The 115,343-nt window shown below is 52.0% G+C and carries 98 protein-coding genes (2 of these 98 running past the window's edge); 54 read left to right on the top strand and 44 right to left on the bottom strand.

What is annotated here, in order from left to right:
* The 3 genes in view from Pr1d_RS01445 to Pr1d_RS01435 are tightly spaced (at most 31 nt apart) and all read right to left on the bottom strand, a layout consistent with a single transcriptional unit that may run on beyond the window.
* A protein-coding gene (locus Pr1d_RS01445; protein WP_148071847.1) for a HEAT repeat domain-containing protein crosses the window boundary here: on the bottom strand, positions 1-63 show its beginning. The gene continues 906 nt to the left of window position 1, outside the view; the window shows 63 of its 969 coding nt (coding positions 1-63); the start codon lies at positions 61-63; its stop codon lies beyond the left edge, outside the window.
* 26 nt (positions 64-89) lie between these two features.
* The gene (locus Pr1d_RS01440) at positions 90-1,238 is read right to left on the bottom strand and encodes a sulfotransferase family protein (protein ID WP_148071846.1); all 1,149 of its coding nucleotides are present in this window, start codon (positions 1,236-1,238) and stop codon (positions 90-92) included.
* Positions 1,239-1,269: 31 nt separating this feature from the next.
* Positions 1,270-3,378 carry a hypothetical protein gene (locus Pr1d_RS01435; RefSeq protein WP_148071845.1) on the bottom strand — a complete coding sequence of 703 codons (2,109 nt, stop codon included), beginning with the start codon at positions 3,376-3,378 and terminating at the stop codon, positions 1,270-1,272.
* 215 nt (positions 3,379-3,593) lie between these two features.
* On the opposite strand from Pr1d_RS01435, the gene Pr1d_RS01430 reads away from it, so the two are divergent.
* The 6 genes from Pr1d_RS01430 to Pr1d_RS01405 all read left to right on the top strand — a co-directional run bounded on the left by Pr1d_RS01430 (position 3,594) and on the right by Pr1d_RS01405 (position 10,740).
* Positions 3,594-6,617 carry a tetratricopeptide repeat protein gene (locus tag Pr1d_RS01430; RefSeq protein WP_148071844.1) on the top strand — a complete coding sequence of 1,008 codons (3,024 nt, stop codon included), beginning with the start codon at positions 3,594-3,596 and terminating at the stop codon, positions 6,615-6,617.
* The gene (locus Pr1d_RS01425; protein ID WP_148071843.1) at positions 6,614-7,663 is read left to right on the top strand and encodes a tetratricopeptide repeat protein; all 1,050 of its coding nucleotides are present in this window, start codon (positions 6,614-6,616) and stop codon (positions 7,661-7,663) included. Before Pr1d_RS01430 ends, Pr1d_RS01425 begins: the two co-directional genes overlap by 4 nt.
* 111 nt (positions 7,664-7,774) lie before the next feature.
* Positions 7,775-8,578, top strand: a complete 804-nt coding sequence (locus Pr1d_RS01420) for a MotA/TolQ/ExbB proton channel family protein (RefSeq protein WP_148071842.1) — start codon at positions 7,775-7,777, stop codon at positions 8,576-8,578.
* A 22-nt stretch (positions 8,579-8,600) separates the two neighbouring features.
* On the top strand, positions 8,601-9,065 hold the full coding sequence (locus Pr1d_RS01415) for an ExbD/TolR family protein (RefSeq protein ID WP_148071841.1): 465 nt from the start codon (positions 8,601-8,603) through the stop codon (positions 9,063-9,065).
* Positions 9,066-9,180: 115 nt separating this feature from the next.
* Positions 9,181-9,663, top strand: a complete 483-nt coding sequence (locus Pr1d_RS01410) for an ExbD/TolR family protein (RefSeq protein WP_148071840.1) — start codon at positions 9,181-9,183, stop codon at positions 9,661-9,663.
* 36 nt (positions 9,664-9,699) lie between these two features.
* Positions 9,700-10,740: a 3'-5' exoribonuclease YhaM family protein gene (locus tag Pr1d_RS01405; RefSeq protein WP_148071839.1), complete on the top strand. Its 1,041-nt coding sequence runs from the start codon at positions 9,700-9,702 to the stop codon at positions 10,738-10,740.
* A 99-nt stretch (positions 10,741-10,839) separates the two neighbouring features.
* On the opposite strand, the gene Pr1d_RS01400 is transcribed toward Pr1d_RS01405, so the two are convergent.
* From Pr1d_RS01400 to rpmE, 4 genes are read right to left on the bottom strand one after another with little or no spacing between them, the layout of a single operon-like run.
* The gene (locus tag Pr1d_RS01400) at positions 10,840-11,625 is read right to left on the bottom strand and encodes a DUF4261 domain-containing protein (protein ID WP_148071838.1); all 786 of its coding nucleotides are present in this window, start codon (positions 11,623-11,625) and stop codon (positions 10,840-10,842) included.
* A 9-nt stretch (positions 11,626-11,634) separates the two neighbouring features.
* A complete protein-coding gene (gene prmC / locus Pr1d_RS01395; protein ID WP_148071837.1) occupies positions 11,635-12,525 on the bottom strand; it encodes a peptide chain release factor N(5)-glutamine methyltransferase in 891 nt (296 codons plus the stop codon).
* A gap of 47 nt (positions 12,526-12,572) precedes the next feature.
* Positions 12,573-13,646: a peptide chain release factor 1 gene (gene prfA / locus Pr1d_RS01390; RefSeq protein WP_148071836.1), complete on the bottom strand. Its 1,074-nt coding sequence runs from the start codon at positions 13,644-13,646 to the stop codon at positions 12,573-12,575.
* A 56-nt stretch (positions 13,647-13,702) separates the two neighbouring features.
* Positions 13,703-13,951 carry a 50S ribosomal protein L31 gene (gene rpmE, locus Pr1d_RS01385; RefSeq protein WP_148071835.1) on the bottom strand — a complete coding sequence of 83 codons (249 nt, stop codon included), beginning with the start codon at positions 13,949-13,951 and terminating at the stop codon, positions 13,703-13,705.
* Positions 13,952-14,205: 254 nt separating this feature from the next.
* Here rpmE and Pr1d_RS01380 point away from each other — a divergent pair, with 254 nt between their 5' ends.
* Positions 14,206-14,550 carry an SdpI family protein gene (locus Pr1d_RS01380; protein WP_148071834.1) on the top strand — a complete coding sequence of 115 codons (345 nt, stop codon included), beginning with the start codon at positions 14,206-14,208 and terminating at the stop codon, positions 14,548-14,550.
* Between the two features lie 204 nt (positions 14,551-14,754).
* Positions 14,755-15,483, top strand: a complete 729-nt coding sequence (locus Pr1d_RS01375) for a lysophospholipid acyltransferase family protein (RefSeq protein WP_148071833.1) — start codon at positions 14,755-14,757, stop codon at positions 15,481-15,483.
* Here Pr1d_RS01375 and Pr1d_RS01370 read toward each other — a convergent pair.
* The 4 genes from Pr1d_RS01370 to Pr1d_RS01355 form a co-directional block, all read right to left on the bottom strand.
* On the bottom strand, positions 15,449-16,420 hold the full coding sequence (locus tag Pr1d_RS01370; RefSeq protein WP_148071832.1) for a bile acid:sodium symporter family protein: 972 nt from the start codon (positions 16,418-16,420) through the stop codon (positions 15,449-15,451). The two genes, Pr1d_RS01375 and Pr1d_RS01370, sit on opposite strands and share 35 nt — an antisense overlap.
* 18 nt (positions 16,421-16,438) lie before the next feature.
* Positions 16,439-18,340, bottom strand: coding sequence for a tetratricopeptide repeat protein (locus Pr1d_RS01365; RefSeq protein ID WP_148071831.1), 1,902 nt, complete (start codon positions 18,338-18,340; stop codon positions 16,439-16,441).
* Between the two features lie 149 nt (positions 18,341-18,489).
* Entirely contained in the window at positions 18,490-19,332 is an 843-nt protein-coding gene (kdsA, locus tag Pr1d_RS01360) for a 3-deoxy-8-phosphooctulonate synthase (protein ID WP_148071830.1), read from the bottom strand.
* Between the two features lie 671 nt (positions 19,333-20,003).
* On the bottom strand, positions 20,004-21,236 hold the full coding sequence (locus Pr1d_RS01355) for a VWA domain-containing protein (RefSeq protein ID WP_148071829.1): 1,233 nt from the start codon (positions 21,234-21,236) through the stop codon (positions 20,004-20,006).
* A 299-nt stretch (positions 21,237-21,535) separates the two neighbouring features.
* Here Pr1d_RS01355 and Pr1d_RS01350 point away from each other — a divergent pair, with 299 nt between their 5' ends.
* The 6 genes from Pr1d_RS01350 to Pr1d_RS01325 all read left to right on the top strand — a co-directional run bounded on the left by Pr1d_RS01350 (position 21,536) and on the right by Pr1d_RS01325 (position 28,961).
* Positions 21,536-22,756 carry a phytanoyl-CoA dioxygenase family protein gene (locus tag Pr1d_RS01350; protein WP_168204996.1) on the top strand — a complete coding sequence of 407 codons (1,221 nt, stop codon included), beginning with the start codon at positions 21,536-21,538 and terminating at the stop codon, positions 22,754-22,756.
* 41 nt (positions 22,757-22,797) lie between these two features.
* Complete coding sequence (locus Pr1d_RS01345; protein WP_148071827.1) at positions 22,798-23,646, top strand: SDR family NAD(P)-dependent oxidoreductase; 849 nt, start codon at positions 22,798-22,800, stop codon at positions 23,644-23,646.
* Positions 23,647-23,700: 54 nt separating this feature from the next.
* Positions 23,701-24,435, top strand: coding sequence for an endonuclease/exonuclease/phosphatase family protein (locus tag Pr1d_RS01340; RefSeq protein WP_148071826.1), 735 nt, complete (start codon positions 23,701-23,703; stop codon positions 24,433-24,435).
* 59 nt (positions 24,436-24,494) lie between these two features.
* Positions 24,495-25,967, top strand: coding sequence for a cardiolipin synthase (gene cls, locus Pr1d_RS01335; protein WP_148071825.1), 1,473 nt, complete (start codon positions 24,495-24,497; stop codon positions 25,965-25,967).
* 151 nt (positions 25,968-26,118) lie between these two features.
* The gene (locus Pr1d_RS01330) at positions 26,119-27,891 is read left to right on the top strand and encodes a DUF7453 family protein (RefSeq protein ID WP_148071824.1); all 1,773 of its coding nucleotides are present in this window, start codon (positions 26,119-26,121) and stop codon (positions 27,889-27,891) included.
* Positions 27,892-28,001: 110 nt separating this feature from the next.
* Complete coding sequence (locus Pr1d_RS01325) at positions 28,002-28,961, top strand: alpha/beta hydrolase (protein WP_148071823.1); 960 nt, start codon at positions 28,002-28,004, stop codon at positions 28,959-28,961.
* A 44-nt stretch (positions 28,962-29,005) separates the two neighbouring features.
* Here the strand turns inward: Pr1d_RS01325 and xerD are convergent, their stop codons facing one another.
* The gene (xerD, locus tag Pr1d_RS01320; protein WP_148071822.1) at positions 29,006-30,019 is read right to left on the bottom strand and encodes a site-specific tyrosine recombinase XerD; all 1,014 of its coding nucleotides are present in this window, start codon (positions 30,017-30,019) and stop codon (positions 29,006-29,008) included.
* A gap of 200 nt (positions 30,020-30,219) precedes the next feature.
* Here xerD and Pr1d_RS01315 point away from each other — a divergent pair, with 200 nt between their 5' ends.
* From Pr1d_RS01315 to Pr1d_RS01305, 3 genes are all read left to right on the top strand, one after another.
* Positions 30,220-31,431 (top strand): lysophospholipid acyltransferase family protein, encoded by a 1,212-nt coding sequence (locus Pr1d_RS01315; RefSeq protein WP_148071821.1) that lies wholly within the window; start codon positions 30,220-30,222, stop codon positions 31,429-31,431.
* A 130-nt stretch (positions 31,432-31,561) separates the two neighbouring features.
* Complete coding sequence (locus Pr1d_RS01310) at positions 31,562-33,262, top strand: vWA domain-containing protein (RefSeq protein ID WP_148071820.1); 1,701 nt, start codon at positions 31,562-31,564, stop codon at positions 33,260-33,262.
* Positions 33,263-33,512: 250 nt separating this feature from the next.
* On the top strand, positions 33,513-35,504 hold the full coding sequence (locus Pr1d_RS01305; RefSeq protein WP_148071819.1) for a hypothetical protein: 1,992 nt from the start codon (positions 33,513-33,515) through the stop codon (positions 35,502-35,504).
* Positions 35,505-35,658: 154 nt separating this feature from the next.
* On the opposite strand, the gene Pr1d_RS01300 is transcribed toward Pr1d_RS01305, so the two are convergent.
* Entirely contained in the window at positions 35,659-38,061 is a 2,403-nt protein-coding gene (locus Pr1d_RS01300; RefSeq protein WP_148071818.1) for a carboxylesterase family protein, read from the bottom strand.
* A gap of 276 nt (positions 38,062-38,337) precedes the next feature.
* Here Pr1d_RS01300 and Pr1d_RS01295 point away from each other — a divergent pair, with 276 nt between their 5' ends.
* The gene (locus tag Pr1d_RS01295; RefSeq protein ID WP_148071817.1) at positions 38,338-38,568 is read left to right on the top strand and encodes a hypothetical protein; all 231 of its coding nucleotides are present in this window, start codon (positions 38,338-38,340) and stop codon (positions 38,566-38,568) included.
* A gap of 19 nt (positions 38,569-38,587) precedes the next feature.
* Here Pr1d_RS01295 and Pr1d_RS01290 read toward each other — a convergent pair whose 3' ends face one another.
* Positions 38,588-39,904: a cation:proton antiporter gene (locus Pr1d_RS01290; RefSeq protein ID WP_168204995.1), complete on the bottom strand. Its 1,317-nt coding sequence runs from the start codon at positions 39,902-39,904 to the stop codon at positions 38,588-38,590.
* Positions 39,905-40,170: 266 nt separating this feature from the next.
* Between Pr1d_RS01290 and Pr1d_RS01285 the strand changes: the two genes are divergently transcribed.
* Together Pr1d_RS01285 and purB are read left to right on the top strand one after the other, a co-directional pair.
* Positions 40,171-41,568, top strand: coding sequence for an HD domain-containing protein (locus tag Pr1d_RS01285; protein ID WP_148071815.1), 1,398 nt, complete (start codon positions 40,171-40,173; stop codon positions 41,566-41,568).
* 89 nt (positions 41,569-41,657) lie between these two features.
* Entirely contained in the window at positions 41,658-43,082 is a 1,425-nt protein-coding gene (gene purB, locus Pr1d_RS01280; RefSeq protein ID WP_148076219.1) for an adenylosuccinate lyase, read from the top strand.
* A gap of 31 nt (positions 43,083-43,113) precedes the next feature.
* On the opposite strand, the gene Pr1d_RS01275 is transcribed toward purB, so the two are convergent.
* On the bottom strand, positions 43,114-43,617 hold the full coding sequence (locus Pr1d_RS01275) for a Fur family transcriptional regulator (protein WP_148071814.1): 504 nt from the start codon (positions 43,615-43,617) through the stop codon (positions 43,114-43,116).
* A 203-nt stretch (positions 43,618-43,820) separates the two neighbouring features.
* Complete coding sequence (locus tag Pr1d_RS01270) at positions 43,821-44,099, bottom strand: flagellar biosynthesis anti-sigma factor FlgM (protein ID WP_148071813.1); 279 nt, start codon at positions 44,097-44,099, stop codon at positions 43,821-43,823.
* Positions 44,100-44,769: 670 nt separating this feature from the next.
* Here Pr1d_RS01270 and proC point away from each other — a divergent pair.
* From proC to Pr1d_RS25675, 6 genes are all read left to right on the top strand, one after another.
* Positions 44,770-45,591 (top strand): pyrroline-5-carboxylate reductase, encoded by an 822-nt coding sequence (gene proC / locus Pr1d_RS01265; RefSeq protein WP_238476610.1) that lies wholly within the window; start codon positions 44,770-44,772, stop codon positions 45,589-45,591.
* A gap of 4 nt (positions 45,592-45,595) precedes the next feature.
* Positions 45,596-45,841: a hypothetical protein gene (locus Pr1d_RS01260; protein WP_148071811.1), complete on the top strand. Its 246-nt coding sequence runs from the start codon at positions 45,596-45,598 to the stop codon at positions 45,839-45,841.
* 44 nt (positions 45,842-45,885) lie between these two features.
* Entirely contained in the window at positions 45,886-46,398 is a 513-nt protein-coding gene (locus Pr1d_RS01255; protein WP_148071810.1) for a hypothetical protein, read from the top strand.
* A 50-nt stretch (positions 46,399-46,448) separates the two neighbouring features.
* Positions 46,449-47,012 (top strand): elongation factor P, encoded by a 564-nt coding sequence (locus tag Pr1d_RS01250; protein ID WP_148071809.1) that lies wholly within the window; start codon positions 46,449-46,451, stop codon positions 47,010-47,012.
* Positions 47,013-47,024: 12 nt separating this feature from the next.
* The gene (locus Pr1d_RS01245; protein ID WP_148071808.1) at positions 47,025-47,513 is read left to right on the top strand and encodes a thioredoxin family protein; all 489 of its coding nucleotides are present in this window, start codon (positions 47,025-47,027) and stop codon (positions 47,511-47,513) included.
* A gap of 67 nt (positions 47,514-47,580) precedes the next feature.
* Positions 47,581-47,838 (top strand): hypothetical protein, encoded by a 258-nt coding sequence (locus Pr1d_RS25675; protein ID WP_210417850.1) that lies wholly within the window; start codon positions 47,581-47,583, stop codon positions 47,836-47,838.
* Between the two features lie 67 nt (positions 47,839-47,905).
* On the opposite strand, the gene ettA is transcribed toward Pr1d_RS25675, so the two are convergent.
* The 3 genes from ettA to guaA form a co-directional block, all read right to left on the bottom strand.
* Complete coding sequence (gene ettA / locus Pr1d_RS01235) at positions 47,906-49,585, bottom strand: energy-dependent translational throttle protein EttA (protein ID WP_148071806.1); 1,680 nt, start codon at positions 49,583-49,585, stop codon at positions 47,906-47,908.
* Between the two features lie 73 nt (positions 49,586-49,658).
* Positions 49,659-50,252: a hypothetical protein gene (locus Pr1d_RS01230; protein ID WP_148071805.1), complete on the bottom strand. Its 594-nt coding sequence runs from the start codon at positions 50,250-50,252 to the stop codon at positions 49,659-49,661.
* Positions 50,253-50,330: 78 nt separating this feature from the next.
* Complete coding sequence (gene guaA / locus Pr1d_RS01225) at positions 50,331-51,929, bottom strand: glutamine-hydrolyzing GMP synthase (RefSeq protein WP_449241576.1); 1,599 nt, start codon at positions 51,927-51,929, stop codon at positions 50,331-50,333.
* A 191-nt stretch (positions 51,930-52,120) separates the two neighbouring features.
* Here guaA and surE point away from each other — a divergent pair, with 191 nt between their 5' ends.
* The 3 genes from surE to Pr1d_RS01210 all read left to right on the top strand — a co-directional run bounded on the left by surE (position 52,121) and on the right by Pr1d_RS01210 (position 54,296).
* The gene (gene surE, locus Pr1d_RS01220) at positions 52,121-52,894 is read left to right on the top strand and encodes a 5'/3'-nucleotidase SurE (protein ID WP_148071803.1); all 774 of its coding nucleotides are present in this window, start codon (positions 52,121-52,123) and stop codon (positions 52,892-52,894) included.
* 29 nt (positions 52,895-52,923) lie between these two features.
* Positions 52,924-53,409: a hypothetical protein gene (locus Pr1d_RS01215; protein ID WP_148071802.1), complete on the top strand. Its 486-nt coding sequence runs from the start codon at positions 52,924-52,926 to the stop codon at positions 53,407-53,409.
* Positions 53,410-53,534: 125 nt separating this feature from the next.
* Positions 53,535-54,296 carry a hypothetical protein gene (locus tag Pr1d_RS01210; protein ID WP_148071801.1) on the top strand — a complete coding sequence of 254 codons (762 nt, stop codon included), beginning with the start codon at positions 53,535-53,537 and terminating at the stop codon, positions 54,294-54,296.
* Position 54,297: 1 nt separating this feature from the next.
* On the opposite strand, the gene Pr1d_RS01205 is transcribed toward Pr1d_RS01210, so the two are convergent.
* The 8 genes from Pr1d_RS01205 to Pr1d_RS25670 all read right to left on the bottom strand — a co-directional run bounded on the left by Pr1d_RS01205 (position 54,298) and on the right by Pr1d_RS25670 (position 66,894).
* The gene (locus Pr1d_RS01205) at positions 54,298-54,867 is read right to left on the bottom strand and encodes a hypothetical protein (protein WP_148071800.1); all 570 of its coding nucleotides are present in this window, start codon (positions 54,865-54,867) and stop codon (positions 54,298-54,300) included.
* A gap of 13 nt (positions 54,868-54,880) precedes the next feature.
* A complete protein-coding gene (locus Pr1d_RS01200) occupies positions 54,881-55,228 on the bottom strand; it encodes a hypothetical protein (protein ID WP_148071799.1) in 348 nt (115 codons plus the stop codon).
* A gap of 46 nt (positions 55,229-55,274) precedes the next feature.
* Entirely contained in the window at positions 55,275-56,552 is a 1,278-nt protein-coding gene (gene eno / locus Pr1d_RS01195; RefSeq protein ID WP_148071798.1) for a phosphopyruvate hydratase, read from the bottom strand.
* A gap of 192 nt (positions 56,553-56,744) precedes the next feature.
* The gene (locus tag Pr1d_RS01190) at positions 56,745-57,875 is read right to left on the bottom strand and encodes an NHL repeat-containing protein (RefSeq protein ID WP_148071797.1); all 1,131 of its coding nucleotides are present in this window, start codon (positions 57,873-57,875) and stop codon (positions 56,745-56,747) included.
* 107 nt (positions 57,876-57,982) lie between these two features.
* Positions 57,983-61,933 carry an FtsK/SpoIIIE domain-containing protein gene (locus Pr1d_RS01185; protein WP_148071796.1) on the bottom strand — a complete coding sequence of 1,317 codons (3,951 nt, stop codon included), beginning with the start codon at positions 61,931-61,933 and terminating at the stop codon, positions 57,983-57,985.
* A gap of 214 nt (positions 61,934-62,147) precedes the next feature.
* Positions 62,148-62,717 carry a hypothetical protein gene (locus Pr1d_RS01175; protein WP_148071794.1) on the bottom strand — a complete coding sequence of 190 codons (570 nt, stop codon included), beginning with the start codon at positions 62,715-62,717 and terminating at the stop codon, positions 62,148-62,150.
* Between the two features lie 77 nt (positions 62,718-62,794).
* Complete coding sequence (locus Pr1d_RS01170) at positions 62,795-63,067, bottom strand: WXG100 family type VII secretion target (RefSeq protein ID WP_146452211.1); 273 nt, start codon at positions 63,065-63,067, stop codon at positions 62,795-62,797.
* Between the two features lie 338 nt (positions 63,068-63,405).
* The gene (locus Pr1d_RS25670; protein ID WP_168204992.1) at positions 63,406-66,894 is read right to left on the bottom strand and encodes an aminotransferase class I/II-fold pyridoxal phosphate-dependent enzyme; all 3,489 of its coding nucleotides are present in this window, start codon (positions 66,892-66,894) and stop codon (positions 63,406-63,408) included.
* Between the two features lie 752 nt (positions 66,895-67,646).
* Here Pr1d_RS25670 and Pr1d_RS01155 point away from each other — a divergent pair.
* On the top strand, positions 67,647-67,832 hold the full coding sequence (locus Pr1d_RS01155) for a hypothetical protein (protein ID WP_148071793.1): 186 nt from the start codon (positions 67,647-67,649) through the stop codon (positions 67,830-67,832).
* Positions 67,833-67,915: 83 nt separating this feature from the next.
* On the opposite strand, the gene Pr1d_RS01150 is transcribed toward Pr1d_RS01155, so the two are convergent.
* Positions 67,916-69,523 carry a BBP7 family outer membrane beta-barrel protein gene (locus Pr1d_RS01150; RefSeq protein ID WP_148071792.1) on the bottom strand — a complete coding sequence of 536 codons (1,608 nt, stop codon included), beginning with the start codon at positions 69,521-69,523 and terminating at the stop codon, positions 67,916-67,918.
* 341 nt (positions 69,524-69,864) lie between these two features.
* Here Pr1d_RS01150 and Pr1d_RS01145 point away from each other — a divergent pair, with 341 nt between their 5' ends.
* From Pr1d_RS01145 to trmB, 4 genes are all read left to right on the top strand, one after another.
* Positions 69,865-70,836: a hypothetical protein gene (locus Pr1d_RS01145; protein WP_148071791.1), complete on the top strand. Its 972-nt coding sequence runs from the start codon at positions 69,865-69,867 to the stop codon at positions 70,834-70,836.
* A gap of 105 nt (positions 70,837-70,941) precedes the next feature.
* Positions 70,942-71,040: a 50S ribosomal protein bL37 gene (locus tag Pr1d_RS26585; RefSeq protein WP_390622054.1), complete on the top strand. Its 99-nt coding sequence runs from the start codon at positions 70,942-70,944 to the stop codon at positions 71,038-71,040.
* Between the two features lie 90 nt (positions 71,041-71,130).
* Complete coding sequence (locus Pr1d_RS01140; protein WP_148071790.1) at positions 71,131-71,652, top strand: 3-hydroxyacyl-ACP dehydratase FabZ family protein; 522 nt, start codon at positions 71,131-71,133, stop codon at positions 71,650-71,652.
* 17 nt (positions 71,653-71,669) lie between these two features.
* The gene (gene trmB / locus Pr1d_RS01135; RefSeq protein WP_148071789.1) at positions 71,670-72,311 is read left to right on the top strand and encodes a tRNA (guanosine(46)-N7)-methyltransferase TrmB; all 642 of its coding nucleotides are present in this window, start codon (positions 71,670-71,672) and stop codon (positions 72,309-72,311) included.
* A 13-nt stretch (positions 72,312-72,324) separates the two neighbouring features.
* Here trmB and Pr1d_RS01130 read toward each other — a convergent pair whose 3' ends face one another.
* Positions 72,325-73,905, bottom strand: a complete 1,581-nt coding sequence (locus tag Pr1d_RS01130; RefSeq protein ID WP_148071788.1) for an amidophosphoribosyltransferase — start codon at positions 73,903-73,905, stop codon at positions 72,325-72,327.
* A gap of 173 nt (positions 73,906-74,078) precedes the next feature.
* Between Pr1d_RS01130 and Pr1d_RS01125 the strand changes: the two genes are divergently transcribed.
* A complete protein-coding gene (locus Pr1d_RS01125; RefSeq protein ID WP_168204991.1) occupies positions 74,079-74,666 on the top strand; it encodes a Uma2 family endonuclease in 588 nt (195 codons plus the stop codon).
* 11 nt (positions 74,667-74,677) lie between these two features.
* Here Pr1d_RS01125 and Pr1d_RS01120 read toward each other — a convergent pair whose 3' ends face one another.
* The 4 genes from Pr1d_RS01120 to Pr1d_RS01105 all read right to left on the bottom strand — a co-directional run bounded on the left by Pr1d_RS01120 (position 74,678) and on the right by Pr1d_RS01105 (position 79,069).
* Positions 74,678-77,008, bottom strand: coding sequence for a PVC-type heme-binding CxxCH protein (locus Pr1d_RS01120; RefSeq protein ID WP_148071786.1), 2,331 nt, complete (start codon positions 77,006-77,008; stop codon positions 74,678-74,680).
* Positions 77,005-77,790 (bottom strand): serine hydrolase, encoded by a 786-nt coding sequence (locus tag Pr1d_RS01115; protein ID WP_210417849.1) that lies wholly within the window; start codon positions 77,788-77,790, stop codon positions 77,005-77,007. Before Pr1d_RS01115 ends, Pr1d_RS01120 begins: the two co-directional genes overlap by 4 nt.
* Before the next feature lie 98 nt (positions 77,791-77,888).
* The gene (locus Pr1d_RS01110; protein WP_148071784.1) at positions 77,889-78,638 is read right to left on the bottom strand and encodes a DUF2817 domain-containing protein; all 750 of its coding nucleotides are present in this window, start codon (positions 78,636-78,638) and stop codon (positions 77,889-77,891) included.
* Between the two features lie 47 nt (positions 78,639-78,685).
* The gene (locus tag Pr1d_RS01105) at positions 78,686-79,069 is read right to left on the bottom strand and encodes a DUF2237 family protein (protein WP_148071783.1); all 384 of its coding nucleotides are present in this window, start codon (positions 79,067-79,069) and stop codon (positions 78,686-78,688) included.
* 174 nt (positions 79,070-79,243) lie between these two features.
* On the opposite strand from Pr1d_RS01105, the gene Pr1d_RS01100 reads away from it, so the two are divergent.
* A complete protein-coding gene (locus Pr1d_RS01100; protein WP_148071782.1) occupies positions 79,244-80,269 on the top strand; it encodes an SAM-dependent methyltransferase in 1,026 nt (341 codons plus the stop codon).
* 90 nt (positions 80,270-80,359) lie between these two features.
* On the opposite strand, the gene Pr1d_RS01095 is transcribed toward Pr1d_RS01100, so the two are convergent.
* Positions 80,360-81,067 carry an ABC transporter permease gene (locus Pr1d_RS01095; RefSeq protein ID WP_148071781.1) on the bottom strand — a complete coding sequence of 236 codons (708 nt, stop codon included), beginning with the start codon at positions 81,065-81,067 and terminating at the stop codon, positions 80,360-80,362.
* Between the two features lie 215 nt (positions 81,068-81,282).
* Here Pr1d_RS01095 and ppnP point away from each other — a divergent pair, with 215 nt between their 5' ends.
* Together ppnP and Pr1d_RS01085 are read left to right on the top strand one after the other, a co-directional pair.
* Positions 81,283-81,564, top strand: a complete 282-nt coding sequence (ppnP, locus tag Pr1d_RS01090; RefSeq protein WP_148071780.1) for a pyrimidine/purine nucleoside phosphorylase — start codon at positions 81,283-81,285, stop codon at positions 81,562-81,564.
* A gap of 41 nt (positions 81,565-81,605) precedes the next feature.
* Positions 81,606-81,887, top strand: coding sequence for a SelT/SelW/SelH family protein (locus Pr1d_RS01085; protein ID WP_148071779.1), 282 nt, complete (start codon positions 81,606-81,608; stop codon positions 81,885-81,887).
* Between the two features lie 24 nt (positions 81,888-81,911).
* Here the strand turns inward: Pr1d_RS01085 and Pr1d_RS01080 are convergent, their stop codons facing one another.
* From Pr1d_RS01080 to Pr1d_RS01070, 3 genes are all read right to left on the bottom strand, one after another.
* Complete coding sequence (locus tag Pr1d_RS01080; protein ID WP_148071778.1) at positions 81,912-82,421, bottom strand: DUF6790 family protein; 510 nt, start codon at positions 82,419-82,421, stop codon at positions 81,912-81,914.
* Between the two features lie 99 nt (positions 82,422-82,520).
* Positions 82,521-83,228, bottom strand: coding sequence for a YqjF family protein (locus Pr1d_RS01075; RefSeq protein ID WP_148071777.1), 708 nt, complete (start codon positions 83,226-83,228; stop codon positions 82,521-82,523).
* A gap of 301 nt (positions 83,229-83,529) precedes the next feature.
* A complete protein-coding gene (locus Pr1d_RS01070; RefSeq protein WP_148071776.1) occupies positions 83,530-85,434 on the bottom strand; it encodes a sigma-54-dependent Fis family transcriptional regulator in 1,905 nt (634 codons plus the stop codon).
* Between the two features lie 332 nt (positions 85,435-85,766).
* Here Pr1d_RS01070 and Pr1d_RS01065 point away from each other — a divergent pair, with 332 nt between their 5' ends.
* The gene (locus Pr1d_RS01065; RefSeq protein WP_148071775.1) at positions 85,767-86,591 is read left to right on the top strand and encodes an enoyl-ACP reductase FabI; all 825 of its coding nucleotides are present in this window, start codon (positions 85,767-85,769) and stop codon (positions 86,589-86,591) included.
* Positions 86,592-86,883: 292 nt separating this feature from the next.
* Positions 86,884-87,918, top strand: a complete 1,035-nt coding sequence (locus Pr1d_RS01060) for a hypothetical protein (protein ID WP_148071774.1) — start codon at positions 86,884-86,886, stop codon at positions 87,916-87,918.
* 9 nt (positions 87,919-87,927) lie between these two features.
* Here the strand turns inward: Pr1d_RS01060 and Pr1d_RS01055 are convergent, their stop codons facing one another.
* Positions 87,928-89,685, bottom strand: coding sequence for an AAA family ATPase (locus Pr1d_RS01055; protein ID WP_148071773.1), 1,758 nt, complete (start codon positions 89,683-89,685; stop codon positions 87,928-87,930).
* An 84-nt stretch (positions 89,686-89,769) separates the two neighbouring features.
* Positions 89,770-90,402, bottom strand: a complete 633-nt coding sequence (locus Pr1d_RS01050; RefSeq protein ID WP_148071772.1) for a response regulator — start codon at positions 90,400-90,402, stop codon at positions 89,770-89,772.
* Positions 90,403-91,131: 729 nt separating this feature from the next.
* Between Pr1d_RS01050 and Pr1d_RS01045 the strand changes: the two genes are divergently transcribed.
* The 5 genes from Pr1d_RS01045 (at position 91,132) to Pr1d_RS01025 (ending at position 94,937) form a co-directional block, all read left to right on the top strand.
* Positions 91,132-91,980: a sugar phosphate isomerase/epimerase family protein gene (locus Pr1d_RS01045; RefSeq protein WP_148071771.1), complete on the top strand. Its 849-nt coding sequence runs from the start codon at positions 91,132-91,134 to the stop codon at positions 91,978-91,980.
* A gap of 155 nt (positions 91,981-92,135) precedes the next feature.
* A complete protein-coding gene (arfB, locus tag Pr1d_RS26580; RefSeq protein WP_148071770.1) occupies positions 92,136-92,567 on the top strand; it encodes an alternative ribosome rescue aminoacyl-tRNA hydrolase ArfB in 432 nt (143 codons plus the stop codon).
* Positions 92,568-92,903: 336 nt separating this feature from the next.
* Positions 92,904-93,368: a hemerythrin domain-containing protein gene (locus tag Pr1d_RS01035; protein ID WP_168204990.1), complete on the top strand. Its 465-nt coding sequence runs from the start codon at positions 92,904-92,906 to the stop codon at positions 93,366-93,368.
* Between the two features lie 175 nt (positions 93,369-93,543).
* Complete coding sequence (locus Pr1d_RS01030; RefSeq protein ID WP_148071768.1) at positions 93,544-94,284, top strand: UvrB/UvrC motif-containing protein; 741 nt, start codon at positions 93,544-93,546, stop codon at positions 94,282-94,284.
* Positions 94,285-94,580: 296 nt separating this feature from the next.
* A complete protein-coding gene (locus Pr1d_RS01025; RefSeq protein WP_148071767.1) occupies positions 94,581-94,937 on the top strand; it encodes a carbon storage regulator in 357 nt (118 codons plus the stop codon).
* Here the strand turns inward: Pr1d_RS01025 and Pr1d_RS01020 are convergent.
* A complete protein-coding gene (locus Pr1d_RS01020) occupies positions 94,930-97,023 on the bottom strand; it encodes an esterase/lipase family protein (RefSeq protein ID WP_148071766.1) in 2,094 nt (697 codons plus the stop codon). The two genes, Pr1d_RS01025 and Pr1d_RS01020, sit on opposite strands and share 8 nt — an antisense overlap.
* Before the next feature lie 968 nt (positions 97,024-97,991).
* On the opposite strand from Pr1d_RS01020, the gene Pr1d_RS01015 reads away from it, so the two are divergent.
* From Pr1d_RS01015 to Pr1d_RS01000, 4 genes are all read left to right on the top strand, one after another.
* Positions 97,992-99,461 (top strand): KamA family radical SAM protein, encoded by a 1,470-nt coding sequence (locus tag Pr1d_RS01015; protein WP_148071765.1) that lies wholly within the window; start codon positions 97,992-97,994, stop codon positions 99,459-99,461.
* Between the two features lie 15 nt (positions 99,462-99,476).
* The gene (locus Pr1d_RS01010; RefSeq protein ID WP_148071764.1) at positions 99,477-103,472 is read left to right on the top strand and encodes a Pls/PosA family non-ribosomal peptide synthetase; all 3,996 of its coding nucleotides are present in this window, start codon (positions 99,477-99,479) and stop codon (positions 103,470-103,472) included.
* On the top strand, positions 103,462-104,445 hold the full coding sequence (locus Pr1d_RS01005) for a C45 family autoproteolytic acyltransferase/hydolase (RefSeq protein WP_148071763.1): 984 nt from the start codon (positions 103,462-103,464) through the stop codon (positions 104,443-104,445). Before Pr1d_RS01010 ends, Pr1d_RS01005 begins: the two co-directional genes overlap by 11 nt.
* A 94-nt stretch (positions 104,446-104,539) precedes the next feature.
* The gene (locus tag Pr1d_RS01000) at positions 104,540-105,058 is read left to right on the top strand and encodes a hypothetical protein (protein WP_148071762.1); all 519 of its coding nucleotides are present in this window, start codon (positions 104,540-104,542) and stop codon (positions 105,056-105,058) included.
* A 149-nt stretch (positions 105,059-105,207) separates the two neighbouring features.
* Here Pr1d_RS01000 and Pr1d_RS00995 read toward each other — a convergent pair whose 3' ends face one another.
* Entirely contained in the window at positions 105,208-106,488 is a 1,281-nt protein-coding gene (locus Pr1d_RS00995; RefSeq protein ID WP_168204989.1) for an outer membrane beta-barrel protein, read from the bottom strand.
* A 591-nt stretch (positions 106,489-107,079) separates the two neighbouring features.
* Here Pr1d_RS00995 and Pr1d_RS00990 point away from each other — a divergent pair.
* Positions 107,080-107,469 (top strand): hypothetical protein, encoded by a 390-nt coding sequence (locus Pr1d_RS00990; RefSeq protein WP_148071760.1) that lies wholly within the window; start codon positions 107,080-107,082, stop codon positions 107,467-107,469.
* Between the two features lie 58 nt (positions 107,470-107,527).
* Here Pr1d_RS00990 and Pr1d_RS00985 read toward each other — a convergent pair whose 3' ends face one another.
* Complete coding sequence (locus tag Pr1d_RS00985) at positions 107,528-108,958, bottom strand: tetratricopeptide repeat protein (protein WP_148071759.1); 1,431 nt, start codon at positions 108,956-108,958, stop codon at positions 107,528-107,530.
* A gap of 357 nt (positions 108,959-109,315) precedes the next feature.
* Here Pr1d_RS00985 and Pr1d_RS00980 point away from each other — a divergent pair, with 357 nt between their 5' ends.
* The 3 genes from Pr1d_RS00980 to Pr1d_RS00970 all read left to right on the top strand — a co-directional run bounded on the left by Pr1d_RS00980 (position 109,316) and on the right by Pr1d_RS00970 (position 113,425).
* Positions 109,316-111,091: an ABC transporter permease subunit gene (locus tag Pr1d_RS00980; RefSeq protein ID WP_148071758.1), complete on the top strand. Its 1,776-nt coding sequence runs from the start codon at positions 109,316-109,318 to the stop codon at positions 111,089-111,091.
* 112 nt (positions 111,092-111,203) lie between these two features.
* Entirely contained in the window at positions 111,204-112,463 is a 1,260-nt protein-coding gene (locus tag Pr1d_RS00975) for a CNNM domain-containing protein (RefSeq protein WP_148071757.1), read from the top strand.
* A complete protein-coding gene (locus Pr1d_RS00970) occupies positions 112,460-113,425 on the top strand; it encodes a CNNM domain-containing protein (RefSeq protein ID WP_148071756.1) in 966 nt (321 codons plus the stop codon). The genes Pr1d_RS00975 and Pr1d_RS00970 overlap by 4 nt, the downstream gene beginning before the upstream one ends.
* An 85-nt stretch (positions 113,426-113,510) precedes the next feature.
* Here the strand turns inward: Pr1d_RS00970 and Pr1d_RS00965 are convergent, their stop codons facing one another.
* Together Pr1d_RS00965 and Pr1d_RS00960 are read right to left on the bottom strand one after the other, a co-directional pair.
* Positions 113,511-113,750: a hypothetical protein gene (locus Pr1d_RS00965; protein WP_148071755.1), complete on the bottom strand. Its 240-nt coding sequence runs from the start codon at positions 113,748-113,750 to the stop codon at positions 113,511-113,513.
* 140 nt (positions 113,751-113,890) lie between these two features.
* Positions 113,891-114,874 (bottom strand): tetratricopeptide repeat protein, encoded by a 984-nt coding sequence (locus Pr1d_RS00960; protein ID WP_148071754.1) that lies wholly within the window; start codon positions 114,872-114,874, stop codon positions 113,891-113,893.
* Positions 114,875-115,022: 148 nt separating this feature from the next.
* On the opposite strand from Pr1d_RS00960, the gene Pr1d_RS00955 reads away from it, so the two are divergent.
* Positions 115,023-115,343, top strand: partial view of a hypothetical protein gene (locus Pr1d_RS00955; protein WP_148071753.1) — the 5' portion only. 123 nt of this gene lie beyond the right edge of the window; the window shows 321 of its 444 coding nt (coding positions 1-321); its start codon is at positions 115,023-115,025; its stop codon lies beyond the right edge, outside the window.

Genomic DNA, 115,343 nt, shown 5'->3' with positions numbered 1-115,343 from the left:
GTGTTCTGGTTTCGCTTCGCAATCTCGCAGAAGCGAAATCTCTGTGGAAGGGGTTTGAGACATAGGAAGATCCCCTAAAAAAACGTGGCTCAGTACCCATAATTCTCAAAATAGCTGGCCCAGCGTTGACGGATCATCTCTCTTTTCTCGTCACCCAGTTCATAGTGGTTCGGGTGATAATTTTTCACCGCTGCAAGATGTTCCTTAATCGCTGGCTCAACACGAGAAAAATCTCCTAGCTCAAGATCCGCATAGAGCTGGCGGACGCAATTGAGTGGATCTTGGACTAAGTCTTCATAACGCAGTTCAACGATCTGATTTTGCGCCAATTGCTTCCGATCTACCTCATAGGCGGCATACATGCGATCCAGGGACCCCAAAACGTATTCCTCTACCCAATCTTGATCACCTAATCCTTGCATTCGCTGAACTTCGTTAAGTGATTTCCAGAGTCCCATGGTTGAAACGAACAGATCGTACGGATCGCGAACGATGTGAACGAACTTTGCCTTGGGATAAAGCTCGCAAAGTGTTCGGACTCGGGCAGTGTGAGGGGGAGATTTGACGACAATGCGACGGGAGTCGCGCAGCGTAACTCGCTTAAAAAAGTGATGCAAAGCATTCCCCCAGGCTCGACGTTGACTTTGTTCCAGCGACTGCAAGTCAAGATACTCTGGATACGCTTCGCCGCGTTTTGGAAACAGCATCGACAAGTAGGGCGTTGGCACTCCCAGATTGCACAATGCAAACTCATCTTCCTGGGGTCGTTGCCAACCGGCGGCCATGTTGTCCATGGGGCGCCGACTTGGAATAAGCTTGCTTGTGAGAGGGGCGAGCCATTTCTCTGTCAGCACGAAGTGATGAGGCACGAAGCATTGATAGGTGTTGGGGTAAGTATGCGTCGGATCGCAAATGAGAAGTTCGTGGAGAAACGTCGTGCCGGCGCGCCAATGGCCCAGAATGAAGATGGGAGGTTGTGCCAATTCCACCTGTTCTACTTTTCTTGAATAGAAAAGCCGGTCAAGCGTTGCGAGAAGACTGTTGAGGCCAGAGATGAATGTGATGCTGGTAGCCGTGTGCAGCTTGGTGAAAGAAACATCAAACTGATTGTGTGCCAGAGTCCTAACCCAAGTCGAGAATCGCATGCCATGCCAGAATCGCGGCGTGTACCAGGGGACCGGGTTCTTGACGACCCTTTTACGGCGTGGGGTTGCAACACGTTCTTCGAGGACACTCATCGTGGATTAGTCCGGGAACACTCTTAAGCTGTTATAGGTTTGACAGGTCGATCGCGTCGTCGGTCGGTCTCGTTCTACGGTCTTTTCGCAAATTGGATGCAAAACAGACCCAGGCAAATGCCAACAGAGTTAAAAATCCAACTCCAGCTGCGAGTCCCCACCAGCCCGGCCGATCGGGAACCTGCTGGATCCATGAGACAGTTCTTGCCAACACTATCGGAGTATAACGTTGTTGCTGGCGGGTTGTCTCCCCGCTAGCTTCTACAAGTTTCCGCGAACGATACTGCCAGCTCTTGAAGAATATGCCATCAAGGCGAACTTGCTCGCGAATTTTATCACCCAGAGGGAAGCCCTCGGGCAGTTGGCTCACGCAAACAATAACAGGCAGATTTTGTGAATCGAGAGTAAATATTTCAAGTTCATAGTAGTCAAATCGCTCGGACTGGTCTTGGTTGACAGAATCTTCCTCTTCCAGGATCTTCACTGCACGACGAGCAACACCTTCTAGGCGAACCAATTCTCCCACTTGCTTTTCAGGAGTGAGAAACATTGGGACTACTGAAGACAGACCATTCTGGGCCTGCTCGGCAACCGTGGCGGCAACCCTATTCGTGGTCCCGTCGAGGTTAGCAGGTTTGTATTCCGCCAGAAGGGCGAGGTGCTCTGAGACCTGCTCCGACAATATTGCCGCAGGTATCTTCTCTAACGCAGAGAGGCCAGCGAAGAAGGCTTTCGCCTCTTGACTCGTTTCGGGAGTGGCAAACTTCCCTCGCTGCTTAATGGCATCCCATAAAGCAGCGTCCATGCCGTGCTGAGAGAGCAGCGCTTGGCCGCTGGGCACCCCTGCCACAGGGAACCAATTCAGGTGATTTGTGACCATGAGAAGATCGTCACCATCGTCTCGTAACAAGATCGCTTGACATTCAACTGGTTCGCTCAGCTTGGTGACCGCCTTCCAGCGTTCGGGGATTTCCGATGTAAACAAGATTGCGGTCCGTGCTTCATCTAGGCGAATTCGGCAACGATAGACTTCTTCGATTTCCAAGAGCGGAACAAACTCAGGAGGTACTTCGATTGATTCAAACTCAAATGCTGTCCCTGATATTGCAAACAGTTCGCCAACGGAATCAGTAGAAAGTTTTGTGGTCGGTCGGACCCAGCGGGCGAGTTCAGTAGCATCGTACGCTTGCAATCGGGCCAAGAGTTGTGAGAGAATCTGCCAATCTTCAACCGTCAATGTTGGGCCTTCGAAAAATCTTTCTAGAATTTCGGGCCCTAAGTCTATTAGCTCCAAGACGTCGCGAAAACCGCCAGCCAACTTTTCGGAAGATTTGCTAGGAGTCTTGGTTGTTTCAGTTCCATGATTTTTAGCAGACTCGACGGTTGGAGGAGCTGGGTGGAGACTGGTATTCTTCGCCAGTATTACAGGTGCTAAACCCAGCCCTTCATCCCAGGCATACGACCAATTCTTGAAGAACACACCGTCGACTGCTACTTCAACAGGGAACTTATCGCCATGAGAAAAGTTATCAGGCAATTTAAGACAATAGACTATGATTGGCCATACGCCTCCCCCGCTGGGCCGAAGTACCAGTCGATTATAGGAAGTGATCCCAACGTTGTTGGATGGTGCGTCCAGACTTTCTTCGCGAAGCACCCTCCCCTGCACTGTCACGATTTTGCCGCGGTACACATCAGGTTGTGCCAGTAGTTGTGCGTACGTTACGTTACCCACAGAATCGGAACGAATCTGTTCAGAGTCTTTGTCGCGCAGTCCTTCGAGAATCGCAAACCAGGCTTCGTTCTCTTGGGGGCGAAAATAGGTGTTGTCTTTCACCTGCGACAGATCAACATTTGTGGAAGCTTCACCCAAGTCGGAAGGGGCACTCTTGTCCAGTTTCGTTTCGACTTCCAGGAATTGCTGTCCTTCTGGTAGTTCAGATTGTGCCGAATGCAGATCCTCTTCATCAGGCTTCGTCTGAAATAGAGCATCGAGTTGAGCTACCGTTGCAGGTTGCTTAAGAGACTGTATGGCTCCGATCACAATCCCCATCAAGCCAACGATGACCCAAATTCGCCAACCAATCTTGTTTGACGGGCGGGAAGTCTGCCGGGAGGTTGTAGTTCCGAATCGCAACACGGAGGGGCCTTCGAAGGACTTAAGGTAGTGTCCTATTGTCGTGGTATAAGCTCTCTAGTAAGTCTAGCCATGAACGTACTAATGACTGGCCACAACAGTCACACGCGATCTAATCCCTATAGTTTATCATACACCAGGCATACGTTTCCCTGCTGGTTTAGGGGATAACATTGTGTAAAATAAAACAGTCTACAGGAACAGATGAAAACTCTCACATGTACAATAGACTCATGGCTTGTCGAATACTTGGCTTCGCGATTTTTGTGTTGGTAGTCGGCTCTAATGCTGCACTGGCCGAAGATCGTGCGAGTGAATTTCTCGCAAAATTGCGCGAACGGGGCTGGTACGATGTCGCGCTGGAATATCTAGAGCATGCCACTGAAGACCCCTTAGCCTCACCCGAGTTTCTGCGTCGTGCAGATCTAGAAATTGCTATTGCACGCAGTGAAATAGCTCGCCGGACGATGAGTGAGAATCAACGGCAAGCGATGTTGTCTGAAGCAATCGAAGGGTTGCGCAGCTTTGCAGCGAATCATCCAGATTCTCCTGATAGTCTTGCTGCGCTAAGTGAACTTGGCAATTTGCTGGCAGATCAAGGACTGACGACATTAAAGAAGGCTGAACAATTAACATCGCAGGGAGGCGGTGAGCAACTTTTTGAGAAGGCGCGCACCTCGATGGAAGAGGCAGCCTTGATCTTGGAACAAGCCGAGAGTTCTATTACCCAGCGACTGGATACGCTGCCACGCGCTCGGCCGGGTCAATCCAATAAAGAAATCCTCAAACAGCAACAGGTATTGGAAGATAAGCAAGCCGAAGTTCGTTTCTTATTGGCAAATCTGAATTACGAAAAGGCGAGAACTTTTCCCCAAGATTCCACAGAGCGGCGAGAGGTACTGGATGTTGCCGCAGCTGGATTCAATAAACTACAAAAAGAATACGAAAACAAGCTAGTCGGGTTCTACGCCCAGTTGTACGAAGGGCGATGCTATCAGGACATGGGCAATTGTGGAGAGGCTCTAGAGATCTACGATCGACTCATGAGCCAGCCACTCGGACAGGCCGATTTTCGCAAATTGCTTTCCCGAGCCGTTCGCTATCGGGCGGAATGCCTACTTACTGCCGGCAATATCGATAAAGCCATCGAGGAGTGTCGTGACTGGCTCGATCGATCTCGCAACGAAGAACTTGAACAGACGGAGTGGCTTGCCGTTTCCTTCCTTCTGGCAAATGCCTACATACAGAAAATCGATGATGATGATGCGGATGGGAGTGTGAGCCGAATGCGCGCTGAGGTGCGCAAACTCCTGCGCGAAGTCGCGCGTCAACCGGGTGAGTTTCAGAACGAAGCTCGGGCTGCGCTAGCTCTTTTGGCCGGTGGCGGAACGAAACCGGTTGAAGTAAAGGGCTTTGCTGAAGCTTTTGCTGCGGGCAAGTCGGCAATCGAGCAGCTGGGCTCGGCTCAACTCGCGGCGAAGTTGGCTGTCAATAATAACCCCGATGCGGTCTCCGATCTGAAGCAGCAAGCTGACGATAACCGCACGGCTGCCATTGGCTATTTCGAGGCGGCCCTCAAGTTTGATGAGGCAGATGTCTCACAGGAAGATTTGGTTGCGGCACGATACTACTTAAGTCGATTGTATTGGGAAGGAGGTCGCACCGACGAGGCTGCAGAACTTGGGCTAGAAATAGCGGAAAAACATCCCGACAGTCCCTTCGCCCCCACTGCTGCTCAAGTGACCTTGGCTGTCTACGAACGGCAATTTCTTGAGGCACAAACAAAGAAGAACGTAGACGAAATTGCCAAGGCAAGTGAGAAACTCCGTCAAATTGCTGAGTTGATTGTAGATCGCTGGAACGATTCTCCTGCCGCTGTGACGGCAACCAACTTATTGATTTCTATCGCGATGCGGGAGAACCAATTTGATGAAGCAGATAAACTGCTAGCCAATTTGCCTGCTGAATCTCGTGGCATGGCGAGTCTTGGCTTGGGTGGTTCGCTCTGGACCCGTTATTTGCAACTTTCTGCGGAAGGTAAGGAAGATGCAAGTGCAGAGGATCTCAAGTCAAATGCCGCAGTTTTGCTGGCCGAAGGATACCAGTCGCTTTCGAAGAATTCTCAGGTTAGTCTTTCTCAAGCCGCAGACGTGCTGTATTACGTGCAATTGCTATTAGCCAGTGGCGATGTGACCCGTGCACTTGCAGTCTTAGAAAATCCTGGAGTGGGGCCACTTGCCCAGCTTGATAGAGAGGAGTTTGCCAGTAGTTCGGCCTTTGCACTGGAAACTTGCAAGGCAGCCTTACAAGTCTATTTGTCGGTCGATCCGCCGCTGGAGAAACAAGCCATCGCCATGATGGAGCGGTTGGAAGATGCTACTGGTTCCTCAGCGCAGGCCCAAAGACAGCTTACCGGAATGTATGTGAGTCTAGGGCTGCAACTTCAGAAAGAGATCAAAGCGCTCACCGCGAGCGGAGATCAGGACAAGGCTCGCAGAGTAGCCGCAGCATTCGCGAGTCTGATAGAAAAGATAGCAGAGAGAGGGGAATCGCAGAGCTGGTCGGTTCGGACTTGGCTTGCTGAGACGAGCCTGCAGCTAGGAGATAGCCTTCGCGGTGCTGACGCGAAACGCTACATCGAACAGGCAGAGAAGGCCTACCGCAGTCTCTTGGCGGATGCCGAAAAAGATCCCAAGAGTGCACCGAGTGAACTTGCTATCCTGGCGGTGCATAAGAAATTAGGAGAATGTTTATTGTCACAAGGGAAATTCGCACCGGCCGTCGAGCAATTTTCGGCAGTTCTCGCCGACAAGCCCAACATCCTCGAACTTCAGCGAGCGGCTGCTGAGGCACTTCAACAATGGGGATCCACCGAGTCGGACCCAAAGAAGCTTGATGAAGCAATTCAAGGTACTCAACCGCAGGCAGACGGTAAGAACCTCATATGGGGTTGGCTCAAGATGGCCAAATTCGCCGACTTGGCCAAGCGAAATGCTGCTGCGCAGAATAATCCTGCTTCATCAGCCAAAGCTGCGAAGTTTTATGATCTGTATTTCGATGCCCGCTTTCATGCCGCCGAGGCTAGGCTGGCAGGTGCCAATATGGCTAGCGGTGATCAGCGTGCCAAGCAATTGAACACAGTTCGACAGAGTATCGAGACTCTGAAACAACTCTATCCAGACCTAGGCGGGCCCGTTTGGCAGCAAAAGTTTAACTCCCTATTGAAAGAGGCCCAACAATGAGACTACTCCACCAACCAGTAGTTCTGCTGTGCCTGTCTGTCATTGCGGGGACTTTTCTAGCATTGCCCGCAAAGGCACAAACGGGGATCGACCGTGTTCAGCGTCGAAATGGGATCGACTCTGGCGAGATCATCAAGACGACTGCGCTGGGGGTAACGATTTCCAAAGGAGGTGTCACCAGTGAAATACCTGCTGAAGAGATTCGCATCATCTCATTTGCGGGGGAACCGCCACAGTTCAACTCGATTCGTAGGGCAATTGGCCGGGGCCGGTTCGACTCCGCACAAGAATCTTTGGCGAAACTTGATTCCAACGACATGGTTCGCCCTGAGATTCGCCAGGAATTTCAATTTCTCAATATAGTCTGCCAAGGAAACTTGGCCCTGGCCGGTAAAGGAAATCTCAAGGAAGCTATTGCTGCTGTTGGTAGTTTTCTCCTGGATAACCGCACTAGTTACCATGTGCCGGAAGCGATCGAACTGCAGGGAGACTTGTATCTGGGCGCGGGGGAACCTGCTACGGCGCAAAAGAAGTATGAAACTCTGGCGAAAGCTCCAGCGGCGTACTACAAAGCTCGGTCGGCATTCTTGGTCGGTCAACTAATGCAACGTGAGGGAGTCCCGTCCGGAGCAATCGAACAATTTGATGCTGCCTTGGAATTTGCCAAAGATAACCCAGCCTCTGAGGAACTGATCACAATCGCCTCACTCCAGCGAGCAGTCAGTCTCTCAGCGACGGGAGAATTGGAAGAAGGTCTGGAAACGATCAAGCGGACGATTGTCTCGGCTCCCAGCGACGACACGCAACTGCTGGCTCAAGGGTACAATGCCTTGGGTAATAGCTATCTCGCTGTAGATAACCCTCGTGCAGCTCGCGATGCTTTCCTGCATGTTGATTTGCTCTTTCCAGACGATCCTGACGAACACGCTGAAGCCTTGTATCATTTGGCAATAATCTGGAAGCGAATGAATCAGCCCACTCGCGCGGCCGATGCCGAGCAGCGCTTGAACGACGAGTATCCAATGAGCCGCTGGACAGGACGTTAAGATGAACCGATTAGGCGAAAAAGGCTGAGGAATTAATCGTGGCGAGAATCAACTCAACACGGTAGATTAGAGTTCCCCTAATAACTCCCTTAACTTGGAGCATTCTAGACCATGCAATTGGCCAACAACACTTTACTTTTCTCTCAGCGCGGCTGGCGCCGGTCTGTTTACGCCCTTGTTTCATTGGCGGTGTTTGTTTCTTGTTTCCAGTTTCCGCACGCATCAGCACAAGAAGCCGCTGCCACAGGAGACACCGTGGTATCAGAACCCACTGTCAAGCAAGTGAGCTACCTACAAAAGGCTGCAAGTTCCCTGGGATGGTTCTTTGGGCTAGTGTTCCTTGGACTTTCGCTCTCGCTGGTAGCACTGTTCGTGATGAACCTGATCACAGCTCGCAAAGAGAACGTGATCCCCAGCACGCTTGTCGAAGGGTTTGAGAAGGAACTCGACGCGAAGCAATATCAGCAAGCGTACGATTTGGCCAAGAGCGATGAATCTTTCCTGGGTCACGTTCTCTCGGCTGGGCTGTCAAAGGTTTCCGTAGGCTATACGCAGGCCATCGAAGCGATGCAAGAAGTTGGCGAAGTAGAAAACATGCGAATGGAACATCGGCTTAGCTATCTCGCGTTGATCGGCTCACTAAGTCCTATGATCGGGCTATTGGGTACTGTGAGCGGAATGATCAGCTCCTTCAAGATTATTGCTAACACAACCGCCGGCGCTCCAAACCCCCAAGATCTGGCCGAAGGTATTTCAACGGCCCTGTACACGACTCTTGTAGGTCTGGCTTTGGCGATCCCCGCTCTGGCCGCGTACAATCTGCTGCGTAACAAGATGGCCAGATTGGTGCTTGAGGTTGGAATTGTTAGCGAAGGCCTCATGAGTCGATTCCAAAAGCAGCCTACTCAGCCATAGCAGTCGTCGGAGTACTATATCGATGCGCATCGAGTCGAGGGGACCGCACGGAATCGTAGAGGGGGATCTGACCCCTATGATCGACATGGCGTTTTTGCTGATCGCCTTCTTTATGTTTGTGATCAATTTCTCAGAAGTCGAACAAGATCAGCGAGTCACTCTGCCGGCTAGCGAACTTGCCCGCCCTCCCGAATCGCCCTATGAACAGCCATTGACGATCCATATCACCGACGACGACCATTTCATTTACGGTGGTAAAGAGCTCGTGACTATCGGAGCCCTCCGTTCGGCTCTCTTGCAGGAAACGCAGATCATCAAGCGATTGACAACCAAGAACATTGGTGATGTCACGATAATTGTCCGTGGAGACGAAGATGCCAAGACGGGCATGGTCCAGCGCGTGATCCAGATTTGTCAGCAACTCGGTTTCGAGAAATTCGCCCTCCGCGGCAAGCAAAGCGACATCCGAACAATTCGTGGGGAATGAATGCGGAATTCCGATGGCTTAGCCGCGTCCCGAAGGGGAACACGAAGTGACTAACTACTTACAATGAACTAATTCTACCGGAAGCTTACGCAACCGGCTTGCCAGATTATTCAAAATGAAATTTCGTAACACAGATCACCGTGAGCATATTGTCTTGCAGATGACGCCGATGATTGACATCGTGTTTCTATTGATGGTGTTCTTTGTGTTTACGTTTAAAATCGTACTGCCCGAAGGGGACTTCAATATCCGTATGCCCTCGGCCCAGACCAGCACAGCCAGCGCCGTGAGCGAGACGCCGCTCCTGCGGGTTCGGCTGCGGGCCACTCCCGAAGGAGAACTAGCTCGTGTGCAGTTTGGAGATGTGGCGCTCGACGGGGATACCCCTTTCTATCATCTGCAATCGCGAATCCGCAGCCTCATCGGCGACGACGCGGGGCCCGGCTCCTCGGACCAGGAAGTGGAGATCGATGCCGACTACAATCTAAAATATCGCTACGCCATGAATGCGATCACCGCCATAACTGGCTACATGGACGACAATGGTGAGCAACACAAGCTTGTGGAACGAGTACGATTTGCCCCACTGAGTGAATAAGGTTGAGTGAAAGATTCCGCTCGAAAGGTCTTGATAATGTCTAACGCCCAAACTTCTCTCTTTGATGGCGGGGACGTATCCTCGTCGCTCACGCCACTTTCTGAATTGACCAACGGGCAGGAGGCCGATTTTTTCGCCCTGCTCTCGGCGAAAGAAGAACTGACCACCAAGAACGGCAAGCCCTACTACAAGGTGGCTTTTCGTGATGCCCATCGCGAGGTGAGTTTTCCGATTTGGAATGACACAAGCTGGGCGACCGTCTGTCGCGACCAATGGACGGTCGGCGAATTCTACAAATTACGGGCACTCTATCGGGAAACCGATTATGGCCCGCAGTTGGAGATCCGCAAGATTCGTGTCGTCGTCGAGGCGGATGCGGCAGAGGGTTTCCGCCCGGAGATGTGCTTGCCGAGTTCGAGGTTCGATCCACACGAGATGTACGAGGAGCTAATCGCGCTTACCAAAGACCTGATCGAAGACACAGAGGTCTCGACCTTTGTGCAGGCGATACTCGAAGAGTATCAGGTGACGTTGCTCACTCTCCCAGCGGCCAAATTCAATCACCATGCCCATGTCGGCGGGTTTCTGGAGCATGTGTTAAGTGTGGCTAAGACGTGCGTGTACTTTGCAGATAAGTATGCCGAGCTGTATCCCGAAATGGAATTAGACAAGGATCTGGTGATTGCGGGCGGAATATTACATGATATTGGCAAAGTTCGCGAACTCAGCACGACCCCCGCCGGTGCCGAGTACACCCCCGCCGGCACCCTCATCGGCCACATCCTGCAAGGCCGCGACATCATCCGCGAGACGGCCGAGGAGAACACGATCTCGGATGAGAAATTGTTGCGGCTTGAGCACATCATCGTCGCCCACCAACGGCTCCCTGAATGGGGCTCTCCGAAACCCCCCATGACCCCCGAAGCCTTGATCGTCCACCACGCCGATGACCTTGACGCCAAGCTACAAATGATGGCGATGGCCCTCGAAGACGACACCACCGAGGGACCGTTTACGAGTAGTCGTAATCCTCTTCGGCAGAAGATATATCGTGGGGGTGAGGCCGAAGAAGCGTAAGCAGACGAGCCTGAAGCAATCCCCGGCGAGCCAGAAGCGTTAGTGCCTGGAGCAGTTGCCGCAAGCTCCAGACGCTTACGCTTCTGGCTCGCATGAGTCTCAATCAACAGATGACTGAAACTCCAACTGGATCACATCCAACTCGGGATCGAACATCGATTTACCTAGATGGGCGACGGCTTGTACTTCTTCGGTCAGGCCAACCGTGTCTCCTTCGTTGATCTGCTTCTGCTTGCAGAGTTGGTAGTGGGCCACGTTGTAGGCGTATTCGAGAAGCGTTTGAGGCTCGCCTGTGAAGTTGGCAACTTCCAACTCGGTCTTGCCGAGTGCTTCCATTCCGGTGGTGTATAGTCGGCAGCTGTCGTCGCTCTCACGCTCCACGCGAAAGTCGATCCACAAGAACAACGGCAGGTCTTGCGGAGTAAGCTGAGTCGCCTGTTCAAGGAAAGCCTGAGTGGGATGGACCAATCGGCCCGGTCCCCAAAACACGCCCTCGGCTGCAGAAGAACCCAGCAATCCACCTACCAGTTGAGTGAGTGCGATGCTTTTTTCGATCGACTTGCTTCCCTCATCCACCAATGCCACCAGCAGATGGGCCTGGTGATCGCGGAGGGCCTCACTTGCCGTTGGCCAGTACCACGCCGTTGCACATGGGCCTTCCAATTGCGATGGAGGGACGGGTCGGGGAACCAGAGTCACCGCCGCCGTGTACTCGCCAATGGTACAAGTGAATAGATTGTCGGTTGAGCCAGCCACTTGCAATGTTGGTGGATTCGCAAAATTCTCGCCAATGAACTTGTTGACATTGTCGAACTTGGGTAACTCAGATTCCTTGAGCATCACCAGCGCGATCCAGCGAAGAGGATCTTGGACTGCTTTATCCATAAGTATCACCTACTTTCTCTTGGCTTGCACGACTCGCGAAAGGCCGGCAATATCTTTCAACGTTTCGTGAAGCTCCAAGCTTGGGTTTTGTGAAATAAGTTCCTCCACGCGATTTGCATTCGATGAGCCCACTTCCAGCAGCAACCATCCCTCGCTGCAAAGGTACTTGGGAGCCTGAGCTATGAGCCGCTCAATCACCTGCGTTCCCTGCTCACCACCATCAAGCGCCAGGTGCGGCTCATGTTCGCTCACATCTCGGGCCAACTCCGCCATCTCGGTCGATGAGACATATGGGGGATTACTGACCACGATTGAGAATTGCTCCTCTGCAGGTAAGGCCTCCAGCAAGTCGCCAGTGAGAAAATCGATCCGCTCGGCAACGCCGTGCTTCCGAGCGTTGCGCTGGGCGACCGCCAGGGCAGTCGGACTGATTTCGATTGCGGTCACAAGACAGTTTTTGAGATGCGTGGCCAAGCAGATGGCAACAACGCCGCTCCCAGTCCCCACGTCGGCAATTCTGAGAGTCTCTGCTGAATCTACTTCCTTAACCAGATCGAGGGCGCGAATCACCAGTTGCTCGGTCTCAGGACGTGGAATCAACACGTCGGGGGTTACTTCAAAACTGAGCGAAAAGAATTCGCGTTGCCCAACCAGATAGGCAACCGGAGTACCTGTTGCGCGTCGACTTACCAGCTCACGAAAAGTCGTGCGGACGGACTCCGAAGGTTCTTCGTCGAATGCTGTGTAGAGTTCTATCCGCTGGCAGCCACGGGCGTGGGCCAGCAGTACCTCGGCATCCAGCCGTGGGCTGTCAGCACCCTTGCCGCGCAGAAAGTCGGTTGTCCAGGTTAATAGGCGCCCAATGGTCCATGGCTCGGCAGTAGTTTGCTCGTCGGCCAATTGCTTGGATTCTCCTAAGAGTTGAGTTTACGCTTCTAGCTTGCGCATTATTCGTCTGCGCCAAAGGCATCGCGGAGCTGCTGGCGGTCGTAATCAACCAGGGCATCGGTGACCGGCTGCATGTTGCCGGCGATCACCTGATCCAGTTTATAGAGTGTCAGCCCAATGCGGTGATCTGTGATACGATTATCAGGGAAATTATAGGTTCGAATTCGCTGGCTGCGGTCCCCGGAGCCGACCAGCGTCTTGCGTTCATCTGCCCGCTTTTGATCTTCCTCTTCCCGTTTCGCTTCATAGACCCTTGTTTTCAATACTCGCAGAGCCTTGGCAAGATTCTTGTGCTGGCTTTTTTCATCCTGACATTGAACCACGATGCCAGTTTCATGGTGAGTAAGTCGGACTGCCGACTCAGTTTTGTTTACATGTTGACCGCCGGGGCCACTCGCACAGAATTTATCGAGCCGATAATCATCCGGGGATATAGTGATCTCAAGGTCTTCTGGCTCCGGCATCACTGCCACGGTTGCCGCAGAGGTGTGGATGCGGCCCTGTGTTTCAGTCTGGGGAACGCGTTGGACTCGATGTCCACCACTCTCGTACTGTAGCTCACGATAGATGCCCTCCCCTTCCAACGCCAAAGTGATGTCCTTGAATCCACCCAACTCAGTAGGACTGTGATCAAGAACCTCGATCTTCCATCTCTTTGCCTCGGCGTGGTGCTTGTACATCTCGTATAAATCACGAGCAAACAGGGCCGCCTCATCACCGCCGGTTCCAGCACGGATTTCCATCACACAACGGGTGCGATTGGCATCAGCTCCCCCAAGAGTGAGCTCAAGCAGTTCGTTCCAGAGTTTTTCCCGTTCGTCGATGAGCGTGGGAAGTTCCTGTTCTGCAAGCTCCCTCATGTCGAGGTCCTCCCCCTCGATCATATCACGAGTCTCTACGATCTCGTTATTGAGCTGTTTGAAGCGGCGATACTTGGTCGCCAATTTTGCGAGAGAGCCATGTTCGCGCGCCACAGCGGCCATCAACTGAGAGCTGGCCATGACCTCGGGATCGGACATCTGCTGCTCAAGTTCAACGAAGCGAGCAAGCTTTTCTTCTAAGAGGTCGCGCATGGAAGGGGCTGGAGTTTAGAGACTAAAGGTTAGGAAAGACAAATCCATAACCCCAGCTACTTCTTGTCGTCCTTAGCCTTTTTCCCTTTGCCGAGGCTGGCGTAACCGGCCTTGGCAAACTTATTCTTGAATTTCTCAATGCGGCCCGCCGTATCGACGAACTTAAGCTTGCCCGTATAGAACGGATGGCAGGCACTGCAGATATCGACCTTCAGTTCCTCGCGGACACTGCCCGTCGTAAACGTGTTGCCACAGCCACAGGTGACCTTGGTCTCAAAATATTTAGGATGAATGTCTGTTTGCATCGTACTTGCTCCCGGCTTGACATCAGTATGTGTCCGCCTGGTCTATCACAGTTTCCGTTGAGGAACGATTTTGAATTACACATAATACAAGTACTATGTCGAATAGACAAGGGCCGAGAATCGCCATTTTCCGCGAGCAAGTACCTCAATTTCTTGGATTTAGAGCCAATGAACTCAAATCGATAAATTGCAGACTCGTATAGAAACAACATGGGTTTTCCTGCTCAGCCTGGCCATAGTAAAACTATCTCACCATGCAACAAGTCGATCCCGCTACCGCCATCCTGTTCGTCTACCTGGTCGTCGGGGGGGTGCTGGTCGTGTTGGGGGTGCCTCTCTACTTCGGCAAAGTGCCGCCGAATCGGGTGTATGGGTTCCGTACACGCTCGACTTTGGCGGATTCCCAGAAGTGGTTCGCTGTGAATCGTGTGACAGGAGGGTGGATGGTGCTGATAGGGACTGCGGTCGCGGGAGTTGCTACCTGGGTCGCCCGATTGGGCTTTGGCGTGCAACAGGCTGCGCTCACCGATCTTGTCGTATTTGCCGTTGGGATGGGAGCGATGATGGTGCATAGCACATTGGTGCTGTGGCGAAAATAGGAGTGGATGCTATACTCATCGCCAATTAGAACTCTATTTTGGTAGCCATGGCCGAAAGGCCATCGTACTTACGAGAGCATCAACTATGGTTTTCTGGCCATGGCTAACTTTGATGAAAACAGCCGAACACTAGTCGAAAGTTAATCCTTGCTACATTCTTTGCGATTCGGCCTTCGAGTTTTTGCTTTCCTAGTAAACACGGTTGTGTGTTGGATCTTCTTTGAATTCAACCTACTATTCGTCGGCAAGCGAAACCGAATTCGAGTGATCAATCGTTGGGTGCCGCGCTGGGCAGGAATCAATCTGTGGATATTCGGTGTCCATGTCGAAGCACACAGTCATTCGGATGACAGCGGCAAGTTGGTTCACGGATGCGATGAAGATGGTCGAGGCCGTATTTTTATTGCCAACCATCGCTCGGGGATGGATATTCCCGTCGTGCTGGCCACGGTCGAGGCCCATTGCATCAGCCGCCATGACGTGGCTAGTTGGCCGGTCATCGGCTTTGGTGCCCGGCGCATTGGTACGCTGTTCGTCGACCGCACTTCCCGCCGTAGTGGTGCAGCCGTCTTAAAGGAAGTCGCACACGTCGTGGAACGGGGCGAAGCGGTTGCTATGTTCCCTGAAGGGACCGCGTATCCTGGCGATGAAGTTCGCCCGTTTCACAACGGAGCGTTCAATGCTGCCCGACGCTCGGATTCTCAAATCTTGCCGATGGGGATCGCTTATGACAACGACGCGGCCTACTTCGAGGCAGAGTCGTTCATGGCCCATATCAAACGCATCGCAGGGCTCAAGCAACTACGAGTGGCTGTTGAGATCGGCGCGCCCTTGGAATACGAAGGTTTGCAGACCGCTGAGATCAAGGACCTTGCTCACCAGCGCGTGCAGGACCTCGTCAATCAGGCGCGTGCTCGGCTACAAGATCGCTGACTTGGTAGCGCCCTGCAAGTAGTGTGTCGATCAGCAATTGTTCGATGTGATAGGCAAGCATCGGCAGGATGGCCAACCCGCCAAATTCCAATGCGATCGCCAGCCCGACCATCAGGGTCTTTTGGCTCCCTGAAAAGGCCACTGCCAGCGAGTCAGTTGGCGAATATCTGAGCCACCCCCCTGCCCGATATCCCAAGAACCAAGCTACCACATGCACTGTGGCTGCCAGGACCATCATCAATGCAATTTGCCCAGTAATCCCGGCCAGTTTTCCATGCAGTGCTGTAAGCTGCATTCCTGCATGAACGGCGCCCAGCAACACAATTGACAGTAAGCCCGCCTGAGCCAGGATACTCAACAGGGGCTTTTTCTCGGTGGCGAAACGCGAGACCCCTGGGATCAATCTCAATAGCTGGGCAACCATAATCGGCAACACCACGATTAACAAAAGCTTGATTGCCATTTCAGAAAAGGGTTCGGTCTTGCTTACCCGCCCGATGATAAACCACACCCAAGCAGGAGTAACTAGAAAGCAAGCCAGATTCGTGACGACGGTTACCATGATGCTTATCGCTTCGTTGCCCCCGGCCAATCGGGTCCAAACCGTGGCAGACGCGATAGTAGAAGGGACTGCGGCAGCAATCACGAGACCAATTGCAAGTTCCCCCTTGAGCAAAAAACTTAACGGCCAGGCTAAGAGGGGGACGACTATGGCATTGATGGCCACGGCAAGAAAGGCAGGTCCCGGGCGACGCACCGCGTTCCACATCGCGTCGATATGCAGAGGCAGCGCCATGAGCATGAGTACCACGGCGATGACCCAGTTCTTGGGAATCGCGAAGGCAAATCTGGAGCAGGCATAAGGAAATGCCATTCCAACGAGCAGCACGATTCCCAACAAGATAAGGAACCAGTGGCGTTTCCAAAGGTTGATCATCGCGCAGCGGTTCCGATCTCAGTCTGCGGGTGATTTATCCGGCTTCTCGGTAGCAGTGATTCTGCGTGCACGGAGGAGATTGCCGAATCGTTGTGGTGATTGATCGGCTTCCAAGATTTCGATGGCTTCCTCATTTCGACCAAGTTGTTCCAACGTGCGTGCCAGATTGTAATTGGCACCCGGGGTCCAAAACCCATTCGAGTGGGCTTCCAACGTTCGCCGCCGAAACCAGTCTTCCGCCACCTCAAATTTACCTTCGTCGTAGCTCAACAGGCCCAGCCAGTAGCTGGCCGAGTATTTGATTGCTCGATAAATCATCTGTTTGCTGGCGTCAAACTGGTCAAGCACCGCGTCGGGAGTGCGAATGTCGCCATTTTGATATTGCTGTAATGCTTCTCGGTGACCCAGTCGCGGTTGGGCCAGCGGATCGTCCTGCTGGGAGACAGGAATCGGCTTCGTGCCTTGAAAATGCAGCACGCGTGCTTTCCAAAGACGTGGCCGTTGTGAAAACGCCAAGACTTGCTGGGCTGCCAATTCGCGCTGAGGTCTCTTCATCGATTCTTCAGCGAGCCGCTCTTCATAGGGATACGCCCACAATTTAACTTCGGCGATGTTCTCTAGTTTCTTAAGTGCTTCAGGGAGCCCCCTGGGGGGAGAACTTAGCACGACAAAATCTTCCCCTTGAAGGGCATTTTGTAAGGCTGCAGCCCTCCGTGAAAGTTGTAGTGGCGTGGCTACGACGCTCGCTGTGATGTGACTTAAATCCTCTTTGGTGTAGGGGTAGAGATACTCGTCAGCCAGGTCCAGATTTCTCAAGAGACTAGGGTCAGCGATCACCTCGCTCAGCGTAGCGACCTGTTCAGCCTCCGCATCCAGAATCGGTAGTCCAAGGCGAGTATCAAACAAGTAGAGCTCGCCATCGACCACCAGTGCAGGGAGCCACCACTTGGGATCTTTCCCCTCTTCATTGACTGAGAGCATTGCGACATCAAGTTGTTGCTCGAGGCAGAGGCCTGCAAAGACCCATGCACGCATCTCTGCTGACCCGTGGCCGTACATGAGTGCTTGCCACGGCTGGTGAACAAATCCTGGCTGATCGGATTCGTCGAGTTGAATATTGCGAATCGTCCAATCGAACAATGCTAGAGCGATATCTACCTTTTCGTACGCATCTTTCTTAGCCCAATTTCCGATATCACGGAGCCAGATCGCCTCCTGGAGGGAGCGGACATCTGCCAAATCGAAGAGCCCTTCGCGGAGTGCCTTTGGGGTGACTAGAGGAGCAATTGACTCCGCGTCTCGAATATTCTGCGGTAGAGTGTCAATTAAATCGCTCGGCTGCCAGTCGACTTGATCCGCCTTTAAATTGCGGAACCACTGATTTACACGATCCGTCAACTGCACTAGCGCAGTTTCGTCGGGAGTAGGCTCCCAGGCGATAGCTGGTCTGCGTTGGCGAATATAGCGTGTTAGCCGCAGGCGAATCTCGTTCATTCGCCGATCAGAAAAACGCCAGATCTCGATTCGATGAGGTTCAGGCACGGGGCCACTAAGAGAGACATCCAGGATCAGTGCATTTTGGGAGTTGTTTGTATCGAGTCGCCTTACGGGCAGTTCGACATAATCCACCTCGACACCACCGCCATGTTCGAAACTCTCTTCGTCGTAGTCAATAAAGTAGCGCACGATGTCGCCTGCTTGAACATGCAATCCTCGGAAGTTCCCATTGCCGGCAGGAACGGAGAGATAGTTGTAGCCTCCCTCCGGGTCCTGGGGATTCACGTCGAGCGTTGCCAATACTTCCTTGCCGTCTGCGCTAGTAGAATCATCGAGAATCGGCACTGGGGGAACGAGGTCGAGAACCGTCTCGTCGGGCAGTGCGTTGAGTGTTTTGGCGACGGTCTCCAGGAGCACCGACATGTTATCCTGTCGAGCTTGCGACTGCCTGCCTGCCGATCGCCCAAGCCTTGAGCGCGAAGAACTATCATTGCAACTGACAGCAGCCAAGAGGCCAACGACCAAGACGATTGCGCCAAATATTATGATGTTGTTTCTATTCACTCTGTCACTCACTCAATTTGGGCGGTCGCTTGCCTAATGGCCACGAGACGTCGCATAACCGACTCAATCTGGCACAGAGGAATCATGTTTGCACCGTCGCTTGGTGATTTGTCGGGGTCAGGATGGGTCTCTGTAAATAATCCTTCCGCACCGACTGCCATTGCTGCGCGGGCTAAAGGTTCTACCATCGCGCGATTGCCACCCGTTGCTCCGCCAAGCCCGCCAGGCTCTTGGACGCTGTGGGTCGCGTCAAATACGACGGGCACTCCGAAGGACTGCATCTGGGGAATGGCTCGCATGTCGTTCACCAATCTACCATACCCGAAAAAAGTTCCTCGTTCGCAGAGCAAGATGTTTTCACAACCGGCATCTGCAAGTTTGGCAATGACAAATTGCATATCGCCAGGGGACATGAACTGGCCCTTCTTCACGTTAACCGCCTTACCAGTATGAGCAGCAGCAACCAGGAGATCTGTCTGGCGCGCGAGGAAGGCAGGGATTTGCAATAGGTCGCATACTTCCCCCGCAGCGGAGGCTTGCTGCGATTCATGGACGTCGGTCGTAATAGCCAACCCGGTAGTCTGGCCGATATCATGGAGAATCTTTAGCCCGTCATCGAGTCCTGGGCCACGATAGGAACTGCTGCTGGTACGGTTGGCCTTGTCGAAAGAGGCCTTAAATATCAACTGAACCGACAACAGGCGAGCCACACGCTGCAACTCCTCGGCAATCTCTAGTGCCGAATCTCTACTCTCCAGCACGCACGGCCCTGCAATCCACAGTAGCGGTTGATCTCTTCCGCACAGAAGAGGACCTATTTGGGAGGGGTAATTGGGCACTGTAGATTCCATTGGGGGCGAGGGTGACTGAAGTCTGGAGCAATATAACCGCATTTCTTGATACGAACTACGCACTCTGAGTGTTTGAAGCGGAGCCTCCTTTCTATGAGAAACTAACGTACAAGAACGTCTCGATTTGAGTTTTCCTGCTTTTTCCACCCCATTGGAATACCTGATCAACTTGTAAATGAGAGAAGGCGCACTACTTGTCGTAAGTCCAATGCAAGAAACTGGTTGCAAACAAGTCACTTCTCTGTTTGTCTCGATGTGAGACAAGAAATGCTCACAATAACGAATTCTCTCAGTACTGAGAAATTAGGAGGCATTATTACCCATTTCCGGAAGAAATGTGGCGTTTTGCCCAAGTGATTTTGCCTATCTTATGGCAGCTCTACAAGGGAAAACAGAGTCCAAATGAGGAGCGTTGTCTCACGCTAAGTCTTTTGGTGTCAGTTGGTTAGGGCATTGAACCGTGGCCGGACAGAATTGGTGGATAGGATATCGGCACGATGTGTGCATTCTAAAAGGGTCGGTTCGAGAAGTCCTCCGACTCGCCTCGAGCCTCTCCTTTACTGGCCCGCGGGGTCTCGGACGAACTGTGGTGTGTCGGTGCAATTGCCCCTGACCGACCTATCAAGTCAATGTGTATTTGGCTCGTCCGAGACCCGCTTTTTTTGCGCCAGCTAACGTTTTCCCCAACTGCTCCCTACATTGCGGCCCCAGATGTCTCCGGGTTCCTTATCGTGGTAGGGACGTTTCTTCCTGAGAGCAGCGTTCTTGGCGGCAGCGGAGATTTTCACCGCACGAAACTTCCCGTAATTGGCCTCTGCCACTTGTTGCAGCTTTTCGGCTGCTCTCCCCTTCTCACCGGTACCCATCCCAAATGTGTGAATCGGAAAGCGACGTCCTTGAGGGTTGAGCAAAAAAGTAAGCCTCCGCTGATCGCGCGTTTGATCCAAATCGCCATCCGTTAGGAGATAGACCACATCGGGACGTATGAGAGTGGCCGCCTCAATCGCATTGTCTACGACATTTCCCTGACAGAATTCTACCGTATCGAGCCATCTGCGCAATTGTTCCTTAAACCGATCATTAGCTGGAACGAATCGCTGAACCGGATCGGGATAAAAAAGCGGATATAGCGAGTCGCTATAGAAAATTACATAGAACTCTTGTTTGTCGCTGAGTGATTCGACACTCTTCATCAATTCGTCTATGAGTGTTTCCAGTTCGCCGCTTCGCATACCTCCCGAGTTGTCGACGACGTAAACGATTCGCCGCCCCTCGACTTTCGTCTCAAAGAAAGTGGCCGTAAGCTTTTCCTTGGCAGGGAGCATTTCGCTGAGCGCGTTGCCGCGTGCGCCGAACAATCCAGACAATTCTCCCAACCCAAGATTTTCTGAACCAGAAAGGTTTGACATATCTGCCAGCGCTACCTCGGCACTCAGTTCGCTGGCCGATATCTGGGATGCTTCTTGTATTTCACTGGCCAATTGATTCACATCGGACTCGATCTCTTCCAGGGGATCAAACTCAATCTCCTGAAGTTCGACGTCCTCTTCAACGAAAGCTTCCGATTCCAGGGATAGTGTAAAGTCAACCTGCGGATCGAATGCGGAGAACGTAAAGTAGGCCAAAAATAAAATGAATAAGACGTGCAAAAACAAGCTAGCCGCCCAGGAAGGAAACTTCTTACGTCCCTGCTGAGAGGACCTTTTCGCCGCTATCTGAATTCGAGGAACGCTGGCCGTTGCTTGTGGTTCTTCGAGAATATTCGAGAAGACTTGCGGTCCCACTTGCTGAGGTTGAGCCGTGCACGGATGTGAGCCATTCTTCGAGTATGAGCCACCGTCAATCCGCAGCTTTTTCCCAGCAGTCACATCGAACCGAAAGGATTCCAAGTCTTCTTCCGACACAGCCTGACCTGATTGAGAAATATCAGCCCGGGGCCGTAATCGGCGTTGGATAGAATGAGAATCTTTCTGAGCAGAATTCGGAACCATGACAACCGACTAGCAAGAGTGCGAATGTAAGCTACTGGTGCCTCTTCACAGTACCTTCGCATCACTGACCCGATTGTAGCAGCACTGCTAGCAGCAAGGAAATCATTCCTCGTGGTTTTTTGTTCTTTTTTTGGTACAAGCTACCGGCCAATACGGCAGGAATCACTATGGAAACGAATTTTCTACACCTCAGAACCACGAATATCCGAAGAATGTTCTGTAGTAGTATCCCGCAGGTTTCTCAACCACTCGTGGGAAAAGACCCTAGTCTTGGCCACCAGGCCAACGCTGGGAAGCTCCTTTCCATCGTGCATTTGGTCGCCATCTCTATGAACATGCATCCGAAACTTCGACCCCTTTGGCAGCGGGCCTTGATCCTTCCTGCACTGACTTTCTTGTTTGCCTACAAGGCACTTCACCTGCCTCGCAGAATTCTTCCTCGCGATCTTAAGGCGATCGTCAAGAACTGGCACTACTCGATGTTTTGGACCCTCATAAAGAGCGGCCTCACGCAGGCCTATATCGATGAGCCCTGCACCTTCGATATCACTGGCAAGCATCTACCCAAGGCACAGGTCAATCCGGAGTTCCGCATGACGGAGGCGGAGTTTGATCAGTTTCATCGGGATGGGTTCATCGGACCTTTTGATGCTTTTAGTCAAGAAGAGATGGCACAACTCCGTAAGGAGATGCTTGCTGTCGAAAAAGAAAAATCACAGACTTATGGTTTTGTCACGCCGCGCGATCGACATTTGGAATCGGCCCGACTGTGGGAATGTATGAATCATCCTGCAATTGTGGAACGCGCTGCCCAGTTGCTTGGGCAAGATTTGCTTTGTTGGCGAACGCAGCTTTTCTATAAAGGCCCCGGTGCCCCTGCGATCCAATTCCATCAAGCCAGCACTTTTATGGTCGAGGACTATCTCGACCCGGCAATCTACCCGCCACGTACTGATGAAATGTTTCAGCTCACCGTTTGGGTCGCAGTCGATGATGCGGTTCCAGAAAATGGCTGCATGCAATTCATTCGCGGCTCGCATGACCGGATTCACAAGATCAAATTCGGAGGAGATGAAGGATTCTATAACGCCAATTTCTCACTTGATTTCGATCGTGATCCCGAGCGAGTCGTAACCATGCCCGTCAAATCAGGGCAGTTTATCATTTTCACGGAACGATGTATTCACGGTTCGCCGGCTAATATCACCGATCGATATCGACTGGCATTCAACCTGAGAATTGTGCCGACCAATGTTCCGGTACTTACCGGGAAAGAAAAATACCGCTCCGTCTACAATGGGGGCAAATACCTTCTGAACAACTGGGGGGTGGCACTTTTGAGGGGCGAAGATCGTCTTCAACTTAGCAAGACCGTAGTTCCGCCGAGGCTACAACAGAATTCGACAGAAGACTGCTATCGCGCGGCGGCGTGATAGTCTACTAATCAACTCGTCTGACAATTAGGAGACCGCACATGCAAGACTTGCACAACAAGATTGCACTCGTGACGGGGGCAGCCTCAGGAATCGGCCGGGCGATCGCTCTGCGATTAGCCGAGGAAGGTATGCATCTCTACTTGGTCGATATCGACTCTAGTCAATTGGCAGAGGTAGTAAGCGAAGCTCGACGTGCAGGTGTCATTTCCGTGGGCCGCCAGTGCGACGTCGGCAATCTTGAGCAGATCAACACAGTCGTCGAGTATGGGCTCACTCGCTGGGGAAAATTCGACCTGTTAGTGAACAACGCAGGCATTACGTATTTCGGACAAACCGATGAGATGAGTGCCGAGCACTGTGAGAAATTGTTGGCAATCAATCTGCATGCTCCTATGCATATCACTCGTCTCTTACTTCCTACCTTACTGTCACAGCCTGAAGCCCACATACTCAATGTTGCGAGCTTTTACGGGTTGATTGGAACGCGCAGATTGGCGGCCTACACGGCTAGCAAATTTGGATTGGTAGGCTTTGGGGAATCTCTGCGTGCAGAATATGCTCGAACAGGTTTAGGAGTTACTACTCTTTGCCCAGGTTTTGTCGATACGAAATTGTTCGCGACGGCACCCCGAAGTGAATCTCGTCCTTTCTCAAAACAACCACCTGCCTGGATGCTGACATCACCTGAGAAGATTGCCGACCGGGCAATTCGGGGTATTCTCCGAAACGATGCTTTGGTGGTAACGCAGTCCTATGCCAAGCTGGCCTATTTCGCCAAACGCTTTTTCCCTGGGGTGATCGATTTTGCCAATCACCTGAGTCGTAAACGCTTTGGCAAGCAGACGATTCCACCACCCACAGAAGAGGAACGTCGCAACGCCGCGTAAAATTTGTCTTTGCCGTCCTGGTTATCCTGGGTTGCTCCTGGTTATCATTGCGGCATGCAATTTCGCGTAGTTACTTACAATATCCACAAAGGAATCGGCGGGCGGGATCGCCAGTACCGACCTGAGCGGATTATCGAGACCCTGGCCCACTTAGAGCCTACGATAGTTTTCTTGCAGGAGGTCGATGAAGATGTTCCTCGATCCAACCGCCATCATCAGGCAGAAATGCTGGCTGAGGCGCTCGACCTGCATCACGTGGCCTATCAGCGCAATGTTCATCTAAAACAGGGCTGTTATGGGAACGCCATCTTGAGCAGAGTTCCCTTGAAAGATGTTGAAAACTGTAACCTATCAGTTCCATTGAAGAAACGTAGGCAAGCCCTTCTGGCTCGTTGCAAACTTTCGATCGGAGAACATACACGTTCACTGCTGTTGGCGAATATGCATCTGGGATTGGCCGGACCTGAAAGAACGATTCAACTAAAAAAGCTTCTCAAACACCATTTGCTGGCCAACGCTCATAGCGAAACACCGATTCTCGTGGGTGGTGATTTCAACGACGTATGGGGAAGGCTGGGGCGAAAGGTCTTGGAACCGGTCGGCTATCGCAACGCAGGGGGGATGCATCGCACCTTTCCTGCACTCTTTCCGATGCGGCCGCTAGACCGCATTTACTACCGCGGGCCGCTTCATGTGCATCATGCGTATGCCAGTCGCACGGCACTAGCCCGCGTAGCGTCGGATCATCTACCACTCGTAGTGGAATTTACTCTAGGAGACAAAACATGACCTTTGATTGCGACAATCTCCACTCTTCGTAGACTCCTACTCATGTTATCCTAACTGCCATGCTCGAATACCTCAAACAATCACATTGGCCTGTGTATCTGCCGCTTTTCCTAATCCACTTAGCACTCCAGGTCATATTGGCTCTGCGTGTCGTCATGCGAAGGAGGCCGGTCGGAGAAACGTTGGCGTGGGTTCTGATAATCTTTGGTCTGCCTGTTGTAGGTCCCGCGTTGTATATCATGATGGCCGAACTTAAATTGGGCCAACACCGCATAGGGCGATCAACAAAGCTCTTGGCACCGTTTCGCAACTGGCTCGCTGAATTGGAGCACCGCTTCGAGGATCATCCATTGCGACTTCCTATAGAGCATGAACAACTCGCGCACCTTGGCAAGCGGACACTCAATATGCCCGCTCTCCCTGGCAACCAGATTGAACTCCTTGACAATTGGCAAGCCGTGTTCAAGCATTTGATTGCCGACATTGATGCGGCAATAAGTACTTGTCATCTGGAATTCTACATTTGGCATTTGGGTGGTGAGGCAGATAGAGTTGCTGAGGCGTTGGTTCGTGCAAGTAAGCGTGGGGTTGACTGCCGTGTACTTTTGGATGCCATGGGGAGTCGGACCTTTCTGCGGAGTCCTCTTGCCGCTGAAATGAAGGATGCGGGCGTACAAATTCAAGAGGCACTCTCTGGGGGCCTCTTGCGGATGGCTTTTGTGAGAATGGATATTCGCTTGCATCGCAAGATCGTGGTTATTGATGGAAGAACAGCTTATACGGGAAGTTTGAATCTGGTAGATCCCCGCTATTTCAAGAAGGATTCTGGAGTTGGACAATGGGTCGATGCAATGGTCCGATTACAGGGTCCAACTGTCGAACCCCTCGCCATTACATTTCTAGGGGATTGGTACGTCGAATCCACGGAACAACTTGAAGATTTGCAGAAGAATGGGGACGCATTGCCTCAGCCAAGAATCGCTGAGGCTGCCGTTCAAGTTCTGCCGTCGGGGCCAGGCCATGCTAGTGGTTCAATCGAACAGGTACTCGTAACGGCTGTCTATGCAGCCCGCAAGGAATTGATACTTACAACCCCCTACTTCGTTCCGAACGAATCAATGCTGATGGGAATGGTATCGGCAGCCGAGAGGGGCGTCAAAGTGATACTCATCGTTCCAAAGATAGTAGATTCCCATCTCGTTCGTTATGCGAGCCAGGCATTTAAGGGAGACTTGCTCAATGCCGGAGTTCGGATCGCAAACTTTACTGGGGGACTCCTGCATACAAAGAGCGTGACAGTCGACGGCGAACTTAGCCTCTTTGGCTCGCTGAATCTCGACCCACGCAGCTTGCGGATTAATTTTGAGATATCGCTGGCAATTTATAACCAGGAGTTTACAGCTCGGCTTCGGGAATTACAGCAGCAATACATAGACCAGTCTGAGCTGATGGACTTGGCGACCTGGGAGAGCCGTCCTGCCAAAGAGCGTATAGCAGAGAATTTCGCCCGTCTTGCGGGGCCATTGCTGTAGGACACATGTGTCCATCAGGGCTAATTGCAGAGTATTTTCAAGAATTTTCTGGTAATTCTCGAATTAATTTGCACCCCTAGTTCGCCCCAGATAAACTGACACCTTCTGAAGCAAGCCAACTTTTGATTCTGAGCACCTGGAGTTCCCTATCATGCGCTGGACGTCTTTTCTAGTATTGTCACTTGTCGTGCTTTCTTCACACTCTCACGCCACAATTGGCACGATCGTCGTTAGCGGTGGTGATGCTGCTGAAATTGCCGGTGCCAAGTTTGATTCGTTTACCCTTGCGAGCCTCAATTCCAGCGGTCATGCCACCTTCGTGGCGACTTTACAAGAAGCAGTGGGAGGAGTTTCGACAACCAATGATCAGGTGCTTTACACATTCGAAGGTGGACTTTCACTGAAGGCTCGTGAGGGAAGCGGAGGGGTTCCGGCCATCGCAGATGCTAATTTCAGTGACCTTGTGGATGTGGCCATTTCTGACAGTGGTGATGTGCTTGTGAGAGCCACTCTAGCTATAGGCCCAGGAGATGTTACTAGCAGTTCGAATCAAGGTCTTTGGCGTTTCTTGACAGGTGGCAATCAACTCTTGGCCCGTACGGGCGTCGGGGACACGCCAGGCGTAGCCGGAGGGCAGTTCAAGAAGATTCCCAACTTTATTCGAACGACTGAGAACGGCGACTCAGCATTTTCAGACCAGCTGGTTTCAGGCGGAACGATTACCTTAGCGAATGACATTGGTATTTGGTTCTACCAAGGCTCAACGGGCTCACTTATTGTAAGGGAAGAAGTTTCCCAGGTTCCTGGTATTCCTAGTGCGACTTTCTCGACCTTGGGTATCCCGAGCATCAACAACAATGCCCAAGGGACGGCACGGGCGACACTAAAGCACGATGCAACACTTGGCATCGATTCCAGCAACCATGTCGGTGTCTGGAAATACACAGGCAGCAGTGGTGAGCTAATAGCGCGCCAAGCAGTAGGCAATGCACCAGAAACAGGAAATCCTTTCAGTTCTTTCGGTCATCCCGTCATCAATGATTCGGGACAAGTTGCCTTTCGTGCCGAATTGACGTCAGGCAGTGGCGGACTTTGGAGATACACGACCTCAGTAGGTGAATTGGTCGCGCTAGCTAACACTGACACCGTCCCCGAAGTACCTAATGCTAGTTTTTCCACATTCGACGAACCTCGATTTGCGGACAACGGGGCATTAGTAGTACACGCTGAACTGAATTCTGGTCCAGGTGGGGTGAATAACGGGAACAATTCTGGAATCTGGCGTTTCACGTCCAGTGGCAATCATCTCTTAGCTCGCACGGGAAGTGGCGGAGTACCTGGACTCCCAGGAGCCAACTTTTCAGATCTCGGGGCGTACACCGCTAACGCAAACGGCAGTGCCGTCATTGCGGCAACTCTGGAAATGGGACCAGGAGGAGTTGGTTCGGACGACTCGGGAATCTGGCTCTACCCCGCCACAGGAATCCCTGAGCTCATTGCTCGCAAGGGAGATCAACTCGCCGGTCGGATTGTGGCCGGTTTGAGTTTGCTTTCAAATGATTTATTTGGCCGACCAGTTCGAGGATTTAACAATCAGAACCAACTTCTATTCCATGCTGAGTTTACAAATGGGGATGAGGGACTATTTCTGTTCACGCCCGGCGGGGGTAGCAGCGCGGATTTCAATGGGGATACCTTTGTCGACGACACGGATCTAAGTACCTGGCAATCGGCCTATGAATCCACTACAGCAGGAGATGCGGATGGCGACGGTGATTCCGATGGGGCCGATTTTCTTGCTTGGCAGCGCCAATTCACTGGATCTGGCGCGGCTGCTTCCAATCTGAGCGTTCCCGAACCAACCGGGGTTTACTTGGCACTTGCTTTCTTGGGCTTGCTCGTCCCACGTCGCATTTCCGGTTGATCAGTAATCTCGGAACAAAACGTGCCACTCTCCCCCAAACCCCTGGATTGTGCTTACAATGCGCAGGGCGCCGATAAAACGCTAACTAGACTTTCACCTTGGTATGAACGATGATTTCTCGACGTACAGCATTAGCTACTTCGGTGGCTTTCCTAACAAGTGCATTTTCCGGGAAACTGGCAGGTGCTGCCGTCAGCGGCGGCTATCGTCGGGGCCGCAGGCGGCTGCCTAGTGGATGCGTGCTTAGTTACTGTGAATTTGGTGAACCCTCTGGGCCGCTCGTCTTTTATTTTCACGGTACGCCAGGATCCTGCATCGAAGCAGGACTTATCGAGGAGGAAGCATGTCAGGCAGGAGTCCGTCTCATTGCCATCGACCGACCAGGCATTGGAAGTTCGTCTTACCAGGCTCAACGATGTATCCTGGATTGGCCTCGAAATGTTGTAGAGTTGGCTGACTGCCTAGGATATTCCGATTCATCATTTGGAATTCTCGGACTTTCGGGAGGGGCTCCGTATGCATCAGCTTGTGCCTTGAGGATTCCCGATCGTCTTACGCATGTGGCCATAGTTTCTGGTCATACTCCGCCAAACTCACCAGGGGTTTGTGCTGGGAGTGCAGATAATTCGATCGCGTTCCTGGGAAATCACCCTCGTCTGGGACGATTTGGAGTGAAGTTGATCTCACGTCGCCTTGATCGACGTCCCGACAAAGTCGTCGAAAAAGTTAGCAAGGAGTGGACTGCGTCGGATAAGAAGCTAATTCTCTGCAATCCTCGATATTACAACCACATGGTCGCCATGCTGAATGAGGCAACGCAGTGCGGACCTGATGGAGTAGTTACCGACGTTCGCCTGCTCGGGAGTTGTTGGGGGTTCGAGCTATGTGCAATACAGGGAGTCAGCGTCTCAATCTGGCAAGGTGGGTGCGATCGCATCGCGCATCCAACTATGGGGAAGTATTTCAATCGGCAAATCGTCGGCAGTGAACTCACTATCGACCCTCGCGCGGGGCATGTGACAGTGCTCAAGTGGCACGCTATGGAGATTTTGTCGAAGTTTCATGTATGAGTTGCGAGAATCTTGACTCGTGTCTCGAAACTCGCAACTTATTCCTACGCTCTTGGATGAAACTGCTGATGCACTTTCTTCAGCCGAGTGTGATCCACATGTGTGTAAATCTGCGTCGTTGCGATGCTTGCGTGACCTAGCATTTCCTGTACCTGTCGGAGATCGGCACCCCCTCCCAATAGGTGGGTTGCAAAACTGTGGCGCAACGAGTGCGGACTGATTTCTCGAGGCACGCCGACTCGAAGGGCATAGCGTTTGATGAGTTCCCAAATTCGCTCGCGGCGAAGTCCAGCCCCACGAGGTGAGAGAATAACTCTATCGCAAACTTGCTTGCCGCGCTCAGCCAATTGTGGTCGCTCGTTTTCTAGGTAATGTTCGACCGCGGCAATGGCTCGGCGACCTAGTGGAACGATTCGCTGTTTGTCTCCTTTGCCATGGCAAATGCAGTATCGCTCTGCCAAGTGCATGTCCGGCAACTTCAACGTGGCGAGTTCTGAAACACGGCAGCCGGTGGCATACAGTAATTCAAGGATTGCACGGTCTCTTAGAAACCAGGGATCTGCTTTCCGAGGTGCGGCAAGCAACTCCTCCACCTGGGAGACCGACAAGACTTGGGGCACTTTCTGCCAGAGCTTTTGCGTTCCCAGTAGTTCTGCCTGATTGTCGGTCAAAGCACCTTCGAGTTGTACGAACCGAAAGAACACCTTCAGAGAAGCCACATGTCGAGTGATGCTCTTGGGCGACAACTGCTGCTCACCGAGCCACTCTGGATAACCTGCCAGTTCGTTCACCGACATACTCTGAAGGCGGCGTGAACCTAGCCATTGAAAGAACCTCGCCAAATCCCGCCGGTAGGCTTCCACCGTATTTGCTGCCAGATGGCACTCGGTGCGGATGTAATCAGCAAAATCCTCCTGCCACCGAACAGCCTGGCGTTCGGCCGCCTCACGGCGGGGTCGCAACTTCTTTCGGTTGGCTTTCAAATCAAATTTCTCGTTCGATAAAGAGATACATTGATAGCTTCCGGCTGAAGCCCGCAGTTCTGCATCGTCAACCATCAGTTTCCGCTGATAGCTAATTATAGTATCGGCACCCCACCTCCCCTCTATCGGAGTTGCTATAGAAAAAACACTGGAAAACAGGGTATTCTAGCGACGTACCGCGAAAACCAGCATTTTCCCCGTTGCGCAGTAAACTTTACTGATTGGGAAGGCAAGTCACTTACTCCGCATTATTCGCTCCTTCACGAGCCGTAAGTATGCAAAACGTCATCATCGATCAGCCCTACGAATTCGTACCACCGGTATACGGTAAGTTCTGGCCGTGGCTGATGCAGTTCTATCTAAAGCGATATTTGCGCAAGGCGTTCGCCGTTGAGAGTGTTGAGAATCGCGACGTGCATCTCTTACAAGAATCAATAGACGCGGGCCACAGTCTGCTGATTGCACCCAATCATTGTCGCTTGTCCGACCCTCTTACATTGGGGTATGTATCGCGAATCATCAAACGCGAAATGCATGCAATGGCTTCGTGGCACCTTTTCATGCAGGAGCCGCTGAAGCGTTTCGTTCTCCGCCGCATGGGAGCATTCAGTGTCTATCGGGAGGGGGTTGATCGCAAAGCGATCGACACCGCGGTCAACATATTAGTCGAAGGCAAGAGGCCACTAGTGGTGTTCGCAGAGGGGGCCATCTCGCGGCATAACGACGTTCTCATGCCGTTGATGGATGGTACGTCGTTCATCGCGCGCACCGCGGCCAAGCGTCGCGAAAAACTAGGCACGCGAGGCGGGGTCATGGTGCATCCAGTGGCAATACGCTATTTCTTTAAGGGAGACGTTGTCAAAACGGTTGAACCGGTTCTGAAAGAAATCGAGTCGCACTTGTCCTGGTATTCACAGCAGGGCAGACCACTAACCCGTCGCTTACAGCAAATCGGCCAGGCCCTCTTGTCGCTCAAGGAGATCGAATACTTCGGCCATGCCCGTTCCGGCGATTTTTATGAACGTGTTGATGCGTTGATGGAGGATGTGCTCGCTAAACTCGAAAAAGAATGGCAAATCAAGGATGTTGGCGAAAGCATAGTAGCGAGAGTTAAGAGTCTTCGCTCAACGATTCTGCCTGATATGGTGAAGAACAACATTTCACCTGAGGAACGCAGCCGTCGTTGGAAGCAATTGGCTGCCTGCTATTACGTGCAGCAGATGTCCCATTATCCGCGAAACTATGTGCGCAATTCGGAGAAAAACATTCCCGAACACATTCTCGAAACCGTGGAGCGATTCGAAGAGGACTTTACAGATAGCGTACACGTTCACGGACCGCTTCATGCTGTGGTGCAAGTTGGCAAGGCGATTCCCGTCGCCAGCCAGCGTGACCGCAGCCAACCTGAAGACCCGATCATGACGGGCATACGCACGCAATTGACCGAGATGCTCACGAAACTGAGTGCTGAGTCGGTGAAGATCTAATAAAAGACCATATTCATGCTGATTATGTTCATTGGAATTTGAGCTTGGGTCTTCTTCCTCTCTGGTTCCCACCTGAGCTGCCCCTGCGTATGATGTTATAGTTCGCACGATCACTCCTTGGGGGCAGGCTATGGCCAATCGCAATACGCTCGGCGGGATTATACATACGTATCAAAAGTACGATCCCCAGCGGTTTCCCAGTCCCACCCAGGAGCCTCCCGATCTTGTCTCATCGGCTTTCGAGCACATGCTCATGTATGGCCAGCATCGCGAATTGACCGACGAAGAGTTAGCTCGTGCTGTACGAATCGATCCTAGCCAGATATCAGGGTTGGGGCCCAGTATTGAAGCGTTGTTGGCGATTTTGCGTGAGAGGAAACGCAAGATTCTAGACCGATTTGAAACCCGCAAGGTGCGCCAAAGAGTGCATAGTGATTATATCGAGCAGGCGCAAAGTGTCGAACCGCCCCGCCGGCATCGTGAACAGTTTCACACGGCTATCCGTGAAGAGCAACTTCGTGACCTGGAGCGGCTTTGGTATGCGGTGGGGGACGATCAATCTCCGTTCGCCCGTGCGCTAATTGGGTTGATCGAATCGCTTGGCAACAAGTACGAAATCGAGGAACTCGCTGCGCGATACGAATTCACTGGCCGAGAAGCACTCACGGTGCCGCAGGCCTTGGAGGTGAAGGAAGAGCTTGAGCGAATTGATGAACTTATCAAACAACTTGAAGAAGCCCGCGAGACGGCCCAGATCGGACTCGTCGATATGGAAGCCCTCGCCGAATTTGCCGAGCCAGGAGACATCGACCAACTCTCCGCTTTGCAGCAGCAGATCCAAGACTACTTGCGCGAAATCGCAGAGCGGCAGGGACTCGAACAGCAAGACGGCAACTTTCGCGTCACTCCCAAGGCATATCGCATCTTTCAGGCCAAGCTGATTGACCGGCTCTTCAGCGAACTAACTCCCTCGCGCTCCGGACGGCATCAGGGCCCGATTGTTGGTGAAGGAGCCGTAGAACTTCAATCCACTAAGCCCTACGAATTTGGCGACTCGATCACGCAGCTGGACATTCCCGGTACGTTCGTCAATGCCATGTTGCGACAAGGGCCGGGACTGCCGATTCGGTTTAACTCCGAAGACATGCAGGTTCACAATACTCGCAATAATCCCAAATGTGCGACGTGTGTGCTGATGGACATGAGCGGCTCAATGCGCTACGATGGTCAGTACATCAACGTCAAGCGGATGGCACTCACACTCGAAGGCCTTATCCGTAGCGAGTATCCTGGTGACTATTTGCAGTTTGTCGAGATGGCTAGTTTCGCCAAGCCGGTCGAGCGCGGTCGGATTGTTGAGCTAATGCCCAAGCCAGTAACCGTATTCGACCCGGTCGTGCGACTTCGTGCTGACATGAGCCGCGATGACATTAGCGAATACCAGGTTCCGCCGCATTTTACCAACATTCAACATGCTCTCTCAACAGCTCGGCGGTTACTCTCCACTCAAGACACTCCCAACCGTCAAATCGTACTTATCACTGACGGCCTCCCCACGGCCCACTTTGAAGCAGAAATGCTCTTTCTGTTGTATCCCCCTGACCCTCAAACAGAACAAGCCACGATGCGCGAGGGGAAATTATGCCACCGCGAAGGAATCACGATTAATCTGTTTCTGCTTCCAAGTTGGTCACAAACTGAAGAAGACGTGCGATTTGCTTATCGCCTTGCCGAATCCACCAGGGGTCGAGTGTTCTTTACAGCAGGGCGAGATCTAGATCGTTATGTGGTGTGGGACTACTTGAAGCGTCGGAGGGAGATTTTGGCGTGAGATGATCGCCATGTAGGAAAAACACAAAAAAAGTCCACTGAAGATAAGTAATCCGCAAACTCCCCCTATCTTGCCAATTTTCCATTTATCCCGCTGGGACGTCTTGCACTTATTGGGTAAGCTCTACAGGGTCACGCTAGCTAGGCAAGACAAACCTTGCCGGCTGGTCGATAATTCAGTACACCCCCCCGCGTCTACGCGATCACGCTCATACCGCTTACCTCCACGACCCGTACCAGGCAGGTTCATCGTGCATATTGAATTCTTCGGACGTCGCTCTCTGCGCTCTCTCGGCATAACTTCGTCTCTGGCGTTATTTGCCACACTGCTTACATCTACTCACCTCTTGGCTGCGGTCCCTAGCGACCAGTTGATGTCGCCTCAGTCGCGAGGATTTGTCTCAGTTCCGAACATTGAAGGCCTGATTGCCAATTGGCATCAGACTCAGCTTGGACAACTGGTCCAAGACGAATCGATGCGGCCCTTCGTCGAAGATGCGAGAAAGCAAATCGAGAAGAAAATTTCAGGAGTGCGCGACAAACTGGGCATCGATGTTGAGGATTTGAGAGATGTGGCTGGAGGTGAAATCGGAGTTGCGATGGTCGAAGTCGACAAGGGTCGAGCAGCCATAGCTCTCACCGTTGATACGACCGACCGGCATCGCGAATTGGAGAGCTTTTTGACGAAGCTTGACCGTGAGCTAACTAAGCGAGGAGCTACCAAGACATCTGACGATCGGCAAGGAACCACCTTCACGACCTATGATATTCCTCCCCAGAATGAGAACGATATCGCCCGACAAACGGTTTACTTCGTCCAGGAAGACATTTTTTGTGCAACTGATAGTGCCAGCGAAGCCAACGCAATGCTCGCCCGTTTCAAAGACGAATCGGCTGGTCTCTCAGAAGTTGTGGCATATCAACAGACACTCGAACGATGCGAGAAAGAGGCTAGTGACCTAGTGCCCGACGTACAGTGGTTTGCCGACCCCTTTGGCTATTCCCGCGCTATTCGTTCTTTGGAGTCTGCCGATTCAAAGCAAGCTGGCAAAGATTACGTCAAGATATTGCAAGAGCAGGGATTCGACGCCGTGCAATCCTTGGGTGGTTTCGTTAATCTGTCGGTGGGGAGTTCATTTGAACTCTTACATCGCACAGCAGTTTACGCCCCGGCAATACCTGGAGAGCCTGATAAATATAAGTTGGCTATGCGGATGATGAAGTTTCCCAATCAAGACTCACTGGAGACTCACGATTGGCTTCCTCGCAAACTAGCCAGTTATCGCACCTTTAGCATGGATTTGGATAACGCTTTCCAATTCTTTGGCACACTGTTCGATGCAATCGCTGGTTATGAAGAAGCCTTTGCCGGAGTGTTAGAAGGACTAGAGCGGGACCCTTATGGTCCACAAGTGGATGTTCAAAAAGACTTTGTCGCTCATCTCGGCGACCGAATTGTGCTGGTTACGGATTATGAATTGCCAATCACTCCACAATGTGAGCGATTCATGATTGTAGTTGAGTTGGCAAATGAGAAGGCGATTGCAAAAACGGTCGAAAAGTTCATGAAGAGTGATCCCAACGCCACGAGTACGAATTTTGAGGGCAAGACGATTTGGGAAATTCAAGAAGCGGAAGCCGATCTTTCAGGGATGGACCTCGACCTAAATGACCTTGATTTACTAGAGCCTACAGAAGGGGCGGTCCAAGACGATGCTTTTGGAGCAGCGGCGCTCACCTCCTCGGCAGTATGTGTGACCGATGGGCATATGTTCATAGCATCTCACGCGGATTTCTTGCGAAAGGTCCTTTCTCAGAAAGAAGAAGCGATGGATCTGAGTGGTGCTGGCGATTTCCGTGAGGTGGAGAGCGTGATGACTCAACTCCTGCCTGGCCCCGTTTCGGCCAAATTTTTCGTCCGCACAGACGAAGCCTACCGACCAACCTACGAATTACTGCGACAGGGGAAAATGCCGGAGGCTGAGACTTTGTTTGGTAGGCTCTTGAACCGCCTACTGACCCCCGAGGAAGTCGAAGATGAAGGAATTCTGCGGGAGCAAAAAATTGACGGCCATCAACTACCAGAATTCGACATGGTACGCCGCTACTTTGGCCCAGCAGGGACCCTGGTGCGCACGGACGAAGATGGTTGGTTTGTAGTAGGTGCCACGTTGACCAAGGTTGCCCCACAAGCCAGAGCATCGGGATCACAACTCTCAAGTGACGCTAGCTCAGTGCGGTAATACTCGTTACTAGGCTCTGCCTAGTAACGCAATGCATTCCAGGCTCTGCCTGTCTTTGCGTAGTCCCTTCACTCAACTCGTGAAGAAAGCCAGTAGGAGGCAGAGCCTCGCAGGCAGTGCGTTCCCAGGCAGGAGCCTGGGAACGAGTAGCTCATCATGGGGCTTGCAACTTTGCCCAGAAAGGACGCTGGCGGTCGGCGCGAGTGCGAGCATCTTCGAGTAACACTTCTAGGCTTGGCTGATCGTCCCCCTTCACGCGATTGCCGTTGAGCTCTACGCGGATTGGCTTGTCAAAATCGACGATGTCGGGGCGAAGCCAGATGGTAGTCTCGGCGCATGCCGTACGTGCGGATAGACGGTTGCCATTGCGAATGCGCCCTTCGACAAGTGTCGGTCGAGCATTGCGAGCAGGCCAATTGCCAGGTGTGACGCTACTGGGAAAGCCACGGCCTTCTATCCACCAGAAAAAGTTGTCCCATTCCCGCATCGTATTGCACTCGAATTCCTGTGGGGGCCAGTTTCGTTGCTTCCGACTCATCCAATCAAAGATTTCGAGAATCTCATCATGAAATGGCTCGTATCCTCTGCCGTGAAATTCGACTACCGTGGTATCAAATACTGGTTTCCCCGGATTATTTCCAAGATACAGGTCATAGTTTTGGGCGTTGTCTGACATCGTGGAGCCATCGAGTTCACCTGCGACAAAATAGAGGGGCACATACTGAGCATTTTCCCAATAATGTGGGACGTATTTCTCGACCCTACTAAACTGTGCGACAAAAGGAACCGCTCCAGCCCATAGGTCAGGATGGGCCAACGCCATATCCCAGGCAGCGTCTCCGCCAATCCCATGACCCGTAAGAAACACACGGTCGGTATCGATGCTAAGTTGTCGGCATGCATCACGGAGAACCGTCAGGATCGCTTCATGCTCGCGGAGCGAGTATTCGTACACGTACTGTTGAGGCTTCAGCCATTCGATGGAGATGGTGATATAGCCGTGGCGCATCGCCTGCCCAGAACGGGGGCCCGTGGGCTGATTTTGCTCATCCAGCGGGGGTGTGCCGGTCCAGAATTCTAGTTCCTGGAGAGGCGAGTTGAATGCACCATTGAGTACGATCAATGTCGGATATCGCCGCGAAGGATCATATTCCGGGGGAACTTGGACTAGATAGCGAAAGTCCCCGTTCTCGCTTTGTCCTGGCGCAGTCAGCTCGTATGAGCCATAGCCTAGGATTGCCTCCTTGGGGATCGCTAGCGGAGGAGCAAGTTGTGCAAGCACGCTCGCTACGCGAGCCACAGTCACTCCTTCGAGAGTGCGAATCGAATCGATCAATGCCGTGCGTTTGTGAGCAAGGGGCTCCACAAGATAGCTACTTGCCACTCCCCGGACCGTGACCATATTCGTTGCCACAGTGAGCTTCTCGATGGCATCCTTGGGCCCCATCATCCACCCGGATATGGCCAGGGCGAGTTTGTTTTCCGATGTCAAAGTTGCATCGTCGGCCAGCTTCAGGAATGGATCGAGTTTCTCAACATTGTTCATATTGATCTTGTCGAGGATTTCGTTGATCACAGGTTTCACGAGGGCTCGAGTCTCACTGTTGGGCAGTTCGGCAACAAGCTCGCGCAGATGTTGAGATATCGTGGCGATTCGAGCCTTGTCGCTTTCATATTCCGTGGATGCTTCACGTACCTGCTGCAGCGTTTCGCCAGCTACGTCTTCGGTGGGGAAATTGGCCAGCAGCCTTCCCACGAGTTCATGTTGCCCCGCAGCACGTCGGAGATGGATCTCCCGCAGGATACGCCGGGAACCGATTTTGCGAAGCTGTTGCACTTCCGATTGCAGATCCTCTTTTTCCGGAAAAGCAGCGATGATCGATTCAAGTTCTGCCAAGGCCTCACGATAACGCTCGGCTTGCAAGTAGAACCGAACAACTTGCAGCCAATCGTTGGGATCTTCATGCGAAACGGCCTTATCCAATATCGCGGCAATGGTTTCACGAGGAATGGAACTGGTCGCCAGCCGCATGTCCCACACGATGGATCGCTGGGGGCCTAACAGCCCTTCGACTTTGGCGTAGCGAGGTGTGAGCTCAGAGATGCCTTGCACGATCGAGAGTGGACCATCGCGGGTCTGCATTTCATAGATGCGGCGGCCGTACTCATCAAAGGGAGTGACTCCGAGACTGGGCCCTACACTCCCCAGCGTGCTCCCCGTCTTGGCCACTTTCTGCCAGATGGGAACCTTAATTAGATTCTCAGCCGCTTGATCCAAGATCGAAGCAACCTGGGACTTGGGAACATAGACGCGGCGGAGTTCGTCGTCGATCAGTAGAATTGGCGTTGAGACGGCTTCCTCATCTGGACCTGCGTCTGCCAGCGGGGGATCCGAGACACCAGTCACAGGAAGCACCCGACCTTGAAATATCCGGCCATCTTTCATCTGGATCTTTTGGGCACTGACCGACGAAATATCAAAGACAACCAAAGCGGCAGCGCAGCATAGTACAAGGAAGGTAGTACTACGAATCTCGCGTCGATGATTTAGTGACATGACAGTGCTCGGTTCTAATTCCGCGGTGCAGGCTTCCAGCCTGCAAAAATGCAGCCAGGCCGGCTACCCCACGATTAACTTCTACAATTCATTTTGGCCCGCGATAGTAATCCGTCAATTTCGGTCGTCGGTTGTGAAAGTTACCCCAGAGACGAGATTTTCCGCTCTTTCCCTGCATTGACAGGTCGCAGGGTCAGACAAGAAAATGCAAACCCTAGACAAACTGTAACGATTGAGCAGCTTGCGACACCTTGGCCGAATCACTAGAGCGATACGATGAACCTACGCAACTCCCTGAAAACACTCCTGGTACTCGTTCTGGGGCTACCGATACTCTTGGCAGTACTGGGGTGGGTAGCCGGATTGTTCGCCGCGATGGGTGACGATGTGACAGCGAAAGTGTTGGGCCACATCAGCACTGGGGCTCGTGTTATTTGGCTCGTTTGTCTGGTTGCAGCAGTGGTTGTGTTGGCAATGCAGTCCTTGGAACTCACCCGAGAAGAATGAGTTTTGGGGACTTACAAGGTTACCGCAATGGTTCGCCCGAGCGAACTTCCTTGCCCAGCCATGATCCGGCCATAAGCGAGGTAACGATCGCGAGCATCACGAGGATCACGTAGAAGCTTTCCCCGACAATTGCCGCATCGTAGGCCACAGATGCAAGCACGATTCCAGGACCTCCCCGAGCATTCATAGCGACGGCTAGGTTCCACGCTCCTTGTTTGGTTTCACCTGCCCCGCGTGCCCCAGCATATACGCTCAGCGACTTCGCCCCGCAAGCAAAGACGAGGAAGATCAAGAAAAACACCGGTTCAAAGGCATGAACCAGATCAAGCTTCAATCCGACGATAGCAAAATAGACGGGCACGAAAAAAGCAAAAGAGAAATTCTTGATTGTATCAGGGGAAGGACCAATGCGAGAGTCGTCATTTGCACCGACGACCATACCGGCGACAAAGGCTCCGAAAATCGGCGTAATACCCAGCAAGATACAAAGGCCCGTCATGATGAGCATAAACACCAGCAGAAATGCGACGGGACTGCTCTTCATCAGCAGATTGTAGCGGAATCTCGAAAGAAACTGATACAACCGAGGGCCGAACAACAACGAGAAAGCTATGAACGCTAAGGGCACCAACACGTGATATAGCTTTGCATAGCCAGAATCAGGGGCGATTTGAAGTAAGCCTAGCAGTCCGCTAACATCTCCTTCTTGTTGCCCGACCATTCCGATGGCAATCGCTAGGACAACGTAGAGCAGAATGTCTTCGATCACTGCCGCACCAAGCACGATTCTCGCGAACGAGGTTTCGAGAATCTTCAGATCGAACATGATTCGGGATATCACCGGAATGCTCGTCACGGCAACAGCGATAGCAAACACCAGGAGAAACGCCGTGTCATTTTCCGCCTCTCCATAGAAGCGATGCATATCCAGCATTTCCCAGTCAGTCCAACCGTAGAGTTTCAGAAACAATAGGCCGAGCCCAAATGGAAGAAGTGTCCCCGTTGCAGTAATCGCCAATGCAGTGCGGCGCTCTCCCGGTTCGAATTTTGAGCGGACCTCGATTCCCGAACAGAACATCAGCAACAACAAGCCAAGCTGATAAATCGCTCCAAGTACGGGGTAGGTAACCTGGTCGGTACTTGGAAAGGCCATCTGCTGGATTTCAGGAAAAAAATGGCCTAAGAAGGTTGGGCCTAGCAGGAGTCCGCCAAAGATCTCGCCGACAACTCGCGGCTGTCGAAAGTACGCAAAGAAAAAGCCGAATCCATGTGCAAAGATTAGAAGCAATGCCAAGGCGACTAGTATATGAAATGTCTCGGCGGTGGTTAGACTCATCGTCTCTAAGTTCTGGTTCAAGGATTTGCTAAGCCACTGGTTTTGCCAAGTCGCACAATCGAGGTCAAGATTGCCCTCGTCGGTTTCGCATGGTTTTTTCGGGTAACTCCGAATTATAGCTTCGGGAATTCTGTCGCGTGATGGTGAAAAAGAAGGGATTTGGGGGTAATGAGGTTTGGAGAGATGATGAATGGATCCTGGTAGGTCATTTTCACGTATCTCGTGACCCATTGCCCCACCCGGCTTGTCCCGCAACAATACCTCGCATGCCTGACCTTGCCCGCGAAAGCCTGCTTCACGACCCTATCCACGGATACATCCCCTTTGTCTCGATCGTCGACGAAGGGGAAACCTCCGAACGCACCATTCTCGATCATCCTTGGCTGCAACGCCTGCGGCAAATCCACCAACTACAGACCGCTTGGTGGGTCTATCCGTCGGCCGAGCATACTCGCTTCCAGCATGTTGTGGGGGCGATGCACATGGCCAGCCGGATGGTCGAGGCACTCTATGAAAGCCTCAAGCAAGTTTGCCCGGAGGCGCCCAGCCTTGGCTACGTGGAATGTTTGTGTCGACTGAGTGCGCTATTGCACGACGTAGGCCACGGACCATTCGGCCATTTTTTCGATGCCCATTTCCTATCGGACTATAAGCTTACGCACGAGAAGCTTGGTGCGCACATCATCCGTCATGAACTAGGGTCAGTGCTTGCAGCTATTCGCACCTGCCCCAATAGTCGCCTGGAAAAGGGAGAGCAGATCGATCCTGACCAGATTGCTTGGTTGATTACTCGCCCCGTAGAGAACGACACGACCGACAAACCTCGTTGGCTGGTCATGTTGCGCAGTCTTTTCTGCGGACTCTATACCGTGGACAACATGGACTTTGTGCTCCGCGATGCCTACATGTCAGGCTATAGCACCCGTTCTTTCGATTTAGAGCGGCTCATTCGCTACACGTTTTTCAGCGAACAAGGACTCACGATTCACTCCCGCGGCATGAACGCGTTGGTGCGGTTCCGCCAAGCTCGGAGCGAACTGTTTCGCTCCATGTATTTCCACCGCACGGTACGAGCCATCGACAAAACCTTGGAAGACCTCTTTCTCGCCGGTAAACAATACTTGTTCCCCGGCAACCCCCTCGAGCATCTCGACGAATACCAACGATTCACAGAATGGTCATTGTTGGTGGACGTGGCTCGTTGGCCGCAGAGCGACGATCCCATCCAGCGAGCCCAAGGGGAGCGGTGGGAACAACTCTTGAGACGACAAGTCGACTGGGAGTTGGCGGACGAACGTACGCGACTTGACCCGACCTCGACCGATCTCTTTCGCAAAGGCCGAGAGGCCTTGGCCGAGCAGGCGATCCGCGAAGTTTTGCCGACTGAACTCCGCGACATTCCGATGAAAATTGATCTCCCGAACTACATCGACCGCCCCGACCCCAAGACGGCCGCCGCGGGTCAGAATTTTCTCTTCCGCTCCGCAACCAAGCAAATCCGTCCACTCACTGACGATGAGTTATACAAGCACCTGCCGATGAGCCAGTTGGTTTGCAGGGTGTATCTGCCTAAAGGGGCGCCGGCGAGCCACAATATCGCAGTTTCTAGCGCCTTGGATGCTCTGCTGGGGAACGCTGGCGACGACGACCTGACGAACATGTGAGAAATCCCTAACAGCCATGGGCTTCCGCCCACGACTGTTAAGGTTGAGACTGCTTTGTGACAAGCACTCCCTCCGCTACAATCACGGTCATGAGCAACGAAACCTACGAAAACCCGCTGATCACCCGTTACGCATCGACGGCAATGAGCCGGCTTTTTGGTGCGCAACACAAGCACAGCACTTGGCGGCGCCTTTGGGTCGCGCTGGCCGAAGCGGAGGCCGAGATGGGGCTTCCCGTCACGGCTACCCAAATAGAAGAGTTGCGCTCCCAGGTGGATAATATTGACTTCGCTGCCGCTGCCAACTACGAGCGGCAGCTTCGCCACGATGTGATGGCTCATGTCCACGCCTACGGCGACCACTGCCCGGCAGCACGGCCCATCATCCACTTGGGTGCCACCAGTTGCTTTGTTACCGACAATGCCGACTTGATGATCTTCCGCGAGGCACTGGAATTGGTTGCAAAGAGATTGGCAGCCGTGATCGACGCACTGGGAAAATTCGCTTTGGAATACCGCGATCTGCCGACATTAGGTTTCACCCACTTGCAGCCCGCACAGCCCACCACGGTTGGCCGTCGTGCTTGTTTGTGGGCGTACGACCTAGCTCTGGATTTGGAGGAAATAGAGCATCGGCTGGATGCCCTCTGTGCTCGCAGCACCAAAGGGACCACCGGTACCCAAGCCAGTTTCTTGCAACTCTTTGATGGTGACCATCAAAAGGTTCGACAATTGGAGCAGCTAGTAGCGCAAAAGATGGGCTTCTCGGCGACCTACGCAGTCACTGGCCAGACCTATCCGCGTAAGGTCGATGCCCAGATTGTCGATTCTCTGGCCGGCATCGGGGCCTCGGCCCATAAGGCAGCCACCGATCTACGGATCCTAGCCCATCGCAAAGAACTTGAAGAACCATTTGAGAAAAGCCAGATCGGCTCCTCGGCGATGGCTTACAAGCGCAATCCCATGCGAAGCGAACGGATCTGCGGGCTGGCGCGATTTGCGATGAGTTTGCAGTCGAGTACCTCAGCAACCCACGCCACGCAATGGATGGAACGTACTCTGGACGACAGTGCCAATCGCCGCCTGGTAATCCCCCAGGCCTTTTTGGCAATTGACGCAGTGCTTATCCTCTACCAGAACGTCGCCAGTGGCTTGGTGGTGTATCCTAAGGTGATCGCCCGCAATCTCCGCGAAGAACTCCCTTTCATGGCGACCGAGAACATCCTCATGGCTGCGGTGGCTGCGGGAGGAGACCGACAGGATTTACACGAGAGAATTCGACAACACAGCCAAGCCGCTGCAACTGAGGTGAAAGAGCACGCCCGCCCCAATGACCTTGTCGCTCGGCTTCAGAGCGATCCTGCGTTTGCCGGTGCCGATATTGGTTCAGCTATCGACCCTTCCGGCCTAACAGGCCGGAGCGCCGAGCAGGTCGACGAATTCCTTAGCGAGGTCGTCGAACCGATCCGCACACGCTACCCGCAAGAGGCGTCTACAGAAGAATTACGGGTGTGAGAATTTGGCCAGGCTGCTTCGTCATTCAAGCCTACACGAGATCAAGCGGCGTATGACGCCGATGGCGGGTCGCACTACAATCAGAGCAGACACCTGAGATGATGAGTCGGTGTCCCGAGTCGCGAAAGTCGTATTCCGCAGCTACTGCCCGGCGCAGGTCCGAAAGTTCTTTGCTCTGAAACTCGATCAGCTTGTCGCACATCGTGCAGTGCAAGTGGTCGTGTTGGGGATAGCCATAGTCGTGCTCGTAGATGGCTCGGCCACGGAGATTCATCCGCCGCAAAAGTCCCGAGTCGACAAGCTCGTTGAGCGTACGGTAAACCGTGGGTCGGCTCACTTTGCGGCCCTCAGGGACTTGGGCCAAATTGAGGATCAATTCCTCAGCGTCAAAATGGTCGTGCCGCTTAAAGACGAAGTCAATGAGGATTCGCCGCTGCTGTGTGATCCGCTTTCCTTTGCTCTGTAGAAAATCGGCAAACCGTTCTTGGGGAGAACTGGATACTTCGACTGTGCCGAGTGAATACCCACTGGACATGACGAGCCTGACCTTTCTGCCGAGTTCAGAATCAATAGGGCGAGTCTCAATAAAAGCCAAAATAGTCTCTATTGAGACATGATGGCAAATGAGATATCGCATTTAATCGCCAAGAAACGTGGTGAAAACGCACTTGGCTGAACGGCTATTGATTCTACACCGAAAGCTGCCGAGTCTCAAGAGGCCCCTGCGGGCCGACCTGATCAGACGACATCGTCCAGAAGTCGCTCCATGGCCGCCTCAAATTTGCCTGGAGTATCGTATGTCCCTGCGGCAATTTCATTGCGGACGCGACTCACTAGGTCGGCACGAAGATCACCACTTTCGACTGCTTGGGCAGCCGCTTCAGCAGCGGCAGAAATCTCGAATTGATCGCCAGTGGAATTAGCTCGTGATATAGGCCGGGAACCGCCTAGCTGATTTGAGTAGGGGCCTTTGAGGGTGTGAGGACCATGAGCGTGAGATGAGCCTTGAATTTGCATGTTTTTCTCCGGTGGATTTCAACACGTGTGCTACGCGGGTGAGCGACACGCTTGTCCAACTAGTTTGCTATAGTAACGCCTGAGAACGGATAAGCCAAATTGAAACGTGACACTAAGTTCAGTCTTATACGCCGCATCCCTGGTCGTTGGGGAGTAGATTGACCGTGCTGGCGCATCTGCGAGTGCAATAGGTTCATCGTCCTGGGTGCTAGCATTCGTTGATAATTTCTCCGTAGGGCCAATAACTCAGCTAACGACTCTTGTAACAAGTATGCCAGTTTTAGTCTCTCCGACCGATACGGAACTCGACGTGACTGTGGCAAATCGGCATCATAACTACCTCAAGTGCCATCATTACTGCGAAGTAAAGACTGATTGTGAGGACCAGAGCTAACTTAGGCTTGATATCACTACGGGTAATTACGCAGCATTACCCGACCGAGTTCGCCCAAGCGCCCTTTCTAATTCGTCCGTAATTTACGAATTGAGGCCTTGCGAGAGTAGGAAAATGGCCTCGGCCCGTCAACGGCATTCTTTGTAAGAAATCTGCAAATCCCCGGTGAATTGAGCATTTGCACGATTGTCGGCACCTATATGATTCCGTAGGATGCTGATTGATTTCAGTACTACTACCAATGCCAGCAATAAGGCCAATAACGGGATACAAGCTTTGTCCGAATTCACCAAATCGGTTGGTTTCGTTGGTGCCGGTCGTATGGCTACTGCGCTCGCTCGGGGATGTGTTGAGAGCGGGTTAGTGAGTGCTGAGCAGGTGTTGGCGTCGGACCCGTCTCTTGAAGCCCGTCAAGCGTTTGCTGAGCAGGTGGCCGGGGTCGAGGTATTCGACACAAGTGAACCAATTCTATCGCGAGCCGACATCATCGTGCTGGCCATCAAGCCGCAAGTTATGTCAAGCGTGTTGGAGAATCTCGGTAGCCAGATTGCTGAGCATCAATTGGTGGTGTCCATTGCCGCTGGTGTAACACTCTCGACGATCACCGAGGCATTGCCAGCGAAGGCGAGAATCATTCGTGTGATGCCCAATACCCCCTGCTTGGTAGGCGAAGGGGTTTCCTGTTTTAGCCGCGCCAAGGAAGCTACCGACGAAGACGCAGAGGACGTGCGACGGGTCTTGGAGAGTGTGGGCCATGCCTATGAGGTTACTGAGGAGCAGCTTGACGCCGTGACGGGCCTCTCAGGATCGGGTCCTGCTTTCATCTATCAGGTGATAGAATCTATGGCTAAGGGTGGAGCACAAATGGGGCTCCCTGCCGAATTGGCACTGAAGTTGGCGGCTCAAACGGCTCGCGGTGCCGCTCAGATGGTCCTTGCCACGGGCCGTTCGCCGATCGAGTTGCGAGAGCAGGTCACCAGCCCGGGAGGGACGACGGTTGCAGGACTCGACGCATTGGCGAAGCTCCGAGGTGCCGAGGCATTCTGCGAGGCGGTGGTGGTAGCGACCAGGAGATCTCAAGAATTGGGACGGGGATAACATTGTGTCGATCTTGATTCGTGTTGATGACAGATTTGTACCCCTTTACCGGGTGATGTGGGTCGCAGCAACGCCGCATTTTTGCGGCGAGGAAGACTGTACCCGGGAGGGATACTATGAGGTTCGCCTTGAGCAAGGAGAATCGGTTTGGGCCAATTTGACAGAACGTGATGAATTGAACAATCGCCTCGAAACATGGCAAGGCGGCCTGGGGCCACCTGATGAGGAATCTGGCGAGAATCTCTGGTAGGAGCGATGCCGGGTCCCGGTTTGGCGGAGGGAGAGTATTAGAATATGGCAGCAAACGACGAACTCTACTGGCGGGAAACCTATTTCATTCTGTTTCCACATAAGCGGCGACCTACGCTCAAGCAGGTATCCGCTGCATTGGTCAATGCTAACTGCCGATTCCAGATCGAAAATCCGGCCTCAGATCCTGAGGGGTTACTTGAGTCGTTGCTAGTTGAATCTCCCGAGGACCACGCCGCAGTGGAAATAAGTTACGAGGTGGGGGACGCCATTATCGAGCAAAATCTAGCATGGGCGAAGGAACTGCGCGAAGACCTCGCCCCAGCTCAATTGCAGGAACTCATCATCGCCGACGCTCGAATCGATGTTGCTCATTTTGAAAGAATGACAGCTAGCAATGGCTCTGCAAACAACGCCACATTTCCAGATGAGTTTGCCGATCCGGAGGACGACTACGACATGCTGGACCCCACGTGTCTCTTGACAGTGGTGGAGACCCTGGCCGGTTTGACTGGTGGCTTGACGTTTGACCCCGCGTCTGGTGAAATCCTGGCTTGAATTCCGTGCGATGCGTCGCATCGCGGTTAAAACTCACTTCGAAAGCCAACATGCTTGCCAAAGATGCCAAACCTGGCGCGATCCTGCTTCATCTCGAAGCCCCACATATCATTGAAACCGTGCATGTCCAATCCCCGTCGGCCCGCGGTGGAAACACGCTGTACAAGTTCCGTGCTCGCAACCTGGTCACTCAGCAAAAAGCGGACTTTGCCTGCAAAGGGACTGACATGCTTGCCGAAGCGGACTTCCAACGTCGCGAGGTGACGCTGATGTACTCCGATGGCGACAATGTGCATTTTCTGGATTCGCAGGATTACAACCAGTACCAGCTTCCGGCCACCGACATTGCCGAGCAGATGCAATACATTACCGAAAATCTCAGTGGGTTACTGGCACAGATTTACAACGACGAGTGCGTGGGACTACAGTTGCCAGCGTCTGTGGAACTGAAAATCATCCAGTGTGATCCTGGCGTGAAAGGCAACTCGGCCACTTCGCGAACCAAGCCTGCCACATTGGAAACGGGGGCCATCGTTCAGGTGCCTGAATACTTGAAAGAAGGCGAAGTCATCAAAGTGGATACCCGCACAGGTGATTTTCTGGGAAGGGCGTGAGGAATTCGTCTCATGCATTTTTTCCACAAATTCCACCGAGACATGCTCCGGCTGTTTCTCTTGGTTGCCATCGCCGGTTGTCAATCACAGACTAAGCAAGCCGTCTACACTGTCGGCAGTTACAATCCCGAAGCCGAACCGACAGTTGATCTCGCTGCCACCGTCAAACAGGCACAGGCCGATCATAAACGCATCATCTTGCAGGTAGGAGGAGAATGGTGCCAATTCTGCCATCGGCTTGACGCCTTCATCCGCGAGACCCCCAGCGTAGCTGCGGGACTGCACGATGGATTCCTCGTCATGAAAGTCAGCTTCACCCAGGGTGAAAATGAAAACGAAGAGTTCTTAGGCCAATACCCTGATGTGGCGGGCTATCCCCATTGGTATGTCCTGGAGAGCGATGGCACATTGCTTCACTCTCAGGACACTTCGAAAATCCAAAAAGGCAATAACTACAGCGAAGACAAGCTGCTCGCCTTCATAGACAAATGGAAGCCCTAGCGATAACTTCCCAGCCAAGTCGCAACGCGGCCCACGACTCTCTGAAGCCTAGAACAACTCTTTCTGCTTGAGCCCTGCTTTAGATTTTCCCTTTCCACGGCTTGAAGTCTTTTTCTTGGCACTCTTTTTTGCCTTAGGAGATTTTCGCTTGGGCGATTTTTTGGAAGATGACTTCTTAGTGGTAGACTTCTTCTTAGCGGTTTTCTTCGTGGTAGCCTTTTTCTTGGTACTTTTCTTGGGTGACTTCTTCTCAACAGTCTTTTTCGACGTCGATTTCTTCTTCCCGCCGCCAAAAGCAGCGTCCCAGTTGTCGGCAAACTTCTGATTGGATCCTAAACGAAGTACACTCATTTTACTTCAGTGCCCTTTAATCAAAACGTGGTGAAAAAAAACTAGCTCTGCTGGAGTCTCTTATACCGAAAACGATGCGGGGCGTCAGCCTCCTCACCTAGCCGCTCACGGCGTTCGCGTTCGTAGGTCTCAAAATTGCCGTCGCACCAGTGCACGTATCCTTCTCCTTCAAAGGCTAAGATATGCGTTGCCAGCCGGTCTAGGAACCAACGATCATGACTAACCACGACCGCACAGCCCGCGAAGTTGGCAACGGCCTCCTCTAGAGCTCGCAGGGTATCCACGTCGATGTCGTTGGTTGGTTCATCCAATAGCAGAACATTCGACCCTCGTCGGAGAAGCTTAGCCAGATGCACGCGGTTTCGCTCTCCACCAGAAAGCACGCCGACCTTCTTTTGTTGGTCGGTACCGGTGAAATTAAAACGCGAAACATACGACCGGCTATTTAACCGTCGGCCCCCCATTTCCAAGTTGTCGAGTCCGCCTGAGATTTCCTGGTAGACGGTATTGTCCGCCACCAGATCGTCGCGAGATTGATCGACGTATCCCAGTTCGACCGTGGGACCGATCTTCAGTTCCCCCTCGTCGGGCGTCTCCAGTCCCATGAGCATTTTTAACAGCGTGGTCTTACCGGAGCCATTGGGGCCGATAATCCCCACGATGCCACCAGGGGGGAGGCGGAAGTTGACATTTTCGAAGATCACGCGGTCTCCGTAAGACTTGCCCAGATCAACTGCCTCGACCACCATGTCTCCCAAGCGTTGACCGGGAGGGATTTGAATCTCCAATTCATCTGGCTTGTCGTTGTATTCCTCGGCGACCATCTGCTCGTAGGCCTTTACGCGGGCCTTGTTCTTGGCTTGCCGTGCCTTGGGTGCCATCTTGACCCATTCTAGTTCTTTCGCCAAAGCGCGTTGACGAGCGCTCGCCTTTTTCTCTTCAGTTTTGAGCCGAGTGTGTTTTTGCTCTAACCAGGAAGTGTAATTTCCTTCGAAGGGATACCCCTGCCCTCGATCAAGCTCCAGGATCCAGCCTGCGACGTTATCAAGAAAGTAGCGATCATGCGTCACTGCGACAATCGTGCCGGAGTATTCGGCCAAATGGCGCTCTAACCAAGCGACGCTTTCAGCGTCGAGATGGTTCGTAGGTTCGTCAAGTAACAACAGGTCAGGTCGTTCAAGCAGAATTTTGCAGAGGGCAACTCGGCGTTTTTCTCCGCCCGAGAGCTTCGACACATCAGCATCACCGGGTGGCAGATTCATGGCGTCCATGGCGATCTCGATCTGGCGATCGATTTCCCAAGCATTGGCTGCGTCGATGATGTCTTGCAAAGCCGACTGCCGATTCATGAGCTTTTCCATCGCGTCGGGATCGTCGGCGACCTCGGCATATTTTTCCCCGATGGCCTCGAACTCTTCCAGCAACGCACGGGTTGCGGCGACGGCCTCCTCGACGTTGCCTTGAACGTCCTTGTCAGGATTGAGGTGTGGTTCTTGCTCCAGTAGACCAACGGTAAATCCCTCGGCAAGACGAGCTTCTCCGTCAAAATCCTTGTCCTTGCCGGCCATAATTCGCAGCAAGGTGCTTTTGCCGGAGCCGTTTCGTCCTAGGACGCCAATCTTCGCACCTGGGTAGAATGCGAGCCAAATGTCCTTGAGGACCTCGCGTGGGCCAATTTTTTTGGTGAGATTGCTGATCTGATAGATGTATTTTTGTGACATAGATTCCGTGTTTTAGGTTGGGAAGAACTGGTCGCTAAAGCGACCAGTCCGTCGAAGTTTGGACTGGATCGCTTTAGCGACCAGTTTGATAACGCTTATACGGTACACCATCGAGAAACGCCTTAAGCTCCAGCGCACGCTTAAGCCCGCGTTCCAATTCTATCTGGACGTGCGTATGAGGATAGTCGCGATGGTCTTTGACTGTTCCGTGCCGCTCACCCTGGGTAAGTGTATAACGAAAAGCCCGTCGACACTGCCGCTCATCTCGCAGACAGCCGTCGAAGTAGTCCCGATTCCCCTCGGAGCGCCAGAACGGCACGCGGCGCTCTGGAAGCAGGTCGTTCACCAGTTTCGCCACTGAGCCGTGCAGTCGCTGCATCAAAGGGCCTAGATTTTCACCGGTTCGTAAGTACCCCAGAGTATGGTAGTGATTGTCCAACAGCGACGTGACCCAAGGAAAGAATTCATACTTGGTGGTATCGTGGCTGAAACGGTCCCGAAAAATATCCTTCGCTTTTTCAGTAGCGAACGCTGGGTAGCGTTCACGGCAGCGGGCGGTGATGAAGTAGACTTGGTTGTCGAGGTACCAATGTTCGTAGCGATGGTGCCCCTGGTACACCTCCGTCTTTGTTGCGTAGTTTTTGCGAAACTTACGGTAGTCGCTCATGGCTTCTGGTCCTTTCCACTGGTCGCTGAAGCGACCAGTCCGTCGGGGTTGGACTGGTCACTTTAGTCAGAAGTTCTTTCACTCCCACTCAATCGTTGCGGGGGGCTTGGAGCTTATATCATATACCACTCGATTGACCCCCTTCACCTCATTAATTACCCGCGTGGAAATCCGCGAGAGTAGGTCATAAGGAAGGTGGCTCCAGTCAGCGGTCATGAAATCGTCGGTGTTAACGCAGCGCACCGCCAAGGCATCATCGTAAGTCCGGCTATCCCCCATCACGCCGACGCTTTGCACAGGCAAGAGAACGGCAAATGCCTGCGAAGTTGCTCGATATAAACCGGCGGCCTTGATTTCTCCGACCACAATCGCGTCGGCGGCGCGCAATGTATTGAGTCGCTCCTGAGTCACTTCTCCCAAGCATCTTACGGCGAGCCCTGGCCCCGGGAACGGGTGCCGCCAGACGATTTCCTCTGGTAACCCCAATTGCAGGCCAAGTCGCCGGACCTCGTCCTTGAACAAATCCCTGAGGGGTTCGACCAACTCGAACCCCAGTTCTTCAGGCAATCCGCCGACGTTGTGGTGCAACTTGATCGTATCAGCAGGGCCGTCGCGGGATGCCCCACTCTCGATCACATCAGGATAGAGGGTCCCTTGGGCGAGATACTTCGCTCCTGAAATTCGTTTCGCTTCGCCGGCAAAGCAATCGATGAACGTATGCCCGATGCGACGACGCTTTTCCTGGGGGTCTGTCACACCGGCTAGAGCCGCTAGGAATTGCTCCTCGGCCTTCACTACATGGAGATCGGTTTGAAAGTGCTTAGAGAATTCCTCAATGACAGCCTTTTCTTCGTCGAGTCGCAACAGGCCGTTGTCCACCAATATGCACGACAACTGCGGACCAATCGCCTCAGCCAACAAAGCAGCAACCACGGAAGAATCGACACCGCCGGAGAGACCGCAGATTACACGATCGCTGCCTACCGACTGTCGTATCTGAGCAATTGTTTCCGTTGCAAAATCCCCCAATTGCCAAGTGCCAGTGGTGCCGCAAATGTTCCGCAGGAAATTCCCCAGCAGTTTGCTTCCCTCGATGGTGTGCGTCACCTCAGGGTGAAATTGCAGTCCGTAGAGAGGCCGCGTGCGGTGTTTCACGGCTGCGAACTTGCAATCAGACGTGCTTGCGAGCTGCTCAAAATCATCGGCTATGTTAGCTACTTGGTCTCCGTGGCTCATCCACGCTTGGCTCACCGGGGCCACATCTTCAAACAGCGGGTCGGCCTTGTCGATGTGCCATTCTGCCCGGCCGTATTCTCGGGAAGGAAAACTCTCGACTTTGCCTCCTAGCACATGGCAGGCAAGTTGCATCCCGTAGCAGATACCTAAGATGGGAATTCCCAGCTCGAACAGCTCGGGATCACACTGCGGGGCACCCTCAGCATAAACGCTTGCGGGGCCGCCAGAAAAAATCAACCCTAGTGGTGCAAGTTCACGGACCCTTTCCGCGGTAATACTGTGTCGCACGATCTCGCAGTACACATGCTGTTCACGGACCCGCCGGGCAATCAACTGGGCAAACTGCGAACCGAAGTCCAGCACCAACACCCGCTCTGCGGTAGTACTGCTCTGAATCCTTGCGTCTTGGTCCATCTTGCGAGTCGGGTCGTCCCCGACCACGTCCTTCAACTGAAGTGAAACTCGCCATTATAAGGGCCGTCAGCCGTGACGCAACGCATCGGACGGTACCCAGATTAACGCATTCTTTGTTGCCTTTTCGCCTCACGAAGTTGAATTTTCGCACCCCAAAGCGTTATGATAGAGAAAAGAGAGCAAACGACGCAAATCCCTGCCAGACGGACAGTTACGGCATGAAAATACTTCTTACGAACGACGACGGCATTTACGCCCCCGGTCTGGCTGCCCTGGAACGCCAGTTGCAGCAGTTAGGGGATGTAACCGTCGCCGCACCGCTCACCGAGCAAAGTGGCGTAGGCCACTCGATCACCTACCTGAAGCCCCTGATGGCCCGGGAGGCGTTCGACGACAATCGTCGTCGCCGTGGCTGGGCGGTGGAAGGTAGCCCTGCAGACTGCGTAAAACTAGCTATTTGTGCCCTGCTGCCTGAGAAACCTGATTTGGTGGTGAGTGGCATCAACAGCGGCATGAATGCCGGCATCAATGTGCTGTATTCCGGTACGGTGGCAGCAGCCATCGAAGGCGCATTTTTTGGAATGACCAGCGTAGCGGTGTCACTCGAGTTTCACGAGGCAGCCCGCTACGACGTCGCCGCGGAACTGGCCGTGGGTGTAATTGAACAAATGCTCACGAAAGAAAATGCAACACACCATTTGTATAACCTGAACATCCCCATGGCGGCACTCAATAATCCTGCAGAGGTGAAAGTCGTGCCGATGGCAACGGCCCCCTGGGGTGAAGATTTTCGCAAAAAGATCGACCCTCGTGGCCGCCCCTACTATTGGGCCAACGGCCTACAGCCTGATCCCCCGAGTCACGAAGAAACCGACCTGTCAGCCCTGCGAGCAGGAAATATTACCCTCACCCCCTTGAATTTTGACATGACCCTGAGATCGAAGATCGCAGAAATGCGAGAATGGAAATTGGGGAACTGTGGAAATACATAACACACCTAAATGCTGGATGGACTCCGACCATGGAATCAAAGCACCTATCTCTCTTCGCACTGCTCATTTTTTTCACTGGTTGCGAAGTCCCCGAAATCGAAACCCATCAAACAAGTACACCAGCAGCCCAACCCGCTACCGTGGCCGAAGCACCTAGTGAAGAAGTTGTCCAGCCGACCGGCCCCGATGAGCCGCCACCAGTTACTTCGACGCCTCGTCCGTTTACTGCCAAAGATCCTGTCAAAGGCAAGAAGTCTCGTGCTGCAGGTCAGGTTGCCTCCGCCATTGGAGGCACTCGATTCTACGTCGAATATGAGAATCTGCGCCTAAATATTGTTCACGCATTGGATCTCTATTGGGGGGAACATGGCGAGTATCCCAAGTCGCATGATGAATTTATGAAGAAGATTGTTGAGTTCAATAACCTGACACTTCCGGAACTCGATCCGGGCGTTGAGTACATTTACGATCCTGCAGATCATACGCTCAAGATTTACCGACCTGATGGTGCATAATCTCAACATAAGTCAACGGAATAGAAGTTGCATTTGGTTTCCGTGTGTCGCAAAGCGACACGCTTCTGAGAACCATAACATTCCTCACTCCTCCCTGATTCCCTCCCTCCTCAAAGATCTACATCATGACCAATCGCATTCCTCCATTCGTATGGCGACTCCTTTTCGCCTTTGCTCTTTTAGCAGTATTTCTCTCGTCACGCTCGCGCGGTGCTGAGTGCCCAAGCTGCTACACATTAGCCACGGCAACACCATATGTGCCCCAGGCCGATAGTTGGGTTTTCGCTCCTAGTCGCTACACACATGATCCGGCCACCGGTGCTCGCGTGGCACAGTATGACCAGATTTCTCCCGTAGAGCCTTTGCCAGACCAACGGAACGTGACCAGCGGGTACAGCCGTACGCGGACCGTATTGCGTGGGGCCGATGGATCATCGAGTGCCAACTTCGTCGTGACCAACTACGGCAATGGCCGTGGTGGAATTGATGCGGAATGGGAACGTGTACACGATGCCTGGCGCGGAGCGACCGTCGGAGGTGGCAACTTTTTCGGTGCTATAGGCGGATTTCCAGGCTTCGGTCCCTATGGTGGCGGGGGCTATGGACCTGACTATGGTGGCTACGGCCCCGGCTACGGAGGTGGTGGCTATCCGGGTTATGGCGGTGGCTATCCAGGTGGTATCCCTGGTCCCGGATTCACGTCACCCAGCTACGGCTACGGTTCTGCAGGCCCCGACCCACGCCGGCTTGATCCCGATGCCGCTGATGGATATCACGATGGCGCCTGGCGTCGCGAGCCGAACCAGGAATTTTTCCGTCCGATCCCTAAGGCAGGATTTCAGAAAGAGCATCACAGGCCCCGTCCGCCCTATGGCCCCAAGTCATAGGTTACCGGACGGGCCGGTTCCCTCGCACGCTTTTCACCGCATCAATCGGTTGACCTCGCTGATAAACTCGATAGTTGACGATCAACCAGCGGTCACCGGTTTTCTGCCAGTCAATTTCCACTTGATCGAAGAAAAAAAGTCGGGCACCCGAGCGAGAGTGAACGCCGTCGACCCGCCCTCGGAAAAATGAGGTTGCTCGTAGTGGTACGGAAGTTTCGTCGAGTTCGACCCGAACTGTGGTTGCTCCGGCGTCCCTCACTTTCACTTGAGGCATCAGTTTTTCGGCATCAGTTCGAACGTTGGTTGCGGTGGGATCCATGAGTGCAAGTACGGCGGTGAGATCGTTGGCCTCAATCGCGTCGGTCAATTGCGACAGGGTCGCTTCGACTTGCTCACGATCAGTGACGACCATTCTCTCGGCAAGTACCAAAACTAACGTAAGAGCAATCACGGCCCCCAACACAAGAATTGATGCAAGAGACCGCCGTGCAAGCACCAACACCAAGCACAAAGTGGTGAGTACAACCCCAGCAGCCCAAATCGGCAGCGGATTCTCAAGCAGTAGATTCATGTCTTGCTATCGTCTAGCCGCGACCCTCAGGGGAGTGCATCCTCCACCGTTCTCGCACCAGCATCCCCAGCGAACCCAAGGTGATTACCGCCAGCGTAACAGCGAGAGGCCAGAGTTTGACCTGTGTATCACCCGGTTGGGAGTAATGCGGTACTCGCTTAACAATTTTCTGACCGCCAGCATCCTCGTCGATCTCAAGCGACCCCTCTGCCACCGCCGTCCGGGCCTGCCCCTGACGCTCAATGTTCGCTTGACGATCGCCGAATTTCCCGCCGGTAGCCAAGATCGCCACCAGTCCCACCGCTGGGAATATGGCAAACCAGAGCCAGGGCGAGTCAGTGATGGGTGGGGGGGATGTCATGACGGTGGTCCCACTTCAGTGGGACTGATCTTATTCTTGTGCCTCATTACCGCCGCGGAAACAGCGGCCCCGCGTACTGTGCCGCGTCGCCCAATTGCTCTTCAATCCGCAGAAGTTGATTGTATTTCGCCATACGGTCGCTGCGGGATGCCGAGCCGGTCTTGATCTGGCCCGTTGAGAGTGCCACGGCTAGGTCAGCGATAGTAGCATCTTCGGTTTCGCCGCTGCGGTGGCTGGTGACACTAGTGTATCCGCTACGGTGAGCGAGATTAATCGCGTCAATCGTCTCGGTCAGCGTGCCGATCTGGTTCACTTTGATGAGGATGCTGTTGGCGATTCCTTCGTCGATACCGCGCTGGAGCCGCTCAACGTTGGTCACGAACAGATCATCTCCCACCAGTTGGCACTTGTCACCAAGTCGCGTCGACATCAGTTTCCATCCTTCCCAGTCGTCTTCGCTGCAACCGTCTTCGATCGAGCAGATGGGATACTTGTCGACCCAACCAGCCATTAGATCGACCATCCCCCCGCTATCGAGCTCTTTACCGTCGATCGTGTAAACTTTCTTCTTGCTGTCGTAAAACTCCGTGGCCGCGCAATCCATGGCAAACCACACTTGCTCGCCCGGCTTATAACCTGCCTTCTCGATGGCGGTGAGAATCACGTCAAATGCCTCAGCATTGGCGCCCAGGTTGGGGGCAAAGCCACCTTCGTCGCCTACGGAGGTATTGAGATTCTTGTCGGACAGAACCTTCTTCAGGTTGTGGAAGATTTCACAGCCGCAGCGAAGTGCATCGCTAAATGATTCAAAGCCCAACGGCATCACCATGAACTCTTGGATATCAACAGAGTTGTCAGCGTGTTCACCACCGTTGAGGATGTTCATCATCGGCGCGGGCAACAGTCGGGCGTTCGATCCTCCCAAATATCGATAGAGCGGTAATTCGCAGAACCGTGCCGCTGCATGAGCTGTGGCGAGCGAAACACCCAGAATTGCATTCGCGCCGAGATTCTTCTTGTTCGGTGTACCATCGAGTTCAAGCATTTGTCCGTCGATAGCCATTTGATCGAGAGCATCCATGCCAATCAACTCGTCGGCAATTGCTGTGTTGATATTCTCAACAGCCTTGGTAACCCCTTTGCCAAGAAATACATCTTTGTCGCCGTCGCGAAGCTCCCAAGCTTCATGGGCCCCGGTACTCGCGCCACTGGGAACGGCTGCTGTGCCGATGGTGCCGTCCACGAGGGTGACATCGACCTCGACTGTGGGATTGCCGCGACTGTCCAGAATCTGCCGTCCGTGGATATCGACTATAGTGCTCATAGTGAATTACTCCTGATATGGGTATTTGAGTTGTTACTGTTGGGTCGTAGTCTTTGGGAATGGCCCATTTTATAGCACGAGCGCTGGCTGTCGAGGCGGTGCGGAAAACTCCCTCCCAGCCGGACCAACACTTTGGTCCGGGATTAAGCCGGGGGATTGCAATCCCCGGCGTTGAGATGCACATCGGAATGCCTAACCTAATCGTCGCAATTTGCTCACTCGACCTGTGGCAACCCATTCGGCGACGAAAATATTCCCCTCGCTGTCGAAACAGGCGTCGTGAGGGTGAACAAACTTGCCCGGAAGCCACTGCGATTCATCGGCGCGAATGTTGAATCCGCCTGTCTCGCGGTTGTTTTGCTGAATTCGCTCGGTATCAGTTCCTAGATGCGCGATTACCCTGTTGTCTTTATCCAGAAGCGTCACGCGTGCTACCAATTCGGGAACTAGCATGACGTCTCCATAGGTATCGACATTCGCCGGCCACAAGAAACCGTCGAGTGTCTGTCGATGTTCACCGTCGAGAGTAAACCACTGCAGGCGATCAAACTCGCGGTCAGCTACCACAACCAATGGTTCGTCACCACGATTATCGATCCAGATGCCGTGTGGCAATTTGAACGTGCCATCTTTTTTTGATTCAGATTTTCCTGGCTCACCAAAAGTACTTACCCAATTAGCTTCACTGTCGTAGAGATGAACTCGGTAGGCGCCGTAGCCATCGCTCAGCAAGAAACCTCGATCAGGGAGAAAGGCGATGTTGGTAGGTATGAAGCGATCGCGACCCCAGGGATTGTCGTCATTTGCGCGAGGGAACTTGTCCTCCCCTTCCACATAGACGCCACTCTCCATGGGTGCCCCTTTGCGCCACACTTGCTCTCCTTTGGTATTAAGCTTGGCAATGGACCTTTGCTGTTGGTATGCACAGACATACAGAAAATCTTCGCCATCCTCATTGCGAATTTCCAATCCATGTCCCCCGCCGACGAATTCTTCACCAAATGCACGAATAAATTTCCCCGTTTGATCAAAGACAAATATCGTGGGATGGTCAGGGATATTCAATTTCCCCTCATGAATCACGTACAAGTTACCATCGCTATCAAAGGCGACGTTGTGTGTTGTTTGCCAATGATACTTCTCTGGAAGCTGCGGGAACTGGTGCTGCACTTCATATTGATATTCACCGCTGCCGACGATCGCGTTGGAGTTGGTCTTGCGAGCGGTGACGATTGTTGGCAAAGCCAATGTTGTGGCAGCACCAGCGAGAGTCGTTTGCATGAAACGGCGACGCGTGTGGTCCGGTTGGTCGGAAAGATTCATGAAGAGATTCCTTGGAATAGGTCTAAGTCTTGCGATTCAATCGCACCTTTAACAGAACATTATAGGAGGCCGATTCCAAGGGTCGATATCTATCGGAAAGAATTGTCTTAGGGTCGCCCTACTCTGCGTACCGCAGATTGCTCGGCAAGCCAAGCGAGCCACTCGTCGCTAGGTCTGCCATAGGGCCGGAATTTGACACTCGTGCCTAAGTCGTCGCGATAGAATATGGCACGATGTTCGCCCAAGCGTCCTGCGGCTGGCGAATCGATTAGGCTCGTTGAATCGACAGGACTCATCTGTAGAGCGACTCGATAGTCCACTTCCCGTAAGGCAATCCGGTCGAGAATCCGAGCAAGGCTGTTGTGCGAATCGCACCAAATCAAGAGGTGGATTCCAACGGCAGGCCCTTCTCGCAAGATTTCACGAAATTGTTTATCCGTTGCCGGCGGTTTGCCGTTGTTCGACGAGCTGACCGCAAAGGTGAACTCTTCTTCGGTCACGCGCAGGTCTCGGAATTGGGCCAGGTCGTAGATCACTAAAAACTGAGGCTCGTATTCCTGAACGGGGTCTGAGTTCCGCCGAGATACTTCATCGGCTAATTGCGAAATCACATGAGACGTCTCGCGGACGGGACAAATACGAACTCGATCGGGCATCGCGTCAATTACTTTTTGCCAAGCGCCCCGATCAAGAGATTCGCTCCGCATGCCATCTAAAATGGTGATCTTTGATTCATCTCCCTGTTGTTGGGACGCCAATGTCGCTACAGCCGTGGAAAGAATACCGAGTGCCAACGGTTCATCTTGCCCGACGATCAAGAGGTGATTGCCACCTTGCCGACGGAATGTCAACTGAGTGGGGGGTTCAATTCTCACAGCGGATCCCAGCCAAATCTTAGGCTCCACAACGGGCCCATCGGAATCGGAGGTTATCAAGTCGACCAATTGCTCGTTCGACAGCGGATTGGCTGGGACATTTCCTTCAAATACGATTGCCGGTACGGTTGCGATTCCTGCGTCGAGTTGTCGTTGACGTATATCGGCCAGGTACTGTTGACGTTGGCTGTCTGCCAGCCACACCACCTGGAACAAATGGTTTCCTTCGACCATGCCGTTTTGGTCGTTGTAGATCGCCTCACCTGGACGGCTCAAGAGTCGAGCCGCAGAGTTGTCGTCGCTGAGTATCAAGTGTGCATCGGCTTCGCTGCACTCCAGGGCGATGCGGACCGCCATCTGGCCGATCGTGCTACGCGCCAGGGAGTATGCCCCCGCCAAGGTTTGTGAGCCGAGCAGAACATGGATTCCAAAGGCTCGCCCCTGCCGTACGAGACGGTCCAGCAGCAAAGCGGCATCCTGTGCAAGCTTGTCATCGGAAACAAACAACTCCTGAAACTCGTCAATCACCAATAAGAGCCGCGAGAGGTCTTCCCCCGACTCACGGCGGAAACCTGCTAGGTCTTGCACGCCGAGTTCGCGAAAGCGTTCTCCTCGACTTCGCAATTCGTCGTCAAGTCGTTCGAGAACGCTGACCCCAAATTCCCGCTCACTTTCGATCGCGATTACCCTGGCATGAGGTAATTCGTGTGTTGCGTACGTCTTGAACTCGACGCCCTTCTTAAAGTCGACCAAGTAGAACTCTACTTCCCGTGGACTGTAATGCAGCGCCAAATTGGTCACCAGGGCATGCAACAAAGTACTTTTGCCAGAACCTGTCTTGCCAGAAATCAGGGCATGTTGAGCCGTCCCTTTTCCAAGCCGCAATGATTGCAGCTCGTTGGCGCCTGCTCGGCCGATGGGAACCACCAGTTCTTGGGCAGCGTTGCCCACCCAGACTTGCTCAGGGCTGGGAGCGACTACCTCGAAAGGAACTTCGACTCGACTGGCGGTATGGGACTCTTCACCGGCGTGCCGAAGAATCTCGTTGAGTTTCTCTTTCGGCGGAAGCTTGTCCAACTCAAGAGTGAGTTTCTCAAACAAAGGATACCGCCATCGCAGGCGGTCATCCACCCAATCAAGGTGAACCGCGTCAGCGAGCATTTCCTCCATGGAAATGTCCGCCGGGAGCTTAAGTGACGAATCGGCACTCAGAATTGTGTAGACGCCGCAGCGAGGCCCCGTGGCGGCTATCGTTTTCAGTTTGCGGATCGAAGCATCGCTCAACCCTGCCGGAAAATTGGCCACGACGATCACATGAAACGGTTCAGCGACCTCCCCTGCATGAGCGTTGTATTCGTGGATCGATTCGAACTCGTTCCGCAAGTATTTCTGGAACACCTTTTCCATGTGATCTGACAACAGGGAGAGTCGCTCATCGATCTGGCGAGAATCAGTTAAGATGCGCTTGCCGACGAGTTGCTCGTCATAGTCAGCCAAATGCATAAAGGTTGCAAAGTTTTCTCCCAGCCCGGCCGGATCGCAAATCGTAAACCGTAGTTTGCCTGCAGGTGCTGCCGTGAGAAAGCGAAGCATCAATAACTGCAATGCTTCGACCGCGACTCGCCGCCCTGCCCCATCGGCAGTGATCATCAGTCGAGGGCTTTCCGCAAACGACATCCAGGCGGGGAGGTTGAGCTCAGTTCGTTCAGGAACCAGCCGGGCATCTTCCGATAAGCCATTCTTGACTGCTTGCAATGGGAGCAGGCACTTGCCGAACGAAATAACGGGTGGCAAGCGGTCGGGGCGTTGCCAATCCTCCCAATCGATAGTTGACCAATTAGGAAAGAACTGGTCGCAACTCGCCTGCATCTGATCAAGCTCGTCGGCGATTTGCTGGAAACCAGTGAACCACTGATCGGCCATTGCTTGCCAGGAGGAATCATGTTCACTTTGGGCATCTGAAGTGCGCTTTTCAAACGACGCTTCGTTCTCTTGCCAGGCGATCTGTCGCTCCTCCGCCAATTGGTCCAGAAGTGGCGGATACTTTTCCATTGCCGCAGCCTGTGTAGACTGGAATTGCGCCTCCAGTTCAGCCAGCTTTCCCTTGAAACGGCTTTGTGACTCTACGAGTAACTTTTGTTTTCTGGCCTCACCTTCTGCAACTGCCTGCTGACGAGCCACCTGGGCAGCGTCTAATCCTTCTTGTTTCCGAGTTGTAATCGCATCGGCTTCTTGACGACTGAGTAATTGAGCTTCTTGGCGTGCCTGGATTTCATGTCGGCGTGAGTCCGTAACCAAAGAATGGATACGATCGTATTCATCAAGTGTGGCACGCTTTGCCCGTGGCCCCAAGATGAGATAGAGAACCCCAGTGGCAAGGGCTCCCAAGACAGGAGCCACAAGGGCACTAATCAACAGCGAACTCGAAACTATCAATGCAGGAACAAATAGTATAAGGGTAGCCAGCAAGCCCCAAATAATAAATCGGTTCTCTTCAAAAAGTAGAGAGGGTAACTTCTGAGCTTGTAGGGCGAGTACTGCACGATGCAGTTCAGCGAGAGTTGCCTGCTGCCGATCTTCCCCTCCGCCAACCGGCACCGTTTCAACTGAAGAGTCTAGTGTATTCTCTTCCACCTCGCGGATATGTTTGTCGAGTCTCCGCATAGTGAGCAGGGTATCAGCATCTCTTAAGAGAGAATCAACTTGAGACTTACGTGACTGGATGCGTTTGCCTGCCTGATCAAGCAACTGTTGAGGCTTGTCCTTGGAGGCGTCGAACACAGCCATGGCTTCCCATTGTTTTTCCTTGTGGGTTCTTTCAATCCCAAGCAGTAGCTGTTTGTAGTCGACTTCGATTCGATTGATCTCTGATTCAGACTTGCTAGTAAGTTCTGCTTTCGTTTCGCGATACTGCTGTCCAACTGCGAGTTTCGCATTAGAAAACTCGTTTTCAAGATCCCGGCGACGCTCTGTAAAAGTCTTGGTCAACCGATTAGCATTGAGAGTGTGGTCTTTTTCGGCTGCAGCAAGGATTTCTGAAAGAGATGCAGCCAAGCGAGCTTCTTCCGCAGCGCGCGTATTCGCCAACTGTTGCAGTTGTTGCATCAGTTCCAATTGGCGTCGAGTTGAAAGACGTTGTTTGGTCACATGTGCGACGCTTAGGCGCCCCGTTAACTTTCGCATTCGCGTTGCATTTTGCTTGTCAGCTGCTGCATTCGCGAAATGGAATCCAATGTTTGTTTTACTACTGGAATCAGAGGTTCCAAGTGTTGCTCACAGAACTTTTGACTCACGCCGTCGTTCCACGATTCGCTGACTTCTTGCCAGGCACGTTGGAGATCCTCCATCGCGCGACGAATCTGCGCCGAACTAGTATCGAGATCCCACGGTCGCATAGTTAACTTTCCGGCGCAGGTGACTTATTAGCGGGCAGGTTTTCCCCATTGGATTTCCCGTCGCTTTGTAGAGGTTCTTGATAATCGGGGGGACGTTCGATCTGGTATCCTTCGATACGCCGCATTATGAGTTGCAATTTGGCGCGTGCCGCTGGAAGTTCTGTTTCCAGGATTCTGCGTAAATGTCCGATGCGTCCGCTGTACTCAAACATTTCGTGATGCATTACGCTTTGCCAGTGTTTGACGAGCCCCTTTTTGTCATGACAGTAGGTGAGTCGATTCTTGGCAACCTGAAGGGCAGCGCGTTCTTCGCGGCAGGCAGGTCGTTCGTCAGTAACTGCGAAGATTAGACACCGCTCGACGTCGAGCTTGGCTTGATGAACTGCATCGGCAGCGTTGTTTTCTTGTACCTTCCAATAGTGGGGGCAATCATGTTCCAGCCAAGTTGTTGCGCGTTGGAGCTCCGACGACAGATTGTCAAGTGCTCCTTGCGTTCGCTTTTCGAATTTCGCCAGCGCTGCCCGAAACCTTTCGATTGCCTCTACTGAAGTAATGTTCGCTGATTCAGACATGGCAATTCAATGTCCAATTGTCAATGGTCAGTAGTGAGAAGGGCATACTCCGATTCATTCGATTGGTCATTTCCTTTCTACTTCTGCTGTAGATACTCTTCAATCCGTTCGGCCTTGCGCATCAGAAATGGTGCGTACTCACGAGATGCTTCAATTGAGCGCGCGATCAGCTTGAGATGATGCTCAAACTCTTCAGCAAATTTGCGATGTTCCTGGTCTCGCCAACTGCTGTTCAACGTGTGCAACTGACTGGCAAGTGTGTTGAGGCGATCTTCTAGTTCAACGTTGAATTGGTTGAGTTGATGGGCGAACCTGCGTAACTCCGCGGGATCAACGATTGCTTGGGACATGAAGGGAGCCTCGTGAGCTGGAGGAATGGGTGCGCAGCAGAATTCACTACTAAACGAAAAAGAGTCCGATTTGTTCCCTAATCGAACGCCATGGAAACCTATGGCATTGCTGGCCTGTAGGGTGCGAAAACAAGTAATCTCCCCACCTTTAGTTTAGTCAGGCACCCATAAACCGTAAAGGAAGTATCTGAGTGTGCCGTCTCGGCGAGTAGAATACTCAGAATAATCGTCACAAAGGAAGCAACTGAACTAAGCCGGACCGCCACGCGGTCCGGGATCTCTACGGCATGTAAGATCGGCTAGGACTTAACAACCTGATCGACAAGCTAGACAAAGCACTATCGAAACAAAGCAGATTCACCAGTCGGAGAGGCAGTAGCTCGAAGCAAGCGTTCGTAAACTGGATCAAATTTGGCAAGCTCCTCGGAGACGGCTGCTACGGTCTGCCTGATCTGTTCTTCAGTGTGAGTGCTGGTGATGAAAAACCGCAATCGCGCGGCACTCTCTTCTACTGCGGGATAAAGAATTGGCTGCACGTTAATTCCTCGCTCAAACAAGCCATGCGATAGCCGCAGCGCATTTTCGGAATTCCCTGTGATGACGGGCACGACCGGGGTGTTGTTGCTTAGTCCGGTATCAAGTTTGGCTTCCTTTGCCAGTTGCAAGAAGAGACGAGAGTTCTTGCCAAGTTGAGCGACACGCTCGGGTTCCTCTTGCAGTAGCTGGAGCGAAGCCAATGCCGCTGCAGCATTGGGGGGGCTCAAGCCAACGCTATACACAAACCCGGGGGCAGTGTATTTGAGGTACTCGACGATTTCTTTACTACCAGCGATGTACCCGCCGCAACTGCCAAAAGATTTACTAAGTGTCCCCATCCAGATATCGACATCCCTAGGGTCAACCTCGAAATGCTCCGACATGCCCCGACCGTGCGGACCCATGGTGCCCATCGAGTGGGCCTCATCGACCATCAAGTACGCCTTGTGACGCTGCTTGACTTCCACAAACTTCGGTACATCAGGATAGTCCCCATCCATACTGTAGACCCCTTCTACAACGATCAATACCTTGTGGTACTCATGTCGGAGTTCCGTGAGGATCTCATCGCATGCTTTCCAGTCGTTGTGGGGGAAGGGTCGTCGTCGAGCCCCCGAAAGCATCGCTCCCTGCAAGATGCTGTTGTGCGACAGAGAATCGTGAAGAACCATGTCCCCGGCGCCGAACAGATGTCCGATGGTCGTCTCGTTGGTAGAGTGCCCGCCCACGAAAACAATTGAATCTTCCGTGCCGATAAAGTCGGCAATTGCCCGTTCGAGTTGAACGTGAATCGTTTTCTGTCCTGATACCACTCGGCTGGCAGAGACACTGGTGCCAAACTTGGCGACAGCTTCTTGCACGGCTTGGGTCACCGTGGGATCTCCCGACATGCCCAAGTAATTGTAACTGCAGAAATTAATGTATTCTTTGCCACCGATCACTGCTCGATCGTTCGTGATTCCCTCATGAACATTAAAGAACGGGATAGGCAGCCCCGAACGTTGCGCAATACGAAGATTTTGTTGCAGGCGGAGATAGTCGGCACTCTCAGCAAAGTCATAGTCCTCGGGGTGAACCTCGTAGTGGTCTGGTCGTACACTGCGTCGCTTGGCAGTACCTCCCATATACCGCTGGATGGCCTCGACAACCTCTCCACACGTTTCCATCGAGGGAAGGATTTGCTCAGGGAATCGGCCGCCAAAGGCCTCTTCCAGCGAGGCCACGATCTCCATTCGCTCGAGAGAATCGAGCCCCAATTCCAAGATGTTCGTATCCCAATTGAGTTCTCCTACTCGTTCGCGACCGATTGCGCGGACCTTCGCATACACCACATCTGCGATTTCGGCCGTTTGACCGACCGGGACCTTCGTTGGAGGGCGCATGGAAGAAGGTACATCTTCCGGCAAGGCAACGCCGTTGGCATCAACTGAGCTTGTTGTTGTCGAGGTTGTATCTTCAACGGTGTCGGTGGTATCACCTTCTTCGACCCAGGTGGCCTCAGTCATTCTCTCCTTGCGCCTGAGTGAAGGAGCGACGACTTCATCACCTTCTTCACTCGACCACTTGGCAACGGCAGCCAAAGTGCCTGCCAGGAATCCATCGCGACAGGCATGACGCTGTATCTTGCCGCTAGAGGTCTTGGGGATACTGCTCGCTTTGATCAGAACAACAGCAGAAACATTTAACTCATGTACTAGGGCGACCCGTTTGCGAATCGCTTCAGTTATCTCAGAGAAGGGGAGATCGCGACGGCGGACGACTTCTTGAACAATGACGAGTTGTTCGGAACCATCTTCGCCGGTGACGACAGCCGCACCAGCGCCTGGTACCACGTCGGAGTGTGCGGACTGTACTGTTTGCTCGATGTCCTGAGGATAATGATTGACTCCCCGAATAATGATCAGGTCTTTAAGTCGCCCCGTGACGAAGAGTTCACCTTCGAGGAGGAATCCAAGGTCTCCGGTCCGCAGGAATGGACCACGCCCATCTTGCAGGCGTGCCTGGAAGATCTCGCGGGAAAGGTCGTCTCGTTTCCAATAGCCTCCAGCCACGCTAGGCCCCGACACCCAAATCTCGCCCACCTTCCCGTCACCCAAATTGGCGAATGTTTCCGGGTCGGTGATGACGATCTGCTGGTCAAGTAGATTGCCGCCACTGCCTACAAGGAGTCGAGAACCCTCGGCACCTGGGGTGGTTTCGACGACATCATTCTGCTCGAGACCAGAAATATCGAATGCCCGGACATCTGGGAGAGACTGCTTGAACCCTCCGGTTACGATCAAAGTTGCCTCAGCCAGTCCATAACAAGGATAGAACGCTTCTCGCCTAAAACCGCATTCCGCGAAGGCCTCGGTAAAACGCTCGATAGTTTCTGCCCGAACCGGTTCCGCGCCATTGAAAGCCAGTGTCCACTGGCTCAGATCGAGTGTCGCTTTTTGCTCAGCCGTTACCTTTTGCGTACAGAGGTCATAGGCGAAATTAGGCCCACCCGAGATAGTGGCTCGAGTTTGTGAAACGACTTTCAGCCAGCGCACCGGCTTTTGCAAGAAGTGCGTTGGCGAAAGCAAAGTATTGGATCTGCCCATATGCAGCGGTTGCAGAATCCCGCCGATGAGACCCATGTCGTGATAGAGGGGGAGCCAGAAGACTCCGCTACCCGAACGGGTATGCTCAAATGCGTAGGCGATCATCGCCGAGTTGTGCATGAGATTGGCGTGTGAGAGCATCACTCCTTTGGGAGAGCCCGTTGATCCCGATGTGTACTGCAAGAACGCAAGCGTATCACCGTGCACATCAGGTCGCTGCCAACTATTGGCCCACTCGTCGTCTAGTTGATCAGTAGCACGCCACCGAATTCGCTGCAACGATGGCGTATCACCGATCATCGTTTGTACACGTTCCAACACATCGACGGTTGTCAGTGCAATTTTGGCTTCGGCATCATTGGCAATCGAGTCGATGCGGGCCATGTTGCGATTGCGTCGCGGCGGATATGCAGGCACGGCGGTCACGCCGGCATAGAGACAACCGAAAAAGGCCGCTACGAAATCCAGCCCCGAAGGATAAAGAAGCAGCGCTCGTTCGCCTTCGAGATCAAGGGATTGGAGCGAGACGGCAATGGAGCGGGCTTTGCGATCGAGGTCGGCATAGGTCCACTCGATAGTCTCATGCTCGCCATCGACAATAAACCGAAAGCCAACATCATCCCCTTGATGCAGGGCACGATGCTGCAACAACTCAACTAGGTTGGAAGGGCCAAAAAACGAACCAGGCAAGTGATCCAAATGCACGACTAACACCAATTCTCAAACGGGACTATCGAATGTCACATATCCATCTATGCGAACAATCGAGTCCGTTGTTACAGGTTTACCGGCAGCGTCGCATGCTAGGAGGGACCCACTTCAACGGCCCCATACTAATAGCGGCCATCTCTCGGCTTGCTAATGGACGGCAGACATGCCACTAGAGGATCTTGCGGACATCCACACCAATGCAAGCAATGCTGTGGTCGCCACAACACTCTTGTCGACCCTACAATGCGAGGCATCCTCGGCTGCATGAGGCGGCGAAAACCAGCGATTATTCGAATACCATTGTAAATGCCAATCATGCTGGATGCACCCCCTCTAGGAAGTAATTTGAAACTCCGCAAACTTTCAGCTGATATTAACCGCAATAAGCTACGGGAACCTCTTATTAATCGACATTGCGGCTCTCCGAACCAGAGTGCAAATTGCCAGCAACTCGATCCTTGGAGAGGATTTGGGCTTAAAATAAGTCAGTCTCCTAGTATACGCATATTGCGATTCTCAAGAAGAGACGACAAAGTTTTCGACTCTTCGTTGACCGACATAGTCCCTATCTTCTGCCGTCGGTGAGGTTATTCCTCCTAGCATATGGGTTCACCATCTATGGCACTTAGCTGAAAAGCTGCAAAATCATCCGATCCACTTGCTCATTATTTCGATTGGAGAGATAATAATCACAGATAGAGAAAGGTCTAATTGCCAAATTGTTAGCCTGCATAAGGAACATCAAGTTGCTTACCGAGAATGAAGTTTCCCGAACCTGGAGTCGTTTATTCAAAGATGGACTAACTGAAGATGCGTTCGACAATGCCGACAATCTGTTGTCAGAACTGCGTCCAGAAAGCCCCCTTCGCCATCGCCTAGAGCTGGAACTTGGCGAGTTGCGGAAGATGCATTTGAGTCAAGCGAAGGCCTAAAAAAACAGAACGCCCAGACTGCTTCTTTTGAAGAGAGGCAACCCCTGGGCGTTGAAGTTTCATTAAGCTAACTGCATCCAAGTCTAGTAGACGGCTTCGAACCCGAAGTCCACGCCATTGACATAGATTTCATTGTTGCCACCTTTCAGAATACCAAGGTCTGGGATATACCAGTCGACCGTCTGTGAAGCACGCGTGATGTTTTCCACAAAGATTCCAGTGTATCCAAGCTTGGCCGCGATCGAGCTGGTAATCTGATAGCTGCAGTCTGCTCGGATTTCTGCCACCGGAGAGAAGTTCTGTTGCTGCCGAGCATAGGAAACCGCATGCGGTTGGGCATAGATCGGTGAGTTGACTGCACCCGGAGAAAGGTCTTCGCCAATGGCACCTATCTGAGTTTGGTCCTGGACGTTGTAGCCGAACATAAATCTACCATCGAGTCCGAAGTTCCAACGTCCCCTTTGCTTCGACCATCTTCCACGAACCTGTGGTCCGACAATCTGGTTCTCTGCGCCAGTGGTTGCATAAGTGCGGCCCAAGATTCCTCCACTACCATTGAAGTAGAATACGTCGTTGAGTCTCAGGTAGCGAACTCCCACACCCAACTCGACAAACTCTCCCTGACGTTTGACTGGCAAGTGGCGATTATCGAGCGTAACAGTTTTCATTAGTTCAATACCATCGGTCTCGGTAAGGTTGCGAACTTCAAACCTCTCGAAGGCAACGTTAAAAGTGTGCAAGTCTTCGTAGTCCACACCGGTGCCAATCACTTCATCGTCGGCGTTCACAACAAAGAAGAAACCGCCAACAATGTTGCCGTTTAGATTGTCTGGAAGTCCATCGGCACCACTTGTAAGGTCGACGAGTAATACTTCTGGATTGCCGTCAATGCCTGTTCCAACAACCACTGCTTGAACTGCGCGCCCCGGTCCAGCCACTGTCGGACCTAGTTCGTTGTTCGGTCCATTAATCGCGTAGTCTACAAAACCAGTGAGAAATCCATCCGGAGTTCGGAAGTTCACATGGACGCTGCCGAATCCGTTCCGGGAGGTGGCTATGTCGAAGCTTCCCGATCCGGGTTCCCCAAAGATATTAGAACCAAAGACAAAGTTTGGGAAATCAAAATTGGGGTCGTGCAAATTCTCTATGAGCGGCAATTGGTTGGGAATAGTAAGGCTGTTGAAGCCGAAGATCTGTCGGCCAGCGATTTCCGGACCGTCCATCACACCAATCATCCAGCCATTGCCTCCTTGGGTATAGCCGAATTCATAGCGATCTCCGTGACCAAAGTCGCGGCCATTAGGAGGAGCGTCTTGGATGCTATTGTTGATAATGTATTGAGGAGGAGGGGTGCCGATCGAAAAGGGAGAAAGGTTGCCACCAAAGATCAGCTCGGAGAATACGACTTCGTTAGGATCGCCGACAGTGACTCGCTCACCTGTTGCTGCCCAAAATGACTTTTCAAAGCTGAAGAAATAACCACATTGCTGGCGGATCGGCCGACACTCAAAATCGAAATCGACCGGTGCAAAAAACTGTAAGTCGTGATTGGGATTGTCCATCAAGAGTGGCGTCGGGTTGGGACCCTCAAGCACTAACTCGTGGTGAAGTGGCTGTGCCTGACTCACGACGGAACTCATCGTAATGAGTAGACTGGTGGCAACCCAATTGAAAATTTTTGGAGCGGTCATAGCTTCCCACTATCCCTGTCGCAGGCATCCCCAAAGAGATGCAGTTTCGTTGGTCCAGGCCCCATCAGGGCATACAAAACGGACGATCTGTGCTGGTAGTATCGGAATGGCCGGTCGCAATGGTTGAGTAAGTTCGGTAAACTCTGACGAAAATAACGATTCTCCGGTCAAGCATTGCTAGCGTCTTTCTTGCTTCCACCTGCCCCAAAAGCCTGGAATTCCTGTTTTTGCGAGGTTTGTTTGCTGGGCTTGGCGGGGATATACTTCTCTTGAACCCGCTAGCAGGAAAAAGTCCCTGAGGGCTCGAATCTGAGTCCATGGCATCCACAAGGAGAAATCCATTGAGCTATCTGTACCTTTTGCCCCTCCGCCGGATCGTCGGCCCCTTATTGCTTTGCATCGTTGGACTTGGACCATGGCCAATTGACGCTGGCCTCGTCCATGCCAAACCCGCTGTCGCTGAAGATCAGCAAACATTGGGTGAAGAGTGGGTGCGTGTCGCCAAGGACGAGAATGGTAAACCCCAGGCTTTAGAAGTGGCAATTGTTCGTTATGTGCCAGCTAAGCAAGTCAAGCAGATTCGCCAGTCGAAGTCGGGCCTGCCGCAGGCCCGCGAATATGTCGATCTAATCGGCGCGGTGCATATCGGGGATCCTCAATACTATGCCTTCCTCAATCGCAGTTTTCGCAACTATCAGGCCTTGCTCTACGAGTTGGTAGCACCTCCAGGAACCCGGGTCGAGCGAGGTCGAGGGACTTCAAATCTGCATCCGGTTGGTGCTATGCAGAACAGTATGAAGTCGATCTTGGAAGTCGAGCACCAGTTGGAGCAGATCGACTACACCCGGCCCAATTTTGTTCATGCAGACATGTCTCCTGAAGAATTCGCCTCGTCGATGGAAAATCGAGACGAGAGTTTTATGAAGATGTATACCCGCATGATGGGGCAGGCCATCGCACTGCAGAGCGAACAAGCAGCTCAAGGCGAGTCGACTGATTTTGAGCTGTTTACAGCTATGTTTTCTGAAGACCGACCTCGCATGCTCAAAACGGCCATTGCTAAGCAATTTCAGTCCATGGAGTCGGTTCTCTCTGGCATGTCAGGCCCCGAAGGATCTACGCTCATCACTGAGCGCAACAAGCGGGCGCTCGAGGTGCTGCGGAAACAATTACGTGCAGGCAAGCGAAAAATCGGCATTTTTTACGGGGCAGGCCACCTAACCGACATGTCTGAGCGGCTGGTCAAGGACTTCGGCTATCAGCCAGTTGGAATCGTCTGGGTAGAAGCCTGGAATTTGCGGGAGAAGCAGTAGTCACACCTTAGAACGGAGGGACCGAAGCACTTCCCGTCAGGCCTAATTACTGGTAGAATACTGGGTCTGTAGCAATTTTTTCGCCAGTATAGAAAGGGATCTCCCATGGCCAAGCCAGGTCGCAAAGTTAAGAAAGCTAATCACGGCAAGCGCCCCGCGTGTAGCCGCCCCCGTAAGAGCCGACGCCAGAAGGTCCGTACCTAATCGATCCGATATCTGCATTCTCTTTCGGGCGTTTTTAGGGGGCGACGAATTGGCGTCGACTGGGAGTAATTCGGCTAAGGAATTTACGTTGTGGCAGGCAAAGATTGGATACTCGATCCCGAAACGCTCGATTACTCCAATATCGTGGCGGATCTCGAAGCGATTCGCCAAGTGAATTCACAGCGTGGTGAGATGGAACATCTCACCGCAATTATCTTTGATGATGCCGAAATCAATATCTGTGCTGGTTTCCTAGACGTGACCGATCAGGAGTTCTGGGTCGCGGGTCACATGCCTGGTATGCCATTGATGCCAGGAGTTATTATCTGCGAGGCAGCCGCGCAAATGTGCTCGTATCATGCACTCAAGCACAATCTCTTGGGTTGTGAAGTGATGGGATTTGGGGCACTTAACAATGTCAGATTTCGAGGTGCCGTGATACCGGGAGACCGACTTACGGTTGTTTGTAAGCTCACAAAAATGCGCCGTAATCGGATCGTGGTTAGCCAGTTTCAGGCGATCGTCGGCTCGAACCTTGTCTGTGATGGGGAGATCAGCGGCATTCCCCTGCCGACCGATGAACTTCGCAAGCTGGCAACACGCGGTAACTAGGCAGGCCAGTTTGATTCATGGGCCGTAGAGCGCTTCCCAAACTCGATCCGCAGCTCAATCTGTCAGCGAACTTTCGAACGCTGGAAGAATTGCCGCAGCCTTGGAATCCTTCCGAATTATTCGCAATGGATGCCCCCCTGGAGATTGAAGTGGGGAGCGGCAAGGGCCTATTTCTGCAGAATGCCGCCCTCACCTGTCCGGAGCACAATTTTCTTGGCATCGAGGTGGCACAGAAGTATGCACGCTTCACAGCCGCACGGTTGGCCAAGCGAGACCTTCGCAATGCACTGGCCGTTCATGGTGACGGTTTGCGGTTATTGCGTGAGATAGTCCCCGACAACGCCCTCTCCGCAGTGCATGTCTATTTCCCCGACCCCTGGTGGAAGAAGCGACATCATAAGCGGCGGGTGCTGTCGGAACCGTTTCTCGCTGATGTTTACCGAACTCTTGGCCCACAAGGAAAGCTTCATTTTTGGACAGATGTGAAGGCGTATTTCGACGCTACATTGGAGTTAATCGCCGCACACACTGATTTTGAAGGTCCTCTTGCAGTGCCGGAGAAGCCGCCCGAGCATGACCTGGATTTTCGTACTCATTTCGAACGACGTACACGTCTGAATGAAGATCCCGTGTATCGTGCCGAGTTTATCAAAGAATAGAACAGAGACTCGACTAGTGGCTCTTGGCCACTTCATACGTCCGGACGGAGTCGTCACCGTGATTTTCTATGTTCTCCAATGCGATTTCGTAGAGTTGCTGGCCACAGGGGGTCGGATATTCACCCGTGATGCATGCCCGGCAGAGGTGATCTGCCGGTTTAGCGACTGCCCTGGCAATCGATTCTACAGGCAAGTAGCGGACCGAGTCCGCACCGATTTCGGCAGCCATTGCCGCAAACATCTCGTCCGAGCTTTGATTTGGTTTGCGGAATGAGGGGGCAAACAGTTCGCTGATCGTCGACATGTCGATGCCGTAAAAACAGGGGGCAATAATCGGCGGGCAGGCCACCCGGACGTGGATTTCTCGCGCCTGGCCCACATCCCGGATTTTCGAGAGGAGCACTCGCATGGTGGTCGATCGCACAATGGAATCCTCGACCAGAATAACTCGTTTGCCAGCCAGCACTTCAGGGAGTGGTGTGTACTTGATAGCTGCCTTGGCAACACGATCTCGCCCTCCTTCGATGAAAGTGCGGCCCGAATAACGATTACGTATCAGCCCTTCGATGCTTGGAATCCCCAGTTGATAGGCCATTGAGTCGGCTGCCGCCTTGCTGGTATCAGGAACTGGTACAACAATCGTGTCGTCATCCATCGGCAAATCTTCTAGCCGGGCAAGCTCTTCGCCGAGGGCTTTGCGGGCAAGGTAGACACTGCGATCATCGAGCGTACTGGCGACGTTCGAGAAGTAAATCCACTCAAAGAAACAATGAGCCCTCTCGGAACTCTCGCAGTATTGCTCAATCTTGATGCCCTCATCAGTAATGGTGATTGCATGTCCCGCTTCGAGCGGTTTGATGGAATCGGACTTGAAACCCAGATTTACGAGTGCGACACTTTCACTGGCTGCGGCAAAGAGCGGTCCCTCGATGGCGTAGCACATGGGCTTGTTGCCCAAGGGATCGCGTGCCACGAGCATCTCGCCCTGGGCGTTGAGGAGGGCTAAGGTATAGGCACCGTCGAGCCGTGTAGCCAAATTCCGCATCATGTCGATCAACGGTATTCGCCGATCTCCGGAAAGCTCACGGCTGATTTCATGCATGAGAATCTCAGTATCGGTTGCACGAGCGAGATGGTGGTCGTCCTCGGCAAGTAATTTGTCGCGCAACTGAGCGTAGTTAGCAAGTTGCCCATTGAAAGCGAAGCTAAACCATTTAAGTTTCTGAAGATGGTGTCTTTCGAATGGTTGTGCGAAACTGCAATCCTCGCCCCCGCAGGTGGCATATCTGACATGGCCAATCGCTGCCCTGCCAGCGTATTCTCGCATTAAGTTCTCTGCCTTGCCGCGATGATTTAGCCGAAACACCTGCGTGACAGGCCCCAACTTTCGGTAGGTGTCAATGAGCTGGTTACGGTGGGGATTGTAAGTCGTGAATCCCGCGGAGAGTTGCCCGCGATTCTGAAGATCGAGCAGCATTCGCGGCATGAGCCGTGAAACTTCCTCGGGTCCCTGGGGGGTGCAGAGAGGGCTCGCCGGCTGGCCCGGCAGATGGTAAATCGCCGCAACGCCACACTCGTGAAAGAGTTCGCTCATAGTTGAAGGGGCAGAGAGAATGGGGTGAGTGGGGCAATTCCGTTGGCACAAGTGAATTCTATGCTTTGAGAGGCTAAGCCTCAACCGCCGGATTGGGACCGAATCAGAAAATGCTTCTCTCCGTTGTTGATTCAGTATTATGCCCTCAACCCCTGGCGTGTTATAATTCAGCCATGTCCACCATGCCTCTATCCATCGCTGACATTCCCCCGTTTCTTCCGGTGAGTCGCTTCACGACTGAGAAGTACCTGCACATGGTCGACGCAGGAGTCTTAGGTCCAAGCGATAAGGTAGAACTTATCGGAGGAGTCGTTGTTGATATGTCACCTGCTGGAATACCTCACAATCAGTTTCTGATTTATATAGTTGATCTGTTTGCGCCTCTCTTAACGGATTTTCAAGTAGCCATTCAAGCAACACTTCCTCTCGATGACGGAAATGTATTCGATCCTGATTTCATGCTACTCCGTCGCAAAGCCGAGGGCTACAAGCAGCAATATCCCCAGCCCGAGGATGTCCAATTATTGATAGAGGCTTCCGGTTCTTCCTTGAAAAGGGACCGAGAGGTAAAGCTCCCTGTTTACGCCGCAGCAGGCATTGAGGAGTACTGGATCGCCGATCTAGACCAGCAAGCGGTGATTGTCCATCGGGAGCCCAAAGGGATAATCTACCATGCTATCGAATCACGCAGCAACGACGACATCCTCTCGCCTCTTGCGGCCCCTGATTTCTCGCTCACCGTGCGACAGCTCTTTGAGTAAGCAAACTGGGATTATTTACCAGCCTCAGCTTCCGAGACCAAAAACGTAACCAGATCACGTAGATCTTGGATAGACAAATTCTCTGTTAGTCCGTCTGGCATGATCGAAGTACTCGCAGGCTCCCGATGGGCGATCAATTCGCTGGGAAGTACAAATGTCTTGCCGCCGGTGTCAGAATAGGGTTCCAACCCATCGTCGCCCGCCTTTGGGAGCCGTAAGCCGACAAAGGTTTGCCCTTCATCTGTGACTAGAATCCAAGGCTGGTATTGCGGGGCAATTTCTCGGCTCGGATCGAGAATCGAAGTGATCACTCGCTCGCGAGACATCTGCTTGCCAACCTGGGAGAGATCGGGGCCAATGTTTCCACCACGTCCTTCAAAGCGATGGCAAACGCTGCACTGAGGGCCGACCGGGCTAAAGAACAGCCGTCGTCCCGAGTCAGCGTCTCCAGGCTCGGCCAGCAGATCAAACCAAGCCTGCAAATCACCGGCCGAGGGCTGTTCCTCTGGGAAGACGCTACCGAGACCGCGAAGCCGCAAGATTCTCTCGGCTTCCTTTCGTAGAGTAGTATTCTTACTCGTCGAAAGAGCCTCAAACAGGTTTCGATGCTCATCAAATTCTGCCGCCAGTCCATTCAAAGCCTCGATACGAATATCCAGGGTCTGTTCCGGATCATTAACGATTTCCTCCAACACGGGTAATCTATCAGGAGTCGATCGATCAGCGAGCGATCGAACCGCTGCTAGCCGCAATTCGTTGGAATCCGAATTCAGGAATTCACGGAGCTTGGATGGCGTGAGATGCTGGTAGTCGGGGGAACTGAGGCTCAAGGCCAATGCGCGAGTTTCTGCACTCCTCTTCGGATTCTCGAGTTCTTGGACCAGCAATTCATCGGCGATACCTTGTTGCCGTTGCTTTGGCTCTCGACTAAGCCAATCAATGGCTCCCAGTATCGCCAAATAGTAACGCTCACTGGGAGGCGGCTCGTCCAACAGGCGTTCTAGATCAGGCAGCAACTCCGTAAGGCGTTCTTCGGCAATCCACCGCACGGCAAACAGCCGAATTTCGGGATCGCTACTTACCAGGGCGTCGCGAAGAATCCCGGGTAGTTCATCCTTAAGTATAGAACCGTTCCATCGCTTAGAGTGCAGGCTTACCAGCTTCGGCGGCACCGGCTCAGGCCGTTCATTGAGCGGCGCAAGCGTTGTCTGCATCTCTGGTGGGAGTTCCAATCGCCAAAGTCGCCCTTTACCATGCACGGGATAACTGCGGTCCACCCAATCAGCAAAGTAAATCGAACCATCCGGAGCAACTGCCATTCCCGTCGGTCGAAAATCGGCATCCCCCTGTACCACGACAGTCAGCTGAGCAGCGTAGGTGCCATCTTTCTGCGGTGTGAGTTGATATCGCTCAATTCGGTGGTCACCCCAACTGGTTACCCAGAGATAGCCGCGATGATAGAGAATTGCCGTAGGTGCTTCCCCCGTGCCACAAACCATCGGTAGCGTTCCCGGGAGTTCTCCATTCCAGGCTTGCAGGGGATGTACACCCGCCCTGCCGTATTCGAAGCGGTGGCCATAATCACCCGATGGCAATACGTTGATCAGCCGGCAAGGGGGGCTGGCATCGGGATCGTTGTCAACGCAAAAAAGCTCCCCTGCGGCCATGCACAGCGAAAAGGGATTCCAAAACCCATCGGCCCAACGAGTGAGCTCCGATCCATCTAATTTGCATCGGTAGATTGTACCCACTCCTCCCGAATTCTTGATCCGCCGACCATCACTTCCGACGATCTCATAGTCGCCACCAAAGTTTTCACCGACCCCCAGATAGAGAATGTCTCCGTGAATGAAAATCCCGCTGAGTCCATTGTGCGGATAATCAATATCTGTTTCGATCTTGGCGACGCGTTCATTCTTGTCGGATTTGCCGTCGCCATCGGTGTCACGTAGAAGAAGCACATCATTTCGGGTGACTAGATAGACTGCATCGTCATCTCGCACGGCCACGTTCATTGCATGGCGAAACCCTTCAGCGAAAGTTTGCCAATGGTCGAAACGGCCATCGCCGTCGGTATCACTCAGTCTCCGCAGCCGATCGCCTTCAGGTCCCTCGTAATTGTCGCCGCGTTGATGGGTGTGCGATTCGACGACGAGCAACCGGCCCTGGTTGTCAAATGTTACCCCAATCGGAGTAACGATCGCAGGTTCTTCAGCGACAAGCTCCAACTTGCAACCGTCGACGAGACAGCGTGGCTCACCACCACCTGAGTTCGGTTGAAACAAACCAAACAACAGGACCCAAGCTAGGCATCCATTGAATTCGTTTCGAAGGAGAATCATTCTTTCTCGATCAGTCTATTGTGGATGCACTTGGCCATCTCGGTGAATACTTGGTTGAATTCATTCTCCGAGCCTTCCTTACCCATAAAAATCATCACATACGGTTGCCCGGGTAGTTCGACAACTGCCCATTCAGTGGCTACTCCAGGAATCGCACCCGGTTTGGAGGCTACTGGTATCTCGGCAGCGATGGCTTTGCGGATCGCCGTTGATTTTGGCTTGCGTAACATCGCCAACAGTTCATTGCTGATTTCTGGATCAATAAACTTTCCTTGTGCCAGTAGACGCATAACCCGACATGCCTCTTGAGGAGTCGCAACATTTTCCTCCCCCCGCGCGCTGGCAGCCGTATCCATCATGAGCCGATTCAGGCGAGTTTTACGCAATCCTAGAGAATCCATACGTCGGTTCACGCTTTCCATTCCCACCAAGTCGATCAACATATTTGTTGCCGTATTGTCGCTCAAGACGATCATCAATGTGCAGAGGTCTGCCGTATTAAGTTGAGAACCACCATCCGTGAATTCGGAAAGAATGCCACTCCCACCTACCTGATGCTTAGCAAGAATTGGATGCAGTGCATTCCAATCGAGTTGCCGCTCTTCTCGCTGAGCTAGAACTTCCATCAGAAGTGGAATTTTGATCGCACTAGCTTGCGGAAACGCTTCATCCCCCAAGTGAGAATAAAGCACCTCTCCGTTTACCAGAGCGACGTGATAGCCAATTGTACCTGGGACGCTTTGCGCAAGTTCAACCAGTCGTTGTTCCGTGGACGATTGCACTGGTAGTTCCTGTGCTGTAGCAATAGGAAGAATAATTAGGCAGCAGAGACCACTGTGTAGCGAGGCTAGTGCTAGTGCAACTAGTGTCCACAAGAATCTCATTCGGATTTCTCGGACTCACGGAATTGCATTGCGGCAATGAGCGATTTTCCATAGAGATCCCAGAGGACTTGTGGATCTTTGCCTGCTTCTTTGGGTAGTTCCAAGGTGATGATGGGCTTTCTCATCGATTCGCCGACAAAAGAGCCCAGCGAACCCGGAAGTCCCCCCAACTTCTTTACTTGAAGTGGACACTCGCCCGCCATGGACGTAGCCAATTCAAGCGCTGGACCATCGTAATCAATACATTCCAGTGGCTGGTGAATGCTTATGATACGGTCAGGGAAATGATGGGCAATCGCCTGTAACAACGCACGAGATTCAGGTTCGGATAGAGGAGACTGCCCATGTAGCGAAATTTCACCTTTGTCCCAATTGCCCGCGGGGAAATTGCGATTGAGATCGACTCCTCGTGAATTGAAACGCGCGTTTGCCGTCATGCCATCTGGATTCGCCACTGGGATCAATACTACCTTGTGACCTGTCAACTCGACTGGATGATTCATCAGCCAGTCAGCAAATGCTGTCAAGAGCGGCGTCCCGGCAGCCTCATTGCCATGGATCGTTGCCAGTACGAGCAACACATCGGGACCGTCTCCGTAGACTTCGCACTGAATTGGCTTGCCGAGAAAAGAGTGCCCGATAGTGGATCGCTGGACCGCTGCCTGCTCAAGTTCTTGAGACAAAGCTTGAGGAATCGCAAGGCACGCGACTGTAAACAGGAGTGACACAATTGTAGAAGAATTCATAACGTCAAGATATTCACCCAGCCTTTTCGTCTGGTTTAATTCGACACCTATTCACCCTGTGCCGGTTCCTGAACCGCATGATCCTGCAAGTCTTCTAGGTCGGCAAACTCAAGAGTCGAGATATGCGTCGATTCCAGCACCACCTGTGGAGCCATTCCAGCTTCCAGGGCTTCTTTCCAACGTGGCGCACAGAGGCACCAGCGATCTCCGGGCGATAGGCCAGCAAAATCATAAAACGGATTGGGCGTGCTGAGGTCGTTGCCCACGGCTTTTGAGAATTCCAGGAATTCTTCCGTAACTTGCACGCAAACCGTGTGGAGCCCCATGTCGTCGCGACCAGTGCGGCAACAGCCATCCCGATAAAAACCGGTGAGCGGATCGAGCGAGCAAGGCTGTAATTCGGTTCCTAGGACATTCTTGGGCTGGGACATGGCTAAATACCTTGGAAGTCGGGGGAGAATTTGACAGTGTTGGCGATTCTGCTAATTTACTCACCCCGAGCAGACAAAGCCAGTGTTTCTTTGGAAGACGATTTCAATTCGCGACATTCTGACTATGATGAGTGCCTACATGTCGTCGAATAGGTCTCAACAGGGGTTCAAATTGTGAATTTTTTGGCACGCAAAGTTCTGAATGTCTGCGAAGCAGTCCCCTATGGCGTCTCCTATGCCTGGCTGAACGACAAGATTCGGTCCCCTGAGCCACTCAATGAGGAAGCAATTTGGCAGGAAATTACAGGGCCGCTCCCCGCAGCAGTGCAGTTTGTACGCGATCATTGGCCCCTGCGGCCACTCCGATGGGCGCTGCTCTCGGCCAAAATGAAGCAAGACCATCTCTTGGGAATTGCTGAACATTACGACGTATCGAACGAATTCTATGAATTGTTCCTCGACAAAAAGTACATGTTCTACACGTGCGCCGATTTTCATCGGCCAGATGAGACCATTGAAGAAGCCCAGCAAAATAAGGCTGATTTCATTCTGAAACTGATCGACCCGCAACCCGGTGAGAAAATCCTTGAACTCGGTTGCGGTTGGGGCGCCATGCTCAAGCGACTCTACGAGCATACCGGGGAAAAAGAGAATCTGCATGGCATCACTCTCTCCCAAGAACAGGTCACCTACAACGAGCAGCACAACGGATTCAACGTCTCATTCGACAATTTCATCACCCGCGACTACCAGCCCAATGAATACGATGTGATCTATTCCATCGGTTCATTTGAACACGTAAGACCCAATGAGATCGAATCTTTGAGTAAGAAATTATTCGATGCCTTGAAACCCGGTGGTCGAGCAGTTCACCACTTTTTCTGTCGCGTCCCCCCTAAGCTCTTCGCAACGGCAATCTGTTCGCAAATCTATTTCCCCGGCTCGATCGGAAGCACCTACAACGAATGGCTTCATGCCTTCGAGGGCGCCGGCTTCCGTATTTCCCATCGCTCGATCCATGACTACCGCCCTACCCTGCGTGCCTGGTTTGATAATCTGGTCGCAAACCGCGAGCGGGCCCTCCAGTTGGTCGACGTGCAAACCTACAATCGCTACGTGACTTTTTTCCCCTCGTCTTATCGCTATTTCGACGACGGCAACGGCATGCTCGTCCGCTGGGTGATGCACAAGCCGGGGTGATGGCGATCGGAATGGCGCTAGCCGCGCGTATCGATCATTTACCGATGACTAGCGACATTCCACCCGATCGATACAAACTACTTCGATTCGTCATTTATGATTGATTTCCGCTTTTCCACGTAGCATCGCTAGAAAACTTGCTGCGGAAATACCCCCTGCCCCAAATACCATACACATCACCATGATCTGATAGCGAGCAGCAATGACCGGTGATTCCCCGGCAAGAATCTGTCCCGTCATCATCCCAGGAAATGAGACAATCCCGACCGCGAGCAGTGAATTCGTCAGGGGAATCAGCGCTGCCCTCATGGCTCGGTGGCGGGCCTGCTCGTAGTCGATCTCCAATGCACACTCAGACAGAAATCGCTCGGCAGCAATGCTAACCGTGTTCATCGAATTGGCAAAAATCATCCCTCCCAGGGGAATCAGTTGCCGTGGCTCAAACCAAGGATCGCTATCCAGCACTCCCTGGGTAATTAACGCCAATGTTGCTACACTCCCCAAGCAGATCGCAACGAAGGCCTTGAGAAACAATCGTCCCCGGACTTCTTGCACTGGTCCCAGTGAGATCCAACTCGCCGCGGTGATCATCAATGCCAATGTAGCCATCACAATCGCCGCGTGGTCAGTCTCAAAGATAAATGTAAGCACATATCCCACCGCGAGCAATTGAACCAACATCCGCATAACAGCGGTCACGGTTCTGCCCGTAGGTATCGACCAGCGTGCCATAACGGCAAATACGACTAGGACTGGAAGAAACGAGAGTGCCAAACGGCCATAGGTGATGGTTTGCATAGCAAGCGTCCAAAGATAAATGATCGGAAACAGGCCCCAATATACCAGATCAATCCCCTACGGACTGGTCGCTTCCCTGTCCTGAACTCGTTCGAATCCGTCGAAGGACAGCGACCAGTTCCCCCCCACCCCATCCTGGACGGACTCCCCCGAATAGGTACAATCTCAACTCGCACGAGATTCAACAGTTATTCTTGCTTAGAGAGCTTGCGCACATGCTACAAGTGAATGAATACTTTGACGGCAATGTGAAATCAATCGCATTCCAAACCAAGACCCTCCCCGCCACCGTTGGAGTTATGGCCATTGGCGAGTACGAGTTTAACACCTCGAAGAAAGAAACCGTCACGGTCGTAAGTGGTACTTTGACCGTAAGGCTCCCCGGCGAAACGAAGTGGATAGATTTCTCCGCCTACGAGTCGTTTATCGTCGCCGCCAACGAGAAGTTCCACCTCAAAGTTGCCGAAGAAACCGCCTATCTCTGCACCTACGAGTAGGCTCCCCATTTCGGACGGGACACTTTAACGACCAGCAAATCATGGCCTCCCACCATATCGAAATCCACTACTGTACTCAATGCCGCTGGCTACTTCGCGCCGCCTGGATGGCACAGGAACTGCTGACCACCTTCGAACAAGAAATCACCACTCTCACCCTCAAGCCAGGGGCCGGCGGCATCTTCGAAGTCCACGTTGATAGCAAACTCATCTGGTCGCGCACCCAGCAGGGCCGCTTCCCCGACATCAAAGAACTTAAACAGATGGTACGCGACAGCATCGCCCCAGATAAGAACTTGGGACATTCCGAGCGGTCGGCCTAGCCGGATCCCACAGGAGAGCGCGTCCTATTCCTGTACTTTCGAATGCGGATAATCAAAATACAAAAGCGCAAATCCAATCACGGGCAAAAAAATATCTGACCACAACATGATGCCCGCGTTTCCAGGCGCGTAGTTGTGTTTGGTTACGATTTGATAAATGTGCCCAATGGCAGCACCCCACATGAATAGCGCCGGCCCGAGAATGGCCGCCAGCCGAAAATGATAAGTGCTGCGATGGGCCAGTAGAGCAACTGCAGCAAATCCTAAACTGGCATAGCCCACTTCATACTGAAAGGGACTATTATCCCACCCGATAAATGCCGCCGCCCTCTCAGCAAAGAAAACGTGCATGACAAAGTTATAGAGAAAACAAAGTCCGATCGCAAAGAATAGGTATCCTGCCAGAAACCGGTCCACGACCTCATAGGACGACTTGGGGCGACTTACAAGCAAGGACGATCCCGACACGATAAGCCCGATCACCAAAAACGTGAGCGTGAAATTGCTCAGTACGAATGTGATGAGTGCAGTCATGTTGTCTCCAAACGGTAACGTTCTACCACCCAACTTTCGGACTGGTTGCTTTCATGTTCTGGGCCAGTCAAATACGAGCGACCAGTGGTTTCAACAGCCCTATAACACCTTGCACCCCGCATAAATTTCCACCGCCGACCCCTCAGCCAAAAACGCCGAAGTTGGCGTCCCTGATAGTGCTTCAGCAAACTCGGCCCCATAGAACTCATTCACCTTGCAGTCCAATACCGCTGATCCAGTTTGCCTGACTCTCCATCGCGGGTGCGCAACCCGGTACTCGCTTGTCGATCCATCACGACGCGCCGTATAACCCCAGTAATGCTCGGTAATAAATTCCTCCTCGCTCCCCTCTGCGGGTAGCTCGGCATCCCCGGTCACATCAATCGCCAATCGCTGCCAGGCTCCGTCGTACCACCAGGAGTATTCTACTTTACTGGGTTTGATAACATGCCGCATCGGCAGGCACACAAACTTCTCCTCATAAAGTTTACGAGCGATCCAGGCGACTGCACGCCGGGGAACCACTTCTCTAATAAACACCACACCGCGCCGCCATCCCTCCGCAGCTTGATATCGCACGTAAAAACGCAGATTCACTTCCGCAAACTGCCGGTGACCCGGGATGGCCAGTCCCTTGATCCGAGTATCGTCGTAGAGAAACCCGACCATGCTCACATAATGCCGATGGTTGAACGAATCAAGTTCCGTGTGAGGTGGCACGAAGGATCTCAATACTTGGGGATCGATCTCATAATTCAACATCGCCAAGTAAGACCACCGTGTTGTCAGAAAGGGTGTTTTAGTCATAAACGCCTAACCGAGCAAAGAAGCCAATATTAACAAGAAGGTCATCCGTGACGTTTCGTTAGCCTCAATAATGACGCATGTTGCATCAAGAGGGTTCTTCGTGGCGCGGGCTTCCAGCATGTGATTCCAAAAACTGTCAGGCAGGGTGTCTTCCCCACGGAATCGCCCTGGTTGCAACCAATAATGAGTGTTTGGCCACGGACAGTCACGGATGAAACACGGATGTGATATAGAGTGTTATCTTATCTGAATTTCATCCGTGTCGATCTTTGGTTAAATCTCTCCGCCTGAAGCAACAAAGCTATGAACCTTCACCCTCATCGTCTTCCTCGCCGATCCCCATCTCAAGTTGCTTCAACTTGCGATACAAATTCGAGCGATGGAGATTCAGACGTTTGGCAGCCTTGCTCATGTTGCCTCCGGCGTTATCAATTGTCTGCTTAATGTATTTCTGTTGAAAATCACGCGTCGCGTCGGCCAGGGAGGCGTTGAAATCAAAATGCAGCGCGTCCCCCCCTGCCCCGGCGTTGATAAACGCCAGGTCGTCGGCTTCGATGCGGTCCCCCGTAGTAAGGTATGCCAACCGTTCCATGAGATTGCGAAGTTCACGAATGTTGCCGGGCCACGGATGTTCGAGTAGTTTGTTCTTTGCCGATGGAGAGAACTGTGGTTTGCTTCGCCCCATATTGCGACAGAAGGTTTCCAGGAAGTGATCGGAGAGCAGCAACACGTCGTCGCCCCGTTCCCGCAAAGGGGGCAATTCAAGGCTCACCACATTAAGCCGAAAGAACAGGTCCTCGCGAAAACGCTTTTCACGCACCATTTTCGCCAGATTCTGATTCGTGGCGGCGAGAATTCGTACTTCGGTATGGATCGTTTGCGAGCCTCCAACCCGCACAATGGTCTTGTCTTCCAGAACCCGCAGCAGCTTGGCCTGTCCGCTGAGACTCATGTCTCCTATCTCGTCGAGAAACAGGGTTCCTCCTGTGGCGAGTTCAAACTTGCCAGCGCGGGTCTCATGGGCATCGGTAAAGGCACCTTTTTCATGGCCGAACAATTCGCTTTCGAGCAAGGACTCAGTGAGTGCCGCGCAATTGACGGCAATAAAGGGTTGGTCACGGCGCCGGCTGAGGTAGTGGATCGAACGAGCAACAATTTCCTTGCCCGTGCCATTTTCTCCTAATACTAGGATAGCGAGGTCCGTATCAGCAATACGCCGAATAGTCGAGCGGACAGCCCCAATGGCGGCACTTTCGCCGATCAGCTGCAACCCCTCGGCTGCTTCTTCTACCAGCAGTTGATGTTTGGAAAGAAGTTCTTCCCACTGTTGTGTGTTCTCCAGGGTGACGGCGGCATGGGCTGCCAACTCGATCAGACCTTGTTCATCTTCGTCGGTGAAAAGCCCTTCATTCTTATTGAGGACTTCAAACGCACCCATACACTGTCCTTGAGGGCCAATGAGTGGCACACAAATAAGAGTACGCGTGGTGTAGCCAGTCTCCTGATCGATCTTACGGTCAATCTGGCTGTCATCCATCCCACCACCTACTCGACGAGGTTCGCGAGTTTGAACCACATGGCCGACGATTCCCCGATCGTCAGGAATTCGCAGTTCGCCATCTGCCTTAATTCCCAGGGCAGGTCGTCCTACTAGCATCTTGTTCGCTTTGTCCCACAGAAAAATGCTGGCTCTATCGGCATCCAACAATTCGGTTGCCGCGTTGGCCATCGCTTCGAGCAGCGACTGCATGCACTCGGATTGCCCCCAGGCGTGCGTTATTTCCAGTAGTTTTTCCAGGCGAAGGATTCGTCGTGTTCGTTGCTGACGCTGCTCGACGAGTTGATGAATCAAAGTCAAAGTTCCCTGCAGTCCCTTACACTTGTCGTCGTCAATGGACCCATTCAACAGCAGCACTTTCTTCTGATCGAGCGGCAAAGCAATCCAACTTCCTGATCGAGCGGGAGCAAGCCTGTCGAGAGCCTCTGCAGCGAGTTCTGCTGGTATCTCCTTAGGAACCTCGCCGGCCTGGCCCTTCCGTCTCCACTCTGGGGGAACCGATTGCAGTACAACTAGGCTCTCAACTTTGAGAATCTGCCGCACGACTGGCAGTGCCTTTTCCCAGAACTCCCCCGAAGAAGAGGAGTTTTCGACCTGCTCCAGCAAGAGGAGGGAGAGTTCGTAGTTTTGGGAGAAAGGTGTTGTCATGATTAGTACAGTAGTAATAGAGTTGGAATCGAAAGCGACTTGTTTGATCAAGAGTAGTCAATACGACATCATTGTTGTCTGCCAATGAGTTATCTTATAGATATCATTTTTATTAGTCAAATCGATCTGCTATGTAGGCCCACTGACAACAAATAGATACAGTCCTATGTAATGTCCAAAATCCTGCAGGAAATCCTACGGTTCAGGTCAATTCGGCCCCTATTGGCAAAGGGTACTGGGGTGTTATTCTGCTTCCGACAACTGTCGCGTAAGGCATGCAGTAGCCAATTTTTAACTCACAAGCAGATTGATATTGAGTCGAGGAGTTCGTAATGGGCGTATTTGCGGGAAAAAAAGGACTGATTACGGGAGTATTCAACAAGCAATCGATTGCTTGGGCGATAGCTGACCGCATCATGGGCGAAGGAGCCGAGTGCGGTTTCTCCTACATGCCCGACAAGCCCGACGACACTCGTCAGAAGAATCTCAATCGCGTCCAGAAGCTCACGGATGGGAATCCCCAAGTGAGGTTTCTTCAGCCAGTGGATGTGACAAACGATGAACATATCCAGGCTGTGATGGATCGTTGTGGGAGCGAGCTTGGGAAGATCGACTTTCTCCTTCACGCGATTGCTTTTGCCCTCCCGGATGATCTCAAGGGAGACACAATTGCCACCAGTCGCGCGGGGTTCAAGTTGGCGATGGACATCAGTGCCTACAGTTTGATTGCCTTGGCTAATGCTGCTCAGCCAGTGCTCAATGATGGAGCTAGCATTCTCACCCTGACTTACTTCGGCGGTGAGAAAACGGTCCCCGGTTACAATGTGATGGGAGTATGCAAGGCAGCCCTCGATTCGATAGTCAAATATCTGGCCTATGATTTGGGCCCTCGAGGAATTCGCGTCAACGCTTTGAGTGCCGGCCCTCTACAAACCATTTCTGGCCGGGGGGCGGGAGTCGACGAGATGCTGGGGCTTTACGAAGCCATGGCTCCTTTGGGACGCAATATTACCCATGAAGAAGCTGGCAACAGCGGCTGCTTCCTGCTCTCAGAAATGTCCTCGGGGATTACAGGCGAGATACTTCATCTCGATGGCGGCTACAACTCTATGGGATCCCCTGGACGTCTCATCGATAAATTCCGTGCAAAGCAGTAATTGCTCACTGTGAAGCACCTATTGCTAGCTGCATTTTGCGTTCTTCTTCGATTCGCTCTAGATGAATCAGTCGGCAGCTTGTAAAGTTTGCCCGCCGTCGACGAAGGACAGTACATCGATGGCATCCCCGTAACCCTTACAAGTCCGATCGATCCAAGTTTCTAATAGCGCCAACTAGTTTGGTTCTGACAACGCGCGTCAAGTATGATGCAGTTGTAGCGCCTTATCATATGCTATTGAACTTTGATTCCCCATTGGACTCAGAGAAGTCCTCCTAACCCAAGGTGTGAGCATGGACGCTCGTTCCCATGGGGCCGCTTGGTCCGCAGCCATTGTTTTACTCGGCTTCGCTCAATCAACACTATTCGGTGCCGCTGGGTATCGCACAGCCAATTTCACAGTCGACGCCCCTACACCGCAGTTGGCCCGTGAGATTGGCGACACGGCTGAACTGTGGCGCAAGCAACTTTCCCTTGAATGGCTGGGGCGTGAATTGCCAAATTGGCCGCAGCCCTGTCCGATCAAGGCTCAAGTCGCCACCGGAATGGGAGCGGGCGGTGCCACGAGCTTCGTTTTCGAAGGAGGTAGAGTTTTTGGCTGGAGGATGAATATCCAAGGCTCCAGAGAACGCGTACTCGATTCCGTGTTGCCTCACGAAATCACACACACGATCTTTGCTAGCCATTTCCGTCAACCCTTGCCGCGCTGGGCCGACGAGGGGGCATGTACTACGGTAGAGCATCGCAGCGAAATCGAAAAGCAGGAACGAATGTTGATCGATTTCTTACAGCACAATCGAGGCATCCCCTTCGACCGGATGTTCGCTATGACGGAGTACCCTCAGGACGTACTTCCTTTATACGCTCAGGGACATTCGCTTGCACAGTTCTTGATTTACCAGAGAGGCAAGCGGGAGTTCCTCGCTTTTCTCGAAGACGGACTTCGAGATGGCAACTGGCCCCGGGCGCTTCACCAGAGGTATGAGTATCGCAATCTAGTCGTGCTGCAAAGTTCTTGGCTCGATTGGGTGAGGCAAGGCCGACCTGCACTTGAACTGGCAAGCAATGTAAGTCCTTCAGCAAATGCTGTCGTGCGCGGGCAAGATCCAGCTTCGGCTCCGCAGCAGACTCCAAGGAGATCAAACGGGTCCAAGTCAAATCCTTGGGCGTCACTAGCACAAGACACACCAGTCACTCCAACGCCAATATCCTCTTCCGGCCCGAAGGATTGGCCTGTGCAAGACAACGAAGTTGCTTCTGTCTCGCAGGCACCAAGTTCCCAGCCAAGCATTTACGAAGCACTCAGTCGTGATGCAATGCGTCGCTAGTACAGAGTCCTACTCTTCGACTGATTTCGCCTCTGGATCGTTCTCGGCGACGGGAACGAGACTACCCCAGTCAGCCGAAAAGTTATGCTCACACTTAGGACAACGAACGCCTTGACCGAGAAACTTGGTCGATACGTCTTTGCCGTGAGAACAATTTGGACAGACGATGTGGAAACGTAGTGTGCCGTCTTCCTTTAGTTTCGAAAAGATCTCGATCGGTACTCCATCGAACTCAATATCCTCTGGTTCAAGCGTCGAAAGTTGTTCAACAGTCAGTTCGACAATACCGACAATTCGATTGGCCATCAAGCGGATAGCTTGTTCGAAGAGGTTCCGAGCTGTCCGCCCGTTACCGAAGAAACGAGTCCGACGAGCATAGAGGTAGTCAAAACCAACAATCACCTTTGCTCGTGTTAGTGGTTGAAGCGCATAGCGGTTCTTGTCACACATGAGACCAAAAATCTGGGCAAGTTCCAATGCAGTGTAATCAACGAATTCCAGGTTTCTGCTAAAACGCGACGACAAACCTGGATTCGAGTGCAATAGGATCGCCATTTCAACCGGATACCCTGCTAGGATAACTACTAGTCGCTCGCGGTCATCCTCCATTCGTTTTAACAGCGTTTGTACGGCTTCGTGACCAAAAGGATCTTCACCGGAACTAGCGATCAACGTATATGCCTCGTCGACAAACAGGACACCGTCGAGTGCTTCGTCAATTCGTTGATTCGTTTTGGGGCCCGTTTGGCCGGCATATTCTGCCACAAGGCCAGAGCGATCGGTTTCGACAAGATGACCTTTCTTGAGGATTCCCATCGCGCCAAAAATCTTGCCGACAATACGGGCCACTGTAGTCTTTCCTGTGCCAGGATTGCCGCCGAAAACCATGTGAAGACTTAAGTTGGTAGCCGGAAGTCCCGCCTGCTCTCGTTGGTTTTGAATCTTCAGGAAATTCGTTAAGGTACGCACTTCCTCTTTGATATTCTCCAGGCCGATAAGCCGGTCTAGCTCTGCTAGTGCGTCCTGCAGTTGCTCTTCCGGTGACGTCTGCGTCTCCGTTGGCCCGGCAACTTCTTCTGAGATTCTTATCTTGCTTTTCTCACCGGGAAACGCTTCTTGCTGAGTTGATTGCGCTGTCGAACTACTGTGGGTCGTATCAGGTATGTTCTTGGCGTCTCGCAGAATTTTCTCAACCGCCTCGATGCGAGCCTCGCGCTCTTCTTGATGTTGGGTAGGTTCATCGATCGGAATTTGGCGCAGATGTCGTTGAAGCTCGTCCTGTATCATTTTCAATCGCATTGCTTCTTTTGGCTTCAAAGGACCATCTGCCCTGGCGACGATATTGGCTAATCGCGTGACGATGGTTTCTAGTTCACCCACCCTTTCACGCAGCGGAACAATCTGATCAAACGGCCTCACGAGTGCATACCATTTGAGTGAAGTCGCTTTCTCAGACATCTCCTGGAGGGCTGCCTTGAGCTGGTCTTCCTTCAGCCACTCGCTCCACAAGTGAAAAAGCAGGACCTCACCCAGGAATTTTTCGTTCGTACTCCACCGCCTATCCGCTTCACAGATTGTGACAAAAACTTTCACCACCAAAGCGCGATGGAGGTCGTCCATCAATTGCACGAATCCCGTCTCGGTCTTGGGCACCAAGTTTGGAAACTCCCGGACGCAGAGTTCTCCACTTGAGACGTAGAGATCTCGGCATTGGCCGAGCAGCTGGCGAAACTGGGAGGGAAGGTCGGGAAATTCGAAGTTTGGCATCCCGGTATTATCCGGCTCTTGGTTCGTCAGACAAGGTGCCAGATAGAAATCAATGGTATTGATTCGGATAGGAGCAAAATGCGTTCAGACTAAGCCATTTCGCACCGCCCATACTGCGGCCTGGGTACGATCAGAGACGCCGAGTTTTCTTAGAACGTGTTGGACGTGTTCCTTGACTGTTTCATAGCTAATTGACAAGGCTTGCGCGATTTCCTTGTTGCTGAGTCCTAAGGCTAATTGCTTGAGGACTTCATTCTCCCGTTTTGTGAGCGGAACATCTAGTGCGTTTTCTAAGCGCGCACTAGACAGCGATCCGGATACTGCACGCAAATCATCTCGACTCCACAACGACTCACCAGAAGCTCCAAGCCTGATGGCTTCGATAAGTTCTTCTCGCGACGAGGTCTTCGTGAGATATCCTATCGCACCGAGAGCGACTGCCCTCGCGATGTAAGTCGGGTTCCTATAAGCACTAAACATAATGACGGGAGTGTCGGGGAATTCGACTCCTAGTTTAGAAAGACAGGCCATGCCATCGAGTTCAGGCATGCGTACGTCCAAGAGAGCGACATCGGGGCGATGCTTTCGGGCTAACTGTAATGCCTCGGTGCCATCGCATGCCTCAGCAACAACAGCGATATCGGTTGTACTCAGCATTGCCGTGATACCCGCCCTTACCACCGCATGATCGTCGGCTATCAGAAGGCGGATCGACATTTCATTCACTCCGGCAAACCGGGCAGTAGTCAGAAACGACTTGAAAAGCCACGTCTTGTCAACAAGGGCTAACCTTACCGATGAACCTCCATGTCAGAAATGCGGCCAATTCCGCTTCGGTCGCTACGTCTGCTTGTGAAAACGAATATCTAGAAAACCGTATCGAAACAAGATCCCTAATTCCAATTGCCGGAGTTAATTTGAGCGTTGGCTCAGTTTCATCTATCAAAACCATCTGCCCACAAAACTAATTTGCCAAATAGGTCCATACCAATCTGGTGTTTTTCCCAATTAGTTATGAGCGAGTAGGAGTCTTTCTGCTAGCAAAGCGTGCTAACTAAATCGAAGTAAACGCGATGTATTCTAGCTAACAGTTTAGCACGAATTGAGGAGAGGCAATAGCCTGCCGCCTACAATCTCTTTAGGGGCCATGGATAAGATTAGGAAAGTAGTTTCAGGATTTTAGGATTAGCTCCATGCCACTGGGAACCTGTCACACTAAGAGCCTGGAATCGGCCAGAGAGTTGAGGTTCTTCGAAATTGCGACACCCCTGATGGCCAGGTTTTTTTATGCTCAGTTCAAGCTTTACACCAATCAGTCGATTTAGCATACTCAGCCAGCCTGACAACGGCACTTTGAAAAACCAAAGTAGAACAGAATTGATAAACAGGCACATTTGGTCTTCGGTTTTTTGACCGAGATAGCGAAACCTAGGAGTCGAATTCAACATGAATCTCAGTAGTGCTCAAAAGGTTTCCCGATTATCGATGAGTGAGGTAACCACCTATCGTTGGACTTTTGAAGAAGACATCCGACGGTATCTAGCAGCAGGATTTGAATCGATTGGAGTTTGGAGGCAAAAGCTAAGTGATTATGGAGAAGAAGAAGGGATAGATCTATTAGCGGCTAGTGGCTTGGCGGTATCTAATCTTCTTTGGGCTGGGGGGTTCACCGGCAGTGATGGTCGAAGTTTTTGCGAAGCAGTCGAGGATGGTTGCCATGCTATTCGCTTAGCCGGGGCCGCAAACGCTGGCTGTTTGATTGTCTATCCTGGAGGTCGGAACCACCATACTTTTCGTCATGCAGAAAGACTGTTTCGATTGGCGCTCGATAGTATGCTCTCACTTGCTGAAGCAGCCGACGTGACGCTTGCAATCGAACCGATGCATCCTGCTTGTGCGCGGGAGTGGACATTTCTAACAGATATTGAATCTACGATTGCGTTTATCGAGAGCATTGGTTCTCCCAATCTGAAACTTGTTTTTGATACGTACCATTTTGGCCACGACTTGGCATTGATCTCCAATTTGCGAGAAGTTGTGCCTCACATCGCTCTTGTGCAGCTAGGAGATAGAAGGGAACCTCACTGTCCAGATCGTCAACGTTGTCCACTGGGAACCGGTCTAGTTCCACTACGTACCCTTCTGTCTGAATTGCTCAACGCCGGATACACGGGCGACTATGATATTGAGCTTGCTGGACAAGGATTTGGACCCGCCAACTACCAACATTTAATAGAAGATAGTCGATTGCGATTTGAACGGCTTGTGCCCTCTTTGAGCAATGCAGGATCATGATATATCATCGTTGAGCTAGGGGTTCCAAATTGGAAGTTGGGACATCGGAAATGTTTCACTATTTCTAAACCGTCCGATCGGCGATTCTGAACTACTTCTGAGCATGTCACTTTCTAGGTTCTCGAAGAGTTCGCCAGCTGTTAGAGTGCAGTGCCATGGCTCGGTCACTAATTGTCAACTCGCGAATCACAATTCCTGCAACAGAATTAGCTGCAACTTTTGTTAGAAGCTCTGGTCCGGGGGGGCAGAATGTAAATAAAGTTAATAGCAAAGTAGTATTGCGATGGAATATATCAGATTCAACCGCCCTCCCTCCTGAGGTCAAGTCTCGATTCCTTCAGCAGTTCAGTTCTCGAATTAGCCAGTCAGGCGACATCCTGATTTCCAGTGACAAATATCGAAACCAGGCCCGCAACCTGTCGGATTGCTGCGAAAAGCTTCGCCAGCTTCTTCAAATTGCCCTAGTTTCTCCCCGAAAAAGAAAAAACACACGGCCAACAAAAGCATCCGTCGAGAGACGCTTGAGGAGCAAACGCGAAAAATCATCGCGTAAACAGGCCCGCCAGTTTAAAGCCGGCGAAGAATAGATTGACAGGAATTACACAACTCCAATTCTACTAAGGTTTTAAGTATTGTTTCGAAGTGGAATTCGTGTCATCGGGAGTTGTCAGTTACTTGTCAGGACGGTCTGAATGTAGTTAGAATTGTTAGGCTGCTCGCACTAGGTGCATTCCCAAAAAGTCCTAGGTGCCGAGTCGAGATTTTCAATTTTTACTTCTCTTCTTTTCATTTGGTTGGCAAAGTTTTTGCTTGGGATGTGCCTATTTGACTTTGCACCGATCGCTTATAAGGCCAAACGCTGCTCACTGCGAGCAGGAGGCATGAATAACACTCACGGGTTGATATGAATGGAGGATTCGTCAATGCACTTGATCGATTCAAAAGCACAGGCAAACGCGGCTTGGATGGAGCACCAGATATTGGACCACGTGAAACAAGCACTTAGGGTCACTTTAGGTTGGAAGGTTCCCTCGGAAGGAATACCTCGCAAGCTGTCGAGCGTCCAATTCACCCTCAAGTCGTTTCAAAGGCACTTGGAAAGATTAATGAATCTTGAAGAACAAGATGGTTACATGGCAATGGTTGGCGAGATCAAACCCAACATGCAATCTCGCGTCGATCGATTGGAACGAGAGCACGATCAGTTTCGACTGGCTCTCGACGATTTAAATCCTCGATTTGAAGAGATTACCGAATTTGACCCGGGCGGGATGGATCGGTTGTGTGAAGACGTATACTCACTCTTGGACCAAATTGATCGCCACGATAAAGAAGAAACCGATCTAATTCAGGAAACGCTTTTATGTGACGAAGGTGGGGAAGGTTAGCGAAAGTTCCCATCTAGTAAATGTTGCTGTCAAGTCGCTGGGATAGTCGTTTTCGAGAAATTATCGGTCCACATTTTTTTGCGGGACTGGTTGCTCAACGAAGACACATTTGGGTTATAATTCTGGTAGTTGATACGGTATTCCACTCTAGATTATACCCCAGTTCCCATTAACGATGCCAAAACGCATCCAACATCTTGATCGGTACCTTTCTGATTGGCCATTTGTTCCCGGGCAAGTGATGGTGAGAGAGGTGAAAGGTTCCGACGGACGGCCGCTCTTGCAGCTGCGCGTAGATATGGGGATCATTCAGTTGGAGGTTTCTGGACGTCCCGATGGGGAGAAGCCCGAAGGTTTCGATACCTATTATGACAGCCTGCTCTCTCAGTCTTTTGCAGATGGTCCGGCATTTCAGTTAGATCATGATAGCTGTCGAGAAATTGATCGCGAATTCTATCAGTTCTATCATAGGCGAGTCTGCTGGCTAACTCTGAATCGCTATGACGAGGCCGTTCGTGATGCCGACCATACATTGGCGCTCATGGATTTCAGTACGGCCAATTCGCCGGACCCCCATTGGACACTAATGCACGAACAGTATCGTCCTTTTGTCATGTTTCATAAGATTCAAGCTTTGACTTTGATTCAATTGGAAAAGTCGAATCACCGGGGCGCTGTCGAAGCGATCGACGAAGGATTGTCGGCGTTGCAAAAACTGTTTGATGCCCATTCCTCGGCTGAAGAGAGTGATGAAGATACGTTGCTGGATAAACTGCGAGATATGAAGAGTTCAATCGCAAAGCACTATGATGTTGGCCCTTCTCTGGCCGAACAACTTGCCCAGGCTATTGCCTCTGAGCAATATGAACTGGCCGCAAAACTCAGAGATCGTTTAGACAAAGGTCCCCAGAACTGAGCGAAATGTCGGTAACTCCTGTATCTCAACGCTACCAATGGCCAGCGCTGTTCCGTCCACGACGGAAATCTCATTCTGACTGACAGACTTACAATTTCTTTGCACATGCGTGAGCCAGCAATCCATGTGCCACAAAGTGCTAGCAGTGCAAAAAGCCTTATAGGACAGCCAGATACGGCGAATGTCAGGTTGGTTTCGCACAAATGGCATATCCTGTGCGTAGTATGCTCGTGTGTCACTTCGACACCAACTTCTCTGGAACAGAAGCTTATCTAAACAAGCAACGGGAGTGCAAAATGTTAGTCTTAACACGGAAGCAAAACGAAAAGATTAAGATCGGAAATGACATCACTATCACTGTCCTGCGAATGAAAGGCAAGGGCGTACGTTTGGGAATCCAAGCCCCTGAAGACATGAACGTACTGCGGGGCGAATTAGTTTTCGATATCGAAGATGACTCGCTTGAGCAGGAGGTGCGTCAAAATGACTCGGTTCTCGAACCGAAGACAGTCCCAACGGGAGGCTCATCAGGGAATATGACTTCTAACCGGTTTTGCCCCTCGTCAACTTGGTCGAGTGAATCGTCCCAGACGGCAGAAAGAACTTTGTCGAAAACGCAATCAGGAAACTGCCAGGTTAGTTGGTCTATTTAGCAAGAATAGGAGTTGCTTCTTGGGCAATCTCAGAATCAATATTGGAAGTTGATGTCGGTAATGGCAATTCTGATTGGATTCTGGCCTCCCGGATAGATTGCTGTGGAATTGAGACTTGATTAATTTGATCACCGTAGGTGTAATTGCGTATTTCAGCCACCTGCTGCAAGAGAATTCGACGGACCTCAAGTATGCTTTGTGGATGTCGATGTACTAGAGAGTGATCCGCCGGCACTACGATTTGCGACTCGGCATTTTCTAATCGAGCACTTTCGAGAGTCACGACGCCGTCACCTTTGCCACTGGAAAACCAACTTGCGATTCCTTCGGCGGGCAATTCACCCATGATGTTGTTGTACTTAACCCACGAGCTGCAGTGAGCAGTCAACAACACCGGTAACAGAGGAGACTTGGGTTCAAGCGAATCGATACTGGTATTTATATCCAGCGGAGCGTCCTTGCGAAAGAACCCTGGGTTTCGTGCGATGAGTTGATGTTTTCCTTGCATGAGCTTTGTGGGAATGCGAATGAGTTTTCTGCCAAGCCATCGGGTTGTGTCATTGGCAAATTCGCTCCCCCGATGAGGTGTTCCGATTGTAATCACGCGGCGAATCGAGGGATTGGGGTCAAAAAAGAATGTTTGTGCCAGTCCTTCGCGTAATTCTTCATCGGCCTGCAACTCAGAAAAGGGGTGTTCGCTAAGTGTGGACCAGAAGTCATTGCCGCTATCCACCGTCTGCAACTTAGAAACAAGTCCACCCATGCTATGGCCGACCAATATCGTTTGATCAAGTGCTGGAAAACGGCCTTCGGGATCGACTTTCTGTCTCATGTCAGCAAGGTCTTCTCGCATCTGGGCCGCGCTGAACCAGAATGGCTGACCTGTGGGATACAGGTAAAACCAGAATTGGTAATGCTTCCGTATTTGCGGATCACTGCGGAGGTCGTTAAACATTTCCATCCAGGTGACTGGACTCGACCAGAGACCGTGCACCATTAAAACGGGGATCTTGTCTTCTTGAAAAGGTTCAAGCATATACAGCCCCTGAACCTGTTTGACTTTCTCAGGCTTCAAGAGTCCCAAGGTGGAGAGGCGTGTGTCGTCCAATGCAGGCTGGCTGAGCGTATGTGCCAGAGGAGTGCTTAGATCCGTCTCCAGCGGGACATTGTGACTTGCTACCTGGACCATCGGTTGGTTGAGTGGATCAAAGAGTTCCAAGACGGCAGTTTGGACCGTACTCTCGTTGGCTGCTGCCAGGTTAACACGCAGAAACGCAGTAACGGGAAAGGAGAGATCCTCGGGATAATATTCTTCACGGGGATCTTCTCCCTCGTGCTTGCGGCGCACCGCGATTAGTGGAACGCCCAAGCCGAAGTTGTGATAGTGATTACGTAATCCATGCACTTCGTAATCAGTGACAAACTCGAAATGATCGATGTCGTCGGCGTGCCAATCGTTACTCTGCAGGCGCACTTCGAGCCGGCAGTCGTGATTCGCTGTTTTGATATGTTGCGTGGTGCCGGGTTGCAAGGAGTTTTGTTCTTGGACAATCCGGAGGGTCCCTTCTAAAGCCGCATTGTAGAGATCACATGCGCGGCGGAATTCAGGATCGTAGGGGTTGGATACGGTCGCATACTTCTCGTCGAAGAGATAACTATAGGAATGCAACACGGCAGCACCATAGTACTCTAAAGCTTTTTCTGAATGCGAGCCTCTTTCGGCTCGTTTGCCGACGACGTAGGCCAATTCTGCTTGGGCGTAGACGTTCTCGCGATTAGGACTCCGTTTTTCAATCTCGCCTAGTTTGACGAGCAACTCTCGGCGATCACCTTCCAGATCTTCATGCAAGTTATAGCGACGGAGCAGTTGGAGAGTTCGCTCGGTCGGTTTGGGGCCTTGTTTGGTTAGTAGTCCAAGGGACTCGGTGAGAGGATTGCGAGGAGTGGAACGCAGAGCTACCCATTTGTTGGTTGAGGTAGCACAACCAGTTACCAGGCAAAACAGCAACAGCAATACGAACGATGAGCGACACTGCCCGGGCGGCTGCCGTATCGTTGCGGGTTGGATGGCTGGTTTTTCCTGCAAAGGAATTGTCCCCGGAAAAGGCTGGCGAAGCCTGTGCGCAGAGGCGCGCACGGGCCTAGAAACCGGGGCGAAGACTAGGGGGACCATCGTACGCCGTCAAGTTCACACACCTTTTATCTAGGGTGAAGGTGAGCTAGCAGTCGGGAGCCCCTGCAACTCCTGTGGCTATAACCGAGATTTGCTATTGAGAGCCAAGAATCGCTAGTTATTCTAAGTGCATTCTTTATGCAGTGCGAGAAAGGCTGGGCGCTTTTTGTGGTCAATACCGGCAGTGCATGTCATTTAGCCCTAGGGGTTAGGTCAGTTAATTCTAGTGGCACCAAGAGAAACCATTCTCTCCTATCCATTCCGAGCAATCTGAGCTGAAGGGAGCCTAGATCCTATCCCTTTACCTACTGTGATGGCGCTGGAATGGGAGCGTTGGAAGTAACTTTTGCTAGGTGTTTGGATAGGCTATTGGTTTCTTCAAGGACGCTTGTCGAATCTGAGTGCAGAGCCCTAACTCATTTCCCTAAAAGACTTTATGTAGTTCATTTCTTGGGACAATCCCAACCTTCATAAAGTTGGAATTGGATCATAGCTGATGCCTTCCCTTTCTTCTTATATAGCCCAATATTGACAAAACTCGCAAAGCACTTAAGCTAGCTTAATGTCACATATAACCCATATGCCCACTAATTACCGACAACCCTGATGTGATGCGTTGTCCTGCGGTTCATTCAAACTCCACTAAGAATCTGACTCTTCTCCGTCTTATGTGAATTTAAAACCAGAGACCGGCTGTATGTCGAGATCATCCTATGGATTTAGATCTTATCGCATGGCAGCAAATCGAACTCACTGGTTGGTACTCGAAAGACCACGGGAGGTTCATTCAAAATTCATTGAGTCTGAGAACGTTTTAGTGATTCTCCAGTGAGAGACACAATAAAGACAATTGAAATCTAGCAGCTTGGTAGAAACATCTGATGATTGATACTGCGACGACCGAACGGCGCGAGATATCGAAAATATCCCTGCCTGGCAAAGGTCAATCGACATTAGAGCAAACGCCTCGTCGAGAATACCAGAGTTTACAGCATGTTCGTCCGCCGGTTTCCTTCGAGTCTTTAACTCATGGCCAGTTCCCTGAGGAGGAATTCTGGCGCAAGCTTCCGGCATATGCGGATATCGACCGTGAGACATTCCTAGACTACAAGTGGCAGTCGCGAAATTCAAAAACCAGTGCTGGGCGACTAAAAAAATTGATCGGAGATTTTGCGCCCGCAGAATTCTTCACCGATTTGGAGCAGGGACTTAGTAAGGCCCCCATGGCGCTACGCATTTCTCCTTACATCATCTCGCTCATCGATTGGGAAGATCCATATAATTGCCCTTTGCGCATTCAATTTGTTCCAATAGGCAATAGACTTCTCGAAGACCATCCCAATACGCATCTCGATTCTCTCAACGAGCAAGGCGATTCGCCGACCCCAGGCCTTACTCATCGCTACTTCGACAAAGCGCTCTTCCTTCCCATTAATACCTGTCCAGTGTATTGCCGCTTTTGCACACGGAGTTACTCTGTCGGCATGGATACGGAGGAAGTATCTAAGGTTTCGCTTCGCGTCGACTACGAGCGATGGAAAAAAGCTTTTGAGTATATCGAATCGCGGCCGGAGCTTGAAGACATCGTTATTAGTGGGGGCGATGCCTACAATCTGCGTGCTGACCAACTAGAAGAAATCGGCTTAACATTACTTGCGATTCCGAACGTTCGCCGGATCCGAGTTGCGACCAAAGGATTGGCGGTCATGCCACAGAAAATACTTTCGGATAAAAAGTGGCTGCAGGCGCTCACTACCGTTGGTAATCACGCTCGTAAGAACCATAAAGACATGGCGATTCATACCCATTTCAATCACCCCAAGGAGATGACCTGGATTTCTCAGCAAGCATTAGGCGTGTTGCACGAGCGAGGCATTACTGTGCGTAACCAAGCAGTCATGCAGCGAGGAGTAAACGATGAAGTCGATACAATGATTCAATTGGTGCGTCGTTTAAGCTATATCAACGTTCATCCCTACTATGTTTATGTTTGCGACATGGTGAGCGGAATAGAGGACCTGCGCACCAGCTTGTCGACGGCACTCAACATAGAAAAGCATGTCCGAGGTTCGACTGCAGGGTTTAATACACCTACGTTTGTCTGTGATCTACCCGGCGGGGGGGGGAAACGCTCGATTCATTCCTATGAATACTACAATCAAGATACTGGAATAGCCGTTTATACGGCTCCTTCGGTTAAAGCGGGAAAGTTGTTCTTCTACTTTGATCCGATTCATAGCTTGAGCGAGCAATCGAGGTTAAGATGGAGTGATCCAGTCGAGGGACAAAGAATGCTCGACGAAGCCATTCGCGAATCGAAGACCTCCTCTTCTACCGTGGATCTTGCCTAATCGAGTCTGACATAAATGGCCAACCTGACGATATCGGACACACTGTGTGTTCATGAGCTGTTTGAATCTCACGTAGAGCAGAACCCCTGTCAAACGGCGTTGGTTTGCGGTGAAGTTGAGTGGTCGTACGAAGAACTTGACCGACGCGCGAATCAGCTTGCCCGGCATCTCAAGTCTTGCGGTATCGGACCTGGGAATTTCGTTGGTCTCTTCATGCGCCGTTCTGAGAACTCGATTCTTGCCATTCTGGCGGTGCTCAAGGCAGGTGCCGCTTATGTTCCAATTGACCCGGCCTTCCCCGACATGCGCATTGGGCACATTCTCGAAGAAGCCGAAGTGACAGCACTTCTGACCGAACAAGCCCACGCATCCAGAGCAAAAACCTATTTCGGTGGACTATGCATCATTTGTGACGATAGCAGTCCTGACATTTCAGCTCAATCCACTGATCGATTGTCAATTGATGAGACGGGCGTGACAGCAGAAGACCTCTGCTACGTTCTTTACACTTCTGGCAGTACAGGGCGCCCCAAGGGCGTGATGACCGAGCATCGGAATGTTGTCCGCTTTGTGCAGGCTTTCAACGAGGAATTGCGACTCACTTCTGAGGACCGCGTCTACCATGGCTTCGCGCTTGGATTTGACGGTTCCGTCGAAGAAATGTGGATGGCCTTTTCCAATGGCGCGTGTTTGGTGGTAGGAACCACAGAGATCGCACATGTTGGCAACGAAGCAGCCAAGTTGCTCTGCGATTTGGGTATCAGCGTCCTCTCGACGGTCCCGACCTGTTTGGGAATGATTCATGACGACATTCCGAGTCTGCGCCTGATTATCGTAAGTGGCGAGCCGTGCCCGGCTGCGTTGGTGAACAAATGGGCCACAAACAACCGTCGAATGCTCAATGTCTACGGACCGACTGAAACAACAGTCAATGCGACAGTGGCCGAATGTGTGCCTAATGAACAGGTGACTATTGGGCGTCCGTTGAACGGGTATGAAGCCTTGATTCTAGACCGCAATATGCAACCAGTGCCTCCAGGAAACAGAGGCGAACTCTACATCGGCGGTGTTGGCCTTGCACGGGGATACCTAGGACAACCAGACCAAACCATAAGGCAGTTTGTCGACAATCCCCTGCGTAGCAACGGCCATAGCTCGAAACTCTACCGTACGGGAGATCTGGTCGAAAGAACTGCTACCGGTGATTTAGTGTTTCACGGTCGGATCGACCGACAAGTGAAAGTGCGTGGATACCGTATCGAGCTTGCTGAGATAGAGTCGGTACTACGTGGACACTCAGCCATCGATCAGGCGGTAGTAAATATCGTTGATAAAGGTGGTCAAAAGGAACTCGCTGCTTACGTTGTTCCAGCCAACTCGGTGGAATCTATCGATCGAGACGAGATTTTGAATTGGCTCAAAGACCACGTGCCTCATTACATGATTCCAAGTTTTCTCGACAATTTGGATGTCCTGCCCACGTTGGATAGTGGCAAAGTTGACCGTAATCGTCTCCCGGCCCCGAAGCTTCCGCTGGTGCCGGTCAAACGATCTGTTGTAGAACCTCGAAATGAGTTGGAATCTAGGATCGTAAGCGTATGGGAGAAGTTGTTTAGCGTGTCCTCTATCTCAATCGAGGACGATTTCTTTCTAGACCTTGGTGGCTACTCCTTACTAGCAGTGGAGATGGCATTGCTGCTGCGGAAAGAGTACGGTTATGACGTTGCGATTCGCGATGTCTACATGAATCCAACGGTAGTTCAGCTTGCTGAGCATGTATCCAGTTCGGTGGTCAATGAATCGGAAGCATCGCTTGAGAGTTCGGTAGCCTCACCTGCGCCCGTGACAAGTCGAGAAGTCTTCCAGAGTGTACCCCGCTTAACTCGATACATTTGCTACTGTCTTCAAGCGGTTTCAGTGGCTGTGATCTACAGTTTAGCCGCGACTCCCCTGTTGATAGGCATTCTTCTTACATTTGCGCTGCTCACAGCGAAGGTATCGCTGAATGCCTACATTTGGTCCATGTCAGCAGCCGTCTTCTTTGCCCCTCTAGTTGGGATTCTACTCTCGATTGCTGTGAAATGGGTGGTCATTGGGAGATATAAGCCTGGCGAATACCCTGTCTGGGGTTTCTATTACTTCCGCTGGTGGTTGGTTACTCGAACTCAGTTTTTGGCGTGGACAGATATTTACATTGGCTCCCCCCTCATGAGTTTCTACTACCGATTGATGGGTGCACAGGTCGGGAAGAATAGCCTTTTTGATTCGAACAATTGTGTGATATTTGATCTGCTTTCCGTTGGAGACGACACGTGTATTGGATCGGAAACTCATTTTTTGGGTTATCGAGTCGAAGATGGCTTATTGAAAATTGGTTCTATTGAGATTGGAAGCAGATGTTTTGTAGGCACCCAATGTGCTTTGGGTATTAATACACGGATGGAAGACGACGCCCTACTCGATGACATGTCGTTGTTGCCAGACAACTCGACCATTGGCAGTGGTGAAGCATTTGCTGGATCTCCGGCACAGCCCGCTACGGTCAAGGTTCCTGACATTGACATTGGGAAGCAAGTTAGTTCTAGGCGAACAGGGTTGTATTGCATGTTGCACTTCATCAGCAGCGAGATCTTCGGTGAAATTCTGCTGTTGGGTATTATCATGCCGATCGCTTTGTTGCTGATTGCTGGCTTTCGGTATGGAGGTGCTGCAGGGAGCATCACTTCGTTATTCATGGGTCTTCCACTTTGCCTGGTCTGGTTCTGTCTTTTTGTAGCGGCTGTTAAGCGTACACTGCTGCCAAAATCGGATACCGGCGTCCATTCCCTCGAGAGTTGGGTTTATCTGAAGAGATGGTCAGCTGATCTATTTCTGAGGTACGCCTCATCAATCGTCTACCCTGTTTACTCGACAATTTTTCTCCCCAGTTGGCTCCGTATGCTTGGTGCCAATATCGGCTCTCGAGCAGAGATATCTACAGTCACTCATGTTACTCCTGACTTAGTAACAATCGGGCAAGAGAGTTTTCTGGCTGACGGCTCGATGATCGGTGGCAGGCGTCTCTATCGAGGGCATTTTCAGGTCAGTTTCAATCGCATTGGCTCTCGGACTTTTCTAGGCAACGGGGCTCTGCTTCCTGATGGGATTGAACTTGGTAGCAATTGTCTTGTGGGTGTCCTTTCGGTTCCCCCCACTTCGAACGCTTCCGAGTTTACGGACAACACGGAGTGGCTTGGCTCTCCACCATTCAGACTGCCGCATCGGGAGAAGGTGCAAGGATTTGACGATGCGACAATATTTCGGCCTACCTTGAGGCTCTACGTAACGCGGATTTTCATCGACGGGCTGAGAGTGTTGCTCCCTTATTACATCGGTATGCTCGCATTGGCATTGTTTAGTGTCTGCGTTGTCGCCGGCGTGTCTAGGTTCTCACCTGGGGCAATTCTTGCGCTTGTCCCCGTACTCGTTTCCTTTCTCGTAGTCTTTTCCTTGCTCCTAGTAGTGGCCATTAAGCAAATCTGCATGGGAACAATTAAGCCCGTCATCAAGCCACTATGGTGCGTCTATATCTGGCTGAACGAGTTGACGAATGCCGTTTTCGAGATGATCACTATGTCGCTCGCGTGGCCACTGTTCGGCACTCCATTTTTTAGCTCGTATTTGCGATTACTGGGATGTAAAATAGGAAAAGGGGCCTTCATCGAAACGGAGCTCTTTTCGGAATTTGATTTGGTCAGTATTGGCAACTACGCTGCGCTGAATTCCGGGGCAGTAATCCAGAATCACCTCTTCGAAGACCGCATTATGAAATCCTCGTCGTTGGTGGTAGGTGATGAATGTTCCGTAGGAAATATGTCAATAGTATTGTACGACTCAGAAATGCAACAAGGCTCCTCAATTGGCCCGCTGTCATTGTTGATGAAGGGCGACTCATTGCCTGAAAAGACACGATGGATTGGTATTCCCATCAATCAATTGCGTGATCCAGGAAACTCCTCGCATGACTCATAAGAATTACTTTGAAATCGAGGCAGACAATACCTACGAGCTTGGTCTTCAAAAGGGCAAACTCTTCGGTGAGTCCCTACTTCAGTCCTTGAACGAAGAAAGAAAAGGCAAGGTATGGAGTGAATATGTCCGTCGGTCGCGTGAATATCTAACGCCCACAGAAAAAGTTTTTCCCGAGTTAGTTGCTGAGCTCAAAGGCTACGCTCATGGGGCGGGGACCTCCTTCGAGGAACTCTGGACTCTGAATCTCCTCGATGAGCTCACGCAAGACGTCCAGGAAAAATGTACGACATTCGTCACAAACAACGGATTCCTTGTAGCGCATAATGAAGATTGGTCAGCCGATGCGGAGGATGAACTTTGCGTTCTTAAAAGAACCATTGGGGACGCCACGACGCTCGAGCTATTCTATGTGAATACTTTGGGTGGAAATGCAATTTCAATTAATTCCCACGGTATTTTGCAAGCAATCAATAGTTTGAACCATTACGATCATCAGATGGGCATACCCAAATGTGTGGTTGCAAGATGGCTTTCCGATACGAGTGCGCCCGAGCGAGATTTGGAAATGCTAGGGCGGCTACGACGTGCATCTGGATTTCACCACGTAATCGTTAATTCGTTGGGCAATGTTTGGAGTGTCGAGTGTTCTGCAAAAAGTCACATCATAACAACCCCCGCTATTCCTTTCGTGCATACCAATCACTATTTGATGCCTGAGATGGCTGTTCTGGAAGGGAATAGCAATCGCTTTGGTACATTTGGCAGATTAAGTCGTGCATCAGAGAATGTCTCTGAAACGATGTCGATAGAGAAGGCGAGAAAGATTTTGGGAGATTCGTCCCAAGGTAAACGAAGGAGTATTCACAGTAACCGTACCATTGGCGGAATGATTGTCGATGTCGATCATATGCAAGCGATGGTCTGGCTGCGCCGTGAAAGCAAAAAGGGATGGTTGTCCTATGAAATGAATTAATGATTCAGGAGTCTTCAGCAGTGAAGATCTCACGGTTTTTCTGGTTTATGATTTCACTAAATACCTGTGACAAACCTATGAAGGGAACTATGCAATGAAAAGAACTTTTTGGACGACGATGTTGATGATGATGCTGGCTTCTGGGAGTTGGGCACTTTATGTTGGTGCCCAAGATTTCCAGAATTTGCTTGCTGAAACCTCATCGAGCGAGAATCTCGATAGCATGCGATACCAGTTTACAGACCACGTGTTTCTGCAGAATGGACGGCAGTTAGAGATACTTCTTCGCCTCGACCGCTTCACCGGAGAAACTTGGCGATATCATGCTAGCCAATCCGCATGGTCTCCGATATCTGAACCGGATAATAGCATCTTGCCTATTTCCAGCGGCGAAAGCCGTTACGAATTGATATCTCACGTTTATCGAGATCAGTTGGGTAGAGAACTCGAACTTTTTGTGCGAGTAGACTTTGTCGATGGAAACTCTTGGAGCTATCAAGGAATGTCAGGTTCTTGGGATCCGATTACCGTTGAATCAAGCCAAGATTCTGGACAAGTTGAGACTCAGACTCTACCTGAAAGCTCGTCGGGAGAAGCCGGGAACGCCTCTTAAGGCGACTGAGGTGCAGTTTTCACCTCAGCATGAAATCTGAAGGCGACAAGTGATGCACAATGATTGCTTCCCGAGCATTTACTATCTGAAAAACTCCGCACGAGTTGCTTACGGATACTCGTGCGGAGTATGACATCTTTAGAAGTTGGCTAATAAGTAATCACACAGTCGATAGCAGTAACCCACTGATTGTAGTTGGGGGCAACTGCTGCTGCGAAGTTGTCCTCAGCGGGTGTCCAGTCATATCGAATTTCTGGGCGGAAAACGATATTGGAACGCGGTTCGTAATTGAGCCCGAGTGTAATGTCATTGTAGGACTGCTGATCTGGCGTGCTTGAGTTACTCTTCCACCATTCAGCGCGGCCTCCAGCCCACCACTTGTCGTTTAATTGGTAGTATACGTATTGGACAACGCCAAACTCTTCAACTGAGAACCCTGGAGTTGCAAAGCTATTGTTGGTACGAACGTAATCGCTTTGCAAGGCATACTCCAGTTTGTCCGTTAATAAGAGTTCGAGCACAATACTATGGTTGTAGCCGTCGTCACCTCGAAAGCCAAAATCTCCCGCAGATGCTAGGTAAGTAAATGTGACGAGATCATTTGGTTCGATGACGAAGCCGCCGATTCCGCTGTTGCCACCAAGGTTTTGGTCAAATGCCGTATCCCAGCCCAGGGTCCAACCAGCATAGAATGTCACTCCCTCATAGGCAGTGTTCTTTGCTAGTACGCCTGTGTTGGTAAAGGGTTCACTATTAAACATGGTAAGCGAGTGGCTAAAAAAGAAGTTGTCTATCGCCCTGGAGGACTCATATCCGATCGGCGAAAGGAAATAGCCGGCAATGACTGACCAATCTTCATAGGCGACCTCGCCATAAAGCTGCGGCATAGCCCAACCATAGACGCCGTGGTCCCAAGAGGCATCAAACGTGCCTGAGTTTACAATTTGAGCACCGGGGTTCCCAGTCGCTTGCAGGCTTTGGGCATCAGTTCCATAGACAGCATCGACGCGAAAACCAAAATCAAGGCCTTGAGATCCGTCAGCTTCCTTGCCTAAGTAGAGCCAGGACTGGGGGATATTCAGACGGTTAGGAACATCGTTGTAGGAGAGGAGATCTCCTTTATCAAAGGACTGCCTGGTGTTCTTGTTGTAGTAACCAAATGTGGTCCAGCCACCGATCACGAATGGTGAGCATGGGTCCAACATGCCCTGAAGAAGTCCAATTTCGTCTTCATCACAAACGGAAGTACTACAGCTACATCCGGATGGATTATTGCAACCACAACAGGAGTCTTCTGAATCACACCGACAAGGCGTCACCGCACTCGCAGAAGCGACTAACTCGCCTTGCTCGACAACCAACTCCTTTGTCGCAATGCTCTTGGCTTCATAGAAGTCCATGTTACTCAGCTCACAGCTTTCGGGGGACATTAGAGTCTCTTCAACCTCTTGGCTGTTTTCTTCTGCGTTTGCCTGTATCGGTAGAAGTAAACCGACGAAGACTGCGAGAGAAATAGTCGACATTTTCATGGTTTTTCGCCTAATGGATCGGAAGTCTAGTATGTATTTTTGAAATTACTTATTCGGCACATATTGTCACGAGAGAGCTCTTGTTTGAGCAGATCTGTCAATTGCCCGAATTGTTCCTTCCCAACATAATCCGCTCAAACCCCTCGAAGAGCTACACGTCTTACAATTCGTTCAGCAGAAAAATTGCTTACCGTTACTATCGACCATACAGTCAGATTAATACGAAATACAAAGAGGAGCACCGGTCAATACCGTTGCAGAAAAAAATCTGGTCTGGCAAACTTTAACGACAAGAAAAACTCTTCTGAGGAAAATTTGCGTTTGCGAGCCAAAAACCTCTTGTTTCCTGGCGTTCCAAGTGGATAAAACTTAGGGACAAGGTCAACCGAGGCATCAACACCTTATCAAGCTGGCTAGTTTTTGGGATCAACTTCACGGGTCATTTAAGAGTCTGCTATTGCATGGCCCGCTTGAGAGTAGGATAGAAATTAGATGGCTCCTGGTGAAGCTTTTGCAAAACGAGTGTTCTTTTGGGCCGGGGTCTATGGGCTAATTCTACTCGTACCCCAGTACTTTCTTGAATCGCGCATCGGACGTGACTATCCGCCACCGATGACCCATCCGGAGAATTTCTACGGGTTCGTGGGAGTAGCGTTGGCTTGGCAGATTGGGTTCTTGATCATCGCCAGCGATCCGCGGCGGCTGCGGCCGATGATGCTGGCGGGGGTGGCTGAAAAGTTTTTCTTTGCAGCCTCGACATTTACGCTGCTAATGTTGTCGCGCGTTCCGGGGGTTTTCGGATTGTTCGCTGGAATTGACCTCATTCTAGGCGTTCTGTTTCTTGTTGCCTTTTTCAAGGTAGGAGACGTGGAAGCGATGTGAGGTATGCTCCAATTCGTGTTGCTGCCAAACGTGGAAAGCGCCAAGCCGCAAGCGGCAGCTATTCGGATTTTAGTTCGTTGAGTAGCTCCTCGGCTTGTTCGCGGAATACGAAGAGCCCCTGTTTCTGTTGAAGAACTTGCTCGAGCGCCTGGCGGGCTTTGTCTTTTTGGCCTTGGTCAGCCATGATGCGGGCGATCAAGTAGGCGGAGTCGGTTTGAAGTTGGCCGCGGGCGCCAATCTGGAGCGGCTCTTGGGCTTCGTTCATGCGGCCCAGCTTGTAGAGCACGTAGGCCTTGGTGATGTTGGCCTGGGAATTCTGAGGAAACAGCTTGGCGTTCTGCTCCGCAAACCGAAGGGCTCGTTCTTGATCGGCCGCGTCGGCGCTTTCGATCAATAGCAACGCCATAAGGTCATTGGCGCGGGCGTTGCCTGGATCAAGACTCAACACTTTGTTGAAAGCCTGTTCGGCTCGGTCGTCTTGATTGAGCATCAGGGCGACGACACCATCCAAGAGGACCGCCACAGGTGCCGAGGGAGTTAGTTTCAATAGTGCTGTGGAGACTTCCTGGGCCTTTTCTAGTTCGCCTTGTTGCAACAACCATTCGGCATAAGTACGGACAGTTGTGGGATCCTGACTGTCTTCTTTGTAAGCCCGTTCGAATGCCTTGCGAGCGTTATCCATATCTCCGGTTTGGGTGAAAAGCTGTCCAAGGGAAGCGTAGGGGTGAGGGAGTTCGGGGTTTAGTTTTCGTGCTTTGGTGAATTCGTCGTAGGCTTCCTTGGACTTATCCAAGCGGAAGAGGGTAACACCAAGTCGAGCATGGGACATAGCATTGTCAGGATCGGTCTCTACCCATTGATTGAGTAACTCCAGGGCAGCTTCCCACTTTCCACGGCGTTCTTGCACCGCCGCCTTACCGGCTAGAACGCGGATTTCCATATCGCGTTTTCTCTTGGCACTCCCTTCGAACTTCTCAACAAGCGGTTCTGCTTTTTCAAACAAGGCCTCGGCTTCCGCGGTGCGATTGCCAGCAAAGGATTGATCAGCCAGCAATAAATAGGCCTCGGGATCGGTGGGATCTTCGGCGACCTGGAGTTCGAGCAGATTGTAGGCACCCTGGTTGTTCTTTGCCATGACATGCAATTTGGCGAGAGTAATATAGGTCGGTGGTAGCTTGGGGTATTTTTCCTTAGCTTGTTTGAGGAATTCAAGCGCCCCTTCGACGTCACCGTTCTTGAATCGCTGAATTGCTTTCTCGATTTCGGGATATTTCTGGTTTGAAAGCGAGACAGCCGAGCCGATTAAAGCCTCGACGGTTGGTTGCATGCTGGCATCTTCGGCAGCACCCAGGGCCGATGTAGGCTCTGCAGTGGGACTCGTAGGGTCTTGTGCCTGGGCAAACGACGCAGTAAATGAGATTGTGGCGATTACCACGTAGTGGATGGTGTTGGCGAGTACTAGAGGACGAAGAGACTTGCTGAAATTCATGATTTTTATTTTGCCTTAATGTGGGTCGCTTATGCTACGGCGTTTAAGGAAATAGAGCCTGGCAATAGGACGAAATTAGGAACGGAAGCGTAAACCAACGGGAGATCACTATCTGCCCGCGCTGCTGCCGAATTCATTTTAGACATTTCGTGCTGAGTAGCCAGTCGCTGTTTGGGAAAAATGACCATTGAAGGGGCAAGAAACCGCAGGCTACAGCCAACGACTGGTAAAATCGTTGGGGGCCCCAGACTCGACTCTGCCTGTTGTGGGGCTTATAGTGGGGGGAATACCGGCGACTCGTCGTGTCACGGTTATCGGAGGTAGCTTAGTTTTCGCTTCCAACAAAGGAATATTTGCTTGCTCATCGGTCCGGTTTTTTCACGAGAAGTCACCACGAGTGTTCGCAATTTGCGACTTTACCTACAACGGGCCGTTTATGTGGCAGCGTTGTTTGGCCTAGTGCTCACGGCATGGCTCATCCTGCTTGGGTCGCAAAGTGTGCGGAGCCTAAGTGACTTGGCACGGTTTGGCTCGGCTGTGTTTGGCTTGCTCGCTCCACTGCAAATGGCGATGGCGGTGGCATTCGCGGCGCTGCTGACGACTGCTGCGGTGGCGCAAGAAAAAGATCGCCGTACGCTCGATTTGTTGCTGATGACCCGCATGACCAATGCCGAGTTGGTTTTGGGGAAGTTGCTCGCCAGTTCCTTGAGTGTGTTTGTATTGATCATTGCGGCGGTTCCGTTGCTCATGCTGCTGACCCTGTTGGGCGGTGTATCCTACGGGCAAGTCTTTCGAGTGGTGGGCGTCACTCTTGCGGCGGCTGCCGTAGCAGGGAGTTTGGGTTCGACACTCGCGCTGTGGCGAGAAAAGACATTCCAGTCATTGGCGATGACAGCACTGGGATTGGTGCTGTGGGTAGTTGGGGGTGAAGTGCTGGCTAGTGGCCGTTTGGAAAGCGAATGGCTGGGGGCACCTGCCGAGACTTGGGCAATTGCTCTCTCCCCCTTGCGAGCAATTCTGGCTGCGATCCAACCTTTGAGGGACACAAATCCGCTCTTTGAGTGGTGTGGTGGGGCGGTGAACTTGTTCATGCTGCTCTCAATTGCGGCAGCGGTGTTGTTGAACTTGTGGGCTATCTTGAGGATGCGAGTTTGGAATCCATCACAAGAACTGCAGCCTCGACTCACCGACGAGCAAGCCGAGAAGCTCGCCTCTCAGGCTGCCGCGAATCCCAAGGAAAAGACCTCTAAGCAAGTGTGGGACAACCCGATTCTGTGGCGAGAGGTGTGTACGTGGGCCTATGGGAAGAAAATCGTGGTGGTAAAGGCGGCGTATCTTGTGATTTTTGCTATTTGCGCGGTGGCGTTGGTGGCGATGCTTGATCCCGAAACAAGCTCCGGTTCACGCTATGCGGCCAGCCTGCCCGTGATGGCAAAGCCGCTATTACCTTTGATGGTGCTGGGGTTGGTGCTGGTGAATGCCTTGGCGGTGACGTCCCTCACGAATGAACGCGATCTGCGCGCTCTGGACCTGTTGCTGGTGACCGACTTGAGCCCTAAGGAAATCATTTACGGGAAGCTTCTAGGCACCTTCTATAACTCCAAGGAGATGATTCTCCTACCGCTGGCACTGAGTGGGATACTTTGGTTTACCGGTGAATTGAGTACGGAGAATATAGTTTTTCTGACACTGGCTTTCTTGGTAATGAACTGTTTCGTAGCGATGCTCGGGGTGCATTGCGGAATGACCTACGCTGTTTCACAGACAGCCGTAGGAGTTAGCTTGAGCACTGTGTTGTTTTTGCTTTTGGGGATTGGAGTATGTATGCGGATGATGATGGCTTTTCAGAATTCGTTTACCTATCAGCTTCAGGCGTTCATTGCATTCATGGTTTGCGGGGGGGCGGGTATGTTCTATGCGTTGGGGATTCGCAATCCCTCGCGGGCGATTGCCTTGGCCTCAGGAGTTACTCCCTTTGCTACCTACATTGTAATAACCAACTATTTTCAGCAGAGCTTCGGAGCTGCTTTCTTGATCACGGTCGTTACCTATGTGTTTATCACCGCTGCAATGCTGGTGCCAGCTGTATATGAATTCGATGTTGCTACGGGGCGGACGACTGGACAGGATTAAGAGGTGGAAGTCGAGAGCTGAGAGTCAAGACTCAAGAGATACATAGTTCTAACTTGGTCGCTTGACCCTCAGATTGATTGCTAGATCCATTTGCTTTGCGTGAGAACTTTCAGTGACTCTGCTCCAGAATTTTGGTCCTGCTTTTGCCGCGATGGCGTTGATCATTGTCGCATCGGGATTCTTTTCTTGTAGTGAGGCAGCGCTCTTCTCCCTTCAACCTGAGGATCGTCGGCAACTCAAGCGAGGGACTCACCTTCAGCGGGTTGCTGTGAGACTACTAGCACATCCAGAACAGTTGTTGATGGCGATTCTGTTCTGGAATCTAATCTTGAACATCGGGTATTTCGCTATCGCGTCGGTGGTTAGTATTCGACTCCAAAGCGAACGTCATCATGCCGAGGCGGGATTGGTGGCTTTCGTTGCACTGCTTGGCCTGATTATTTTTGGCGAGATGTTGCCGAAGACGATTGGGGTTCTTGCGCCACGATTCGTGTCGAGTATCGTGAGTTTTCCGTTGACGGTGGCCGTGCGAGTTTTCCGTCCGCTTTCTCCGATGTTTTCGGCAGTCAACCATGCGTTACGACGTCTGTTGTTTCCACATTTCCAGAAAGAACAATACTTGGAGTTGGCCGACTTGGAGCAAGCGATCTCTATCTCGACGCCCGATGAGGAACTTGCTGCTCAGGAGCGCTCGGCTTTGCAGAATATTGTGCTACTGTCAGATCTGACGGCAGAAGAGTTGATGCGTCCACGTACTCTGTACCAGAAATTTGCGCCGCCGGTTCAATTGACTGATTTGGGGGGGGAGTTTCCTCGGAGTGGATACTTGCTCGTTACAGAGCCAGAGAGTGAAGAGATTGCTGGTGCGATTGCCTTGAAACTGCTTTCGACGATTCCGCGAAACAATCTAGAGCATTTCGCCAAGCCAGTGGTTTACGTGCCTTGGTGCGCCACAGTTGCCTCCGTATTCGACACCTTGAACGCGGAAGACCGGGAGGTAGCAGCAGTCGTTAATGAATTCGGTGAGACGATTGGTATCGTTACACTCGAAGATTTGCTGCATACGGTTTTTGAAGACGATTCGAGTCGCAGTGCACGGATGCTGGCCACCGCGTCGATACATCCTATGGGTGAGAATTTGTGGCAAGTTACAGGCATGACAAGCATGCGACGGCTAAGTCGGTTCTTTGAAGTGACTCTCCCCAAATGCAAGAGCACAACCGTGGCGGGTGTCTTGCAGGAAGTGCTCCAGCGATTGCCCGATGTTGGAGACGAGGTAGCTTGGCCTCCATTTCGGTTTCGCGTGCTGGAAAGTCAACCGAAGATGCTTTTAGAATTGGAACTTTTCCAACACTCGGAGGAGGGACAATGATAGTTGCTGTTTTCTTGTTTTTCTTGGGGGTGTCGTTGAGTGCCTTTTTTAGCGGATGTGAGACCGGCTTTTATCGCATTACACGCGTAAGATTGGCGATTGAAGCACTAGCTGGGAACTGGAACTCAAAGGCTCTGCTGTGGCTTGGCAACCAGCCGACGGTGTTTGTAGGTACGACGTTGGTAGGAAACAATTTGGCCAACTATCTGGTTTCGCTAAGCGTCGTGATTGGCTCCCAACGACTTTTTCCCAAAGGGGGTACGCTTGTTGATGTTCTAGGGCCCATTGTTCTTGCTCCTGTGGTTTTCTTGTTAGGGGAACTTTTACCGAAAAACATCTTCTATGATGCGCCCAATAGGCTGTTGAAACGGTGCACTGCCCCGTTGTTGGGTTGTACGGTTCTTTTTTTTCCGGTGACAGCTTTGTTGTGGGCATTTAGTCGCACCGTGCAATTCGTGACCCGTCGTTCTCCACAAGAGTTGCGACTACGGCTGGCCCGGCGTGAGCTGGCGGAGTTGATCACCGAGGGACATGAAGCTGGTATCTTGAGGCCCGCTCAACAAACGCTGGCCCAAGCGATGTTGGCGGTTGCGGGGCTGCCGCTTAAGACGATTGTGTTGCACCAGGGTCGCGTGGTGCGAGTGACCACCACAATGAGCAAGAGCGATGTGCTGCGGATCGCCCAGCACCACCATCGGGCGTTATTGCCCGTGGAGGATCCGCAGAACAAGCGTCAATTGGTAGGTTATCTGCGAATGATGGATCTCTATCTGAGCGATTCTCCGACTCTGCCTGAGCCGTTGCCAATGGTGGAATTGAGAGAGAACATGTCATGTCTGGCCGCGTTACGCAAACTAGGCCAGGCAGATGATGCTTTGGGACACGTGACGAGCAAAGACGGCAAGACAGTAGGTTTCGTCACGGGGCGCGAATTGCGAATGGCATTCCTGCGGGCGACTTAGAAAGACTCGGTCTTCGAAATCAAAGAAAAACCCTCACCTCCCGGCGAGGGTTATCAGTCGAGTCGTCTGTAGTGTTTCGACAAGGCTATTTGCTGTAGCCAAGTGATTTGATGATGCCTAGCATCTCTTCGAAATCAATAAAACGGCGACGATGGACCAATTTGTATTGATCAATGGAACGGGCTAATTCGGCAGCCGGTGGCGAAAGCTCTGAATGACTGTTGGCAAACTGGCGCCGTTCCCGATCGGGAGCAGACCCGTTCTCATAAGAAGCGCGGCGGTCAATAAACTCGGTTGGATTGGCGATTTCGGCAATTGCGGACATGGGCACGTTCCTGGCAGGTTAGTTTGTAGGTAGGAGGCGAAGCCACTGAAACATACCTTACGCTATCCAAGGAGGCGCCAACCTTCCGAGGGGATTCTGGGCCGAGTTCGAGTCGTGTCGGTTGCAACGATTATATTTGACTAGCGACGGAGAATGGGTTGGCCGGCGACACTCTCAAGTTCTTGCAGTTGGGTGAGCATTATGCGGCTCGGCTGATGTCCAGCATCGATCGCAATTGCTCGTTGCAACGTATTTGCCGCTGCATCACGCTGGCCAACAGCTTGTTCTGCTTGAGCAAGTTGGAATAGTAGTTCGGCGGGAGGTTCCCCACACAGACTGGCAGCGTAGAGACTTTCGACGGCCTCTTGATGTCTCCCCAGGGAGTCGTAGGCCAAACCTTCGAGCCACAATACTTGCTGTGGTTCCTCGCCAGGGGGATAGATGTCGAGCAGATAGTGTAACGTCGACAAGCTGCGCTGCGGATTGCCGAGCTCGTGCTGGATCTGAGCCACTTCCAGCAGCGCGCCAGTATCATGTGGTGAGAATCGCAGCGATTGTTGCATATCGGCTAGGCCACGTTCGAGTTCGCCGCGTTGGCGATAGACGCGACCCCGCAGTGCCCAACTGCCCGAAAGAGTGGCATCGAGCTTGATCGCTTCTTCGGCACGTTGCATGGCTTTATCCGTTGCACCGACCGCGAGGAGCATCTCTCCAGAACGGACGATCGTAGGTACGTGACGTGGGTCGATTTGGACGGCAGTTTCCATGTGAACGACGGCATCGCGATATGAGCCTTGTTGCCACAAAGCCTCGGCAAGATTACGTCGTGCTTCGGCGTCGCTGGGGCTGGCTTCGACTGCATCAGAGAGAAGGGTTTGCGCGCGACTCCACTGTCCGGTTTCCATGGCGCTCACCCCTTCGCGCGAAAGTTCTCGGCAGGTGGCAACGGATTCGGGAACGAGATTCTTCTTGCCCAGCGCGCAGCCACCCACGGCAAACGCAAGAGCGCAGCAAAGAGAAACCAGCGATGTCTGCCGAGAAGTCAAACGCACCTTTTGCCCAATTGAGGAATTGGAAAGGACAAGTGGTTCGGAATCGTAGCAAGCATGGCTTTTGGTTGGCAACGGCAGTGGTACTTAGCAATAGAGGGTGATAGAATTGGGTGCTAGCACTTGAGAAAGTAGTGCATTGTGAAAACGATGTGATGAACCAGACAACCAAGCCCTTCTGCTCACTCTAGCCTCGAACCATCAGCCACTAACCTCTATTTTCATGCCCGCTACCTTTGATAATCTCGGCATTCGATTTGAATATCCTGAGAATTGGTCTGTCGAGATTCAGGAGGATCTGTCTGCAACTAGCCAAGTGGTGGTTTCGAGCCCCCACACGGCTTTCTGGCAATTGAGCATACACCCCCCCGGAACGGAGTTGGAACCGCTGTTCGACGAAGCATTGGCGGCATTGCGGAGCGTCTACCAGGACCTTGATGTCGAACCGACTAACGAAATCCTGGAAGGAAACTTGATTGAAGGCTACACAGTCAACTTCTTCTCTCTCGATTTGACTAGCACATGTTGGATCAGAGGAATTGAG

This window comes from Bythopirellula goksoeyrii, assembly GCF_008065115.1.
Taxonomy (GTDB): Bacteria; Planctomycetota; Planctomycetia; order Pirellulales; family Lacipirellulaceae; genus Bythopirellula; species Bythopirellula goksoeyrii.
Note: the sequence above shows the minus strand (reverse complement) of the source record. Positions and strands in the feature narration are given on the sequence as shown.

Bases quoted from the DNA above. Each gene is read 5' to 3' on its own strand.
- Pr1d_RS00995 (WP_168204989.1), bottom strand. From the start codon at position 106,488: ATGTCCCCCGAAAGCTGTGAGCTGAGTAACATGGACTTCTATGAAGCC.
- Pr1d_RS01110 (WP_148071784.1), bottom strand. From the start codon at position 78,638: ATGAATTCTTCTACAATTGTGTCACTCCTGTTTACAGTCGCGTGCCTT.
- Pr1d_RS01015 (WP_148071765.1), top strand. From the start codon at position 97,992: ATGATTGATACTGCGACGACCGAACGGCGCGAGATATCGAAAATATCC.
- ettA (WP_148071806.1), bottom strand. From the start codon at position 49,585: ATGTCACAAAAATACATCTATCAGATCAGCAATCTCACCAAAAAAATT.
- Pr1d_RS01050 (WP_148071772.1), bottom strand. From the start codon at position 90,402: ATGTCGATCCGCCTTCTGATAGCCGACGATCATGCGGTGGTAAGGGCG.
- Pr1d_RS01175 (WP_148071794.1), bottom strand. From the start codon at position 62,717: ATGTCTGAATCAGCGAACATTACTTCAGTAGAGGCAATCGAAAGGTTT.
- purB (WP_148076219.1), top strand. From the start codon at position 41,658: ATGAGCAACGAAACCTACGAAAACCCGCTGATCACCCGTTACGCATCG.
- Pr1d_RS01345 (WP_148071827.1), top strand. From the start codon at position 22,798: ATGCAAGACTTGCACAACAAGATTGCACTCGTGACGGGGGCAGCCTCA.
- Pr1d_RS01045 (WP_148071771.1), top strand. From the start codon at position 91,132: ATGAATCTCAGTAGTGCTCAAAAGGTTTCCCGATTATCGATGAGTGAG.
- Pr1d_RS01070 (WP_148071776.1), bottom strand. From the start codon at position 85,434: ATGACAACACCTTTCTCCCAAAACTACGAACTCTCCCTCCTCTTGCTG.
- Pr1d_RS01275 (WP_148071814.1), bottom strand. From the start codon at position 43,617: ATGTCCAGTGGGTATTCACTCGGCACAGTCGAAGTATCCAGTTCTCCC.
- Pr1d_RS01190 (WP_148071797.1), bottom strand. From the start codon at position 57,875: ATGAATCTTTCCGACCAACCGGACCACACGCGTCGCCGTTTCATGCAA.
- Pr1d_RS01255 (WP_148071810.1), top strand. From the start codon at position 45,886: ATGGCAGCAAACGACGAACTCTACTGGCGGGAAACCTATTTCATTCTG.
- eno (WP_148071798.1), bottom strand. From the start codon at position 56,552: ATGAGCACTATAGTCGATATCCACGGACGGCAGATTCTGGACAGTCGC.
- Pr1d_RS26585 (WP_390622054.1), top strand. From the start codon at position 70,942: ATGGCCAAGCCAGGTCGCAAAGTTAAGAAAGCTAATCACGGCAAGCGC.
- surE (WP_148071803.1), top strand. From the start codon at position 52,121: ATGAAAATACTTCTTACGAACGACGACGGCATTTACGCCCCCGGTCTG.
- Pr1d_RS01035 (WP_168204990.1), top strand. From the start codon at position 92,904: ATGCACTTGATCGATTCAAAAGCACAGGCAAACGCGGCTTGGATGGAG.
- trmB (WP_148071789.1), top strand. From the start codon at position 71,670: ATGGGCCGTAGAGCGCTTCCCAAACTCGATCCGCAGCTCAATCTGTCA.
- Pr1d_RS01290 (WP_168204995.1), bottom strand. From the start codon at position 39,904: ATGAGTCTAACCACCGCCGAGACATTTCATATACTAGTCGCCTTGGCA.
- Pr1d_RS01095 (WP_148071781.1), bottom strand. From the start codon at position 81,067: ATGCAAACCATCACCTATGGCCGTTTGGCACTCTCGTTTCTTCCAGTC.
- Pr1d_RS01025 (WP_148071767.1), top strand. From the start codon at position 94,581: ATGTTAGTCTTAACACGGAAGCAAAACGAAAAGATTAAGATCGGAAAT.
- Pr1d_RS01150 (WP_148071792.1), bottom strand. From the start codon at position 69,523: ATGACCGCTCCAAAAATTTTCAATTGGGTTGCCACCAGTCTACTCATT.
- Pr1d_RS00990 (WP_148071760.1), top strand. From the start codon at position 107,080: ATGGCTCCTGGTGAAGCTTTTGCAAAACGAGTGTTCTTTTGGGCCGGG.
- Pr1d_RS01185 (WP_148071796.1), bottom strand. From the start codon at position 61,933: ATGCGAAAGTTAACGGGGCGCCTAAGCGTCGCACATGTGACCAAACAA.
- Pr1d_RS01060 (WP_148071774.1), top strand. From the start codon at position 86,884: ATGGACGCTCGTTCCCATGGGGCCGCTTGGTCCGCAGCCATTGTTTTA.
- Pr1d_RS01125 (WP_168204991.1), top strand. From the start codon at position 74,079: ATGTCCACCATGCCTCTATCCATCGCTGACATTCCCCCGTTTCTTCCG.
- Pr1d_RS01430 (WP_148071844.1), top strand. From the start codon at position 3,594: ATGTACAATAGACTCATGGCTTGTCGAATACTTGGCTTCGCGATTTTT.
- Pr1d_RS01065 (WP_148071775.1), top strand. From the start codon at position 85,767: ATGGGCGTATTTGCGGGAAAAAAAGGACTGATTACGGGAGTATTCAAC.
- Pr1d_RS01380 (WP_148071834.1), top strand. From the start codon at position 14,206: ATGCAACAAGTCGATCCCGCTACCGCCATCCTGTTCGTCTACCTGGTC.
- Pr1d_RS01410 (WP_148071840.1), top strand. From the start codon at position 9,181: ATGAAATTTCGTAACACAGATCACCGTGAGCATATTGTCTTGCAGATG.
- Pr1d_RS01215 (WP_148071802.1), top strand. From the start codon at position 52,924: ATGGAATCAAAGCACCTATCTCTCTTCGCACTGCTCATTTTTTTCACT.
- Pr1d_RS01325 (WP_148071823.1), top strand. From the start codon at position 28,002: ATGATTTCTCGACGTACAGCATTAGCTACTTCGGTGGCTTTCCTAACA.
- Pr1d_RS01420 (WP_148071842.1), top strand. From the start codon at position 7,775: ATGCAATTGGCCAACAACACTTTACTTTTCTCTCAGCGCGGCTGGCGC.
- Pr1d_RS01210 (WP_148071801.1), top strand. From the start codon at position 53,535: ATGACCAATCGCATTCCTCCATTCGTATGGCGACTCCTTTTCGCCTTT.
- Pr1d_RS01245 (WP_148071808.1), top strand. From the start codon at position 47,025: ATGCATTTTTTCCACAAATTCCACCGAGACATGCTCCGGCTGTTTCTC.
- Pr1d_RS01415 (WP_148071841.1), top strand. From the start codon at position 8,601: ATGCGCATCGAGTCGAGGGGACCGCACGGAATCGTAGAGGGGGATCTG.
- Pr1d_RS01425 (WP_148071843.1), top strand. From the start codon at position 6,614: ATGAGACTACTCCACCAACCAGTAGTTCTGCTGTGCCTGTCTGTCATT.
- Pr1d_RS01205 (WP_148071800.1), bottom strand. From the start codon at position 54,867: ATGAATCTACTGCTTGAGAATCCGCTGCCGATTTGGGCTGCTGGGGTT.
- Pr1d_RS00965 (WP_148071755.1), bottom strand. From the start codon at position 113,750: ATGTCCGCAATTGCCGAAATCGCCAATCCAACCGAGTTTATTGACCGC.
- Pr1d_RS01285 (WP_148071815.1), top strand. From the start codon at position 40,171: ATGCCTGACCTTGCCCGCGAAAGCCTGCTTCACGACCCTATCCACGGA.
- Pr1d_RS01400 (WP_148071838.1), bottom strand. From the start codon at position 11,625: ATGGATAAAGCAGTCCAAGATCCTCTTCGCTGGATCGCGCTGGTGATG.
- Pr1d_RS00985 (WP_148071759.1), bottom strand. From the start codon at position 108,958: ATGAATTTCAGCAAGTCTCTTCGTCCTCTAGTACTCGCCAACACCATC.
- Pr1d_RS01075 (WP_148071777.1), bottom strand. From the start codon at position 83,228: ATGACTAAAACACCCTTTCTGACAACACGGTGGTCTTACTTGGCGATG.
- Pr1d_RS01350 (WP_168204996.1), top strand. From the start codon at position 21,536: ATGTTCTGTAGTAGTATCCCGCAGGTTTCTCAACCACTCGTGGGAAAA.
- Pr1d_RS01085 (WP_148071779.1), top strand. From the start codon at position 81,606: ATGGCCTCCCACCATATCGAAATCCACTACTGTACTCAATGCCGCTGG.
- Pr1d_RS01405 (WP_148071839.1), top strand. From the start codon at position 9,700: ATGTCTAACGCCCAAACTTCTCTCTTTGATGGCGGGGACGTATCCTCG.
- rpmE (WP_148071835.1), bottom strand. From the start codon at position 13,951: ATGCAAACAGACATTCATCCTAAATATTTTGAGACCAAGGTCACCTGT.
- cls (WP_148071825.1), top strand. From the start codon at position 24,495: ATGCTCGAATACCTCAAACAATCACATTGGCCTGTGTATCTGCCGCTT.
- kdsA (WP_148071830.1), bottom strand. From the start codon at position 19,332: ATGGAATCTACAGTGCCCAATTACCCCTCCCAAATAGGTCCTCTTCTG.
- Pr1d_RS01200 (WP_148071799.1), bottom strand. From the start codon at position 55,228: ATGACATCCCCCCCACCCATCACTGACTCGCCCTGGCTCTGGTTTGCC.
- Pr1d_RS01055 (WP_148071773.1), bottom strand. From the start codon at position 89,685: ATGCCAAACTTCGAATTTCCCGACCTTCCCTCCCAGTTTCGCCAGCTG.
- arfB (WP_148071770.1), top strand. From the start codon at position 92,136: ATGGCTCGGTCACTAATTGTCAACTCGCGAATCACAATTCCTGCAACA.
- Pr1d_RS01005 (WP_148071763.1), top strand. From the start codon at position 103,462: ATGACTCATAAGAATTACTTTGAAATCGAGGCAGACAATACCTACGAG.
- Pr1d_RS01000 (WP_148071762.1), top strand. From the start codon at position 104,540: ATGAAAAGAACTTTTTGGACGACGATGTTGATGATGATGCTGGCTTCT.
- Pr1d_RS01030 (WP_148071768.1), top strand. From the start codon at position 93,544: ATGCCAAAACGCATCCAACATCTTGATCGGTACCTTTCTGATTGGCCA.
- Pr1d_RS01310 (WP_148071820.1), top strand. From the start codon at position 31,562: ATGGCCAATCGCAATACGCTCGGCGGGATTATACATACGTATCAAAAG.
- ppnP (WP_148071780.1), top strand. From the start codon at position 81,283: ATGCTACAAGTGAATGAATACTTTGACGGCAATGTGAAATCAATCGCA.
- Pr1d_RS01130 (WP_148071788.1), bottom strand. From the start codon at position 73,905: ATGAGCGAACTCTTTCACGAGTGTGGCGTTGCGGCGATTTACCATCTG.
- Pr1d_RS01170 (WP_146452211.1), bottom strand. From the start codon at position 63,067: ATGTCCCAAGCAATCGTTGATCCCGCGGAGTTACGCAGGTTCGCCCAT.
- Pr1d_RS01105 (WP_148071783.1), bottom strand. From the start codon at position 79,069: ATGTCCCAGCCCAAGAATGTCCTAGGAACCGAATTACAGCCTTGCTCG.
- Pr1d_RS01270 (WP_148071813.1), bottom strand. From the start codon at position 44,099: ATGCAAATTCAAGGCTCATCTCACGCTCATGGTCCTCACACCCTCAAA.
- Pr1d_RS01300 (WP_148071818.1), bottom strand. From the start codon at position 38,061: ATGTCACTAAATCATCGACGCGAGATTCGTAGTACTACCTTCCTTGTA.
- Pr1d_RS01340 (WP_148071826.1), top strand. From the start codon at position 23,701: ATGCAATTTCGCGTAGTTACTTACAATATCCACAAAGGAATCGGCGGG.
- Pr1d_RS01370 (WP_148071832.1), bottom strand. From the start codon at position 16,420: ATGATCAACCTTTGGAAACGCCACTGGTTCCTTATCTTGTTGGGAATC.
- Pr1d_RS01365 (WP_148071831.1), bottom strand. From the start codon at position 18,340: ATGTCGGTGCTCCTGGAGACCGTCGCCAAAACACTCAACGCACTGCCC.
- Pr1d_RS01250 (WP_148071809.1), top strand. From the start codon at position 46,449: ATGCTTGCCAAAGATGCCAAACCTGGCGCGATCCTGCTTCATCTCGAA.
- Pr1d_RS01315 (WP_148071821.1), top strand. From the start codon at position 30,220: ATGCAAAACGTCATCATCGATCAGCCCTACGAATTCGTACCACCGGTA.
- Pr1d_RS01230 (WP_148071805.1), bottom strand. From the start codon at position 50,252: ATGAGCGACTACCGTAAGTTTCGCAAAAACTACGCAACAAAGACGGAG.
- xerD (WP_148071822.1), bottom strand. From the start codon at position 30,019: ATGGTTGACGATGCAGAACTGCGGGCTTCAGCCGGAAGCTATCAATGT.
- Pr1d_RS01440 (WP_148071846.1), bottom strand. From the start codon at position 1,238: ATGAGTGTCCTCGAAGAACGTGTTGCAACCCCACGCCGTAAAAGGGTC.
- Pr1d_RS01330 (WP_148071824.1), top strand. From the start codon at position 26,119: ATGCGCTGGACGTCTTTTCTAGTATTGTCACTTGTCGTGCTTTCTTCA.
- prfA (WP_148071836.1), bottom strand. From the start codon at position 13,646: ATGCGCGACCTCTTAGAAGAAAAGCTTGCTCGCTTCGTTGAACTTGAG.
- Pr1d_RS01010 (WP_148071764.1), top strand. From the start codon at position 99,477: ATGGCCAACCTGACGATATCGGACACACTGTGTGTTCATGAGCTGTTT.
- Pr1d_RS01080 (WP_148071778.1), bottom strand. From the start codon at position 82,421: ATGACTGCACTCATCACATTCGTACTGAGCAATTTCACGCTCACGTTT.
- Pr1d_RS01120 (WP_148071786.1), bottom strand. From the start codon at position 77,008: ATGATTCTCCTTCGAAACGAATTCAATGGATGCCTAGCTTGGGTCCTG.
- Pr1d_RS01295 (WP_148071817.1), top strand. From the start codon at position 38,338: ATGAACCTACGCAACTCCCTGAAAACACTCCTGGTACTCGTTCTGGGG.
- Pr1d_RS00970 (WP_148071756.1), top strand. From the start codon at position 112,460: ATGATAGTTGCTGTTTTCTTGTTTTTCTTGGGGGTGTCGTTGAGTGCC.